At 64.8% G+C, this 111,613-nt stretch carries 110 protein-coding genes and 1 pseudogene (1 of these 111 only partly in view); 61 read left to right on the forward strand and 50 right to left on the reverse strand.

Features of this window, described 5'->3' with window-relative positions; genetic code table 11:
* The 8 genes from G7079_RS02245 to G7079_RS02280 form a co-directional block, all read right to left on the reverse strand.
* Positions 1–302 carry the 5' portion of a hypothetical protein gene (locus G7079_RS02245; RefSeq protein ID WP_166055139.1) on the reverse strand. 169 nt of this gene lie to the left of the window's left edge, so the window shows 302 of its 471 coding nt (coding positions 1–302); it begins with the start codon at positions 300–302; its stop codon lies off the left edge, out of view.
* Positions 284–4,456, reverse strand: coding sequence for an RHS repeat-associated core domain-containing protein (locus tag G7079_RS02250; protein WP_166055141.1), 4,173 nt, complete (start codon positions 4,454–4,456; stop codon positions 284–286). Before G7079_RS02250 ends, G7079_RS02245 begins: the two co-directional genes overlap by 19 nt.
* A gap of 642 nt (positions 4,457–5,098) precedes the next feature.
* The gene (locus G7079_RS02255) at positions 5,099–5,704 is read right to left on the reverse strand and encodes a hypothetical protein (RefSeq protein ID WP_206203233.1); all 606 of its coding nucleotides are present in this window, start codon (positions 5,702–5,704) and stop codon (positions 5,099–5,101) included.
* 16 nt (positions 5,705–5,720) lie between these two features.
* The gene (locus tag G7079_RS02260) at positions 5,721–6,452 is read right to left on the reverse strand and encodes a hypothetical protein (protein WP_166055145.1); all 732 of its coding nucleotides are present in this window, start codon (positions 6,450–6,452) and stop codon (positions 5,721–5,723) included.
* A gap of 696 nt (positions 6,453–7,148) precedes the next feature.
* Complete coding sequence (locus tag G7079_RS02265) at positions 7,149–7,520, reverse strand: HU family DNA-binding protein (protein ID WP_166055147.1); 372 nt, start codon at positions 7,518–7,520, stop codon at positions 7,149–7,151.
* Between the two features lie 70 nt (positions 7,521–7,590).
* Complete coding sequence (locus G7079_RS02270) at positions 7,591–7,983, reverse strand: MAPEG family protein (RefSeq protein WP_166055149.1); 393 nt, start codon at positions 7,981–7,983, stop codon at positions 7,591–7,593.
* Positions 7,984–8,085: 102 nt separating this feature from the next.
* A complete protein-coding gene (locus G7079_RS02275; protein WP_166055151.1) occupies positions 8,086–9,816 on the reverse strand; it encodes a M28 family metallopeptidase in 1,731 nt (576 codons plus the stop codon).
* Between the two features lie 63 nt (positions 9,817–9,879).
* The gene (locus G7079_RS02280; RefSeq protein WP_166055153.1) at positions 9,880–10,557 is read right to left on the reverse strand and encodes a hypothetical protein; all 678 of its coding nucleotides are present in this window, start codon (positions 10,555–10,557) and stop codon (positions 9,880–9,882) included.
* Positions 10,558–10,669: 112 nt separating this feature from the next.
* Between G7079_RS02280 and gpmI the strand changes: the two genes are divergently transcribed.
* From gpmI to G7079_RS02295, 3 genes are all read left to right on the forward strand, one after another.
* A complete protein-coding gene (gene gpmI, locus G7079_RS02285; RefSeq protein ID WP_240906221.1) occupies positions 10,670–12,214 on the forward strand; it encodes a 2,3-bisphosphoglycerate-independent phosphoglycerate mutase in 1,545 nt (514 codons plus the stop codon).
* Complete coding sequence (locus G7079_RS02290) at positions 12,214–13,419, forward strand: peptidoglycan DD-metalloendopeptidase family protein (RefSeq protein ID WP_166055157.1); 1,206 nt, start codon at positions 12,214–12,216, stop codon at positions 13,417–13,419. Before gpmI ends, G7079_RS02290 begins: the two co-directional genes overlap by 1 nt.
* A gap of 98 nt (positions 13,420–13,517) precedes the next feature.
* Positions 13,518–14,858 carry a S41 family peptidase gene (locus tag G7079_RS02295; RefSeq protein ID WP_166055160.1) on the forward strand — a complete coding sequence of 447 codons (1,341 nt, stop codon included), beginning with the start codon at positions 13,518–13,520 and terminating at the stop codon, positions 14,856–14,858.
* Here G7079_RS02295 and G7079_RS02300 read toward each other — a convergent pair.
* On the reverse strand, positions 14,852–15,544 hold the full coding sequence (locus G7079_RS02300) for a rhomboid family intramembrane serine protease (protein WP_166055162.1): 693 nt from the start codon (positions 15,542–15,544) through the stop codon (positions 14,852–14,854). The genes G7079_RS02295 and G7079_RS02300 overlap by 7 nt on opposite strands.
* Before the next feature lie 204 nt (positions 15,545–15,748).
* Between G7079_RS02300 and G7079_RS02305 the strand changes: the two genes are divergently transcribed.
* Positions 15,749–17,140 (forward strand): porin, encoded by a 1,392-nt coding sequence (locus G7079_RS02305; RefSeq protein ID WP_166055164.1) that lies wholly within the window; start codon positions 15,749–15,751, stop codon positions 17,138–17,140.
* 99 nt (positions 17,141–17,239) lie between these two features.
* Here the strand turns inward: G7079_RS02305 and putA are convergent, their stop codons facing one another.
* Positions 17,240–20,440, reverse strand: coding sequence for a bifunctional proline dehydrogenase/L-glutamate gamma-semialdehyde dehydrogenase PutA (gene putA / locus G7079_RS02310; RefSeq protein ID WP_166055166.1), 3,201 nt, complete (start codon positions 20,438–20,440; stop codon positions 17,240–17,242).
* A 253-nt stretch (positions 20,441–20,693) separates the two neighbouring features.
* Here putA and coxB point away from each other — a divergent pair, with 253 nt between their 5' ends.
* The 5 genes from coxB to G7079_RS02335 are packed head-to-tail and all read left to right on the forward strand — an operon-like array spanning position 20,694 to position 24,972.
* A complete protein-coding gene (gene coxB, locus G7079_RS02315) occupies positions 20,694–21,665 on the forward strand; it encodes a cytochrome c oxidase subunit II (protein ID WP_166055168.1) in 972 nt (323 codons plus the stop codon).
* Positions 21,666–21,694: 29 nt separating this feature from the next.
* Positions 21,695–23,314 (forward strand): cytochrome c oxidase subunit I, encoded by a 1,620-nt coding sequence (gene ctaD / locus G7079_RS02320; protein WP_166055170.1) that lies wholly within the window; start codon positions 21,695–21,697, stop codon positions 23,312–23,314.
* Positions 23,315–23,321: 7 nt separating this feature from the next.
* Positions 23,322–23,462 (forward strand): hypothetical protein, encoded by a 141-nt coding sequence (locus tag G7079_RS02325; RefSeq protein WP_166054335.1) that lies wholly within the window; start codon positions 23,322–23,324, stop codon positions 23,460–23,462.
* A 29-nt stretch (positions 23,463–23,491) separates the two neighbouring features.
* A complete protein-coding gene (locus G7079_RS02330) occupies positions 23,492–24,052 on the forward strand; it encodes a cytochrome c oxidase assembly protein (RefSeq protein WP_166057808.1) in 561 nt (186 codons plus the stop codon).
* 32 nt (positions 24,053–24,084) lie between these two features.
* Positions 24,085–24,972 carry a cytochrome c oxidase subunit 3 gene (locus tag G7079_RS02335; protein WP_166055172.1) on the forward strand — a complete coding sequence of 296 codons (888 nt, stop codon included), beginning with the start codon at positions 24,085–24,087 and terminating at the stop codon, positions 24,970–24,972.
* Positions 24,973–25,054: 82 nt separating this feature from the next.
* Here the strand turns inward: G7079_RS02335 and G7079_RS02340 are convergent, their stop codons facing one another.
* Positions 25,055–25,282 carry a twin transmembrane helix small protein gene (locus G7079_RS02340; RefSeq protein ID WP_166055174.1) on the reverse strand — a complete coding sequence of 76 codons (228 nt, stop codon included), beginning with the start codon at positions 25,280–25,282 and terminating at the stop codon, positions 25,055–25,057.
* Between the two features lie 63 nt (positions 25,283–25,345).
* Here G7079_RS02340 and G7079_RS02345 point away from each other — a divergent pair, with 63 nt between their 5' ends.
* From G7079_RS02345 to ada, 6 genes are all read left to right on the forward strand, one after another.
* A complete protein-coding gene (locus tag G7079_RS02345) occupies positions 25,346–26,116 on the forward strand; it encodes an SURF1 family protein (RefSeq protein WP_166055176.1) in 771 nt (256 codons plus the stop codon).
* Positions 26,113–26,694, forward strand: coding sequence for a hypothetical protein (locus G7079_RS02350; RefSeq protein WP_166055178.1), 582 nt, complete (start codon positions 26,113–26,115; stop codon positions 26,692–26,694). Before G7079_RS02345 ends, G7079_RS02350 begins: the two co-directional genes overlap by 4 nt.
* Positions 26,695–26,699: 5 nt before the next feature.
* Positions 26,700–27,854 carry a COX15/CtaA family protein gene (locus tag G7079_RS02355; RefSeq protein WP_166055180.1) on the forward strand — a complete coding sequence of 385 codons (1,155 nt, stop codon included), beginning with the start codon at positions 26,700–26,702 and terminating at the stop codon, positions 27,852–27,854.
* Positions 27,851–28,786, forward strand: coding sequence for a heme o synthase (cyoE, locus tag G7079_RS02360; protein ID WP_166055182.1), 936 nt, complete (start codon positions 27,851–27,853; stop codon positions 28,784–28,786). Before G7079_RS02355 ends, cyoE begins: the two co-directional genes overlap by 4 nt.
* Positions 28,783–29,427, forward strand: a complete 645-nt coding sequence (gene alkB / locus G7079_RS02365; RefSeq protein WP_166055184.1) for a DNA oxidative demethylase AlkB — start codon at positions 28,783–28,785, stop codon at positions 29,425–29,427. Before cyoE ends, alkB begins: the two co-directional genes overlap by 4 nt.
* A 90-nt stretch (positions 29,428–29,517) precedes the next feature.
* A complete protein-coding gene (gene ada / locus G7079_RS02370; RefSeq protein WP_240906222.1) occupies positions 29,518–30,363 on the forward strand; it encodes a bifunctional DNA-binding transcriptional regulator/O6-methylguanine-DNA methyltransferase Ada in 846 nt (281 codons plus the stop codon).
* 82 nt (positions 30,364–30,445) lie between these two features.
* Here ada and G7079_RS02375 read toward each other — a convergent pair whose 3' ends face one another.
* From G7079_RS02375 to rpsU, 5 genes are all read right to left on the reverse strand, one after another.
* On the reverse strand, positions 30,446–32,425 hold the full coding sequence (locus tag G7079_RS02375) for a S9 family peptidase (protein WP_166055196.1): 1,980 nt from the start codon (positions 32,423–32,425) through the stop codon (positions 30,446–30,448).
* A 75-nt stretch (positions 32,426–32,500) separates the two neighbouring features.
* On the reverse strand, positions 32,501–34,234 hold the full coding sequence (gene dnaG, locus G7079_RS02380; protein ID WP_166055198.1) for a DNA primase: 1,734 nt from the start codon (positions 34,232–34,234) through the stop codon (positions 32,501–32,503).
* A gap of 24 nt (positions 34,235–34,258) precedes the next feature.
* The gene (locus G7079_RS02385) at positions 34,259–34,759 is read right to left on the reverse strand and encodes a GNAT family N-acetyltransferase (protein ID WP_166055200.1); all 501 of its coding nucleotides are present in this window, start codon (positions 34,757–34,759) and stop codon (positions 34,259–34,261) included.
* 3 nt (positions 34,760–34,762) lie between these two features.
* Entirely contained in the window at positions 34,763–35,206 is a 444-nt protein-coding gene (locus G7079_RS02390; RefSeq protein ID WP_166055202.1) for a GatB/YqeY domain-containing protein, read from the reverse strand.
* A gap of 104 nt (positions 35,207–35,310) precedes the next feature.
* Positions 35,311–35,526 carry a 30S ribosomal protein S21 gene (rpsU, locus tag G7079_RS02395; protein WP_139716606.1) on the reverse strand — a complete coding sequence of 72 codons (216 nt, stop codon included), beginning with the start codon at positions 35,524–35,526 and terminating at the stop codon, positions 35,311–35,313.
* Between the two features lie 90 nt (positions 35,527–35,616).
* Between rpsU and tsaD the strand changes: the two genes are divergently transcribed.
* From tsaD to folK, 3 genes are read left to right on the forward strand one after another with little or no spacing between them, the layout of a single operon-like run.
* Complete coding sequence (gene tsaD / locus G7079_RS02400; protein ID WP_166055204.1) at positions 35,617–36,642, forward strand: tRNA (adenosine(37)-N6)-threonylcarbamoyltransferase complex transferase subunit TsaD; 1,026 nt, start codon at positions 35,617–35,619, stop codon at positions 36,640–36,642.
* A 25-nt stretch (positions 36,643–36,667) separates the two neighbouring features.
* The gene (folB, locus tag G7079_RS02405) at positions 36,668–37,030 is read left to right on the forward strand and encodes a dihydroneopterin aldolase (protein WP_166055206.1); all 363 of its coding nucleotides are present in this window, start codon (positions 36,668–36,670) and stop codon (positions 37,028–37,030) included.
* 33 nt (positions 37,031–37,063) lie between these two features.
* Positions 37,064–37,576 (forward strand): 2-amino-4-hydroxy-6-hydroxymethyldihydropteridine diphosphokinase, encoded by a 513-nt coding sequence (gene folK / locus G7079_RS02410; RefSeq protein WP_166055208.1) that lies wholly within the window; start codon positions 37,064–37,066, stop codon positions 37,574–37,576.
* On the opposite strand, the gene G7079_RS02415 is transcribed toward folK, so the two are convergent.
* Positions 37,573–38,316: a pteridine reductase gene (locus tag G7079_RS02415; RefSeq protein WP_166055210.1), complete on the reverse strand. Its 744-nt coding sequence runs from the start codon at positions 38,314–38,316 to the stop codon at positions 37,573–37,575. The two genes, folK and G7079_RS02415, sit on opposite strands and share 4 nt — an antisense overlap.
* A 38-nt stretch (positions 38,317–38,354) precedes the next feature.
* Here G7079_RS02415 and G7079_RS02420 point away from each other — a divergent pair, with 38 nt between their 5' ends.
* The 3 genes from G7079_RS02420 to G7079_RS02430 all read left to right on the forward strand — a co-directional run bounded on the left by G7079_RS02420 (position 38,355) and on the right by G7079_RS02430 (position 40,301).
* Complete coding sequence (locus G7079_RS02420) at positions 38,355–39,539, forward strand: SAM-dependent methyltransferase (protein ID WP_166055212.1); 1,185 nt, start codon at positions 38,355–38,357, stop codon at positions 39,537–39,539.
* Positions 39,536–39,946, forward strand: a complete 411-nt coding sequence (locus tag G7079_RS02425; protein WP_240906223.1) for a VanZ family protein — start codon at positions 39,536–39,538, stop codon at positions 39,944–39,946. Before G7079_RS02420 ends, G7079_RS02425 begins: the two co-directional genes overlap by 4 nt.
* Positions 39,947–40,028: 82 nt before the next feature.
* The gene (locus tag G7079_RS02430) at positions 40,029–40,301 is read left to right on the forward strand and encodes a DUF4242 domain-containing protein (RefSeq protein ID WP_166055214.1); all 273 of its coding nucleotides are present in this window, start codon (positions 40,029–40,031) and stop codon (positions 40,299–40,301) included.
* A 6-nt stretch (positions 40,302–40,307) separates the two neighbouring features.
* Here G7079_RS02430 and G7079_RS02435 read toward each other — a convergent pair whose 3' ends face one another.
* Both G7079_RS02435 and G7079_RS02440 read right to left on the reverse strand, forming a co-directional pair.
* Complete coding sequence (locus G7079_RS02435) at positions 40,308–41,528, reverse strand: multifunctional CCA addition/repair protein (protein ID WP_166057810.1); 1,221 nt, start codon at positions 41,526–41,528, stop codon at positions 40,308–40,310.
* An 84-nt stretch (positions 41,529–41,612) separates the two neighbouring features.
* Entirely contained in the window at positions 41,613–43,685 is a 2,073-nt protein-coding gene (locus tag G7079_RS02440; RefSeq protein WP_166055216.1) for a lytic transglycosylase domain-containing protein, read from the reverse strand.
* A 48-nt stretch (positions 43,686–43,733) separates the two neighbouring features.
* On the opposite strand from G7079_RS02440, the gene G7079_RS02445 reads away from it, so the two are divergent.
* On the forward strand, positions 43,734–44,540 hold the full coding sequence (locus tag G7079_RS02445) for a sulfite exporter TauE/SafE family protein (RefSeq protein ID WP_240906224.1): 807 nt from the start codon (positions 43,734–43,736) through the stop codon (positions 44,538–44,540).
* A gap of 4 nt (positions 44,541–44,544) precedes the next feature.
* Here G7079_RS02445 and G7079_RS02450 read toward each other — a convergent pair whose 3' ends face one another.
* The 4 genes from G7079_RS02450 to G7079_RS02465 form a co-directional block, all read right to left on the reverse strand.
* Positions 44,545–45,303, reverse strand: a complete 759-nt coding sequence (locus G7079_RS02450) for an endonuclease/exonuclease/phosphatase family protein (protein WP_166055219.1) — start codon at positions 45,301–45,303, stop codon at positions 44,545–44,547.
* 22 nt (positions 45,304–45,325) lie between these two features.
* Positions 45,326–46,165 carry a thiol:disulfide interchange protein DsbA/DsbL gene (locus G7079_RS02455; RefSeq protein ID WP_166055221.1) on the reverse strand — a complete coding sequence of 280 codons (840 nt, stop codon included), beginning with the start codon at positions 46,163–46,165 and terminating at the stop codon, positions 45,326–45,328.
* A 21-nt stretch (positions 46,166–46,186) separates the two neighbouring features.
* Entirely contained in the window at positions 46,187–46,885 is a 699-nt protein-coding gene (locus tag G7079_RS02460; RefSeq protein ID WP_166055223.1) for a thiol:disulfide interchange protein DsbA/DsbL, read from the reverse strand.
* A gap of 80 nt (positions 46,886–46,965) precedes the next feature.
* The gene (locus tag G7079_RS02465; protein ID WP_166055225.1) at positions 46,966–47,742 is read right to left on the reverse strand and encodes a c-type cytochrome; all 777 of its coding nucleotides are present in this window, start codon (positions 47,740–47,742) and stop codon (positions 46,966–46,968) included.
* Between the two features lie 127 nt (positions 47,743–47,869).
* On the opposite strand from G7079_RS02465, the gene yihA reads away from it, so the two are divergent.
* Positions 47,870–48,481: a ribosome biogenesis GTP-binding protein YihA/YsxC gene (gene yihA, locus G7079_RS02470; RefSeq protein WP_166055227.1), complete on the forward strand. Its 612-nt coding sequence runs from the start codon at positions 47,870–47,872 to the stop codon at positions 48,479–48,481.
* A gap of 101 nt (positions 48,482–48,582) precedes the next feature.
* On the opposite strand, the gene G7079_RS02475 is transcribed toward yihA, so the two are convergent.
* On the reverse strand, positions 48,583–50,424 hold the full coding sequence (locus G7079_RS02475) for a glycoside hydrolase family 13 protein (protein ID WP_166055230.1): 1,842 nt from the start codon (positions 50,422–50,424) through the stop codon (positions 48,583–48,585).
* 166 nt (positions 50,425–50,590) lie between these two features.
* On the opposite strand from G7079_RS02475, the gene G7079_RS02480 reads away from it, so the two are divergent.
* From G7079_RS02480 to fghA, 4 genes are all read left to right on the forward strand, one after another.
* The gene (locus tag G7079_RS02480) at positions 50,591–51,955 is read left to right on the forward strand and encodes a glutamate--cysteine ligase (protein WP_166055232.1); all 1,365 of its coding nucleotides are present in this window, start codon (positions 50,591–50,593) and stop codon (positions 51,953–51,955) included.
* A gap of 74 nt (positions 51,956–52,029) precedes the next feature.
* Positions 52,030–54,759 (forward strand): phosphoenolpyruvate carboxylase, encoded by a 2,730-nt coding sequence (gene ppc, locus G7079_RS02485; RefSeq protein ID WP_166055234.1) that lies wholly within the window; start codon positions 52,030–52,032, stop codon positions 54,757–54,759.
* 48 nt (positions 54,760–54,807) lie between these two features.
* A complete protein-coding gene (locus G7079_RS02490; RefSeq protein WP_166055236.1) occupies positions 54,808–55,917 on the forward strand; it encodes an S-(hydroxymethyl)glutathione dehydrogenase/class III alcohol dehydrogenase in 1,110 nt (369 codons plus the stop codon).
* Entirely contained in the window at positions 55,917–56,750 is an 834-nt protein-coding gene (gene fghA, locus G7079_RS02495; protein WP_166055238.1) for an S-formylglutathione hydrolase, read from the forward strand. Before G7079_RS02490 ends, fghA begins: the two co-directional genes overlap by 1 nt.
* Positions 56,751–56,754: 4 nt before the next feature.
* Here the strand turns inward: fghA and G7079_RS02500 are convergent, their stop codons facing one another.
* The 6 genes from G7079_RS02500 to G7079_RS02525 all read right to left on the reverse strand — a co-directional run bounded on the left by G7079_RS02500 (position 56,755) and on the right by G7079_RS02525 (position 62,027).
* A complete protein-coding gene (locus tag G7079_RS02500; protein WP_343160884.1) occupies positions 56,755–57,429 on the reverse strand; it encodes an ATP-binding protein in 675 nt (224 codons plus the stop codon).
* 15 nt (positions 57,430–57,444) lie between these two features.
* The gene (locus G7079_RS02505) at positions 57,445–57,783 is read right to left on the reverse strand and encodes a hypothetical protein (protein ID WP_166055242.1); all 339 of its coding nucleotides are present in this window, start codon (positions 57,781–57,783) and stop codon (positions 57,445–57,447) included.
* Between the two features lie 71 nt (positions 57,784–57,854).
* Entirely contained in the window at positions 57,855–58,796 is a 942-nt protein-coding gene (locus G7079_RS02510) for a DegV family protein (protein ID WP_166055244.1), read from the reverse strand.
* 154 nt (positions 58,797–58,950) lie between these two features.
* Positions 58,951–59,358 (reverse strand): DUF1761 domain-containing protein, encoded by a 408-nt coding sequence (locus G7079_RS02515; RefSeq protein WP_166055246.1) that lies wholly within the window; start codon positions 59,356–59,358, stop codon positions 58,951–58,953.
* A gap of 12 nt (positions 59,359–59,370) precedes the next feature.
* The gene (locus tag G7079_RS02520; protein WP_166055248.1) at positions 59,371–60,648 is read right to left on the reverse strand and encodes an amidohydrolase family protein; all 1,278 of its coding nucleotides are present in this window, start codon (positions 60,646–60,648) and stop codon (positions 59,371–59,373) included.
* Entirely contained in the window at positions 60,645–62,027 is a 1,383-nt protein-coding gene (locus G7079_RS02525; protein WP_166055250.1) for an amidohydrolase, read from the reverse strand. The genes G7079_RS02520 and G7079_RS02525 overlap by 4 nt, the downstream gene beginning before the upstream one ends.
* Positions 62,028–62,151: 124 nt before the next feature.
* Here G7079_RS02525 and G7079_RS02530 point away from each other — a divergent pair, with 124 nt between their 5' ends.
* Positions 62,152–62,928, forward strand: a complete 777-nt coding sequence (locus G7079_RS02530) for an AMP nucleosidase (protein WP_166055251.1) — start codon at positions 62,152–62,154, stop codon at positions 62,926–62,928.
* Positions 62,925–63,452 (forward strand): annotated as a pseudogene (locus tag G7079_RS02535) (DUF924 family protein); the annotation flags it as partial. The gene G7079_RS02530 and the pseudogene G7079_RS02535, both read left to right, overlap by 4 nt.
* 60 nt (positions 63,453–63,512) lie before the next feature.
* Here G7079_RS02535 and grxD read toward each other — a convergent pair.
* The 4 genes from grxD to G7079_RS02555 all read right to left on the reverse strand — a co-directional run bounded on the left by grxD (position 63,513) and on the right by G7079_RS02555 (position 67,031).
* A complete protein-coding gene (gene grxD / locus G7079_RS02540) occupies positions 63,513–64,436 on the reverse strand; it encodes a Grx4 family monothiol glutaredoxin (RefSeq protein WP_166055253.1) in 924 nt (307 codons plus the stop codon).
* 67 nt (positions 64,437–64,503) lie between these two features.
* Positions 64,504–65,163 carry a hypothetical protein gene (locus tag G7079_RS02545; RefSeq protein WP_166055255.1) on the reverse strand — a complete coding sequence of 220 codons (660 nt, stop codon included), beginning with the start codon at positions 65,161–65,163 and terminating at the stop codon, positions 64,504–64,506.
* Positions 65,138–65,785 (reverse strand): SGNH/GDSL hydrolase family protein, encoded by a 648-nt coding sequence (locus G7079_RS02550; RefSeq protein ID WP_166055257.1) that lies wholly within the window; start codon positions 65,783–65,785, stop codon positions 65,138–65,140. Before G7079_RS02550 ends, G7079_RS02545 begins: the two co-directional genes overlap by 26 nt.
* A 1-nt stretch (position 65,786) precedes the next feature.
* Positions 65,787–67,031, reverse strand: a complete 1,245-nt coding sequence (locus G7079_RS02555; protein WP_166055259.1) for a pyridoxal phosphate-dependent aminotransferase — start codon at positions 67,029–67,031, stop codon at positions 65,787–65,789.
* 359 nt (positions 67,032–67,390) lie between these two features.
* On the opposite strand from G7079_RS02555, the gene rsgA reads away from it, so the two are divergent.
* The 5 genes from rsgA to G7079_RS02580 all read left to right on the forward strand — a co-directional run bounded on the left by rsgA (position 67,391) and on the right by G7079_RS02580 (position 75,779).
* Complete coding sequence (gene rsgA, locus G7079_RS02560) at positions 67,391–68,491, forward strand: ribosome small subunit-dependent GTPase A (protein WP_166055261.1); 1,101 nt, start codon at positions 67,391–67,393, stop codon at positions 68,489–68,491.
* Between the two features lies 1 nt (position 68,492).
* Positions 68,493–69,758, forward strand: a complete 1,266-nt coding sequence (locus tag G7079_RS02565) for a flavohemoglobin expression-modulating QEGLA motif protein (RefSeq protein ID WP_166055263.1) — start codon at positions 68,493–68,495, stop codon at positions 69,756–69,758.
* Positions 69,759–69,878: 120 nt separating this feature from the next.
* Positions 69,879–72,179, forward strand: coding sequence for an NADP-dependent malic enzyme (locus tag G7079_RS02570; protein ID WP_166055265.1), 2,301 nt, complete (start codon positions 69,879–69,881; stop codon positions 72,177–72,179).
* A gap of 112 nt (positions 72,180–72,291) precedes the next feature.
* A complete protein-coding gene (gene aceE / locus G7079_RS02575; RefSeq protein WP_166055267.1) occupies positions 72,292–74,982 on the forward strand; it encodes a pyruvate dehydrogenase (acetyl-transferring), homodimeric type in 2,691 nt (896 codons plus the stop codon).
* 44 nt (positions 74,983–75,026) lie between these two features.
* On the forward strand, positions 75,027–75,779 hold the full coding sequence (locus tag G7079_RS02580) for a TdeIII family type II restriction endonuclease (protein WP_166055269.1): 753 nt from the start codon (positions 75,027–75,029) through the stop codon (positions 75,777–75,779).
* 46 nt (positions 75,780–75,825) lie between these two features.
* Here the strand turns inward: G7079_RS02580 and G7079_RS02585 are convergent, their stop codons facing one another.
* The 4 genes from G7079_RS02585 to G7079_RS02600 form a co-directional block, all read right to left on the reverse strand.
* Complete coding sequence (locus tag G7079_RS02585) at positions 75,826–77,283, reverse strand: DNA cytosine methyltransferase (RefSeq protein WP_166055271.1); 1,458 nt, start codon at positions 77,281–77,283, stop codon at positions 75,826–75,828.
* A 52-nt stretch (positions 77,284–77,335) separates the two neighbouring features.
* Positions 77,336–78,535 (reverse strand): serine hydrolase domain-containing protein, encoded by a 1,200-nt coding sequence (locus tag G7079_RS02590; protein WP_166055274.1) that lies wholly within the window; start codon positions 78,533–78,535, stop codon positions 77,336–77,338.
* Positions 78,536–78,602: 67 nt separating this feature from the next.
* Positions 78,603–79,379: a hypothetical protein gene (locus G7079_RS02595; RefSeq protein WP_166055276.1), complete on the reverse strand. Its 777-nt coding sequence runs from the start codon at positions 79,377–79,379 to the stop codon at positions 78,603–78,605.
* A gap of 68 nt (positions 79,380–79,447) precedes the next feature.
* Positions 79,448–80,062 (reverse strand): DNA-3-methyladenine glycosylase I, encoded by a 615-nt coding sequence (locus G7079_RS02600; RefSeq protein WP_166055278.1) that lies wholly within the window; start codon positions 80,060–80,062, stop codon positions 79,448–79,450.
* A 134-nt stretch (positions 80,063–80,196) separates the two neighbouring features.
* Between G7079_RS02600 and G7079_RS02605 the strand changes: the two genes are divergently transcribed.
* Both G7079_RS02605 and G7079_RS02610 read left to right on the forward strand, forming a co-directional pair.
* A complete protein-coding gene (locus tag G7079_RS02605; protein WP_166055280.1) occupies positions 80,197–80,391 on the forward strand; it encodes a hypothetical protein in 195 nt (64 codons plus the stop codon).
* A gap of 188 nt (positions 80,392–80,579) precedes the next feature.
* Entirely contained in the window at positions 80,580–81,722 is a 1,143-nt protein-coding gene (locus tag G7079_RS02610) for an MFS transporter (RefSeq protein ID WP_240906259.1), read from the forward strand.
* Here the strand turns inward: G7079_RS02610 and G7079_RS02615 are convergent.
* Genes G7079_RS02615 through G7079_RS02630 form a run of 4 tightly spaced genes read right to left on the reverse strand, consistent with a single transcriptional unit; the run spans position 81,719 to position 84,768 of the window.
* Positions 81,719–82,321: an ACP phosphodiesterase gene (locus tag G7079_RS02615; protein ID WP_166055284.1), complete on the reverse strand. Its 603-nt coding sequence runs from the start codon at positions 82,319–82,321 to the stop codon at positions 81,719–81,721. The genes G7079_RS02610 and G7079_RS02615 overlap by 4 nt on opposite strands.
* A gap of 29 nt (positions 82,322–82,350) precedes the next feature.
* On the reverse strand, positions 82,351–82,725 hold the full coding sequence (locus tag G7079_RS02620) for a hypothetical protein (protein WP_166055286.1): 375 nt from the start codon (positions 82,723–82,725) through the stop codon (positions 82,351–82,353).
* 8 nt (positions 82,726–82,733) lie between these two features.
* Positions 82,734–83,507 carry a LytTR family DNA-binding domain-containing protein gene (locus tag G7079_RS02625; protein WP_166055288.1) on the reverse strand — a complete coding sequence of 258 codons (774 nt, stop codon included), beginning with the start codon at positions 83,505–83,507 and terminating at the stop codon, positions 82,734–82,736.
* Positions 83,500–84,768 carry a histidine kinase gene (locus G7079_RS02630; protein ID WP_166055290.1) on the reverse strand — a complete coding sequence of 423 codons (1,269 nt, stop codon included), beginning with the start codon at positions 84,766–84,768 and terminating at the stop codon, positions 83,500–83,502. Before G7079_RS02630 ends, G7079_RS02625 begins: the two co-directional genes overlap by 8 nt.
* 144 nt (positions 84,769–84,912) lie before the next feature.
* Between G7079_RS02630 and G7079_RS02635 the strand changes: the two genes are divergently transcribed.
* Together G7079_RS02635 and G7079_RS02640 are read left to right on the forward strand one after the other, a co-directional pair.
* The gene (locus tag G7079_RS02635; RefSeq protein ID WP_166055292.1) at positions 84,913–86,028 is read left to right on the forward strand and encodes a diguanylate cyclase; all 1,116 of its coding nucleotides are present in this window, start codon (positions 84,913–84,915) and stop codon (positions 86,026–86,028) included.
* A 71-nt stretch (positions 86,029–86,099) separates the two neighbouring features.
* Entirely contained in the window at positions 86,100–86,861 is a 762-nt protein-coding gene (locus G7079_RS02640; RefSeq protein ID WP_166055294.1) for a class I SAM-dependent methyltransferase, read from the forward strand.
* A gap of 10 nt (positions 86,862–86,871) precedes the next feature.
* Here the strand turns inward: G7079_RS02640 and G7079_RS02645 are convergent, their stop codons facing one another.
* Positions 86,872–87,249, reverse strand: coding sequence for a YciI family protein (locus tag G7079_RS02645; RefSeq protein WP_166055296.1), 378 nt, complete (start codon positions 87,247–87,249; stop codon positions 86,872–86,874).
* A 167-nt stretch (positions 87,250–87,416) separates the two neighbouring features.
* Here G7079_RS02645 and G7079_RS02650 point away from each other — a divergent pair, with 167 nt between their 5' ends.
* From G7079_RS02650 to G7079_RS02665, 4 genes are read left to right on the forward strand one after another with little or no spacing between them, the layout of a single operon-like run.
* Positions 87,417–87,836 carry a YciI family protein gene (locus G7079_RS02650; protein ID WP_166055298.1) on the forward strand — a complete coding sequence of 140 codons (420 nt, stop codon included), beginning with the start codon at positions 87,417–87,419 and terminating at the stop codon, positions 87,834–87,836.
* Between the two features lie 25 nt (positions 87,837–87,861).
* On the forward strand, positions 87,862–88,308 hold the full coding sequence (locus G7079_RS02655; RefSeq protein WP_166055300.1) for a VOC family protein: 447 nt from the start codon (positions 87,862–87,864) through the stop codon (positions 88,306–88,308).
* Between the two features lie 31 nt (positions 88,309–88,339).
* Positions 88,340–88,747, forward strand: coding sequence for a VOC family protein (locus G7079_RS02660; protein WP_166055302.1), 408 nt, complete (start codon positions 88,340–88,342; stop codon positions 88,745–88,747).
* Positions 88,748–88,793: 46 nt separating this feature from the next.
* A complete protein-coding gene (locus G7079_RS02665; RefSeq protein ID WP_166057812.1) occupies positions 88,794–90,062 on the forward strand; it encodes an RNA polymerase sigma factor in 1,269 nt (422 codons plus the stop codon).
* Between the two features lie 51 nt (positions 90,063–90,113).
* Here G7079_RS02665 and G7079_RS02670 read toward each other — a convergent pair whose 3' ends face one another.
* The 3 genes from G7079_RS02670 to G7079_RS02680 all read right to left on the reverse strand — a co-directional run bounded on the left by G7079_RS02670 (position 90,114) and on the right by G7079_RS02680 (position 91,395).
* The gene (locus G7079_RS02670; protein WP_166055304.1) at positions 90,114–90,668 is read right to left on the reverse strand and encodes a DUF3016 domain-containing protein; all 555 of its coding nucleotides are present in this window, start codon (positions 90,666–90,668) and stop codon (positions 90,114–90,116) included.
* A gap of 72 nt (positions 90,669–90,740) precedes the next feature.
* Positions 90,741–91,052: a DUF3297 family protein gene (locus G7079_RS02675; RefSeq protein WP_240906226.1), complete on the reverse strand. Its 312-nt coding sequence runs from the start codon at positions 91,050–91,052 to the stop codon at positions 90,741–90,743.
* A 16-nt stretch (positions 91,053–91,068) separates the two neighbouring features.
* Positions 91,069–91,395, reverse strand: coding sequence for a hypothetical protein (locus tag G7079_RS02680; protein ID WP_166055306.1), 327 nt, complete (start codon positions 91,393–91,395; stop codon positions 91,069–91,071).
* A 137-nt stretch (positions 91,396–91,532) separates the two neighbouring features.
* On the opposite strand from G7079_RS02680, the gene G7079_RS02685 reads away from it, so the two are divergent.
* Genes G7079_RS02685 through G7079_RS02700 form a run of 4 tightly spaced genes read left to right on the forward strand, consistent with a single transcriptional unit; the run spans position 91,533 to position 94,305 of the window.
* Positions 91,533–92,102, forward strand: coding sequence for a sigma-70 family RNA polymerase sigma factor (locus G7079_RS02685; RefSeq protein WP_166055308.1), 570 nt, complete (start codon positions 91,533–91,535; stop codon positions 92,100–92,102).
* Positions 92,099–92,521 (forward strand): hypothetical protein, encoded by a 423-nt coding sequence (locus tag G7079_RS02690; protein ID WP_166055310.1) that lies wholly within the window; start codon positions 92,099–92,101, stop codon positions 92,519–92,521. Before G7079_RS02685 ends, G7079_RS02690 begins: the two co-directional genes overlap by 4 nt.
* Before the next feature lie 21 nt (positions 92,522–92,542).
* Positions 92,543–93,604 (forward strand): class I SAM-dependent methyltransferase, encoded by a 1,062-nt coding sequence (locus G7079_RS02695; protein WP_166055312.1) that lies wholly within the window; start codon positions 92,543–92,545, stop codon positions 93,602–93,604.
* Entirely contained in the window at positions 93,601–94,305 is a 705-nt protein-coding gene (locus tag G7079_RS02700; RefSeq protein ID WP_166055314.1) for a 16S rRNA pseudouridine(516) synthase, read from the forward strand. Before G7079_RS02695 ends, G7079_RS02700 begins: the two co-directional genes overlap by 4 nt.
* Before the next feature lie 11 nt (positions 94,306–94,316).
* On the opposite strand, the gene G7079_RS02705 is transcribed toward G7079_RS02700, so the two are convergent.
* The 3 genes from G7079_RS02705 to G7079_RS02715 all read right to left on the reverse strand — a co-directional run bounded on the left by G7079_RS02705 (position 94,317) and on the right by G7079_RS02715 (position 96,465).
* Complete coding sequence (locus tag G7079_RS02705; protein WP_166055316.1) at positions 94,317–95,369, reverse strand: OmpA family protein; 1,053 nt, start codon at positions 95,367–95,369, stop codon at positions 94,317–94,319.
* A gap of 68 nt (positions 95,370–95,437) precedes the next feature.
* Positions 95,438–95,977, reverse strand: a complete 540-nt coding sequence (locus tag G7079_RS02710) for a DUF1415 domain-containing protein (protein ID WP_166055318.1) — start codon at positions 95,975–95,977, stop codon at positions 95,438–95,440.
* A 5-nt stretch (positions 95,978–95,982) separates the two neighbouring features.
* Positions 95,983–96,465 carry a YajQ family cyclic di-GMP-binding protein gene (locus tag G7079_RS02715; RefSeq protein ID WP_166055320.1) on the reverse strand — a complete coding sequence of 161 codons (483 nt, stop codon included), beginning with the start codon at positions 96,463–96,465 and terminating at the stop codon, positions 95,983–95,985.
* Positions 96,466–96,567: 102 nt separating this feature from the next.
* Here G7079_RS02715 and G7079_RS02720 point away from each other — a divergent pair, with 102 nt between their 5' ends.
* The 3 genes from G7079_RS02720 to G7079_RS02730 all read left to right on the forward strand — a co-directional run bounded on the left by G7079_RS02720 (position 96,568) and on the right by G7079_RS02730 (position 99,245).
* Positions 96,568–97,419, forward strand: coding sequence for a DMT family transporter (locus G7079_RS02720; protein WP_255453192.1), 852 nt, complete (start codon positions 96,568–96,570; stop codon positions 97,417–97,419).
* An 82-nt stretch (positions 97,420–97,501) separates the two neighbouring features.
* The gene (locus tag G7079_RS02725) at positions 97,502–98,362 is read left to right on the forward strand and encodes a hypothetical protein (RefSeq protein ID WP_166055322.1); all 861 of its coding nucleotides are present in this window, start codon (positions 97,502–97,504) and stop codon (positions 98,360–98,362) included.
* 94 nt (positions 98,363–98,456) lie between these two features.
* The gene (locus G7079_RS02730) at positions 98,457–99,245 is read left to right on the forward strand and encodes a VOC family protein (RefSeq protein ID WP_166055325.1); all 789 of its coding nucleotides are present in this window, start codon (positions 98,457–98,459) and stop codon (positions 99,243–99,245) included.
* An 18-nt stretch (positions 99,246–99,263) separates the two neighbouring features.
* Here the strand turns inward: G7079_RS02730 and G7079_RS02735 are convergent, their stop codons facing one another.
* The gene (locus G7079_RS02735) at positions 99,264–99,455 is read right to left on the reverse strand and encodes a hypothetical protein (RefSeq protein ID WP_166055327.1); all 192 of its coding nucleotides are present in this window, start codon (positions 99,453–99,455) and stop codon (positions 99,264–99,266) included.
* A gap of 248 nt (positions 99,456–99,703) precedes the next feature.
* Between G7079_RS02735 and G7079_RS02740 the strand changes: the two genes are divergently transcribed.
* From G7079_RS02740 to G7079_RS02795, 12 genes are all read left to right on the forward strand, one after another.
* Positions 99,704–101,122, forward strand: a complete 1,419-nt coding sequence (locus G7079_RS02740) for a dihydrolipoyllysine-residue acetyltransferase (protein ID WP_166055329.1) — start codon at positions 99,704–99,706, stop codon at positions 101,120–101,122.
* A gap of 4 nt (positions 101,123–101,126) precedes the next feature.
* Positions 101,127–102,281 (forward strand): mechanosensitive ion channel domain-containing protein, encoded by a 1,155-nt coding sequence (locus G7079_RS02745; protein ID WP_166055331.1) that lies wholly within the window; start codon positions 101,127–101,129, stop codon positions 102,279–102,281.
* A gap of 12 nt (positions 102,282–102,293) precedes the next feature.
* Positions 102,294–104,075 carry a dihydrolipoyl dehydrogenase gene (gene lpdA / locus G7079_RS02750; protein ID WP_166055333.1) on the forward strand — a complete coding sequence of 594 codons (1,782 nt, stop codon included), beginning with the start codon at positions 102,294–102,296 and terminating at the stop codon, positions 104,073–104,075.
* Between the two features lie 262 nt (positions 104,076–104,337).
* Positions 104,338–104,736 carry an ATP synthase subunit I gene (locus G7079_RS02755; RefSeq protein WP_166055335.1) on the forward strand — a complete coding sequence of 133 codons (399 nt, stop codon included), beginning with the start codon at positions 104,338–104,340 and terminating at the stop codon, positions 104,734–104,736.
* 56 nt (positions 104,737–104,792) lie between these two features.
* The gene (gene atpB / locus G7079_RS02760) at positions 104,793–105,593 is read left to right on the forward strand and encodes a F0F1 ATP synthase subunit A (protein WP_240906260.1); all 801 of its coding nucleotides are present in this window, start codon (positions 104,793–104,795) and stop codon (positions 105,591–105,593) included.
* A gap of 66 nt (positions 105,594–105,659) precedes the next feature.
* Positions 105,660–105,938: a F0F1 ATP synthase subunit C gene (atpE, locus tag G7079_RS02765; RefSeq protein ID WP_139716693.1), complete on the forward strand. Its 279-nt coding sequence runs from the start codon at positions 105,660–105,662 to the stop codon at positions 105,936–105,938.
* A gap of 127 nt (positions 105,939–106,065) precedes the next feature.
* Complete coding sequence (locus G7079_RS02770; RefSeq protein ID WP_166055336.1) at positions 106,066–106,539, forward strand: F0F1 ATP synthase subunit B; 474 nt, start codon at positions 106,066–106,068, stop codon at positions 106,537–106,539.
* 10 nt (positions 106,540–106,549) lie between these two features.
* Positions 106,550–107,077, forward strand: coding sequence for a F0F1 ATP synthase subunit delta (locus tag G7079_RS02775; protein WP_166055338.1), 528 nt, complete (start codon positions 106,550–106,552; stop codon positions 107,075–107,077).
* A 63-nt stretch (positions 107,078–107,140) separates the two neighbouring features.
* Entirely contained in the window at positions 107,141–108,691 is a 1,551-nt protein-coding gene (atpA, locus tag G7079_RS02780) for a F0F1 ATP synthase subunit alpha (RefSeq protein ID WP_166057816.1), read from the forward strand.
* 62 nt (positions 108,692–108,753) lie between these two features.
* Complete coding sequence (gene atpG / locus G7079_RS02785; RefSeq protein WP_166055340.1) at positions 108,754–109,617, forward strand: F0F1 ATP synthase subunit gamma; 864 nt, start codon at positions 108,754–108,756, stop codon at positions 109,615–109,617.
* A gap of 54 nt (positions 109,618–109,671) precedes the next feature.
* Positions 109,672–111,075 (forward strand): F0F1 ATP synthase subunit beta, encoded by a 1,404-nt coding sequence (gene atpD, locus G7079_RS02790; protein ID WP_166055342.1) that lies wholly within the window; start codon positions 109,672–109,674, stop codon positions 111,073–111,075.
* Positions 111,076–111,111: 36 nt separating this feature from the next.
* On the forward strand, positions 111,112–111,537 hold the full coding sequence (locus tag G7079_RS02795) for a F0F1 ATP synthase subunit epsilon (protein ID WP_166055344.1): 426 nt from the start codon (positions 111,112–111,114) through the stop codon (positions 111,535–111,537).
* Positions 111,538–111,613: the final 76 nt, after the last annotated feature.

Genomic DNA, 111,613 nt, shown 5'->3' on the forward strand with positions numbered 1-111,613 from the left:
ATGATGTAGTGCCTCGCACTTTCGACAGTCCCGCGCTTTACGATTTCGCTCTTGAGAGCGTCCATAAATGTGGTCGGTGATGAGGCGAAGCACTGGTCAAACCCAAAATACTCGTGATGCCTCTGCTGCGCTTCAAAGAATAATTCGATTTTCTTCTCGTTCGACAAGGCTAAGCATTCCGAATTTCGGCTCGTGTCATCTAGCGCCCTAAGCTTCACAAAACCATCGCTACCGCGATCTGCGGAAGTACAAGCTGATGGCGCACAGAGCAGCGCGACTAACGCTATTTCCCGCATCCACATGGGTCGCCTCCTGCCTTATCCATTTGCGCGCGAACCTCGCTAGCTTTCGCCCGCGCATCAACTTCAAATGGATTGTTCGTATAACCGAAAATCAGGTGCATGGCGCCGTAGGACAGCCCCATGCCGAGCAGGCTCATAGATCGGTATTGATCAGAATGCGTCACCTCATGCGCAAGAAGAGTGATGCCTTCTTTTGTGTTGGGGGCATCCGGAACACCAAGATAGACCGTGTTCTTGAATGTCCATGCCTCCGCGCCACCTGCCCCTAATGCTTGCGCAATTTTCGGTATCCCTTCCTGGACATCGATCTTGTTGAGATTAACGTTAGGAAGATGCGGGCCAATGATGCCTTTCTCGCAGTCAGTGAGTGCTCGCAGTCCAAGCGGATCAATGTTCGAGATCGGATTCCCACCGACATAGGCATACGTGTTAAGCCCGCCGGCTTGTCCGATCGGATCACTCTGCGTGTAGCCCCCGATGCGCGCATCGTAGTAACGGTTGATGTTGTACCAAAGGTTGGTCTCCTGATCGTAGTACTGACCGGGGAATCCAACGTTCAGTCCACCGATGCTGTCCAGCGCCACGCGTCGATCAAAGGCGTAGTTGTTCGCCCGCCACACCACGCTCTTGGCGCTGTTCGTCGCCAGTTCCGGGCGACCCAGGTGATCGTTGTGCACGAAATAAAGCTGGTTACTGCGCACCAGACCGACCAGTTCACCGTTGAACCAGAGGTAGTTCGTCCACTGATCGCCGTTGTCCTTGTGCTCCGATAGCAGAGTGCCACCCGGCCCGTAGGTGTAACGATATGAACCATGGCTCGGCGCGGCTTTCCAGACTCGCTCGTTGAAGGCGTTGTAGCCGTAATTGTTCGTTCCTACAAGCAGACTCACGGTCGCATAGTTCGGCTCACCGAAGCTCGTTGCCGCATTACGGCTGATGCTGGTCGTGCGATTGAAGCCGTCGTACCCATAGGTGGCCGTTGAGCCACTGAACGACTGGGTCGCCCGGTTGCCGCGCGCATCGTAGGTATATGAATGCGGCCCCATGCTGCCGATGCGATTGCTGGCCGCATCGACGCCCAGCGATTCATCGAAGGTCCATGTATGCCGGGTCTTGTTGCTGTTGGTATCCCAGTACAGCGCCTGGTTGCCCGACGTGGACGTGACGCCGGTCAAGCGACTCAAGGCATCGTAGCCATATGTCTGGCTCAGACTGGTGTTGATGGTGTTCGTGATCCCGGTGATGCGATCGTTCGTGTCGTAGGCATAGGACAGGTTCTGCACGTTGGTCGTGCCGTTCTTGGTGTTCGCATTGGTCAGCCGGCCATCCAAGTCATAGCTATACCCACGGGACAGGCCGTTCCCATAGATCCAGCTTTTCGCAGGTCCGAACGGCTGATACAGCGTGTTCGTAACCACGTTGCTGACAACCCCACCGATATTGACCGTCATTGCTACGAGTTTGCTGCTGGCATAGCCATAACCGACCGCAACGCCGCTCGGGTAGGTGATCGCATGCAGGCGACCGAATGCGTCGTAGTAATAAAATGTCCAGTAGTCGGATTCCACCGCGTTGCCACGAATCCATTCTCGTCGGATGTAAAGGCGACCGTCTGGCATGTACGCGTAGTTTTGTGTACTGGCCGTACTTACGGTGCTGCACAAGCGACCCTTGCCGTTTCCGCACCAATCGTAGCCGTAGTCTTGGGTCTGACCACCAGCGTTGACGGCGGCCAGGCGGCCCAAACCGTCGTAGCCATACGTCGTGACACTTCCGTCATTGCGAATCATCTGGCTCAACTGGCCGTACGCGTCGTAGCTGTAGGTGGTCGTACCGCTATCTGGGCTGACTTGGCGCCATAGCTGGCCGAAGCCGTCGTAAACATACGTCGTGATCTTCCCGCGCGGATCGGTCACCTTGGTCAGCCGGTCTGCGGCGTCGTATTCGAAGTACGTATTACCGCCCGCCGGATTCGTCGACTGCACCACGCGATCCAACTGATCGTAGTACAAGGTGGTAGTGCCTAATGGCCTGACGATTGTCTTGATGTTGTTGTTCAGGTCATAGGTATAGCTCTGAGTGACAGTCTGACCGGAATTGGATCGCTGGGCCCGCACCCGACTCAATTCGTCGTAGTCGGCAAAAGCCATGGCCGTGATATCGCTCTCATTGACAACGATGTCCCCATACTCAGGCGTGCCGCCTTGGTATTCGCAGTCCTCCTCGGGGATATCCGACTCCAGATGCATCGGGTTCATGCCGAACTTCCCATAGCAGCCCAGATACCCGTAACCGTAATTGCTCCAGTAGAGGCTCATGTTGTATTTCGACGTCATGTTGCCGGCAAGATCACGCCCAAAAGACTGCGCCTCGACCCGTTTGCTCTGATCATTAAGATCGGCAGCCAACCCGACGTGCTGCATCGTGAGCTGGCGGTCTGGGTTGTACTGATAACTCATGCTCTGCCCATCGGGGCCAGTCACATGTTCCAACGTCCCATTCGCGCTATAGAAATAGCTGGTGTCCGCCGCCGTCGCGCCATCCGGATAGGTCCGCACCTTGGTGACACGCCCACGGGCGTCATAGGTGTAATCGGTGATGTCGCCGTTGACCCCGGTCACCCGCCCCGGCTGGCCCAGCCCATTCAGATTGCTATAGGTCACCATGTGGCCAAGGCTGTTCTGGGTCGAGATCAAATCGCCCTGATTGTTGTAGCTGGTCGTGACGGCATCACCGGCTCCAGGCAATGGCCCATCGACGGTGACGGTCGCCAGCATGCCGTTGGCATGCAGCGTGTAGGTATACGTGGTGGTGCGTGTCTGATTGAGATTGTTCGCCGGCGATGGCGCCAACAGATTGGTCGTGGAGACACTCGCAATGCGGCCACCGCTCGTGTACGTGTATTGCGTGAGGTATTGCCCATCCAGTTGCTCGCTTAGCAAGCGGTTGCTGGCAGCATCCCACTGATATCGGGTCACACGTTGCAGCGCCGTGCCTGCCGCCTCGACCTTTTGTGTGAGTTGGCCCTTGGCGTTGTAGTACGTGTCGGTGTAGATGCCGTTGAAGTCCTGCCGCGTCACCGGGTAGCCGTTGGCGTCATATTCGCTCAAGGCGTAGTTCGTCTGCGGGCACCAGGTGCTGGCATGGCCGGTGACGGTGATGGCTTTGCCATCCTTGTAAACGGTGGTCGTTTGTTTACCTAGCGGGTTGGTTTCCACCGCAGTGAAGGTGCCGTCGGTGGCATTCGTGCTGTAGCTGAAGGTGTACTTGGCATACCCGTTGTGTTCGGTGCTGGTCGCATAGCCATTGGCGTCGTATGTGAACTTGGAATAGCGAACGCCGTTGAACGACTTACCCGTCAATGCGCTGGTGTCGGTCGATTTCTCGTAGTGGTAGGTGGTCGTCGTGGCCGGACTGCCGGGCTGCGAACTGGCCGTCAACCGATGCAAGCCAGTGCCAAAGTAATTGGCGTTATAGGAGAAGCCGTAATAATTGCCCGCTGGATCGCGCACGGCAGTCAACTGGCCGCTGGTCCAGGTAAATTCGACGTAGCGGCCCGAGGTATGGGTGATGCGGTAGGGATAGGTGCCGCTGGTGTAGGTAAACGTCCAGCCGATGCCATGCGCGTTCACCACCGACGACACGTAGCCCGCCAACGAATACGTCTCGACGCCAAGCTCCTCGCTATAGAGGATGAAGCTGCCGTTGCTCTGCGGCACGATCCTGGCCACGGCTTGCGGTTTGTCTTCGTAGAAGATGCCGTCCGCGGCCTTGATGAACTTGATCGTGCGTCCATCGGGACGCCACGCGTAAATGATCGTGTTGGCTCCGATCCCGCAGGCGCCGCCGCCGGGGCGCGGGTAACAGGCGTTGAGATCCGTGGTGCCGAAGGTCAGTTTGTAGTCGAAGTTGCTGACCCAGTACTTGCCGAACAGGCCCGCGCCCGGCCAGTAGTGGTTGTAGGTACGCGTCAGGCCGAGGGCCATTTCACCGGAACTGGTGAAGTCGGCCTCCGGCTCGATCTTGTTGCCGGTGGCTGGGAGAATCGGGTTGCCTACGCCGCAGCCGATTTTTGAATTGGCGTTTTGCCCTGAAGCATTGGCTGTACTTGGGGCCTGGATTTGCGATGCGTATCCATTGCCCGTATCGAACAAGTCGGGGGGGAATAAGAAGAGCTGCTGCCGTAGCTGGAGTTACCTCCCCAGCTATAGGGGTCGTTGTCGAAGTCGCCACGCGTGCCCGTTACGCTGACATATTCATCAGGTGCATAGCACCACCCATCAGCGTAGTGCCAGTTTGTCTGACAGCTGCCGGGCGACGTAGCTTGCACCCTTGCAAGCGCATGGCTTGGTGCAAACAAAAAACTGAGGACGAAAAGCAGCGCTCCCAAGCCGCGCGATGTCAGTCGAAACATCTTCATGATTCCCCCGTTCATGGGCACACCGCATTGCACGGCGGCACCTTCCCTAGCGAGTGCTCTTCATATCCGGCTGCTCGAAGCGCTGCACGCCGCAGCGCACAAATCACCAAGTCAATGTTAAATATTTACGACAAATGACAAAAGTGGCTCATGAGCCAGGACGACATGATCAAGACCATCCGACAGCAAAATCGTCATCGCCCAATGCATGGCATGTCAATGTGCTCTTGCGTTCAACAAGTCCGCCCACGCGCATCTGGCACTCTGATCAAGCGCTAAGTTCTGGCTTGTTGAGCAGATCGCCGTCGTCCGCATCGATAAATTTCGAACCCGAGTGGGGCATCGTTGACGAGTCAGGTCTATTACCGGACAGTCACTAACCGTCTTCACCATTCCGTTGCTGGAATTTGGCCTGTTCCTGCTTAATACAATCATCGACGGCATCATCTAGCGCAGCTTCATGAATTTCGTAAATCTGCAACGGGACAAGAATGCAGCGCAACAATGCCACGACTGTAAAGCCGAAGCAGACGGCGGCGACGATGCGCTGACCTGTCGCGTCCACTCCTAGAGCGAAGCAGCACAACCAAATGATTGCAAACACGGCACTCAGCACTGCTGCAAAGAGCGTTTGAGCTTGCGATGAAAGCAGAAATTTGATCCGTTGCGTGTACGCCTGTAGCTCCTCCAGTGTGAGTGAGGTCGCTTGCTCGATCCTGCCAGTGAACAACATGAGCGTCACCATGAAGCCTGCCAACAAGCTTCCCAAGGCGATCACGCCTGCGAGCAATGCAAAGAGCGTGTTCTCACGTTGAACGGACGCGAATGCTGGAGCGACTTGCCAGCCCACCAACGCTCCTATCGCCAGTGGTACTGCAAGAGCGAGGGCATGGCGGGCGCTAAAGCCAATGCCCGCCGTCAACCCTCCCATCGCTCTAAGGGCTGACCAGCTTGCCGTCCACTCTTCCGGCAGCAGTCGCATCTCTGTACTCACGCTTCTATTCGTCGGCGTCAATTACACGCGCCCCTGATGGGCGACCATCATTGTCGATTATGCGCCACCCCTCGTTGTCGGGGCGTCGCAATTCATCGAGGTAGTTCCACATCGTGTTTTCAATATCCGCCATGTTGTAGGCACCTGATGGATTTATCTGAATGTCCATGCGACGCTTCTCAACAAACTTCCCCAACCCTGTAATCTTTTGACCATCTCGAAGGTAAATAGCGACGGCGTCTAGCCCATTGTCAGACGCGTATTCATCTAATGCCGCAATTCCCTTCGCACTGTTCTCGCCATCAGGGAATTCGATATCCGCATGCACGACTGCGTGACCGCCCGCCCACTGCTTGAGTCTACTCAGACGGAAAGAAAGCGGCCGGCGTCTATTTGTCGTAGATGTTGCGAGACGCGCACTAATCCGCTCCACACCGCCCGCTGCTGCTATCGATCTCCGCAAGTCGGCACCAACCACATCCATCAACTCGATTCCAGGTAGCGCGGGATTGACGTGGCTGCGAAGCAAATGTGTAAGAACGTTTGCAAGGGTAGCCGTACCTCCACCTCCCTTCTCGACTTCGACAATCGCACACTGCCCGAGAAACAATGCGCGATAGCTGTGGACAACCTGCCGAGTCTGACCCGTTGTCGGATCGACAATTGGGTTTGCATTGATCGGCAGCGAGGTTGCCGTAAAATTGGGCGTCGTCTGCTCCGGCGCAACGCCGTTCAAGTAGCAAACGCATTCAATCAGATAGCCGTCTCGCCCGTTGCGACGCTTGCCACGATTGATATAGAAGCACGTCGTTCCTACTCCTGCTCCAGCCGGGTCTGGAAAATGACGATCCCCGACTGTAGGGGCATTCGCTATTAGCGTTCGGAGTAGGGCGTCCATAGCTGGGGGGACGAAATTCTTATTCCGCCCAGATTTGAACCGAACTATCTTGAGCGCGAAGCTCCTTTTCGCAGTTGGCATGTGGCCCCTTCCCCTGTGTACCTATGGCGAGTGATAAATACCGCACTGGGAGCCAACCGTACAAGCCAAAATTCGCCAGAAAACACTTACAGCGCCCTTCTCGATGTGAACTTTTTCACATCACCGTTTGAGGTACCGATTGAGATTTCGCAGGCAGACAGAAGGGGGCTACTGTGGACCCGGAAATTCTTTGTCATCTACCTACTTGAAGACTGCAGTCTGCATGGGAAGCACGATCCGATTGCGCGATGACCAATCGCTGGCCTTACAGCACCATCTAAGGTATTGATGCTGTGGGAATTAGTACTTTCCTCCATAAAGGCGGCGACGGGGGCTTGGGCCAAATGCGTGGATTAAGTCGGCGACTAAACCAAACGCGTCATGGATAACTTCGTTCCCAAACAAAAACCCCCGGCATGCCGGGGGTTTTTGGTAGCACTTTTGCGCCGATGATCAGGCTGCGGCGTCCTTGAGCTTCTTCAACGGACGAACCTTGATCTTGGTCGAAGCCGGCTTCGCGGCGAAGGTGGTCTCTTCCTTGGTGAACGGGTTGATGCCCTTGCGCTTCGGCTTGGCCGGCACGTTCACGGCGGTGATCTTCAGCACGCCCGGCAGCACGAACTGGCCGGCGCCCTTCTTGCTGATCGAACCATGGATCGCGCCTTCAAGGGCGGCGAGCACGGAGCGAACGTCCTTGGCCGCAACCTGCGCGGCTTCGGCGATGTGCGCGACCAGGCCGGACTTGTTCAGTGCTTCCTTGATCGGCTTCGGGGCGGCGGCCTTGGCGGGCGCCTTCTTGGCGGGAGCGGTCTTCTTCTTTGCCATCTGCTGTGTCTCCTGACGATGTGGTTGAAACGCGTTGGACCGGAATGGGATCACTGTCCGGGGCAGTGTGTCATGTCGGGATCTTCAATGCGGCGCACGCCATCAACGCGACGACGCAGGCGAAACCGCCCAACCACACGAGGCTGCGCATGCGGTGGATGGCGGTGAGGTAGAAGATCCCGTGCAGGATGCGGAATGCCACGAAGGCCATGGCAAGCATGGAAATGCGCGACGGATCGACGCCGGCGAATTGCGCCATCAGCACACTGGCGGCGAAGGGCGCGAACGCTTCGAACGCATTGAGGTGCGCGGCGTTGGCATTGCGGATCCGGTAACTGTCCTGCTTGGCGATCCAGCCGCGCGGATCCTTGTTGTTGTAGCCGGCAGCACCACTCTTGGCGAGCGACACCCAGACGTAGGGCAACGCCGCCGCGACCAGGATGCACCAGTAAGCGATGGACATCAGTGCCCTCCCCGGGGCGTTGCCATAACTGCGAGCGTAGCGGATTTGACGGAATTATTGCGTCGAAACCGCCAAAAAAAAGCGGTTTCGACACGTCGGCGTTTATTTGGTGGCTGCCGGACGCATCTTGTCGCGGGCGGCCTTGAACGGGTTGCCGGCATTCCAGTTCGGCCATTGACCGTCGTTGGCCAGGGTTTCGCCGACCGAATAAGCCGTTTCCACGTCCTGCACGATGCCGTCCAGCTTCCAGGTGGCCGCGTCGAATTGATCGCCGGGCTTGTGATAACGGTTGTCCGTGTAGTCCTTGCCCGCGGCGTCGCCCGCGGCCTGCCCACCATCGAGCAGGTCGGTGCCGCTGTCGATGTACAGCGCCGGCACGCCTGCCTTGGCGAAGTTGAAGTGGTCGGAGCGGAAGTAATAGCCAGCCGCGGTATTGGTCTCGCCCTTGGCCACGCGGTGTTGGGCATCGAGCACCGTTTTCAGCACGTCTTCCAGTTGCGAACTGCCCTTGCCGACCACGGTGATGTCATGCGCCTTGCCGACAGGGGAGAGTGCATCGAGATTGACCACCGCCACGGTCTTGTCTAGCGGCACCACCGGGTGCGCGACGTAGTACTTGGAGCCGAGCAGCCCGGATTCCTCCAGGGTGACCGCCAGGAACAGGATCGAGCGCTTCGGCGGCGTCTTGGTTTTGCGGAAGGCTTCCGCCAGTTCGAGGATGGCGGCGACGCCGGTCGCGTTGTCGACCGCGCCGTTGTAGATGTTGTCGCCCCCGCTTTCAGCGGACTGTTCGCCCTCGTGCGTGCCAAGGTGGTCCCAGTGCGCCATGTAGACGATCGCTTCGTCCGGCGCTTCGCTGCCGGGCAACAGGCCGATCACGTTGCGCGAGCTCTTCTCGACACTCGTGCTCTTCAGGTCGAGCGACGCGGTTGCGTCGAGCGGTACCGGCTTGAAACCGCGCTTGTTGGCCGCGGCACGCAGCTTGCCCAGGTCCTGGCCGGCCGCCTTGAACAAGGCAGTCGCGGCTTCGCCGGTGATCCAGCCCTGCGCGGGAACGCGCGGCGCGGGGTCGTCCTTGGCTGGCAGGTCATATTGCGGGCCGGACCAGGAATTCTTGACCACGTCCCAGCCGTAGGACGCGCCTTCGGTGTCGTGGATGATCAGTGCGGCGGCGGCGCCCTTGCGTGCGGCTTCCTCGAACTTGTAGGTCCAGCGTCCGTAGTAGGTCATGCGCTTGCCATCGAACAACTTGGCATCGCCCGCATGGAAGCCGGGGTCATTGACCAGCATCACCACGGTCTTGCCCTTGACGTCGATGCCGGCGTAGTCGTTCCACTGTTGTTCGGGCGCATCGACGCCGTAGCCGACGAACACCAGCGGGCTGTCCTTGATGCTGACCTGCGGCTGCCCGGTGCGGGTGCCGATCACCATGTCGGTGCCGAACTTCAACGCCTGGGTGGTGCCACCCACGGTCGCCACCAGCGAAGCAGACGCTTCATCGGCGGTGGTCTCCACCATCGGCACGGTCTGGAACCAGTCGCTGCCATTGCCCGGCTGCAGGCCAATCCGCGCGAACTGCGCCTTGATGTACTCGATCGACTTTTCTTCGCCCGGCGTGCCCGGACCGCGACCGCCGAAGGCATCCGACGACAGCTGCTGCACGTGCTCGGCGAAATCGCCGGTATCGATGGCGTCGTTGAAGGCGTGGCTGCTGGCTGCGGCTGCATCGGCAGCTGGCGTTGCTGCATCGGCGCTGGCTGCCGGTTTGTCGTTGCTGCGCGGCGTGCACGCGCACAGCGCGAGCAGGGCGAGAGGGAGCAAGACATGGCGCATCGCGGGACTCCATTCGGATATCCCGCGATTCTAGCCATTGCGCCGCATGTGCGGCAGCTGTCGTCAGTCCTTCGGCGGCGTGGCGGTGTTGTAGCGCTGCGCGGTGGCGCCGCTGACCGTGCCGATGTGTGCGCTCTGGTGGACGTACAACTTCACATCGCGCTCGAATACCAGGTTGCCGTCGACTACGGCATCCGGGCCGATCACGATGCGCGGCACCTTCTGCTTGCCCCAGCGCATGCCCCAGTTGCCGTTGGGCTTCTCGACGTGGATGCCTCCCTTCACGTGCGAACCCACGCCAACGGTGACGTCGCCGTTGACGGTCTCGATGCCGCCACCGAGGTCGGTATCGACCAGACCGATCGCGCCGTTCACGGTGGACACGTCGCGACGCACGTTGCCGCCGCGGTCGATGAAGATGCCGCCATTCACGGTTTCGACGTCGCCGTCGATGCGTGCGCGTTGGCCGAAGCGGATGCCGCCGTTGACGGTGGAGACGGAGCGCGCCGCAACGTCGTCGCCGGCTTCGATCCCGCCATTGACGGTTTCCACGTCCTCGGCCTTGGCGCCGCGCTCCAGGTCGATGCCGCCATTAACGGTGCTGAGGTCGCCGTAGGACTGGCCGGCCTGTGCGGTGATCCCGCCGTTGACCTTGTCGATGTTGCGGACACGGCCATCGTCTTGCGCGAAGGCGTGGGTGCTGGCCGCGAGCAGGACGGTGAAGAGCAGGGTGCGGTTCATGCGGGACTCCCATGGTGGTTACAGGCATTGATGCGACGGAGAGACGGAAGGTTTACAGCCGCTACAATCACCACGCATGCCGTGCTTCGGCAAACCCCTCCAGGAAGCCATCGTGTCCGCAATCCCATCCCCGCGCCCGAAACCCGTCGTGTTGCTGATCCTGGACGGCTGGGGCCATCGCGAGGAGGTCGAGGACAACGCCTTGGCGCAGGCAGACCTTCCGAACTGGCGGCGCTTGCTCGCCACCCGACCGCATACGCTGGTGCATACCGAAGGCCGCCATGTCGGCCTGCCGGACGGGCAGATGGGCAATTCCGAAGTCGGGCACATGAACCTGGGTGCCGGCCGCATCGTGTACCAGGACCTGACCCGGGTGGATGCGGCGATCGAGGACGGCAGCTTCTTCGCCAATGAGGAGTTGCGCGCGGCCTGTGACGCAGCGAAGGCGGCGCATGGCACCCTGCACGTGATGGGCTTGTTGTCGCCGGGTGGCGTTCACAGCCATGAGAACCACATCTTCGCGATGCTCGAACTCGCGCATCGCGAAGGCGTGCCGAAGGTCGCGGTGCATGCCTTCCTCGACGGTCGCGACACCCCGCCGCAATCGGCCGAGCCCAGCCTGCGCGCCTTGCAGGCGTTGTGCGACAAGCTTGGCAACGCGCATATCGCCACCGTCGGCGGCCGCTATTACGCGATGGACCGCGACAAGCGCTGGGAGCGCGTGCGCCGCGCGTGGGATGCGATCGTCGAAGCGCAAAGCGAGCATCACGCAGTCGATGCGCTATCCGCGTTGCAGGCCGCGTATGCGCGCGGCGAGAACGACGAGTTCGTCGCGCCCACCGTGCTCGATGGCGCACAGGCCATGCGCGATGGCGATGCCGTGGTGTTCATGAATTTCCGCGCGGATCGCGCACGCCAGTTGACCGCGGCGTTCGTGGATCCGGGTTTCGACGGGTTCGTCGCGCGCCGTCCGAAGCTGTCGCGTTTCGTTTGCCTGAGCGAATACGACGCGAAGTTGCCCGCAGCGCTGGCGTTCGCGCCGGACGACTTGCGCCACACCTTCGGCGAAGTGCTGGCGGACAACGGCATGACCCAGCTGCGCATCGCCGAAACCGAGAAATATGCGCACGTCACCTTCTTCTTCAGCGGTGGTCGCGAGGAACTGTTCCCCGGCGAATCGCGCACGTTGATCCCCAGCCCGCAGGTGGCCACCTACGACTTGCAGCCGGAAATGAGTTGCCCCGAACTCACCGACAAGCTGGTGGCCGCGATCGACTCGCAAGCCTTCGATGCCATCGTCTGCAATATCGCCAACCCGGACATGGTCGGCCACAGCGGCATCCTCGAAGCCGCGATCCAGGCGGCGCAGGCGGTGGACATCGCCATCGGCAGGATCAGCGAGGCGGTGCAACGGGTCGGCGGCGCGTTGCTGATCACCGCGGACCACGGCAACCTGGAAATGATGCGCGATCCCGACACCGGCCAGCCGCATACCGCGCATACCGTTGGCCCGGTGCCGTTGGTGTATGTGGGCGAACGCTTGGCGTCGCTGCGCACTGGCGGCGCATTGCGCGACATCGCGCCGACCTTGCTCGACCTGCTTGGCCTGCCCAAGCCTGCGGACATGAGCGGGCAAAGCCTGTTGTTGCCGGCTTGATGCGCAAACGTTCCGCCATCGCGTTGCTCGCCTTGGCCATGATCGGCACCACGCCGGCACAGGACCAGCGTGACGCCGAGCAACGCCTGCAGAAAGTCCGCAGCGAATTGAAAACGGTGGCGAGCGAGCGCCGCAAGCTGGAAGGCGCGCGTGGCGATGCCACGCAAAAATTGCGGCAGGCTGACGAACAGGTAGGCAGCGCACAGCGCGGCTTGCGCAACATCGAATCCACGCTGCAGCGCGACAGTTCCTCGCTTGCGCGGCTGCAGGCCGAACGCGCGAAGAGCGCCGGCGATCTCGATGCGAAGAAAGCGGAGTTGGCGCGGTTGTTGCGCGCCGCGCAGCTGGCGGGCGGCGATGCGCCGTTGAAGGCGATGCTGGCGCAGGATCGCATCGCCGAAGCGGAGCGTGCGCTCACCTACCAGGGCTACCTGCAACGCGGCAGCGTGCAGCGTATCCGCGAACTGAGCACGGAGTTGCAACGCATCGACGCGCTGGAGCGCGAGATCGGCCAGCGCCAGACGGCGTTGGCCAGCGACCGCAAGCAGCAGGCCGTGCAACTGGCGCAACTGGAAACTGCGCGCAAGCAGCGTGCGGGCGTGTTGGCCGGCATCGACCAGCAGTACCAGGACAAGGCAGGGCGCGAGAAAGCGCTGGGCCGCGATGCCAAGTCCCTGCAGAACCTGCTGGCGCAGTTACGCGCGGCGGCGGCGCGTGCGGCACGCGAGGCTGCACGTGCGAAGGCCGCGGCGGAACGCGAGGCCAAGGCATCGGGTAAGCCCGTACAAAAGCGTGTAGCGGTGGCGAGCGCGCCGGCGCTGAAGGTGGGCGGCCTGGGTTGGCCGGTGTCCGGCAGCCTGCTGGCTTCGTACGGTGGGCGCCTGCCGGACGGCCGCAACAGCGATGGCGTGCTGATCGCCGCGCCGGCCGGAACCGCGGTCAAGGCGGTGGCCGATGGCACCGTGGTGTTCGCCGACTGGATGACCGGCTACGGCAACATCCTGATCATCGACCACGGCAACGGCTACATGAGCCTGTACGCGCACAACGACGGCCTGCTGCGCGATGCCGGCGACGCGGTGAAGCGCGGCGATGCGGTAGCCAGTGTCGGCACATCAGGCGGACAGGAGCGCCCGGCGCTGTATTTCGAACTGCGTCGCAATGGCTCGCCGGTGAACCCAAGCGGCTGGCTGACCCGGCAATAGCCGGCGATGACGCCATCGCGACGCGGTTCGAGGGCATCATGCCGGAACCCGTGCCGCGCGTGCGGGTCGAAGCATCCATGAACCAAGCGGAGCACACCATGCGGGCAAAGCCCCTTTCCCTGTTGATTGCCGTCGCGCTTTCAATCGTGCCGATGTTCGCGTTGGCGCAAGACGCGCCGCAGGATCCGCAGAAGTCCGATGACGTTGCCGCCAGCGACGACCCGGATGCGGCAAAGACCGATGCGGCGAAAGTGCCGCTGGATGAAATCCGTCGTTACGTGATGGTCTACAACGCGGTGAAGCAGGCCTACGTCGATCCTGTCGATGACCATGCCTTGATGCAATCCGCGGTGCGCGGCCTGCTGCTGGATCTGGATCCACACAGCGCCTACCTGCAGAAGGCCGATGCGGAGGATTTCAACGAAATGACCCGCGGCGCCTACGACGGCGTCGGCCTGGAGCTTCAACAATTGCCGGAAGGCGGGTTGCGCATCATCGCGCCGCTGGATGATGGTCCGGCCGAACGAGCTGGACTGCGCAGCGGCGACCGCATCCTCGCCATCGACGGCAAGTTGCTGACGCCGGCCGATGCTGACGTCTCGACGCCGCTGCGCGGCGCGGCCGGCACCAAGGTGGTGTTGCGGGTTGTGCGCGAGGGCACGCCGAAGCCGTTCGATGTGACTTTGGTGCGCGAAACAATTCGGACCACCAGCGTGCGTTCGCGGATGCTGGAGCCGGGCTTCGGCTACGTCCGTGTGAGCAGCTTCCAGGCCGCGACCGCATCGGATTTCGTCAAGGCGGTGGACAGCCTGCAGAAGGACGCACCGTTGCGCGGCCTGTTGATCGACCTGCGCAGCAATCCTGGTGGTCTGCTGGTCGGCGCGGTGCAGATCGCCGACGAGTTGCTGGACCAGGGTGGCATCGTCAGCACCAAGGGCCGCGCGATGATCGGCGACAGCCGCTTCGATGCGACCCCGGGCGACAGGCTGAAAGGCGCACCGGTGGTGCTGCTGGTCGATGCCGGTTCCGCCAGTGCAGCCGAGGTGCTGGCCGGCGCGCTGCACGACAACAAGCGCGCGCGCGTGGTCGGCAGCCGCACCTTCGGCAAGGGCTCGGTGCAGACCTTGCTGCCGCTGGACAACGGCGATTCGGTCAAGTTGACGACCGCGCGCTATTTCACCCCGAGCGGGCATTCGATCCAGGCGCTGGGCATCGTGCCGGACGTGGTGCTCAAGCCGGAAGACGGCAAGGATCGCGCGGCGCCGATCAGCGAAGCGGCGTTGCCGAGGCACCTGGAAGCGGAAAGCGAGGCCTTCGAAGGCGACAACGCCGGTGATGTGTTGCCAGGCCAGAAACCGATCGATGCCGCACTGCTGGAGCTGAAAAAAATGGCCGGCGTGGAGGTGGCACCCGCGGCGCCGAAACCGAAGGCTCAGTAACCGCGACTATGGCGCAGGCGGCGGGCGATCGCCGCGCGCGCGAACAGGGCGAACACCACGCCGAACAGGAAGCCGGCGATATGCGCCGGCCAGGCGACGGTGCCGAAGGTCGGGCCGCTGTAGGCGAACACCACCTGCAGCAGGACCCATAGCCCGATCAACAATGAGGCCGGTACCCGCACGAATTCCAGGAACAGTCCCAGCGGCAGCACCACGCCCAGGCGTGCCCCGGGGAACAGGGCAAGGTAGGCGCCGATCACCGCGGACACCGCGCCGCTGGCGCCGATGATGATTCCGTCGGGTGCGTCGATCGCCAGCACCGCAGCTAGGTTGGCCACTGCGCCGCCGAACAGGAACAGAGCCAGGAAGCGCCAGCCGCCCATGACCCGCTCCGCCGGCAGCCCGAAAATCAGCAGGAACACCAGATTTCCGAGCAGGTGAATCCAGTCCGCGTGCAGGAACAGGGCCGAGAACAGGCGCAGCACGCTGCCCTCGACGAGCGCCTGGCGCCAAGCCAGGGCACTGTCCAGGCCGCCCGAAAGCACGCCCCAGTCCAGTTCCGCGCCGTGCCGCAGGGTGGGCGTGCCCATCGCACCTAGCACGTAGATCAGCCACAACGCCAGCAGCAGCAATGGGGTCGCCCAGCGCAGCACGGCTTTCTTGCGGGTGGAGATGCCGACGAACATGAATCGTTACTCTACCGACTGTTGCCGGGATTGTTAGCATCAGGTTAATTTACGCGTTATATTGCATACGGCGACGTACGTCGGGGGAGGGCTGCCGCAGGCAGAGTCCCGGCTCGCGCAGCGCGAACCAGCGCTTCGATGCATCCCACATCGCGCCCGAGAACAACCATCCCTGCACATATAAGAGTCACGGAGACGATTCGAATGAAAACCACCAACCGCAGCTTCCGCGCCACCGCGCTTGCGCTGGCCGTGCTGGGCACCCTGGCCGCCGGCCAGGCCGGTGCCTCGGGCTTCCAGTTGCGCGAACAGAGCGTCAAGAACCTGGGCAAGGCCAACGCCGGCAGCATCGTCGGCAAGGATGCGTCCAACGTGTCGCTGAACCCGGCGGCGATGACCAACCTGGACAAGAACACCTTCCAGGCCGACATCACCGTGATCGACCTGTCCGCCGATTTCACCGGTGGTGGCAGCATCCTCGGCTCGCCGGCACCTGGTGCGGCGCTGACCGGCGGCAACGGTGGCGACCCCGGTGATCCGACTGTGGTCCCGAACATGGCCGTGGTGTTCCCGCTGAAGGGTGCCTTCGAAGGCATGACCGTTGGTGCCAGCATCGGCGCGCCGTTCGGCCTGAAGACCGAATATGAGCCGGGTTGGGTGGGTCGTTACCGCTCGCTGACCTCCGACCTCAAGACGGTCGACCTGACCCTGTCTGCGGCGATCAAGCCGACCGAGAGCCTGTCGGTTGGCGTCGGCCTGATCTACGAGCGTGCCGAGGCGACCCTGAGCAAGGCGATCGACTTCGGTACTGCGATTTGCGCGGCGCAGGCTCCACTGATGAGTGGTGTGCGTCGTTACGACCTCACCTGTTTCAACCAGCAGTTCGCGTTCAAGCCGCAACAGATGGATGGCAGCTTCGAAGTCAGCGGCGACGATACCGGTATCGGTTACATCCTCGGCCTGCAGTACAAGCCGAATGAGCGATTCGCGTTCGGCTTCAGCTACCGTTCCGAGATCGACCACGAGTTGGAAGGGACGCTCGACTTCCAGAACGTGCCTGCGGTGCTGGGCGCGGATCCACGCTTCCAGGATAGCGATGGCGGCGCCAAGCTGACCACGCCGGCGGTGTGGACAGTGAGCATGAGCTACGCCTTTACCTCACAGTTCCGCGTGATGGCCGATGCTCAGGAGACCGATTGGAGTTCGCTGCGCGACGTGACCATCACCCGCACCAATGGTACCGTGGTTGGCGCCGAGCCTTTCCACTGGAAGGACTCGAATTTCGTCAGCGTGGGTGCCGAATACGACATCAGCGATGCCATCACCGTGCGCGCCGGCGTCGGTTTGGATGATTCGCCGACCAGCAAGGCGACCCGCACCCCGCGCCTGCCCGACAACGATCGCATGCTGTACTCGATCGGCGCGAGTTGGAACGTGAGCGAAAACTTGTCGGTCGATGCCGCGTTCCAGCGCATCAACATCGACGATCCGACCATCAACCTGGGCGTGCACCCGCCGAGCGACCTCTCGACCCTGCACGGTACCTTCACCGGCTCGGCCAACCTGTACGGCGTGTCGATGCAGTACCGCTTCTGATCCATCGGGTCATTGCAACAAGAAAAAGCCCCGCTTCGGCGGGGCTTTTTCGTTGGCTATTCGACAGCGGTTTGACGCCGGCGAATTCGCCGAAGTCGATCAGTCGCCCAGTGTCAGCAGGCTGGCATTGCCGCCGGCGGCGGTGGTGTTGATGGTCACCGTCTTTTCGGTGGCGAAGCGCGGCAGGTAGTGCGGGCCACCGGCCTTCGGACCGGTGCCGGACAGGTTCTGCCCACCGAACGGCTGCACGCCCACCACCGCGCCGATCTGGTTGCGGTTGACGTAGATGTTGCCGACCTTCGCCCGCGAGACGATGCGTTCGATGGTGGCGTCGATGCGCGAATGGACGCCCAGGGTCAGGCCGTAGCCGGTGGCGTTGATGGCATCGACCACCTGGTCCAGTTCGTCCGCCTTCCAGCGCACGACATGCAGGGCCGGGCCGAAATTCTCGCGATGCAATTGGTCGATGGACTTCAGCGCCCAGGCTTGCGGTGCGACGAAGGTGCCGTGCTCGGTGCCTGCGCCCAGTGCGGCTGTTGCAATGGGCGTGGCTTCGGCCTGCATGCGCGCGGCATGGGCGATGAGGGCGGCCTTGGCGTCTTCGTCGATGACCGGGCCGACATCGGTGGAGGGCAGGCCGGGATCGCCCACCGTGAGTTCGGCCATCGCACCGGCCAGCATGCCGATCACCTTGTCGGCGATATCGTCCTGCACCAGCAGGATGCGCGACGCCGAGCAGCGCTGGCCTGCCGAAGTGAAGGCGGATCCCAATACGTCCTTGACCACCTGCTCAGGCAGCGAGGAGCTGTCGGCGATCATCGCGTTCTGGCCGCCGGTTTCGGCGATCAGGGTGGCGATGGCGCCGCTGTCGCGGCTTGCGAGCGCGCGGTTGATCGCGCGCGCGGTGTCGGTGGAGCCGGTGAAGCAGACGCCGCAGACGCGCGGATCGCGGGTGAGCGCGGCACCGACCGTGGCGCCATCGCCCGGCAAGTACTGCAGCACGTCCTTCGGAATGCCGGCTTCATGCAGCAATTGCACGGCGGCGTAGCCGATCAGGTTGGTCTGTTCTGCCGGCTTGGCCAGCACCGTGTTGCCGGCGGCCAGGGCGGCTGCGATCTGGCCGGTGAAGATCGCCAGCGGGAAGTTCCATGGACTGATGCAGACGAACACGCCGCGGCCGGCCAGCTGCAGTTGATTCGATTCACCAGTGGGGCCGGGCAGTGCCATCGGCGCGAAATGCTCGCGCGCCTGCAAAGCGTAGTAGCGCAGGAAATCCACCGCCTCGCGCACTTCGGCCACGCCGTCGGCCAAGGTCTTGCCGGCTTCCTTGGTGCACATCGCCATGAACATCGGCATGCGCGCTTCCATCAGGTCGGCGGCGTGTTCCAGGATGGCCGCGCGCGAGGACGCCGGCGTGGCATCCCATGCCGGTTGTGCGGCAAGCGCGTTTTCGATGGCACGCTCGACGGTGGCGCTGTCGCTGGCCTGCCAATGGCCGACCACCTCGCGGCGATCGGCGGGATTGGTGACGGCGATTTTTTCGCCAGCAGTGTTCGCGCCCGGCACTAGCGGCGCGGCATTCCAGTTGCCGGCACCAGCGTTGTTGATGGCGGCGGCGAGTTCGCGCAGTTGGTCGTCGTTGGCGAGGTTGAGGCCCATGGAATTGTCCCGGTGTTCGTTCTGGCTGCGGTACAGGTCGACCGGCAGCGGGATGCGCGGATGCGGAATCGGATCGAAGTTCGACACGGCTTCGACCGGGTCGCGGATCAGTTCGTCGATGGAGATGCTTTCGTCGGTGATGCGGTTGACGAAGCTGGAATTGGCGCCGTTTTCCAGCAGGCGGCGCACCAGGTACGGCAGGAGGTCTTCATGGCTACCCACAGGGGCATACACGCGGCAGGCGACGTCCAGGCGATCCGTAGGGATGACTTCGGCGTACAGGTCGTCGCCCATGCCGTGCAGTTTCTGGAATTCGAAGTCGCGACGGCCGCGCATCGAGCGCGCCATGCGGTACACCGTCGCGATGGTCTGCGCGTTGTGGGTGGCGAACATCGGGTAGATCGCATCGCCGGCATCCAGCAGGCGTCGCGCGTTCGCAAGATAGGACACGTCGGTGTTCTGCTTGCGGGTGAACAGCGGGTAGCCGGCCTGGCCTTCCACTTGCGCGCGTTTGACCTCGGCATCCCAATAGGCGCCCTTCACCAGGCGCACCGGGATGCGTCGGCCGAGCTGCTTGGCCATGGTCGCGATGTAGTCGATCACGAACGGCGCACGCTTCTGGTAGGCCTGCACCACGATGCCGAAACCGTTCCAGTCGCGCAGCGACTCGTCGGCCAGCACCTGGAAGATCAGGTCCAGCGACAATTCGAGGCGGTCGGTTTCCTCGGCATCGATGGTCAGGCCGATGCCGTAGGACTTGGCCAGTTGCGACAGTTCCAGCAGGCCAGCACCGAGTTCGGCCAGTACGCGGGCGCGCTTGGCGTGTTCGTAACGCGGATGCAGGGCGGACAACTTGACCGAGATGCTGGGCGCGGCGAACACGTCGTCGAACGGGCCGGTGCGGCCGATGGCGTGGATCGCCTGCCGATAGGCTTCGAGATAGCGCTGCGCGTCCTTTGTGGTCAGCGCGCCTTCGCCCAGCATGTCGAAGGAATAGCGGTAATTCGCGTTGTCACCCTTGCGGCTGCGTGCCAGGGCTTCGTCGATGCTGCGCCCGAGTACGAACTGGTGGCCCATGATCTTCATCGCCTGGCGCACGGCCAGGCGGATCACCGGCTCGCCGGCGCGGCCGATCAGGCGCTGGAACGCGCCATGCACGTCGCGCTTGGTGTCGTCGGCCAGGTCGACCAGCTTGCCGGTCAGCATCAGGCCCCAGGTCGAGGCATTGACCAGCACCGAATCCGACTGGCCGAGGTGGCGCTTCCAGTTGGCATCGCCCAGCTTGTCGCGGATCAGCGCGTCGGCGGTGCCCTGGTCGGGGATGCGCAGCAGGGCTTCAGCCACGCACATCAGCAGTACGCCTTCCTCGCTGCCGAGGTCGTACTGACGCATGAAGGCCTCGACCGCGCCTTGGTCGCGCGCGCGGGCGCGCACCCGGCGTACCAGGTCGGCGGCGGTGGCCTGCGCGGCGGCGCGGTCAGCCGCAGGCAGGGTGGCCTGCGTCAGCAGTTCGCGCACATGGGCGGTTTCATCGCGGATCCAGCCGGCGGTGATCGCCGCGCGCGCTGGCTGCGGCAGGGGGTTCAGTTCCGGCGACAGGATCGGCGCGGGCATGGGGGAGGTGCTGGATTCGTTGCTCATCACGCCCGCAGGCTGCCTGCATTTCAGGGGTCGAGGGGGTGCCTAGTGTAGTGCTGCGGGGCGTCTGCGGCACCCGTGGTGCTCGCTGCGGGTTGCCGCATCTTGGCCCCGCCGGTACCATTTCACGGTTGTTCCCGGCCCTTTGCCGTTCGTGGCCGGGGCAGGGGGCGTGTGAAACCCAGACCAAGGCGCGGTCCGCGGCCATCAGGCCGATGGCCCGGCATCTCCAGGCATACCAGTGGGGCTCGATGTGATGACACCCGGTCGATTCAAAACAGGCGCGCTCAAGCTGTGTGCGTTGGCAGCAGCGCTCGCGTTGCCAGTGCTGGCACAGGCACAGGAGACCGCCAACCACGCGGATCCGCACCGCTGGCAGCTGAACATGGCGCCCGGCGTGACGCCGACGTCGCATGCCGCGTATGACGCGCACATGATCGTGCTGGTGATCTGCGTGGTCATCGGCCTCATCGTGTTCGGCGCGATGGCCTATGCGATGTTCAAGTTCCGCAAGTCCAAGGGTGCGGTGCCGGATACCAGTTTCACCCACAGCACCAAGCTGGAAGCGATCTGGACCGCGCTGCCGATCCTGATCCTGATCGGCTTGGCGTTTCCCGCGACACATGGCCTGATGCGCCAGTACGACACGCGTGATTCCGAAATGACCGTCAAGGTCACCGGTTACCAGTGGATGTGGAAGTACGAATACCTGGGCCAGGACGTGGCATTCACCAGTCGCCTGGATCGCAAGAGCGACGAAGTCCGCCAGAGTGGCGTGGACGCACGTACCGCCAACCTGCCGCACTACCTGCTGGACGTCGACAACCAGTTGGTGCTGCCGGTGGGCGTCAAGATCCGCTTCGTGCTGACCGCCGACGACGTCATCCACGCCTGGTGGGTGCCGGCGCTGGGCTGGAAGCAGGACGCGATCCCGGGGATCGTCAACGAAGCTTGGGCGCAGATCGAAAAGCCGGGCGTCTATCGCGGCCAGTGCGCCGAACTGTGTGGCAAGGACCATGGCTTCATGCCGATCGTGGTGAAGGCCGTGCCGAAGGCCGAGTTCGAGCAGTGGCTGGCGGCGAAGAAGCCGGCGGCTCCAGCAGAACCTGCCGCTGAGGCCGCGCCCGAAGCGCCGGCCAGCACCGAGCAAACCGATGCAGCCCCGGCCGCCGCCGCTGCTGCCCCGCAGACCGAGCAAGCCCCGGCTAACGCCGCGGCTGCCGGTTGATCCACGCACCGCATTCCGAGGTTCAGCGCATGTCCGCCACGCATCATTCTGCCGTCGACCATCACGACGACCACGGCCACAAGCAAAGCTTCGTCGACCGCTGGTTCTTTTCCACGAACCACAAGGACATCGGCACGCTGTACCTGGTCTTCAGCTTCATCATGTTCATCATCGGCGCAGCGTTCTCGGTGGTGATCCGCACCGAACTGGCCACGCCGGGCCTGCAGCACGTCACCCCCGAATTCTTCAACCAGATGACCACGCTGCATGCGCTGGTCATGATCTTCGGCGGGGTGATGCCGGCTTTCGTCGGCCTGGCCAACTGGATGGTGCCGCTGCAGATCGGCGCGCCGGACATGGCGCTGCCGCGCATGAACAACTGGTCGTTCTGGATCATGCCGTTCGCGTTCACCCTGCTGCTGGGCACGCTGTTCCTGCCGGGCGGCGCGCCTGCCGGTGGCTGGACGCTGTACCCGCCGCTGTCGCTGCAGGGCGGCAACAACCTGGCCTTCGTGATCTTCGCCGTGCACATGATGGGCATCAGCTCGATCATGGGCGCGATCAACATCATCGCCACCATCCTCAACATGCGCGCCCCGGGCGTCGACCTGCTGAAGATGCCGATCTTCTGCTGGACCTGGCTGATCACCGCCTTCCTGCTGATCGCGGTGATGCCGGTGCTGGCCGGTGCGGTGACCATGCTGCTCACCGACAAGTTCTTCGCCACCAGCTTCTTCAATGCGGCCGGCGGCGGCGACCCGGTGATGTTCCAGCACATCTTCTGGTTCTTCGGCCACCCCGAGGTCTACATCATGATCCTGCCGGCGTTCGGTATCGCCAGCGAGATCATCCCCACCTTCGCCCGCAAGCCGCTGTTCGGCTACCAGGCGATGGTGTACGCCACCGCGGCGATCGCGTTCCTGTCGTTCATCGTGTGGGCGCACCACATGTTCACCGTGGGCATGCCGCTGGGCGGCGAGCTCTACTTCATGTTCGCGACGATGCTGATCTCGATCCCGACCGGCGTGAAGGTGTTCAACTGGGTCACCACCATGTGGCGCGGTTCGATGACCTTCGAGGCGCCGATGAAGTGGGCGATCGCCTTCGTGATCCTGTTCACCATCGGCGGTTTCTCCGGCCTGATGCTGGCCATCGTGCCGGCCGACTTCCAGTACCACGACACCTATTTCGTGGTGGCGCACTTCCACTACGTGCTGGTGACCGGCGCATTGTTCGGCATCATCGCCGGCGTGTACTACTGGTGGCCGAAATGGACCGGGCGCATGTACAGCGAGAAGCTCGCCAGCGTCCACTTCTGGTGGTCGATGATCTTCGTCAACCTGCTGTTCTTCCCGCAGCACTTCCTGGGGCTGGCCGGCATGCCGCGCCGCATCCCGGACTACAACGTGGTGTTTGCGGACTGGAACTTCATCAGCTCGATCGGCGCGTTCGGCATGTTCGCTACGCCGTTCATCATGGCTTTCGTGTTGTGGCATTCGCTGAAGCACGGCAAGAAGGCCGAAGCCCGTGCCTGGGAAGGTGCGCGCGGCCTGGAATGGACGGTACCCAGCCCGGCCCCGCACCACACCTTCACCACGCCGCCGGTGATCAAGCCGGGCGACTTGGCCCACGGCGACATCGACCACTGAGTACGGCATGCGCGAGCACCCCGCCAGCATGGATGACACCCAGGCCGCGTCGCGACGCGCGGCCGCACGCCGCACCGCGTTGCTGTTCGCCGCCATCGCGGTGGCGGTCTACGCGGGTTTCATCCTGATTGGTGTGGTGGGCCGGTGAGCCGCAGCCGCAGCTTCGGGGTATGGAAGATGGCTGGCGTGGCGCTGGCGGCGTTCGGCTTCGCGTTCGCACTGGTGCCGCTGTACCGGATCGCCTGCGAGAAGGTATTCGGCGTGCGCCTGGAGAAAGGCCCGGCGCAGGTCGCAGTAGCAGTACATGATGCGAAGCAGGAACGCTGGGTCACCGTGCAGTTCGACGGCGGGGTGAATTCCAAACTGCCGTGGGCGTTCTCGCCGGAACAGGACAGCATGCGCGTGCAGGTCGGCCGCCAGTACGAGGCCAAGTATTTCGCGCGCAACACCGCCGATCGCGCCATCGTCGGCAGCGCGGTGCCATCGGTGGCGCCGGCGCGCGCGTCGGGCTTCTTCAACAAGACCGAATGCTTCTGCTTCACCGCGCAGACGCTGGCCGCCGGCGAATCGCGCGACATGCCGGTGCGCTTCATCATCGACCCAGCGCTGCCGGCCGGGGTGAAGACCGTCACCCTGTCGTATACGTTCTACAAGAATGATGTCCTGACCTCTGCCCTGGACGCCGACAAGGGCGCGACGGGCAAAGGCCAGTCCGACGTGGCGCGCGCTGCGCCGTAATCCTACTTTTGCATCGAACATCCGGAATCGCCATGGCCAACGCCCACGCTGATACGCATCACGACAAGAACGTCTACTACGTGCCGCACGGCAGCCGCTGGCCGGTGTTCGCGTCGGTCGCGTTGTTCGTCACCATGATCGGCTTCGCCACCTGGCTGAATGAAGTCAGCTGGGGCAAGACCGTGTTCTTCGTCGGCCTGGCCGGATTGCTGGCGATCCTGTTCAAGTGGTTTGGCGACGTGATCCGCGAATCGCTGTCCGGCTTCTACAACAAGCAGGTCGACACCAGCTTCCGCATGGGCATGGTGTGGTTCATCTTCTCGGAAGTGATGTTCTTCGCCGCGTTCTTCGGTGCGTTGTTCTATGCACGCCAGTTCGCGCTGCCGTGGCTCAACGGCGAAGGCGACGGCATGGCGACCCACGCCCTGTTGTGGCCGGACTTCGCCGGCGGCTGGCCGAGCAACGGTCCGTCCGACATCGGCGGCAACTACCAGACCGTTCCGGCCTGGGGCCTGCCGCTGCTGAACACCTTGATCCTGCTGACTTCGGGCGTGACGGTGACCATCGCACACCATGCGTTGAAGGAAGGAAAACGCGGCATCCTCCTGCTGTTCCTCGGCCTGACCGTGCTGCTGGGCTGCCTGTTCCTGTTCTTCCAGGCGGAGGAATACGTCCACGCCTACAAGGAACTGAACCTGACCCTGGGTTCCGGCATCTATGGCTCGACCTTCTTCATGCTGACCGGCTTCCACGGCGCGCACGTGACCCTGGGCACGCTGATGCTGGCGATCATCTGGCTGCGCTGCCTGAAGGGCCACTTCTCCAAGGACGACCATTTCGCGTTCGAAGCGGTTGCCTGGTACTGGCACTTCGTCGACGTGGTCTGGCTGGGCTTGTTCCTGTTCGTGTACGTGCTGTAACGCGACGACGCCCGATCAAGACAAAGGCCGGCATTGCCGGCCTTTGTGTCTGCAGCGGCCGCGCTGCGTGATGGTGGGTTGGTCAGGCCGGGTTGCTGCCTATGCCGTGTGGCGTGATCCAGCCCATGTAGATGGCGAGGACCACGAACAGGATCAGCGCCACGCTCAGGGCGATGCGCTTGGTCAGCGAATTCACCGTGCGCTTAGTGGTGCCCTTGTCCACCAACATGTAATACAGGCCGGCGCCGAGGTTCCACAGGATGAGGATCAGCACACCGACGATGAGCAGGGTTTTCAGCGAATCGTTCATGAGGGTCTCGTTGCCGCGGGATGGCGGCGGGGCAGCTGCATTATTGCAGCCGGAGCGAACGCCGTGAGTGCTCCGGCACCGCGTCGGGGTGGCTTGGCCGTGGGCTGGGTGCTGGCGCTTGCCGCGATCGTCCTCTTCTGCTTGTTGGGACGTTGGCAGCTGGGCCGAATGCACGAGAAGCAGGCCAAGCTGGCCGCGGCGGCACATGCGCTGGACAAGCGCGTACCACAACCGCTGCTGTTGGCGTCAGACCCGAAGCGCGGCGATGCTTATGACTGGGCCGCTGGCCGCGGCAGCATGGCCGGCGGCACATTGTGGCTGGACAACCAGATCCACGACGGCAAGCCCGGCGTGCGCATGTATTGCGTGCTGCTGCCGGACGATGGCGTGCAAGCGGTGTTGGTCGATGCCGGCTGGTGGCCCCTGGATGCGCGGCGCGACCTGCCCGTGTTCGGCTGCCCGGCCAGCCAGGACGTGGCGGTGCGCGGCCTGTTGGCGCCGCCGCCGTCCAGCGGCCTGGCCAGTGGCGATGCACTGGCCGCCTCCGGCCCGCAACGCTGGTTGGCGACGCGCTTGGACCTGTCCGCGATCGCGCATGCGATGACCCTGTCGACCGGCCTCGCCCCGCGCGTGTTGCGGTTGGATCCCACGCGCAGCAAGGGCGACGCGGGCGTCATGCTGGCTCCCGGCGAGCGCGACCTCGACATCTTGCCCAATACCATCACCCCCGAGCGTCATCTCGGCTATGCCGTGCAATGGTTCGGGCTGGCGCTGACCGTGTTCGTCATCGCCATTGTCCTCACCTTGCGCAGCCGGAAGCGACAAACGCAATGACATCGAACCACGAGACCAATGCCGTCCGCCGCCGCAACCGCGGCATGTTGATCGCCCTGTTCCTGATGTTCTTCGGCGGCATGTTGGTCGCCGGCATCTTGCGTTTCTCCGGCTGGCGCCCGGAAGGCAGCAAGAACAAAGGCGAGTTGCTGCAGCCTTACGGCGACCTGCGCGAATACGCGCCGACCCTGGCCGATGGCGGTGCCTATCGCTGGAAGGACAGCCCGCGCACCTGGCGGATCGTGGCGATGCCGCGCGATTGCGACGCCGCGCGCGCGGCCGACTGCATGCGCCTGTTGGCGGATCTCGACAAGGTCTGGCAGTTGATGGGCAAGGACGCTGACCGCGTGCATGTGCTGTGGGCGGGCGCCGCGCCAACGGGCGTCGTTTTGCCGCAGGAAGTGCACGCGCTGCGCGTGGACGATGGCTTGCGCGCTGGGCTCGCACGTTGGAACGATGCTGCTGGGGATGCCGTCTGGTTGCTGGATCCGAACGGCTTCGTGGTGTTGCGCTACGCTCCGGGTTTCGATCCCGGCGACCTGCGCACCGACCTGGCCCGCCTGCTGAAGATCAATTGACCGCGATGACGAATTCACATCTCTATCGGCCGGCTGTGTACAGGCATTTCCATCGCATCGCCTGGTTGGCGGTGGCGCTGGCCGCCTGCGTGATCGTGTTCGGCGCCTTCGTGCGCCTGTCCAACGCTGGCCTGAGTTGCCCGGACTGGCCGACCTGCTACGGCAAGGCGGCATGGCCGACCCATGCCGACCAGATCGTCGACCATGCCGCCACCGCGATCCGCCCGGTCGATCCCAGCAAGGCTTGGCGCGAGCAGTTCCACCGCATGATCGCCGGCAGCCTTGGCGTTCTGGTGTTGGCGCTCGCGCTGCTGGCCACGCGCAAGCGGCCAAAGGGGTGGTTGCATGTGATCGGCGCATCGCTGGCGGTCGCCATCGCCATCCCGCTGTACATGCGCGGCATGCATGTGGCCGCATCGTCGCTGGCGGTGTTCGGCGAATTGCTGTTGCTGGCCGGGGTGGTTCGCTGGTCGAATGTTGACTTGGCGCGCGTGAGCACGCTGACGCTGGCGGTGATCATCTTCCAGGCCTTGCTGGGCATGTGGACGGTGACCTGGCTGTTGAAGCCGGTGGTGGTGATGAGCCATCTGCTCGGCGGCTTGCTGACCTTCTCACTGCTCACCTGGATGGCGTGGCGCGCCACCGACATCCCGATTCGCATTGCAGGTGCCGCCAAACTGCGGCGCTTGCTGATGGTCGGCATCGTCCTGCTTGGCATCCAGATTGCGCTGGGCGGTTGGACCAGCGCGAACTACGCGGCGCTGGCCTGTGGCACTGATTTCCCGAAGTGCGCTGGACAGTGGTGGCCGCCGCATGATTTCCGTGAAGGCTTCGTGCTGTGGCGCGGGATCGGCGTGGATTATGAAGGCGGCATCCTCGACAACCAGGCGCGCATCGCGATTCAGTTGGCGCATCGGTTGATGGCGGTGCTGGTGTTCGGCCATCTGCTGGCGTTGGCGATCCGCCTGCTGCGCAGCCCCGGCCTGCGCGGTTGGGGCACGCTGCTTGGCTTGTTGCTGTTCGCGCAAGTCGGGCTGGGCATCGCCAACGTGGTGCTGTCGCTGCCGCTGCACATCGCGGTGCTGCACAACGCCGGCGCTACCGCGCTGTTGTTCGTGCTGGTCACCTTGCTGGCGCGCCTGCGCGCACCGGACGCATGAGCGCCGCCGTGTCGCCGCTGTCGCAATACTGGACGCTGACCAAGCCGCGCGTGGTCGCGCTGATCGTGTTCACCGCGATCATCGGCATGTTGCTGGCGATCAATCCTGGCGACGAATGGCCGTGGCTGCGCCTGCTGGCCGGCAGCATCGGCATCTGGCTGGCGGCGGCCAGCGCGGCGGCGATCAACCACCTGCTGGACCAGCGCATCGACAAGGTGATGGTGCGCACCGCCGATCGCCCGCTGGCGACCGGCACGCTGCGGCCCATGCAAGTGCTGGCCTTCGCCACCGTGCTGGGCGTGGCCTCGATGGCGATCCTGCTGTTGTGGGTGAACCCGATCACCGCGCTGCTCACCTTCGCCTCGCTGATCGGCTACGCCTTCGTCTACACCGGCTTCCTCAAGCGCGCCACGCCGCAGAACATCGTGATCGGCGGCATCGCCGGCGCCGCGCCGCCACTGCTGGGCTGGGCCACGGTGACCGGCATGCAGGGCGCACGCGACTGGGAATACGCGCTGCTGCTGGTGCTGATCATCTTCGTGTGGACGCCGCCGCATTTCTGGGCGTTGGCGATCTTCCGTCGCGAGGACTACGCGCGCGCGCTGGTGCCGATGTTGCCGGTGACGCATGGCGTGGAATACACGCGCTGGCAGATCCTGCTGTACACCGTGCTGTTGGTGATCGCCACGGTGCTGCCTTGGGCGACGCACATGAGCGGCCTGTTCTACCTGGGCGGCGCGCTGGTGCTGGGCGCGGTATTCCTCTGGTACGCGTGGAAGCTGCTCGATCCGCCGGACGAATTCTTCGCGATGCGTGCGTTCAAGTACTCTATCGTCTACCTGATGGCGCTGTTCGCCTTCCTGCTGGTGGACCACTGGCTGCTGCCGTTCCTGCAGCCGATGGCGGGCGTGGAGTTCGTGCCGCAGGCGTGAACGATCTGTTCGCCGCGCAGCAACGCGAGACGTGCACGCAACTGGCGGCGCAGGCCTGCGTCCTGCACGGCTTCGCATTGCCTGTCGTCGGTGCCTTGCTGGCCGATATCCGCACCATTCAAGCCTCCGCGCCGTTTCGCCATCTGGTCACGCCAGGTGGCCACGTGATGCAGGTGGCGATGACCAACTGCGGCACCTACGGCTGGTGCAGCGACCGTCGCGGTTATCGCTACGATCGCGTCGACCCACAGACCGGAAATCCGTGGCTGCCGCTGCCGCCGACGTTCCTGCAGCTTGCCGCCGATGCCGCGCGCGAAGCCGGTTTCGAGGATTACGTGCCGGATGCCTGCTTGATCAACCGCTATGCGCCAGGCACGCGGTTGTCGTTGCATCAGGATCGCGACGAACATGATCGAAGCTCGCCGATTGTTTCGGTCTCGCTGGGGCTGCCGGCCACCTTCCTGTTCGGTGGTTTCGAGCGCGGCGACAAGACCGTGCGGGTGCCGCTGCAGCATGGCGATGTGGTGGTCTGGGGCGGTGGCGACCGCATGCGTTTTCACGGCGTGCTGCCGGTGAAACCGGGTCGACACGATGTTGTCGGCGAGCAGCGGCTGAACCTGACGTTTCGCAAGGTGAGATGAGCGCGGCGGAGACCGCAAGAACCGGAGTGTCCGGGGAAATGACCCGAACTAGAGTGGCGGCACGCCATCGGGCAATATCGCATGCACGCCATGACCAAACCTGCCTCGCCCTCAAGCAAGCATGCCGCCCTGGTGGCGCAGGCCTGTCGCCGGATCGAAGCCGCGGAACAAACGCCATCGCTGGACGAGCTCGCCCAGCAAGCCGGGCTGAGCCCGTTCCACTTCCATCGCGTATTCAAGGCCGCCACCGGACTGACCCCGAAAGCCTATGCCGACGCGCATCGCGCGCAGGCGGTGCGGGCGCGTCTTGCGCGTGGTGAATCCAGCGTCACCGAAGCGATCTTCGATGCCGGCTTCAACGCCAATAGCCGCTTCTACGAACGCGCGAACGACATGCTGGGCATGAAGCCGACGCAATACCGCGCCGGAGGCGTGGATGCGCGGATCGAGTTCGCCATCGGCCAGTCGTCGCTGGGTGCAATTCTGGTAGCGCGAAGCCAGCGTGGCGTCTGCGCGATTTCGCTGGGCGATGACGCCGACGCGTTGTTGCGCGAGTTGCAGGATCGTTTCCCGCGCGCGGAGTTGATCGGTGGCGATCCCGGCTTTGAACGACTGGTCGCGCAGGTCGTCGGGCTCATCGAGCAACCCAACATCGGCCACGACCTGCCGCTGGACGTGCGCGGTACCGCGTTCCAGCAGCGCGTATGGCAGGCGTTGCGGCAGATTCCGTCCGGCGAAACCGCCAGCTACGCGCAGATCGCGCAGCGCATCGGCTCACCGAAATCGGTGCGCGCGGTGGCGCAGGCCTGCGCCAGCAACACGCTGGCGGTGGCGATTCCCTGTCATCGGGTGGTGCGCAGCGACGGCGCGTTGTCGGGCTATCGCTGGGGCGTGGAACGCAAACGGGAATTGCTGTCACGTGAGGGTGCGAAGTAGCGTGGCGAAGGGTGCGGCCGGTGTTCGCGCAACGACATTTCGAGTCGCGTAGCGAATACCGGCCGCACCCTTCGTGCGATGGTCACTCGTTGAGCAGATGCTGCTGCCAGAACAGCATCGTCGCCGCGTTGTAGTAGTCGTTGTTGGCCTTCTTGCGGAAGCCGTGGCCTTCGTCGGCATACAGCAGGTACCAGACCGGCTGGCCGTTGCCGCGCACCGCCTTGACGATCTGTTCCGCCTCGGTCCACGGCACGCGCGGATCGTTCTTGCCCTGCGCCACGAACAGCGGCGATTGGATCTTCGCGGCGTTGTTGAGCGGCGAGATCTGTTCGAACACCGCGGCCATCGCCGGATCGCGTTCGTCGCCGTATTCGACGCGGCGCAGGTCGCGGCGATAGTTCTCGGTGTTCTTGAGGAAGGTGCCGAAATGCGAGATGCCGACGATATCCACGCCGGCGCGGATGCGGTCGCTGTAATGGGTGAGTGAAGCCAGCACCATGTAGCCGCCGTAGCTGCCGCCGATCACGCCAATGCGGCTGGCATCCAGTTCCGGCTGCTGCGCGATCCAGTCCAGCAACGCACCGATATCCTTGACCGAATCCTCGCGCTTGGCCGCGTTGTCCAGCGACAGGTAAGTCTTGCCGTAGCCGCTGGAGCCGCGCACGTTCGGTACCAGCATCGCCACGCCCAGTTCATTCGCCATGAACTGCGCGGTGGGATTGAAGCTGGGCTGTGACTGGCCTTCGGGCCCGCCGTGGATATTGATCACCACCGGATACTTGCCCGTCTTCGACGGCTTGGCCGGCTTGTAGAAGAACGCGGGGATCGTGCGGGTCTTGCCATCGACCGTATCGAAAGTGGGATAGCGGATCAGCGTGGGCGCGACGAACTTCGATGCATCGAGGCCACCGACTTCACTTTGTGTCCAGCGCGTCAGGCTGGCATTGGCAAGATCGATCACATAAGCATCGCTGGGCGAGGTGGCGCTGTTGAGGCTCAACGCGAGCCGCTTGCCATCGGGCGAAAACGCCAGTCCGCCAATCACGCCGATCGGCAACTCCGGCAGGCGGATTTCCTTGTGCGAAGGCAACGACAGCACGCGCAGCCTGCTGATGCCGTCTTCGTTGGTGGTGAAGGCCAGGTGCTTGCCGTCGTCGGCGATGGCGAAATCATCCACGTCCCACGGAATATTCGCAGTCAGCACCTCGAACGTGCCGCTGGCCGGGTCGTGGTAACGCAGGGTCTTGAACTCCTGCGGCTTGCCTTGCAGCGGTTCGTCGGAAATGAAATACACCGCCTTGCCATCCGGAGCGAAGGCGAAACCACCGAACGCGGCCTTGCCGCCATCGACCGGAAACAATTCCAGCTTGCCGGTATCGACAGCCACCACGCCCGGATACGACTCCGCAGCGGAGACGTATTTCATCACCAGCAGTTGCTTGCCGTCCGGCGAGAAATCCAGCGGTGCCCAGCTACCGCCGGCGTCGACCAGCACGCGCGATTCGCCGGTGCGCGTATTGCGCAGCCAGATATCGCGGTCGGTGCCGTTGCGCGCGGTGCTGCCGTAAGCCATCAGCCCGCCGTCGCGGCTGAGCGTAGTGCCGCCGTTCTGGCTGCGACCGCCGTCGGTGAGCAGGGTGGTGCTGCGCGTGGCCTCATCGAACCAGTACAGCTGGCTGAATTCATCGCCACCCTTGTCCTTGGCGAACACGAAACCCTCGCGCCAACCCTGTGCCGGTGCAGGCGTGATGCCGCCGACCGGTTCCGGATAGAAGGTCAGTTGTTCGCGCATGCCCAGCGGCTGGCAGACGCGGTGCGCCTGCGCAGTTTCGGCGAAGCGGGTGCTGATCAGCAGGCAGCCGTTCTTCGTCCAGCCGGCCACGCCCGCGCCACGGGTGTTCTGGTAGCGGTTGAGTTGGTCGATCAGTGCCGCCGGAATTTCCGGGATGTTTTCGCTGGTGCGGTTGCCGACGATGTCGCGTTTGACTTCGTCGGGTTGCGCGAATGCGAATGCGGGCAGCGCCGTGAGCAGCGCGGCGAACAAGGCGGTGCGAAGCAGCATGGCGATGTTCCCGGGGCGTTTGAACCCGCAGCTTAGCGCGGCCGGCAGGGGCCGCCTGCGCCAAAAGTCACGCCGTCAGCCGCGCAAGCGTGCCTGCAGCAATTCGCGCATTTCCTGCTTGTCGGCATCGCTCAGGACGCCGTCGCGTTGCAGTTGCTGCAGTTCCTCGACGCGCTGTTGCAGCACCTGCTTGTCGAGTTGGGCGATGGCGTCCAGGAACTCGGTACGCAGCGCGGCGTCCTCGCCCGGCAGCTCCAGTGCGGCCAGTTTCTGCAACGGGCCGGCTTCGTCGCGTTCGGCGAAGTGTTCCAGCAGCGCGCCGGTGCTGATTTCCGGGCGTTCGCGGATCAGCAAGACAAGTTCCGATAACAGCTCGATGCCGGGTTGGCGCAGCGCCGCGAAGCGATACGGCGGCTGCAGGTCGAGTGCCAGCGCAGGACGTTGCAGCAGATGGGTAATCGCGCCGCGTACCAGGCTGGGCTTTTGCGCGGGATTGCCACGCGTGTGTTGCGACGCGCGCTGCGCAGGGACATGCGTCTGCGGCGTGCTGGCGCGCGCGCCGACGCCGGTGAGTTCGGTCAGGCGCTGCTGCATCAGGTCGCCGAACGCGCCATCGGGAATTTGCGCGAGCAACGGCTTGCAGCGTTCGGCCAATCGCGCCTTGCCGTCCAGGCTCGACAGGTTCACGTCGCTGGACAGTGAGGTGTAGAAAAATTCCGACAGCGGCGTGGCATCGCGCAGGCGCGCATCGAAACCGTCCACGCCTTCCTGACGCACGATCGAATCCGGATCCTCGCCATCGGGCAGGAACAGGAAGAACGCCTGGCGGCCGTCCTTCATGCGTGGCAGCACGGATTCCAGCGCTTTCCACGCGGCGCTGCGGCCGGCGCGGTCGCCATCGAAGCAGAAATACACGTCCGGCGCGTTGCGGAACAGCAGTTCGGCGTGATCCGGCGTGGTCGCCGTGCCCAGCGTGGCGACGGCTTGCGAGACGCCGTACTGCGCCAGCGCGACCACGTCCATGTAGCCCTCGACCACGATCAGGCGGTCGAGCTTCGCGTTCGCCTGCTTCGCCTGCCACAGGCCGTACAACTCGCGGCCCTTGTGGAACAGCGCGGTTTCAGGCGAGTTGAGGTATTTCGGCGAATCCTCGGGATCGATCACGCGTCCACCGAACGCGATGGTGCGGCCGCGGCGGTCGTGGATCGGGAACATCAGCCGATCGCGGAACTTGTCGTAGACGTTGCCTTTGTCGTTCTTCGAAAACAGGCCGCCGCGTTCCAGCAGCTGCATGCGGCGCGGATCGGTGCCCAGCGTGTCGCGCAATGCGGAGAAACCATCCGGCGCATAACCGATCGCGTAGCGCTCGACGATCTCCGCCGCGATGCCGCGTTTTTCGACATAGGCGCGCGCCTTCTCGCTGTTCGCCAGCTGCGTACGGAAGAAGGTCGATGCCGCTTCCATCGCACCATACAGATCGCGGGTTTCCGGGTTGGCGTTGCGCTGCTGGGTATCGCGCGGGATTTCCATGCCCACGCGCTTGGCCAGCTCGTCCACGGCATCGAGGAATTCGAGGCGGTCGTAATTGATCAGGAAGCTGATCGCGGTGCCGTGCGCGCCGCAGCCGAAGCAGTGGTAGAACTGCTTGGTCGGCGAGACGGTGAACGATGCGGAGCGCTCGTCATGGAACGGACAGCGCGAGGCGTATTCCTTGCCCTGCCGTTTCAGCGGCACGCGCGCCTGGATGACCTCGACGATATCGGTCCGCGCCAGCAGATCGTCGATGAAAGCGTCGGGGATGCGGGCCATCGCGTTAGCTTGCCACGCGCGGCGTCAGAGGGCGTCGTGCGATGCCAGCGAATGCAGGGCGTCGCCTTCCAGCCGCTGCACCGTCCACTCATCCTGGCCGACCGCACCGAGCGTGCGGTAAAAACCGATGGCGGGTTCGTTCCAGTCCAGCACGCTCCATTCGAAGCGGCCGCAATCGCGCTGCACGGCGATGCGCGCCAGCGTGGCCATCAGGTGCTTGCCGAGGCCGGAGCCGCGAACCGCCGGGCGCACGAACAGGTCTTCCAGATACAAGCCACGCTTGCCGAGGAAGGTGCTGAAGTTGTGGAAGAACAGGGCGAAGCCGGCAGCTTCGCCATCGACCTCGCCGATCAGCACTTCGGCGGCCGGCTGCGCGCCGAACAATTGCGCGCGTAGGGCGTTATCGGTGGCGATGGCGGCATCGGCCAGTCGTTCGTATTCGGCCAATTCGGCGATCAACTGCCGGATCAGCGGCACGTCATCGACAGTGGCAGGGCGGATCGACAGCAGCGGATGCGCGGCCATGGCTCAGGCCAGCTTCTGCTTCACCAGCTTGCTGACCAGGCCCATGTCGGCCTGGCCGGCCAACGCGGGCTTGAGCACGCCCATCAGCTTGCCCATGTCGGCCGCAGAAGCTGCGCCGGTCGCGGCGATGGCCTTGTCGATTTCGGCCAGGATCGCGGCTTCGTCCATCTTCGCCGGCAGGTAGGCTTCGATCACGCCGAGTTCGTAGCGCTCGATCACGGCGAGGTCCTCGCGCGCGGCGGCCTCGAACTGGGTGATCGAGTCCTTGCGCTGCTTGACCATCTTTTCCAGCACGGCGAGCACCAGCGGATCGGTCATTTCGATGCGCTCGTCGACTTCTTTCTGCTTGATCGCGGCATTGATCAGGCGGATGACTGCAAGGCGATCCTTCTCGCCCGCCTTCATCGCGGTCTTCATGTCGTCGGTGAGTTGGGCCTTCAGGCTCATGTGACGCTCCATCGGAATTTGCTGGTGTTAGGACGCGCTTGTCCAGAAACGCGAAAAGCCGGCCACGCTCGCGCGTGCCGGCTCTCGCTGCAACAAGACCGCGCTCAGTACAGGCGCTGGCGCTTGGTGACGTCGCGACCGGCGCGACGCGCCTGGCGCTTCACGGCAGCCGCAGCCTTGCGCTTGCGCTCCTGGGTCGGCTTCTCGTAGAACTCGCGCTTGCGGGTCTCGGCCAGCACGCCGGCTTTCTCGCAGGTGCGCTTGAAGCGACGCAGGGCAAACTCAAAGGGTTCGTTTTCGCGGACTTTGACGCTGGGCATCTTGGAATCTCTGGTTCAGGAATCTGCCCGATGGGTTCGGGCGAGCCGCGCATGATAGCAGCGAGGCTCGCCCCGGTGCAAGATAGCGTCATGAAAGTCCTCGGCATCGAATCTTCCTGCGACGAAACCGGCGTGGCCGTGTACGACACCGCCCTGAGCGGCGCGGCCGGCCTGCGCGCCCATGCGGTGTACAGCCAGATCGCCCTGCACGCCGAATACGGCGGGGTGGTGCCGGAACTGGCCAGCCGCGACCACGTGCGCAAGCTGTTGCCGCTGATCCGACAGACCCTGGACGAGGCCGGGCTGTCGGTCGCGGACCTTGATGGCGTGGCCTATACCTCAGGCCCCGGCTTGGTCGGTGCGCTGCTGGTCGGTGCCGGGGTGGCGCGTTCGCTGGCCTGGGGGCTGGATCTGCCAGCGATCGGCGTCCATCACATGGAAGGCCATCTGCTGGCTCCGCTGATGGAAGACGATCCGCCGGACGCCCCGTTCGTGGCCCTGCTGGTGTCCGGCGGGCATACCCAGCTGGTCGCGGTGGACGCCATCGGCACCTATCGCCTGCTCGGCGAAACCCTGGACGATGCTGCCGGCGAAGCCTTCGACAAGACCGCCAAGATGATGGGCCTGCCGTATCCGGGTGGCCCGCAGCTGGCGGCGCTGGCCGAAACCGGCACCCCGGGTGTCTACAAATTCTCGCGGCCGATGACCGACCGGCCGGGCCTCGATTTCAGTTTCAGCGGCCTGAAGACCCAGGTGCTGCTGGCCTGGCGGGATTCCGACCAGACCGATACGACCAAGGCCAACATCGCGCGCGGCTTCGAGGACGCGGTGGTCGATACGCTGGCGATCAAATGCGAACGCGCGCTGGAGGCGGCCGGTTGCGACACCTTGGTCGTCGCCGGCGGCGTCGGCGCCAACAAGCGGCTGCGCGCCAAATTGCAGGCGATGGCGGAAAAGCGCGGCGGTCGGGTCTGCTTCCCGCGCCCGGCGCTGTGTACCGACAACGGCGCGATGATCGCCTTCGCCGGCGCGCTGCGGCTGCAGGCCGGGCAGCACGATGACGCGTCGGTACGGGTGACGCCGCGTTGGGACATGGCGACGCTGCCGGCGGTGTGATCGGGCGGCGCGTTATCCTGATGCCATGAGCGACAAAGTCTTCATCGAAGGGCTCGAGATCGAGACCCTGATCGGCATCTACGATTGGGAACGGCGCATCCGCCAGACGCTGGTGTTCGATATCGAGATGGCCTTCGACAACCGCATTCCGGCGGCGAGCGACGACATCGCGCTGACCCTGAACTACAAGGACGTCAGCAAGCGCTTGATCGACTACGTCGGCCAGTCCGGCTTCGGCCTGGTCGAAACGCTGGCGGAGCGCTGCGCCGAGATCATCCTGGCCGAATTCAAGGTCTCCCACGTGCGCCTGAAGCTGAGCAAGCCTGGCGCGGTACGTGGCGCGCGTGCGGTGGGCGTGATCATCGAGCGTGAAAAGGGGTCAGAGTGAAGTTTCCCGATGTGGTGATTGGATCGGTCTGAGATGGTCGACGGGAAATTCACTCTGACCCCTTTTCACCGCGCGTACCTCAGCCTCGGCAGCAATGTCGATGCCGGAACGCATTTGCGCGCGGCGGTCGCTGCCTTGCGCGAACGTTTCGGCGAAGTCGTGCTGTCGGATGCCTATGTGTTCCCGGCGGTGGGCTTCGACGGCGGCGATTTTCTCAATGCCGCCGCAGTCATCGACAGCGACCTCGACCCATTCGCCCTGAACGACTGGCTGCATGCGCTCGAAGATACGCATGGCCGCGACCGCAGCGGGCCGCGCTACGGCGATCGCACGCTGGATATCGACATCGTGTTCTACGACGATCTGGTGCTCGACGGCCCCGGCCACCTGCAGATCCCGCGCAACGAGATCCGCCACGCCTTCGTGCTGAAGCCGCTGGCGGAAATCGCTCCCGGGTTCATCGAGCCCCGCAGCGGCAAGACGCTGCAGGCCTTGTGGCGCGAACACCGCGACCACGGCGTGACGTGGCAACGCGTCGCGCTCTAGCCGATCCCGCGTCCGCCATCCACGTGCAGGGTCTGCCCGGTGACGTAGCCGGAGGCGTCGCCCAGCAACCACGCCACCGCCGCCGCGATGTCCTCCGGCGTGCCCATGCGCGCGAGGGGCACTCGTGCCAGCAGCGCGGCCTGTGCGGCCTCGTCCTTGCCATGTTCCGGCCACAGGATCGCGCCCGGCGCGATGGCATTGATCCGCACCGTGGGCGCCAGGTCGACGGCCAATGATTTGGTCAGCATCAGCAACGCAGCCTTGGCCATGCAGTACACGCTATGCCCGGCCAGCGGGGTTTCGCCGTGGATATCGGCGATGTTGACGATGCCGCCGTGCGCGGCCTGCAGATGCGGCGTCGCGGCCTGCGCCAGGAAGAACGGCGCGCGCGCATTGCTGGCGAACAATTCGTCCCATTGCGCGGGCGTGACGCTGCCGAATGCGGTGGGATAGAACGCCGAGGCGTTGTTGACCAGTGCATCCAGCCGACCGAAGCGGCCGACGGTCTGTGCGATCAGTTCCGGCAGACGGTCGAATGCGGCCAGGTCGGCCTGCAGGGCGATGACGCTGCCGGCGCGCGTGGCGTTGAGCTCCGCCAGCAACGCATCCATCTCCGCCTGCGAGCTGCGGTAGTGCAGGGCCAGGTCGACACCGTCCGCGTGCAGGCGGCGCGCGATCGCTGCGCCGATGCGGCGGGCGGCGCCAGTGACCAGGGCGACCTTGTGCGATGAGCTGTCCATGCACGCAGGATAACGCCCGGCTTGCGTATCCTGTGCACATGCAGACCTTGCCTCCCCCCGATGCCGACGCGCTGGAACACAGCGCGCACCTGCGCGAAATCATCCAGGAACAGATCATCGCCGCCGGCGGCAGCATCCCGTTCTGGAAATTCATGGAGCTGGCGCTGTATGCGCCGGGCCTTGGTTACTACAGCGCGGGGGCGACCAAGTTCGGCGATGCCGGGGACTTCGTGACCTCACCAGAAATCTCGCCGCTGTATTCCGCCTGCGTGGCCGATGCGTTGACGCCGGTGCTGCAGCAACTCGGGCCGGACGCGCAGTTCATGGAGATTGGCGGCGGCAGCGGCGCATTCGCCGAAACCGCCCTGGCCAAATTGCTGGCGAACGATGCCTTGCCCGCCCGCTACGCCATCCTCGAACCCAGCGCCGACCTGCGCGAGCGCCAGCGCGAACGCCTGCAGGAACGGTTGCCGCCGTTGCTGTTCGAATTGGTCGAATGGCTGGATGGGCCGATCCAGGAGCCGTGGAACGGCGTGCTGTTCGCCAACGAAGTGATCGACGCGCTGCCCACGCCGCGCTTCACCATCCGCGACGGAGAAGTGTTCGAGGAACACGTGGCGCTGGATGGCGAGGGCCGTTTCCTGCGCAACGACCGGCCCGCCGATCCGATGCTGGCCTCTGCAATTCGCAACGTCGAGCGACAGTTGCCGGAGCCCTTCGCGGAGGGCTACCGCAGCGAACTGCTGGCGCAGCTGCCGTATTGGTTGCAGGCGGTGATCGGCGGCATGCAGGACGGTGCGATGCTGTTCGTCGACTACGGCTACGCACGCGGCGAGTACTACCAGCCGCAGCGCGTCGACGGCACCTTGCGCGCGTTCCGCCAGCACCATCTGGTGACCGATGTGTTCGCCTTCCCGGGCTTGCAGGACATCACCGCCTCGGTGGACTTCACCGCCCTGGCCGAAGCGGGCGCGGGCGCCGGTTTCGACTTCACCGGCTACTGCTCGCAGGCGAGTTTCCTGCTCGGCAACCGCCTGCAGGAGAACCTTGAGCTGGCCGAATCGCGGGCCAAGGACGACGTCGCCCGCCATAACCTGCGCCAACAGGCCAAGTTGCTGACCCTGCCCAGCGAGATGGGCGAACGCTTCCAGGCGATCGGCTTCCAACGCGGCGTGGAATTCGGTGCGGCCTTCCTGGTCGGCGACTTGAGCCACCGCCTGTGAATGCCGCGAAACCGCGCTTCGGGACGTCGCTGAAACCGTTCAAGCGCCCGAGGTTATGGGCCGGGTTGTGGATGCTGGCGATTGCGGTAGTCGTGATCGGTTCGCTGCTGCCGGCGCGCGACCTGCCGTCGGTGCCAGTCAGCGACAAGTTCGAGCACTTCGCCGCCTATGCCGTGTTGTCGGCTGGGGCGGTACAGCTGTTCGTGCGCCGGCTGTCGTGGGGTTTCGTCTGTATTTTGCTGGTGCTGATGGGGATCGGCCTGGAATACCTGCAGGCGCAAATGGGGCTTGGCCGACAGCTGGATCGCGCCGATGCCTTGGCCAACACCATCGGCGCCCTGATCGGGCTGGCCAGTGCATTCACGCCTTGGCGCGATGCCCTGCTGCGCTTCGATCGGCGTCCCTGATCCGGCCGACAGGCGGCTATTGATTCTCTGCCAGCACGCGTAATCTATTGCTGCGGAGACTCCCGCTTGCGGAGGAACGGCCATGCCTCGTTACATCATCGAACGCCTGATTCCAGGTGCCGGCGAGATGTCGATGCCGGAATTGCAGGTGCTCTCGCAAACGTCCTGCAGTGTGTTGCGTGACTACTGGCCGAAGGTGCAGTGGGTACGCAGCCATGTCACCGCCGACAAGATGTACTGCGAATACATCGCGCCGGATGAGGAGGTCATCCGTGAGTTGGCGCGCCTTGGCGGCATCCCGGCCAACGTGGTGAGCCGGGTGGTGGCGACCATCGATCCGATGACCGCCGAGTAACCCGGTTCAGGCGCGCGCTGCCGCGATTGCGTCGATCCGCGCCTTGCGCAAGGCCTCGCCGAATGCCGGGCCGGCAAGGCCTTGCGCGGCGATCGCGTCGCTGCGCACCGCCAACGCCGCCGCATGCAATCGCCGCAGCGCGTCTGCCTGCGGATAAGGTGCGCCGGACAACCCCGCGCGGCCGCGCTTGTCCGCTTCGCAGACCGTTGCCAGCTGGTCGATGCGCCGTGGCTTGCGGAAGCCGTCGCAGCGCGCGATCAGTTCGTGCACGGTGGCCGGCTTGAGTTCGTCGATGCGATGCACGTTGAGGTGCTCGCGGCTGCACAGCACGGCCAGCTCACGGTGCTCGGCGGGGATTTTCAGGCGTTCGCTGAGCGCGATGATCGGGGCGATCCCACGCTGTTCGTGCATCACGTGGCGCGGCAGTTCGTCGGCGGGCGTCAATGCTTTGCCGAGGTCGTGGGTCAGCGCGGCGTAGCCGATCAGATCGTCGCCGGGCGCCAGCCGCGCCGCCATGTCGCAGACCAGTTCGGTATGGATGCCGGTGTCGATCTCGGGATGGAATTCCACGCGTTGCGGCACGCCGTACAAGGCATCGACTTCCGGCAGCACTGCGGCCAGCGCATCGGCTTCGCGCAGGGTGTGCAGGAAGGCGGATGGCGTGGCGCTGCGCAGGGACTTGGCCAGTTCCTGCCAGACGCGCTCGGGGGTGAGTTCGGCCAGTTCGCCCTCGGCGGCCATCGTGCGCATCAAGGCCAGCGTTTCCGGTGCGATGGTGAAGCCCAGTGATGCGAACCGCGCCATGAAGCGCGCCGCGCGCAATACGCGCAACGGGTCCTCGATGAAGGCATCGCCGACGTGGCGCAGGACGCGCTGTTCGAGATCGGCCGCGCCACCGAACGGATCGACCAGACGGCCGTCTTCGGCCTGCGCGATGGCATTGATGGTGAAGTCGCGGCGGCGCAGGTCGTCTTCCAGCGTCACCGAGGGATCGGCATGCACCACGAAGCCGGTATGCCCGCGCGCGGACTTGCGCTCGGTCCGCGCCAGCGCGTATTCCTCGCTGGTCTGCGGATGCAGGAACACCGGGAAATCGCGGCCGACCTGCTTGTAGCCGGCATCCAGCATGTCCTGCACGGTTGCGCCCACCACGACATGGTCGCGATCGCCCGCGGGCAGGCCGAGCAATGCATCGCGCACCGCACCGCCGACCAGATAGATGCGCACGTTGTCGGGGAGCCGCGAAGTCATGTGCGGATCATGCCTTTTTTCGGCTCGTCATCAATGACGGGTAGAGGCCCGGCGCGCGGTTTACTTGCGCCTGCGTTCCTTCATCGTGGGCTTGGCGGGAGAGGCGGTCACGACCGGTTTCGCCGGCTCTGGCGTGGGGCAGACGAATGCCTTGCGCGGGCCGGCGCTGCGGCCGAGCATGCGCTCGCTCAGGCGCAGCGCGTCGCCGTTGAGCCGCCAGTCGTACACGGTGCTGAAGCTGAGCACGCGCGCCACGTATTCGCGGGTTTCCTTGTAGCTGATGGTCTCGATCCAGAAGTCGGGATCCATCGTCGGGCGCTGGCCGATCCAGCGACCCAGTGGCGCCGGGCCGGCGTTGTAACCCGCGATTACCTGGTAGGGCTTGCCGCCGTACTTGTCCATGAGCTGGCGCAGGTAGGCGCTGCCCAGCACGATGTTGGTGTCCGCGTTGTACAGGCTCTGCCCGCCGGCCCACGGGATGTCGAGTTTCGCCGCCACACCGGCACCAGTGCCGGGCAAGACCTGCATCAACCCGCGAGCATCGGCGGAGGAACGCGCGTTCGGATCGAACACCGATTCGGCACGGATCTCGGCGGCGATCCATGCGGGATCCAGGTTGTTGCGCGAGGCTTCGCGGCGGATGGTGGCGTCGTGATGCAGCGGGAAGCGCAATTGGTACAGCCGCGTTTCTTCCGGATAGCGCTTGCCGTCGACGTTGACCAGGCCGAACACGCCGCGGTCGAACCAGCCGTTGTCCTGCGCCACTTCCACCGCGATGCGGCGTTGTTCGTCGCTGTAGCGCGAAAGCGCGTCCTTCCATTCGCGCTCCGCCCAGCCCTTGCGATCCAGCGCGAACAATTGCAAGGCGCGGACGATGGCGGGATCGCGGGCGATGGCCTGCTTCGCGGCCGGAGTGACGGCCGGCTGCCACGGGCACAACGCATACGGCTGTTCCAGCTTGTCGGCGGCGAGGAAGCCGTGGAAATCCGGCTTCAGCGCGGCCTGTCGGTACAGTGCCTTGGCGCCTGCGGCATCGCCGGTGAGTTCGCTGGTGCGTGCGGCGAAATACGTCCAACGCGAATCGTTGCGTTGTGCATCGGGCATGCGCCGGATCGCCGCCAATGCGGCGGCCCAATCGCTGCGCGACAGCGCTTCGCGTACCTGCCATTCGTGCAACGAAGCGTCGTACGCCGACAGCGGCACCGCCGTCAGCCGGCGTGCGGAATCCGGCAGGTAGGACGCCACCGTCCATAGCGCGATCGGATACAGCACGCGGCCGCGTTCTTCCTCGTTGAAGCCAAGCGTGCTGGCGATGCCGGGCAACATCGCTTCGGCGCGATCGGGTGAATTCTTCGCCAGCTTCGCCAGTGCGTAAGAGGCGACCAACCGGCTGCGCGGCGTCTTCGGCCAGGCATCGACACCGCTACTCGGCGCGTCGATATAGGCCGCATACGCGTTCGCCAGCACGGCATCGTCTGCCTCCATGCCGCGCGCGATGGCGCGGATCACCCCGGATTGGGTTTCCGCGGCGGCCTTGTCGAACCGCTCCCAGCGCAGCGTTCCATCCAGCCCGCCTTGCGTTGCGAGTTGCGCGAACGGCGCATCGCAGGCATCCGGCAGCGACGTGCCGCTGCTGCGCCACAGCGCTTGTACTTCGTGCGCCCAATGCCCATCGGTGCGGCCGAGTTGCAATTGCGCGTTGGCGCGGGCGCAGCGCAGGGATGGATCGTCGATGCCATCGTCCCAGGCGGAGAGGAAGGCGGCCGCATCGTTGCGTTTGGCCAACGCGGCCAGCCATTCGTTGCGGAATGCTTGCGCCACCGGTGTTCCACGGTATTTGGCGAGGAACGTGCCGCCGCGTTCGGTGGGCAGGATGGCGAAATCGCGGCGCAACGTGGCGTATTCCAGCCAGCCGGCCAGCGGTTGGCCGGCATAGGCAGGCAGGGCGGATGCATCCAGCGTGCCGCGCGCAGCGGCGTCGAATGCGGCGCGAAGCGCGTCGTTGGGCGTCGCGATCCGTACTGGCGGATTGGCGGATTGAACGGCCGGCGCCGGGGTTTGCGCACAGGCGCTGCTGCTTGCGCACAGGTTGGCGAGCAGCACGGTAAGCATGGACAGTGTGGACTTGTGCATGGCCGGACTATAGCCGAGCATTTCTGAACGTCTTTTCGTGGATCGTCGATGACCGCAGGGCTGCTGTTGTATCTGTTGCTGGGCGCGTGCGCGGGCGTGTTGGCCGGTCTGCTGGGCATCGGCGGCGGGTTGGTGCTGGTGGCGGCGCTGGCCTGGTTATTGCCGAAACAGGGCGTGCCGCCCGATGCGGCGATGCACGTGGCCTTGGCCAGTTCGATGGCGAGCATCGTGCTCACCGCTGCATCGTCCGCGCGGGCGCACAATCGGCGGGGCAGCGTGCTGTGGCCGACGGTAGCGTGGCTGGTGCCGGGCGTGTTGCTGGGTGGCTGGCTGGGCAGCCGCGTGGCGATTGGCCTGTCGGGCGATGTCCTGCGCTGGTGCGTGGCGATCTATTGCTTCATCGTCGCGGCGCAGATGCTGTTGTCGCGTACGCAGTTGCGCGGCGATGCAAACGTCGTGCCGCGCGGGCCGGCGTATACCGCGATGGGTGGCGTGATCGGGGCCTTGTCCGCGCTGGTCGGCATCGGTGGTGGCAGCATGACCGTGCCCTTGCTGGTCTGGCGTGGCGTCACGCCGGTACGCGCGGTGGGTACTTCATCCGCCTGCGGCGTCTTCATCGGCATCGGCAGTGCGCTTGGCTATGCCTTGCAGGCGCCGGCCGGCGTGGTGCCGCTGGCGTACAGCGTGGGTTATGTCTATCTGCCTGCAGCCGTCGGCGTGGCGGCGGCTTCTGTGCTGATGGCGCCATACGGCACCCGGCTGGCACATGCGGTCAGCGGCGAAACGCTCAAGCGCGTGTTCGCGCTCTTCATGATCCTGGTCGGCAGCAGCTTCGTGTGGGGCGCGCTGCGCTAGCGACTTACTCGAACGCGCGTTCCGGCACGTCGAGTTCGACCGACAACGCCAAATGATCCGAGCGTGCGGCAGGCAGTGCCTGCATCGCGGCCACCTGCAGCGCCGAGGTGACCAGCACGTGGTCGATCGCGCGTTGCGGTTTCCACGAAGGGAACGTGGGTACGTTTGCCGAAGGCGGTTGCAGTTGCGTATTGCGATACAGGGCCTGCATTTCCGGCCGATCCGGGTCGCAGTTGAAGTCGCCCATCAGTACCGCATGTGGGTGGTCGCCCAGCAGTTCGGCGATGAAGTCGACCTGCGCGCGCCGCGATTGCGCGCCCAGCGACAGATGCGCCACCGCCACGGTCAGCGCGGCGTCGCCATTGCCGAAGCTGGCCAGCAACACGCCGCGCCCGCGCACGCGTCCGGGTAGCGCGTGGTTGACCACTTCGCGCGGTTCGAACTTGCTGAGCAGGCCGTTGGCACTCGACGCCACGCCACCCATGCGTCGGTTCGGCTGGTGGCTCCAGTAGGCGAAGCCGCCGCGTTCGGCCAGGTAATGGGTCTGGTTGGTGAAGCCGGAGCGCAGGCTGCCGGGATCGGCTTCCTGCAGGCCAACGATGTCATGGCGGCCGGCGAGCTCGGCGATGGCATCGAGCGCACCGCGCTTGTTGCCGGCGGGCAGCACGTGCGACCAACTGCGTGCCACGTAGTCGTGGTAGCCGCGCGTGCTGGAACCGGCCTGGATATTGGCGCTGAGCAGGCGCAGCCGGCGCATGCTCATGCCGGCTGCCCGGGAAGCGGCATTACTTGGCTGGTGCCGCCGGGGTTTCGGTGGACGCAGCCGGGGTGACGGTGCCGTGCTGGGCGCGTGCTGCCACCACCAGTTGATTCATGATGCGGAACATGTCGTCCACGCTCTTGCCCTTCACCCGGTACTTGCCGTTGACGATGAAGGTCGGGGTGCTGGGCTGGTCGCCGTTGGCGTAGGCATTGAGGATGTACTGCTTGGCGCGGTTGACCTTGGCGGCCACGGCGAAGCTCTGCATGCTGCTGACGAACTGCTTCGGATCGGCGCCATAGGCGGCGTAGAACGCGGCGATTTCTTCCGGCGTATCCATGCCGCTCTCGCCCTTCAAGGTCTTGTCGATGTGGATGGCGCGGAACATCGCGTCATGGGTCTTGTCGACCAGCCCCATCGCGTCTGCGGTGTAGAACGCCTTCGCATAGTTGTCCCACATCGAACCGAACGCAGCCGGGACGTACACCATGTGCACGTCCGGCGGCAGTTTTTCCTTCATCGCGGAGACGGTGGGCTGGACTGCCGCGCAGAACGGGCAAACGTAGCCGAACACTTCGGCGATCTCGATGCGGCCGTCGGCGGTGTCGAACGGCTGGCCGTTGGCGATGAGGATGTAATCGGTGCCGGCGACCGGCGGCGGTGCCTTGGCGGCGGCGGCTTCGGCAGCCTTGATCGCGGCTTCACCGGCGGCCTTGCGTGCCGGATCCTCGGCGCTGGCCTGTTGCGCGGCCGGCGCGCTGCTGGCTGCGGCCTGGGCCGGGTCGGTGACGGCAGCCGGCGTTTCCTTCTTGCAGGCGGCCAGCGGCAGCAGGACGAGGAGCAGCAGGGCGAGGCGATGGGTCATGGCGGTTTCCGTCGTGGTGTGTCAGGTGCGTGGCTTGGTGGCGGTCGGCTTGGCCGGCTTCGGTGCGGGTTTCTTCGGCACCGGGCCGATGGCCTTGAGGATGCGGCTGGCATTGGCCAGCAGGCCCTCGTAGCTGTTGCCGAGCACCAGGTATTTGCCGGCGATCACCAGCGAGGGCGTGCCAGGGATATTGCTGCGCATCTGGAATTCGCGTGCGTTCGCGGCCTTGGCCTGCAGGGTGGCTTCGTCCTTCTGCGCAGTGGCAAAGGCCTTGGCGTTCACACCTGGCAGGCGCGTATAGAAAGCGGTCAACTGCGGGATGGTGGCGTTGCGCGGCAGTTCGCCGGTTTCGTGGATGGCGCGAAACACACGGTCGTGGGTCGCACCGACGGCATTGGCGCCCTCGGCGATGAAGAACAGGCGGGCGAAGGCATCATTCGGGTCGAACATGGCCGGCACCAGCACCAGCTGCGCGTTTGCCGGCATGGTTGCCTTCCACTTTTCCAGCATCGGCGCGAAATGCGCGCAGTGCGGGCACCAGTAGCCGAACACCTCGGCGACCTCGATCTTGCCGGGGGCGCCGCGATACGGCTTGCCGCCTTCGATCAGCTTGTATTCGACGCCCTCGGTCAGACCGGGTAGTGGCGCGGTTTGCTGCGCATGCGCGGGGGCAAAGGCGGCGGCGACCAGCAGGGACAGGGATAGCAGGATCGCGCGCATTGGATCAGGCCTCTTGACTGGGGTGTTGGCGGACGAGGATGCCCGCGTCCGCCGCAATGCCCGGTGAAGCGGGTACTGGCTCAGTGACCGGATGCAGTCTGGGAAGTTCCGGCGCTGCGGGCGTGCAGGCCCTGCACGTAGCTGCCCAGCGACTGGATTTCCTCGTCGGTGAGGGTCTTGGCCACGCTGGCCATCAGGTTGAAGTGCGCGGCATCCGCATCCTTGGCGGTGGTGGTGCCGGTGCGGTATTCCTCCAGGCGGCGCACGGCGTAAGTCGAATCCTGGCCGTGCAGGGCCGGATACGCCGGGCCCGGATTGCCGGCGCCGGACGGGCCATGGCAAGCCATGCAGGCCGGGATGCCGCGGGCGGTGTCGCCGGCACGGAACAACTTCTCGCCGACTTGGTAGAACTTCAGGCCCTTGTTCGGGCCGTCGGCGATCACGGTGTCGTCGGCGATGCCGGCACCGGCTTTCTGCGATGCGAACCATGCACCCACGTCGCGCATGTCCTGGGCACTGAGCATGCTGGCGAACGGCACCATCACCGGGGCCAGGCCGCTGGTGCGCTCGCCATTCTTGAACAGGGCCAGCTGCTGGGCGATGTAGCGCTCCGGCATGCCGGCGATGCGCGGGGCATTCGATTGCATGGCGTTGCCGTCGAGGCCATGGCAGGCGGCGCAGGCACCGGCCTTGCTCTGGCCCGCGGTGGCGTCGCCCCAGGTGGCGGGCTTGTCGTCCAGCGGCGCGGCTTGCACCGGTGCATTGTCGGGCACGGCAACGGCGGTGCTCTGGGCATAGGCAACCGTGGCCAGCGCGAGGCAGGCAACACCGACAAGACCATGACGGACAAGACGCATGCGGAACTCCACAACTTAATTAAGAAGATGGCCGGACGGCCTCTGAACTGACGAATTATCGTCGGGCCGCACAGGGTGGTCAAACCCGGCAGGGCCGGCGGCGTGATCGACGTGTCATCCTATGCGCATGGCCGTCCCCAATCCCTTCAATCGCGCCGATTACCTGCTGGCCGCCCATACCCACCGCCAGCTGCCGCCGGACGGTGGCCGCGAGGTCGCTTTCGCCGGCCGTTCCAATGCCGGCAAATCCTCGGCGCTGAACGCGTTGTGCGGGCGCAATGCGCTGGCGCGGGTGTCCAAGACCCCGGGCCGCACCCAGCAGCTGGTCTATTTCGGCCTGCCGCCGCACGAGGGCAAGTACCTGGTCGACCTTCCCGGCTACGGATATGCCAAGGTCCCGCAGGATCTGCAGGCGCACTGGCAGGCCTTCCTGGACGGCTATTTCGGCAGCCGTGGGGCGCTGGCCGGGTTGGTGGTGGTGATGGATATCCGCCACCCGCTGAAGGACTACGACCGTTCGATGATCGGTTATGCGATGCGTCGTGGCCTGCCGGCGCACGCGCTGCTGACCAAGGCCGACAAACTCTCGCGCGGGGCGGCGATGAACACGGTGCAGGCGGTGCGCAAGGATCTGTCGGCGACTTACGGCGACAGCGTCAGCGTGCAGGGCTTCTCCGGCGAGACCAAGCAGGGCGTGGATGAATTGCGCGCGATCGTGGCGGGCTGGCTGGAAATCTAGGGCGGGTCATCTCGATGCGCATCCGGCGCCGGCGGGGATCCGCTACGCGCCTCGAAATGCCGCTGCGCGAATGCCCGCCAACGCCGGACGCGCGTCGTGTCTTATTCGATCTCCAGCAACACCGCCGACTTCGCCGGCAAGGTGAGCGTCTCGCCTAGCGCCACCGGCTTGCCGCTCAACGCCTCGCGCGCGCTACGGCCGTGCAGGAAGGCATCGAAGCGATCCAATGACAGCGATGCCGATTCCGCATTCTTGTTGAGCGCCACCATCACGCCGCGCGGGCCGTCGTGGCGGAAATACACGTACACGCCATCGGCCGGGGCGAAATGGGTCAGCTTTCCGGTATGTAGTAGCGCGTTTCGCTTGCGCCAGTTGAACAATGCGCGGGTGTAGTCCTGTGCATCGCGTTGTGCAGCGCTTATGTCGTTGCCGGTGAACGCATCCGCCGCATCGCCCGCCCAGCCGCCCGGCATGTCCGCGCGCAGCAGGCCGTCGTTGCGTTCCTTCGGGCCGCGCAGCAGGACTTCGGAGCCGTAATAGAACTGCGGCGTGCCGCGCACGGTGGCCAGGTAGGCCATGCCGAGCTTCCACAGCGCCAGGTCGCCATCCACATGCGCCAGCAGGCGCGCGGTGTCGTGGTTCTCGGCGAACACCACCAGCGCGCCCGGATCCGGATACAGGAAATCGTTGGCCAGCATCTCGTACAGGCCCATCCAGCCGGTTTCCCAGCCTTCCGGCTGCACCAGCGCATTGCGCAGGGCCAGGTGGATGGGGAAATCCATCATGCTGGGCATGTACGGGACGTGGCCGTCGGGATTCACTTTGCCGCGCTGCCAATGGGCGACGACGGCGGGGTTGATGCTCCATTCCTCGCCGACCATCGCGAAGTTCGGATATTCGTCCAGCACCGCCTTCGCCCAGACGCTGAGGAACTGCGTGTCGGCATAGCCGAAGGTGTCTTCGCGGATGCCGGACAGCCCCGCGTACTCGATCCACCACAAGGTGTTCTGGATCAGGTAGCGCGCCAGCTGCGGGTTGCGCTGGTTGAGGTCGGGCATCGCGCTGACGAACCAGCCGTCGGTGAACGCGGCGCGATCCGCCGGCGCCGCATGCGGATCCTGCAGGGTGGTGCGGCGATGATTGGTTGGCGCGAATTTCGCCCCGTTGTTGATCCAGTCCTTCGCCGGCAGGTCGCGTATCCACCAGTGTTGCGAGCCGATGTGGTTGAGCACGATGTCCATGATCAGGCCGATACCCTTTGTCCTGGCCTCGCGTGATAGCGCGCGCACGTCTTCGTTGGTTCCCATCCGCGGATCGGTGCGATACAGGTCGGTGATCGCATAGCCGTGGTAGGAATACGCGGGCTGCTTGTTCTCCAGGAAAGGCGTGGGCCACAACTGGGTGAAGCCCATGCCGGCGATGTAGTCCAGGTGCTGGCGGATGCCGGCGATGTCGCCGCCGTGGCGGCCATTCGGGTTGTTGCGGTTGGCGGCTTCGCGCATGCCAGCCACGCTGTCGTTGGATGGATCGCCGTTGGCGAATCGATCCGGAGTGATCAGGTAGATCGCGTCGGCGTTGCTGAAACCTTGGCGTTGCGCGGAACCGGGTTCGCGCGCATCGATCCGCCACGGATGCGTGGCGACCACCTTGCCGGCGTCGACGAATTCAATGGCGAGCTCGCCCGGCTTGGCATCGGCCGCGACCTCGACGGTGACGAACAGGTAATTCGGGTTGTCGGTCTTCTGCACATCGACGATGGCCACGCCCGCGCGCGACAGTCGCGGCGACGCGGTGGCTATGCCCTTGCCATGCACCAGCAGCTCAACCCGGTTGTGCTGCATGCCGATCCACCAGTTGGCCGGCTCGATGCGTTCGATGTCCGCGGCCTGCGCAGTCGGCACCAGCAGGGACAGGCACACGAGGCAGGCGTACACGAGGCGCATGGGCGGGTTCCGTTGAAGGTGCCAGCCCGAGGCTACAAGCGCGATCCCGCGCGAACAACGCACGCGTGCAGGAATACGTATGCAACCGGAACACTGAAAGCCGGCAGGCGGGCTGCCGCGTGTGATCGGCGCGGGATATGCTGCGCATTCACCAAGGATGTAATGCATGTCCGGACCCAGCAGCGCCAACGACACCCCGATCACCGACTACCGGCAACTGGTCGACGTCATGGCCTCCGGCGAAAAGCCGCGCGAGGCGTGGCGGATCGGCACCGAGCACGAGAAATTCGGTTTCCGCCTGGATGACCTGCGTCCGCCGCAGTTCGACGGCGACCGCGGGATCGAAGCCTTGTTGAAAGGCTTGACCCGGTTCGACTGGGCGCCATATGAAGAGCACGGCAAGGTCATCGCGCTGACCAAGGACATGGCCTCGGTGACGCTGGAGCCGGCCGGTCAGTTGGAACTGTCCGGCGCGCCGGTCGAAACCATCCACGACACCTGCAAGGAAGTCGGCGGCCATCTGCGCGAAGTGCGCGAGATCGCGGATGAGTTGCAACTTGGTTTCCTCGGCATGGGCTTCCAGCCGAAGTGGCGCCGCGATGAGATGCCGTGGATGCCGAAGGGCCGCTACAAGATCATGCGCGAGTACATGCCCAAGGTCGGCACGCTGGGCCTGGACATGATGACCCGCACCTGCACGGTGCAGGTGAACCTGGACTACGCCTCCGAAGCGGACATGGTGAAGAAGTTCCGGGTGTCGCTGGCATTGCAGCCCATTGCCACCGCGCTGTTCGCCGATTCGCCGTTCACCGACGGCCAGCCGAACGGCTACCTCAGCTACCGCTCGCATATCTGGACGGATACCGATGCCGGCCGCACCGGCATGCTCGATTTCGTGTTCGAGGACGGCTTCGGCTACGAACGCTACGTCGATTACCTGCTCGACGTGCCGATGTATTTCAGTTATCGCGATGGCGAATACATCGACGCCAGCGGCAAGTCGTTCCGCAAGTTCCTGCGTGGCGAACTGGACGTGTTGCCCGGCGCGCTGCCGACCCTGCGCGACTGGAACGACCACATGACCACCGCGTTCCCGGAAGTGCGGCTGAAGAAGTTCCTGGAAATGCGCGGCGCCGATGCCGGCCCGTGGAGTCGCCTGTGTGCATTGCCGGCATTCTGGGTGGGCCTGCTGTACGACGATGCGGCGCTGGATGCGGCCTGGGACCTGGTCAAGGATTTCTCGATGGCCGAGCGCAATGCGTTGCGCGATGGCGTGCCGAAGTTTGCGCTGAAGACGCCGTTCCGCGACGGCACGCTGCGCGATATCGCGATCGAAGCGTTGAAGATTTCCCATGCGGGCCTGCGCCGCCGCGCGCGTGCCGATGCCTGCGGCGTGGATGAATCCGGCTTCATCGAACCGTTGCTGGAAATCGCCGACGCCAACCAGACGCCCGCCGAGCAAAAGCTTGCGCTGTTCCATGGCGAATGGAAGGGCAACGTGGATCCGGTGTTCCGCGAGTTCGCGTACTGAACGGATTCGCCGGCGAATTGGTCGCAACGGAAACCGATGCTGCACTGCCGCATGAAACCCGTTAGCCTGCGGGGATGACACCCGCCAAGAGCCCACTTCGCGAACAACTCGATTTCGCCGACACCGACATCCTGCTGCGCGATGACGTGCGCAGGCTGGGCGCGATGGTCGGCGACATGCTGGCCGAGCAGGTCTCGGATGCCTTCCTAGAACACGTGGAGCAGGTACGGCGCATCGCCATCGCGCGACGCGAACAGGGCGAGCCGATCGATGCATTGGCCGCGCGGCTTGCGGACGTGCCACTGGACGATGCCGAAGCCTTGGTGCGCGCGTTCGCTGCCTACTTCGGTGCCACCAACCTGGCCGAGCGCGTGCATCGCATCCGTCGTCGCCGCGATTACCAGCGGCTGGCCGATGCCCCGCAACCTGGCGGGCTGCAGGCCGTGCTGCGCGCCTTGCGCGAAGCCGGCGTCGGCCTGGCCGAACTGCAGGCGTTGCTGGAACGCATGTGCATCGAGCCGGTGTTCACCGCGCATCCAACCGAGGCGATCCGTCGCGCGCTGTTGTTGAAGGAACGCACCGTGGTCGAGCGGCTCATCGCCGACATCGACCGCGGTCGCACACCCATCGAGCGCGTGGCCGACGATGCGCGCATCCGCCAATCGTTGACCACGGCCTGGCAGACCACCGAGGCACCACCGCACAAGCCCAGCGTGGCCGACGAGGTGGAGCACATCGGTTTCTATCTTTCCAGCGTGCTGTATCGCGTGTTGCCGGTGTTCTACGAAAGTTTCATCGACGCGATTGAAGCCGTGTATGGCGAACGGATCGTGTTGCCGTCGTTGCTGCGCTTCGGTACCTGGGTCGGCGGCGACATGGACGGTAATCCGAACGTCGGCGCCGGCACCATGCACGATGCGCTGGCCGCGCAACGCAAGCTTGCGCTGGCTTGCTACCTGAGTGACCTGCGCGCGCTGGGCGACAGCCTGACCCAGAGCCGTGAGCGAACCGGCTTCGACGCGGCGATCGAAACCCGCGCCGCCGAACACCGCGCGTTGTTCCCCGAGGGCGCGGTGCGTTCGCGTCCTCGGCTGGCGGATATGCCCTACCGGCAATTGCTGTGGGCGATGCGCGCGCGCCTGCACGCGACCGAGAGCGGCGATGCCGGCGCGTATCCGGATGCCGCTGCGTTCATCGACGATCTCGAATTGATCGATGCCAGCCTGGCCGCCCATCGTGGCGAACATGCCGGCCGCTTCGCCCTGCAGCGCGTGCTGTGGCGTGCGAAGACCTTCGGTTTCCACATGGCGGCGCTGGACTTGCGCCAGGATTCGGCAGCGCACGACGAGGCACTGGGCGCGCTGGAAGGCGGCATCGACTGGAGCGAGTCGCCATTGCAGGCGCGCATCGATCACCTGCATGCGCTGATCCAAGGCGCGTCGGTGGCATCGCCCGATGCGCAGGCTGCGCAGTCGACGCTGGATGTGTTCCGCAGCGTGCGCGAATTGCGTGCAACGCTGGGCGAGCATGCGTTCGGCCCGTACATCATCAGCATGAGCCGCACTGCCGCCGATGCGCTGGCGGTGCTGGCGCTGGCGCGCATTGCCGGCTGCGTGGAGCATTCCGTTGAGAAGCGGGATGCGGTGCCGCTCGATGTCGCGCCACTGTTCGAAACGGTGGACGACCTCGATGCCGCGCCAGCGGTGATGCGCGCATTGTTCGCCGATCCGATTTACCGCGCGCATCTCGCCGTACGCGGAAACCGGCAGACGGTCATGCTGGGCTACAGCGACAGCGCCAAGGATGGCGGCCTGCTGGCCTCGCGCTGGGCCTTGCAGCGCGCGCAGGTGGAACTGCTGGAGCTGGCGCGCGAGGCCGGCGTGTCCATCGTGTTCTTCCATGGCCGTGGCGGTTCGGTGAGCCGCGGCGGCGGCAAGACCGAACGCGCGATCATCGCCGCGCCGCGTGGCTCGGTGGACGGGCGCATGCGCGTGACCGAACAGGGCGAGGTGATCCATCGCAAGTACGGCATCCGCGCACTCGCGCTGCGCAACCTGGAACAGATGACCGGCGCGGTGTTGCGCGCATCCTTGCGCCCGCGCCCACCGGAGCCGCGCGAAAGTGCGTGGCGCGCATTGGCGGCGGAATTGGCGACGGTCTCGCGCACGCACTACCGGGCACTTGTGCACGAACATGCGGATTTCCCGGCGTATTTCCGCGCCGCCACGCCGATCGACGTGATCGAACGCCTGCATATCGGTTCGCGACCCTCGCGCCGCCGTGATGGTGGCATCGCCAACCTGCGCGCGATTCCGTGGGTGTTCGCCTGGTCGCAGAACCGCTCCGGCCTGACTGGCTGGTACGGCCTGGGTACCGCGCTGCGTCACGGCATCGACACCAATGGCCTCGATGCCATGACGGCGATGGCGCGCGATTGGCCGTTCTTCGCGGCACTGGTCGACGATGTGGAGATGCTGATGGCGAAGTCGGACATCGCCATCTTCGAGCGTTATTCACGGCTGGCCGGCGACTTGCACGCGGCGTTCTTCCCCGGCATCGCCGCCGAGTTTGAACGCACCCGCGAGGCGATCCTTGCGATCAAGCAAAGCGACGAACTACTGGAGAACGATTATCGGTTGCGGCTGTCGATTCGCCTGCGCAATCCCTATGTCGATCCGATCAGCCTGCTGCAAGTCGACCTGTTGCAACGCTGGCGCGCCAGCGATCGCGCGGATGAAGATTTGCTGCGCGCGCTGGTCGCCACCGTCAACGGCATCTCGGCGGGCATCCAGAACACCGGTTGAGCCATCTCGGCGGATTATCATGTGGGCTCGCATCGTTTGGAGCCGCCCATGAAGTCCCGTGCCGCTGTAGCCTTCGCCGCTGGCGAACCGCTGAAGATCGTCGAGATCGACGTCGCCCCGCCGAAAGCCGGCGAAGTGCTGGTGAAGATCACCCATACCGGTGTTTGCCATACCGATGCGTTCACGCTTTCGGGCGACGATCCGGAAGGCCTGTTCCCGGTGGTTCTGGGCCACGAGGGCGCGGGCATCGTGGTCGAAGTCGGCGAGGGCGTGACCAGCGTGAAGCCGGGCGATCACGTGATTCCTCTGTATACCGCCGAATGCGGCGAATGCCTGTTCTGCAAATCCGGCAAGACCAACCTGTGCACCTCGGTGCGCGCGACCCAGGGCAAGGGCGTGATGCCGGATGGCACCTCGCGTTTCTCCTACGAAGGCCAGCCGCTGTACCACTACATGGGCTGCTCGACCTTCAGCGAATACACGGTGGTTGCCGAAGTCTCGCTGGCCAAGATCAATCCCGATGCGAACCCGGAACATGTCTGCCTGCTGGGCTGCGGCGTGACCACGGGCATCGGCGCCGTGCACAACACTGCGAAGGTGCAGGAAGGCGACAGCGTCGCGGTGTTCGGCTTGGGCGGTATCGGATTGGCTGTGATCCAGGGCGCGCGGCAAGCGAAGGCCGGCCGCATCATCGCCATCGACACCAATCCGTCGAAGTTCGAAATGGCGCGCGAATTCGGCGCCACCGACTGCGTGAACCCGAAGGATCACGAGCAGCCGATCCAGCAGGTCATCGTGGAGATGACTGGCTGGGGCGTGGATCACTCCTTCGAGTGCATCGGCAACGTCAATGTGATGCGCGCGGCACTGGAATGCGCGCATCGCGGCTGGGGCCAGAGCGTGATCATCGGCGTGGCCGGCGCCGGGCAGGAAATTTCCACGAGGCCGTTCCAGCTGGTGACCGGCCGCAAGTGGATGGGCACCGCGTTCGGCGGCGTGAAGGGACGGAGCCAATTGCCGGGCATGGTGGAAGACGCGATGAAAGGCGAGATCCAGCTGGCGCCGTTCGTGACCCACACCATGCCGCTGGATGACATCAACACGGCGTTCGATTTGATGCACGAAGGCAAGTCGATTCGTTCGGTGGTGCATTTCTGATGCAACGGATCGAACACCGCGCCTGCTTCGGCGGCTGGCAAGACGTATACGAACACGCATCGAGCACGTTGGATTGCACGATGCGCTTCGCCATTTACTTGCCGCCGCAGGCCGCGCACGGCCCGGTGCCGGTGCTGTACTGGCTGTCGGGCCTGACCTGCACCGAGCAGAACTTCATCACCAAGGCCGGTGCGCAGCGCTATGCGGCGGAACACGGCATCGCCATCGTCGCGCCGGATACCAGCCCGCGCGGCGACAACGTGGCCGATGCCGACGGCTACGACCTCGGTAAGGGTGCGGGCTTCTACGTCAACGCCACGCAGGCGCCGTGGGCCGCGCATTACCGCATGTACGACTACGTGGTCGATGAACTGCCGGCCTTGATCGAGGCGAATTTCCCGGTCACCGATGCGCGCGCGATCAGCGGGCATTCGATGGGCGGGCATGGCGCGCTGGTCATCGCGTTGCGCAATCCGAGGCGCTATCGCAGCGTGTCGGCGTTTTCGCCGATCGTCGCGCCCTCAACGGTGCCCTGGGGCGAAAAGGCGTTCACGGCGTATCTGGGCGATGACCGCGAGGCGTGGCGGCAGTACGACGCCACTGCGCTGGTCTCCGGCGGTTTGGCGGAGCGCCTGCCGCTGCTGATCGAGCAGGGCGATGCCGACGAATTCCTCGACGGCCAGTTGCGCCCGTGGTTGCTGCAAGGTGCGGCTGAAGCTTCGGGTCACCCGTTGACGTTGCGCATGCAACCCGGCTACGACCACAGCTATTACTTCATCGCCAGTTTCATCGGCGAGCACATTGCGCATCACGCAGCAGCGCTGCGGCGCTGAAGTTTCAGGTCAGGACGAAGTCTGTATAGGCGAAGCGCCCATCACGCAGCACGGTCTGAGCACGTTCGATGGCGATGGGTGCGGTGAACATCGGGCCGGCGTGCACGCAGGTATGGAATTCGCCGCGCTCGCCGCAGGGATCGATGCCAACCGGCAGGTCGTCGAGCAGTCGCGCATCGAAGGCGCGGCCGGCGAATGCGGCATCGAGCTGGGTGGTGTCCACGCAGCACAGGTTGGCACGCAGGCCGCCATCGAACATCTCGCGGGCCAGTCGCGTGGTATCGCTGCCGAACAGCGGGTAATGCGGGGTCCAGCCCAGCCGCGCGCAAAGCGCATCGCGGTAGGCCTTGATGTCTTCGAGGAACAGGTCGCCGAAGGCGATGTCGCGAAGCCCCGGCCAGCGGGTTTGCGCGCGAAACAGGGCATCGGCGAAGGCCGCTTCGTAATGTGCGTTGTCCGCACGCTTCGGTATCCGCGCTTCGATCACCGGCAGGCCGGTCGCGCGTGCCTGTGCGTGCAGCACATCGACGCGGATGCCCTGCATCGAGATGCGTTCGTACTCATCGGTGATCGTGGTGACGAGCGCGACGACTTCGACATCATCGCGCTGGCGCAGGACATGCAATGTCCACGCGGCGTCTTTGCCACCGCTCCATGAAAGCAGGACGGGCGTGCGCACCACTAGGCGCAGCGATCAGGCGGCGGTCACGTCGCGCAGTTGCCAGCCATTACCCGCGAGCAGGCCCAGGCGCTGGCGCATCACCGCCGACGGTAGCGTGGTGGTCACCACCAGTGCGGCGTGCAGATCGTCTTGGCTACCGGTGACCAGCGCATTCGGGTCGGTGGCGCCGAGCGCGGGATCGACATCATCCGGGTCGTCCTGCTGCGCTCGCCAGCGCTCGAATAGCGCATCGCCACGAAGGGCATCCTGCAATTCACCCGCCATGCCCTCCGGGCTTTCCGAGCGGAACGCCAGTGCGGCATCGGAACCGCGAGCATGGCCGGGCAGGCTGATGTAGTAACGGGTGGGCATGTGCATTCCTGGTGTCGACAAGGCGCACAGGTTAACGCCGGCGCGTTAGCCCGGCGTGGTTGCGGCGGGCATCATTCGAATTTGGCGGGTTCCGCGGCGAAGCCAACCACCAATCCCCCTTGGCCAACATTGACCATGCCGGACAGGCTCATCAGGCTTTCGAACATTTCGACGTTGTGCTCGGCACAGGTGTCGCGCAGGCGCTGGTAGCCGGGCAGGGTGCGCATCTTGTCGAGGTCGCCGCCGTAGCTCAGGGACATGGTGGGGGTCATTAACCCGGCGCGCACGCGGCTTGCGGCGAAATCGAACAATTTTTCGGCTGCGGCCTCGAAGCCTTTCACCTTTGCGACCGGGCCAGTCTCGCCGCGGTTGCAGTAGAGGATCGGCTTGATGTCGAGCGCCGTGCCCAGGGTCGCGCTGAAGAAGCTGATGCTCTTGTCGCCGCGACGCTTGATGCGGTTGCGCATGTAGTGCAGGTCCGGCGGCACCATGTAGCCTTGGGTGTACAGCGCCAGGTGCTCAAGCCGGGAACGGATCTTCGGTGCGCCTTCACCGGCGGCGCGCAGGCGCGCAGCCTCAATGGCCATCACGCCAACCGCGGCAAACACGTTCTGGCTGTCGATCACCCGCAGCGAGAACGGCGTGCTGTTGCCGGCTGCCGCCCGCACCGGCTTGTAGTCGTTGAGGATGGTGTAGCTGGCCTGCATCGCGTTGTCGAAGATGCCGCTGCGCGAGCGTGTGGTGCAGATGCAGAACACGTAGTCGTAGTCCAGCACCAGCTTGGACAGGAACAGGTCGTGCACCTGTTGCACGGTGTAGGGCGTGGTGTCGGCTTCGACCGCGCGTGCGGCGGTTTCGCCGGTGAGGAAGTTGCGCGTCGCGTCCTCGTTGCGCATGTCGGCCAGCACTGCCTGCCCGATCTGCACGGTGACCGGCAGGATGGTGACGTGTTCCTGTTCGATGAAGTCCATCGGCACGTCGCATGCCGAATCCACCACGATGCCAATGCGCATGACGTCCCCCAACCCCCGGTTCAGTAACGGAGACCGTACCGCAACTCGAGCCCGGTTGCATGTGGCAAAGCGGCATGGCCGCCTGCCGTGGTGCTGGCAATGATTGACCTGCGTCGCAGTTTTCCCGAGTGGAACGCGCGCATGTCCGATATTGTCAGTGCCACAACCCCAGGATCAGGCCGTACAGGGTGAATTGCAGGGTGTGGTAGCCGCCGTCGATCAGCCACAGCTTGAAGCTTCGGCCGGCAAAGGCGTAGTTGATGCCGAAACTCATCGCGACATAGGCCAGGCCGGTGAGGAAACCGGCATGCACGGCGATGAACAGCGGCGGATCCGGGCGCAGGATGATCGCGAACGCGGCGGCGGCGATCAGTGCGGCGATGAAGGCGGTACCGAAGACCTTTGCTGGATGTCCCTTCGGCGGCGCATCCGGATCCATGCCGTTTTCCCGGCACCAGGCCTTCTTGAACAGCGGCCCGTACCACAGGCCGCCGAGCAGGAAGGCGGAGACCGCCGCCGCGATGACCGCCAGCCAGTTGACGTCGACGAAATTCGGACCCATGGCGTTGCTCCTTCAGCGTGCGTCGTTGGGATAGGCGCGCGGCAAACCGGTGTCGCCGTGCAGGTAACGATCGCGCAGTTCGGTCTGGCGCGAGCGCATCGGGATCGCGCGGCCGTCCAGCCAGACCTGTTGCGCCACGTTGGCGACATCCAGCGGATCGCCGCTCCACAGCACCAGGTCGGCGCGCTGGCCGACGGCAATCGTGCCGAGTTCATCGCTCACGCCGAAGCTGTTGGCCGGCACCGAGGTCAGCCCGGCCAGTGCAGCTTCCCACGGCAGGCCGTTGGCCACTGCATTGCCCGCCAACTGGCGGATCTTGCGCGCGTTGTGCGAGGCGTCGCCGGCTTGCGAGAACGAGACGCGCACGCCCGCCGCGTGCATGCGCGCGGCGTTTTCCAGCGTGGCACCGATCTCGTCGAAATCCGCCGGAAGGTCGGCCAGCGCATCGACGAACACCGGCACGTTGGCGGCGGCGAGTTGCGGCGCGACTTTCCAGCCTTCGGTCGCGCCAAGCAGGGCGATGTTGACTCCGCGCTGCTTCGACCAACGCAGCAGACGGGCGATGTCGGCCGCGCGCTGGATGCGCACCAGCACCCGTCCGCCACCACCGAAGTATTTCGCCAGCGTGGTGCGGCCGGCAGGCGTCAGCAAGGCGAATTGCGAATCCTGCGGAATGCGCCCGCGCACTTCATCGATCAGTTGGTCGAGCAGCATCCATTGCGCCGCGCGCGAACTGCCGCTGAGGTTGGCGCCATCGCCGCCCAGGGTGACGAACAGGATGCGCGGACCGATCGCGTCCAGGCTGCCATCCAGGCGAACGCTACCGCCCTGTCCACCGATGAAGGAGCCGCCGGCGCGGGTGCCGGCCGACAACAACGTCCAGCCGATGCCCTCCACCCGTGCCACCGGGATCAAGATCGATTCCGGGTTGTAGGCCAGGGTGACGTCGAACTCCGGGCGCACCTGCATGTCGGCGGCATTCGCACCCAGCGCCAGCGTGTTGTCCACCGTCGCGGATTCGCCGGAGACTTCCTCCACGCCGATATCGGTGACGCCGCCGAACAGGGCCGGCGTCAGCGGCTTGCCCTGTGCATCGATCACCGTCGCGCTGCCCGCAGGCAGGCCATTGCCCACCGCGGCGATGCGACCGTTGCGCACCAGCACGTCGGCCGCTTGCAGGGTGCCGCGCGCGCTGGCGGTATGCACGGTGGCATTGCGGATCAGCATGTCTTGCGCGGATGCAACACCGCAGGCAGCCAACAAGGCCGCGACCAGAACCAGGCGCCTCATCGCACACCTCCACGCATCACGTCCTGTCCAAGCAGGAAGTCCGACTTCGGTTGCCGCGATTTGTCGTGGCGGTCGTACAACCGCGCGCCATCGACATAGACCTGTTCGGCCTGCGCATAACTGCTGAACGGATTGCCGTTCCACAGCACGACGTCGGCCATCTTGCCGGCCTCCAGCGTGCCGGTCTGGTCGAGGATGCCCATCGCCTTCGCCGGGTTCTGGGTGAGCCAGCGGATCGCATGCTCGGGGGTGATGTCGATGCCGACACGCTTCGCATTCGCCATCACCTTCGCTGCTTCCTGGTTGAGGCGCTGGATGCCTTCCTCCGAATCCGAATGCACGATGGCGCAGCCGCCCGGCACGCGGTCGACCAGCGCGATGTTTTCCTGGATGCCGTCGAAGCTTTCCATCTTGAAGCCCCACCAGTCCGCCCACAGCGCGGCGCAGACGCCTTCGGCGGCCAGCCGGTCGGCGATCTTGTAGGCCTCCACGCCGTGGTGGAACGCGGAAATCTTGAAGCCGAATTCCTTGGCCAGGTCGAGCATGATCGCCATCTCGTCGGCGCGGTAGCAGTGGATGTTGACGCGGATGTCGCCATTGATCGCGCCGGCCAGCGTATCCAGCTTGAGGTCGCGCTTGCCTTCCGCATCCTTGCCGCCGGCCTTGCGTTTCTTCATGTAGTCGGCGGCATCGGCGAAGGCCGCGCGATAGCCGGCGATATTGCCCATCCGCGTCGACGGCCCGCCCTTCTGCCCGTACACGCGCTTGGGGTTCTCGCCGCAGGCCATCTTCAGGCCCCAGGGCGCGCCCGGAAATTTCATGCCCTGGTAGGTGATCGAGGAGATGTTCTTCACCGTCACTCCGCGCCCACCGATCAGGTTGGCGCTGCCCGGCAGGATCTGCAGGCTGGTCACGCCGCCGGCCAGCGCGGTGTGGAAGCCGGGATCCTGTGGCCAGATCGAATGTTCGGCCCAGACATTGGCGGTGACCGGCGAAGTCGCCTCGTTGCCGTCGCTGTGCGCGCTCACCCCGGGGCTGGCATACACGCCAAGGTGCGAATGGATGTCGATGATGCCGGGGGTCACCCATTTGCCGGTTGCGTCGACGCGCACGGCATCGGTGGGGATATCGAGGTCGATGCCGACCGCGACGATCTTGCCGTCGCGCATCAGCACATCGGCATTGTCGAGGCGGCTACCGGTGCCGGTCAGCACCGTCGCGTGCTGGATGAGCACCGGCGGCGACATCACCCGCTGGTAGGTGCTGGGATAGGGATCAGCCGCGAAGTCGTAGGGCTTGGCGGTCGCGGCAGGCTTCTGCGGCGTACCGGCGCAACCAGCCAGCAAGGCCACCGCAAGGGCGGCAGTCAGTCGTTTCATCAATGTCCCCAACACACGGCGTGCGATGCCGAACCGTAACCCGGGTCGCGCCCATCCGCCACATGACCGAGGTCATGGGTGTGGGAAACTAGGGGTCGCATAACAACAAGAATCCGGAGACGACATGAAGGACAAGAACGAGATCGTCGACAACTGGCTGCCGCGTTACACGGGCGTGCCGCTGGACGGCTTCGGCGAGCACATCCTGCTGACCAATTTCGGTGGCTACCTCGGGCATTTCGCCGAGATGACAGGCGCGCCCATCGTCGGCCTGGACCGGCCGATGCCAAGCGCGACTGCAGACGGCATCACCATGATCAACTTCGGCATGGGCAGCCCGAACGCGGCGACGATGATGGACCTGCTGTCCGCGATCATGCCGAAGGCGGTGCTGTTCCTCGGCAAATGCGGTGGCCTGAAGAAGAAGAACCAGTTGGGCGACCTGGTGCTGCCGATCGCCGCGATCCGCGGCGAAGGCACCAGCAACGACTACCTGCCGCCGGAAGTGCCGGCGCTGCCCGCATTCGCCATGCAGCGCGTGATCTCCACCACCATCCGCGACATGGAGCTGGATTACTGGACCGGCACCGTCTACACCACCAACCGCCGGGTCTGGGAGCACGACGAGGAGTTCAAGGAGAAGCTGCGCGCGATGCGTTGCATGGCGATCGACATGGAAACCGCCACCGTGTTCGCCGCCGGTTTCGCCAACCGTATTCCCACCGGTGCGCTGCTGCTGGTCAGCGACCAGCCAATGATCCCGGAAGGCGTCAAGACCGAAGCCTCAGACGCCAAGGTCTCCGCCGACTACGTGCAGAACCACATCAAGGTCGGCATCGAGTCGCTCAAGCTGATCCGCCGCCACGGCAAGTCGGTGCGCCACTTGAGGTTCGACGAATGAGCATCGCGCCGCGCGATGTGGTGGATTTCTGGCGCGATGCCGGCATGGCCAAGTGGTTCCGTGGCGGCGATGCGTTCGATGCCGAATGCCGTGCGCAATTCCTCGATGCGCACCATGCCGCTGCGCGTCGCGAGTACGAACACTGGATGGACGATGCCGAAGGCGCGTTGGCGTTGCTGATCCTGCTCGACCAGATCCCGCGCAACGTATTCCGCGACAGCGGCCATGCCTTCGCCACCGATTCGCTGGCGCGGCACTATGCCGTGCGGGCTATCGAGGCCGGCTTCGATGCACGCAGCGATTGGTCGTTACGCTTGTTCTTCTACCTGCCATTCGAGCATGCCGAAGACATGGCCGACCAGGATCGTTCGGTCGCACGGATTGCCGCCCTGGGCGATGCCGATTTGCTGGGCTACGCACATGCGCATCGCGAGGTGATCGCGCGTTTCGGCCGCTTCCCGCATCGCAATCGCGCGCTGGGACGTATCAATACACCGGACGAGCAAGCCTGGCTGGATGCGGGGGCGGCTTCTGAAACAGGGCGAACGTTTGTCCCGCCCTGCTTGATGCCTCGATTCAGGAATTCAGTAACGCGGAATCGCCGGATCGATTTCGGCCCAGGCGTCGATGCCGCCCACGATGTTGTAGACCTCGCCGAAGCCCAATGCGCGGAAATGCTCCGCTGCCTGCGCGCTGCGTCCGCCGTGGTGGCAGAGGAAGGCCAGTGGCATGCTCTTCGGCAGCGATTCGATTTCTTCGACGCCGTCGTCGAAGCAGAGATAGTCGGTGGCGAGCGAGGCCAAGGCGCGTTCGTCTCCCGGGCGCACGTCGACGATGGTCAGGGTACCGGCGGCGGTGCGTTCGGCGGCTTGCGCCGGCGTCATCGCGCGCACTTTCGGCGGCGCGTTGGGGTTGTCGATCACCAGGCCCTTGCCGCGTTCGTCGTCGGCCCAGTCGATCGACATGCCGCGTGCGCGTTGCGCGCTGGCCAGGTCGAACTGGGCGAGGATACCGGCGGACTCGCTGGCGATGGCGTCATCGTCGCGCTGCGCCAGTTGCAGGCGCGCGTTGTAGCCGCCGTCGATATCGATCTGCAGCGCGAAACCGTCGCCGGCATCGGCCAGCGCTTGCTTCAGCATCGCGGCGGCGGCGGGGGTGATGGTGATCTGCGGCGGCGTGCGATCCGGCGCCGGCAGGCCCAGCGCGGTGTGCAATTCACCGCTGCCGGCCATCTGGAGGATGATGTCGGAACCGCCCACCAGCTCGCCGCCGATGTACAGCTGCGGGATGGTCGGCCAGTCGCCATAGGCCTTGATGCCTTCGCGGATTTCCGGATCGGCCAGCACGTCGACATGCGCATACGTCGCGCCCGCCGCATCCAGCTCGCCGACGGCTTTGGACGAGAAGCCGCATTGCGGTGCGCGCGGGTTGCCCTTCATGAACAGGACGACGGGATTGGCGGCCAGCAACGAGTCGATGCGGGCGCGGGTGGCGGGGTCGAGGGACATGGGGGTGTTCCGGATGCGGGACGACAATTTTACGCCCGGGAGCTGCGGTGAGTGCGCTGACGCTTCGCTATCGGCAATACCGGCTCTCCAGCAGCACTGCATCTTCGAGCAGGCCTTGTTCGCGCTCGTTCGAGGGGGCACTGAACATGTCCACCGCCTTTTTCAGGCCGGGGCAGGGGTCGTCGGTGTAGCCCGCTGGCCAGAACAACGCCTGCGACACCGCGCGCACGATGTCCGCAAGCGAGGGGTTTCCGCGCATGCGAAAGCGCTCCGGCGGCCCCATCCGAATGGGATTGATGCTTCGCGTCACATCTGTGCGGTCAAAGCGGATGCCGTCATCCTTGGCGCTGCGGCCGGCGGTGTGATCCCATTGATCATCGGACGCCACCTGTGGAATTTCGGCGGGAGCCTGGGCGGTTGGCGAGGTCGAGGGCACGATGCGCATTGCTTGCGGCCTGCTCGCCGTTGCGGTGGGAACCGCGCCGCGATCCGTTGCCGGCTTCATCGTCTTCACCGCCGGCGGCGGCAGTTGGATGAAGACCAGCTGCATCGGTTGGCCGGCGTCATCGTTCACAGACTCAGGTCGCGTCACCGCCCACAACACCAGAAGATGAACCAGGGCGACGCCACTCCAGGCCGCCCATTGTTCCGGCGCTGTCGTGCGTAACGAATCCTGCAGCGCGGTCAACGCATCCTGTCGTTCACGCGGAAACTTCCCATTCGCCATCCAGCAATTCCTTTGCTACAGGCAACGCCAGCCGCGTCCATTCGGCGTACAACCGCGCAGACGGATGCAGCCCGTCTTCCGCCAGCATCGCCGGCTCCGCACCGCGCGCGCGCGACACATCGGCGATATCCACGAAGGCTACGCCATGTGCCATGCAGACCTCGCGGGCGGCGGCATTGTAGGCATCCAGTGCGTTAGAAATTTGTTCCACGTCGCGCTCGCTGGCGACGCCGAACGGGGTTACGCCCCAGTCTGGGATGGACAGCACCAGCACGCGCTCCGCACGCGCATTCGCCAATGCGATCGCGTGTTGCAGCAGGCGCGCAAATTCGCCGAGGTAATCGTCGACGTCGCGGCCGCGGTACTGGTTGTTGACGCCGATCAGCAGGCTGACGAAATCCCATTCGCCAAGCGGTTCGGCATCGTCCATCGCGGCGGACAGCTCATCGGTTGTCCAGCCTGTGGTGGCGATGATGCGCGGATCAGAAATCGCGATACCGGCGTCGCGCAGGCCGCGCGCCAGCTGCATCGGCCATCGGCCATCGGCTTCGACGCCTTCGCCGATGCTGTAGGAATCGCCGAGGGCGAGATACGACAGCTGCGCTTGCGGCAGCGTCGCCATGTCAGGCCACGGCGCTGCGGCGTGCGTCTTCGGCGCGGCGGGTCAGCACGCGATCGATGCGGGCGAACACTTCGCGCAGCATCGACGCTTCCGGCAGCAAGGTGACGCGGAAGTGGTTGCGGTAGGGCACGTTGAAGCTGGAACCGGGCACGATCAGCACGTCCTCTTCTTCGAGCATCTGCAGCGCGAAGGCGTGGTCGTCGAAGCCGCGCGCGGCATCGCCCACCACGCCGGGGAAGCCGTACAGCGCGCCGGCCGGTGCGACCAGGCGCAGGTGTTCGCTGGCCTCGCAACTTTCGATCAGCGCCTTGCGGGTCTCATACAGGCGTCCGCCGGGCTGGACCAGTTCGGAGATGGTGTCGGCACCATGCAGGGCCTGCTGGATGGCGAACTGGCCCGGCACGTTGGCGCACAGGCGCAGTGCGCCGAGCAGGTCCATCGCGTGGTGATAGTCGCCGCTGGCCAACGGGTCGCCGCTCAACACCGCCCAGCCCACGCGCCAGCCGCAGGCGCGATGCACCTTCGACAAACCGCCGAAACTCATGCAGGGCAGGTCGCCGGCGAGTGGGGCAATCGGTTGGAAGGTGTTGTCGTCGTAGAGGATGCCGTCATAGATCTCGTCGGCCATCAGCAGCAGCTTGTGCTTCTGCGCGACGGCGACGATGCGCTCCAGCAACTCGCGCGGGTAGTTCGCGCCGGTCGGATTGTTCGGGTTGATCAGCACGATGGCGCGAGTGCGCGAGGACACCAGCGATTCGATCTGCTCGGGATCGGGCAGGAAGCCGGTGGCTTCGTCGCAGCGGTAATAGACCGGGCGGCCGTCGTTGAGGATGGTGGCCGCCGACCACAACGGGTAGTCGGGCGATGGCAGTAGGACTTCGTCACCCGGATTGAGCAGGGCGCGCAGCGAGATGTCGATCAGTTCGGACACGCCGTTGCCGACGAACACCCGCTCCGGCGAGGCATTCGGCGTACCGCGCTGCTTGTGGAAGGCGGCGATGGCCTCGCGCGCTTCCGGCAGGCCCTGCTGGTGGGTGTAGGGATCGGTGTTGGCGATGTGGTCGGCGATCGCACGCTGCAGGTGCTCCGGTGCGCGGAAGCCGAACGCGCCGGGGTTGCCGATGTTGAGCTTGATCAGGCTGCGGCCCTGGCCTTCCAGCTCGCGGGCTCGCCGGGCCAGTTCTCCGCGGATTTCGTAGCGGACTTCGGACAGGCGGGTGCGGGTCTTGAGGCTGGGCGGGGACATTGGCGCGGAAAGTGGGGGTAAATGGAGCTGCAAGCCTAGCGGAAATGGGGCGTCGATGCCGCGCAGGAGGGCTTCTCGCAGCAACGGCGCCTACCGCCGGGTGGTTCGCTCCGCGGCTCAAAATGCCGCTACGCGAGCCACCCGACGGTCTCGCCGTTGCGTGAGGATCTTCGCCATTCGATCCGGTCGGGGTGGCGTTGCCCGGTGGGGGTGGCAAGACTTCGAGCGGGCCATGGATGGCCCGCGGCCGCGGCTTCAGTCCTGGACGACTGGAAAGAGCGGCGAAGCCTTGCCACCCCCACCGGGCAACGCCACGGCGACGATGCGTAGAATCAGGCCATGACGGCAACCCCAAACGCATGACTCCCCTGCAGGCCATCGGCTGGCGCTGGACGCCGTCGACCCTCGATCCGGCCTGGGCCGGGTTGATCGCCGCGCATCCGCAGGCACGCCCTGCGCGGATCAGCGAACAGCATCGCAGCGGCTATCTGGTCGCGGAAACGGTCGATGCTGCATATCGCGCCGAATCGCTGCCGGAATGGCAGCGCGCAGGCAGCTACCGCAAGGGCGAGATCACCCCGGAATCGCGGCCGGCGGTCGGCGATTGGGTGCTGATCGAAGGCGAGGCGCCGAACGCGCTGCGCATCGTCGCGCTGTTGCCACGGTTTTCCGCGATCAAGCGCGGCGCGGCCGGCGAGCACTACAAGCAGCAGGTGATCGCGGCCAATATCGATACGGTGTTCGTGGTCTGTGGCCTTGATGCGGATTTCAATCCGCGCCGGATCGAACGCTATCTGATGCTGGTCGGCGGCAGCGGCGTGCAGCCGGTGATCGTGCTGACGAAGTCGGACAAGGATGGTGCCGATGTCGAAGCGGCCGCGCACGAGTTGCGCGCGCTGGACGTGCCGGTGCACGCGGTGAACGCCAAGGATCGCGACAGCGTGGCCGTGCTTGCGCCATGGCTGGGCGAAGGCCAGAGCATCGTGCTGGTGGGTAGCTCCGGCGCGGGCAAGTCCACGCTGACCAATACCCTGCTCGGCATCGAGAAAATGAAGACCGGCGCGGTGCGCGACAGCGACGATCGCGGCCGCCACACCACCACCCATCGCGCGCTGATCGCGCTGCCGTCCGGCGCCTGCCTGATCGATACGCCCGGCATGCGCGAACTGAAGCCGACCGGCGAGGAAGACGTGGCCGAGAGCTTCGCCGATATCGAAGCGCTGGCCGCGCAATGCAAGTTCAACGACTGCAAGCATCAGAAGGAACCGGGTTGTGCGGTGCGCGCGGCAGTGGAACGCGGCGAAGTGGATGCGCAGCGCGTCGCCAACTTCCTCAAGCTGAGCGAGGAAGTGGCCGGTGCCGCCAACAAGCTGGCCACGCGGCTGGCGCAAAAGTCGGATACGAAGGTGCAGAACAAGTCCATGTGCAAGCGCATCGACGAGAAATACGGACGCCATTGAGATGAGCGATATCAGCCGCGCGCCCGACATCGCCCATCACGCCGCACTCGATGCGCGGATGGCGAAGGCGGCGAAATCGATCCGCCTGTTGAGCCTGGTCAGCTGGCCGGCCAGCGAGCAACAGACCTTCCTTGCCGACTACGCGCAGGGCAAGGCGAAGCTGCCGGCGTACCGGTATCCGAAACATGATTTCTCCGACGCGCGCCGCGAATTCGAAGCGATCATCGCCGCCGCCGATCCCGCGCATCCGCTCGGCATCTACCTGATCGAATCCGCGCGCAGCTGGTCGGTGGCGGCGGAATTGCTGGAAAACCTCGGCACACCGCGCGTGACTGAGTTGTCCGTGGCGTTGTTCGGCAAGCCGGAGCACACCTTGCCGGGCGGGGCGACCACGCGCGAGGCGGCTAATCACTTCATCGCCATCGCCAATGAACTCGACCACGAGTTGCTGGATCCCTCCGAACAGGTGGCGATCTCAGCGACCTCGCTGCAGTTGCAGTTGCAGGCGGCGCTGGACGATTATTTCGATAGCCGAGTGATCACCGTTGAGCTTGATCCCGACCTGATCGCCAAGGCCGCTGCCGGTGCCACCCGCATCCGCCTGCGCGCCGGCGCCGAATTTTCCGATTACGACCGTCACCAGTTACTGCAGCACGAAGCCTTCGTGCATTCGTTGACCGCACTCAACGGCCAGCAGCAGATCGTGTTGCCGAGCATGGCGCTGTCTTCGCCGCGCACCACCGCAACGCAGGAAGGGCTGGCCACCTTTGCCGAACAGATCACCGGCAGCATCGACATCGAACGCATGAAGCGGGTCAGCTTGCGCATCGAGGCGGTGGCGATGGCGTTGGATGGCGCCGATTTCCTCGAAGTCTTTCGTTATTTCCTCGATGCCGGGCAGAACGAAACGGAAAGTTTCACTTCCGCGCAGCGCGTGTTCCGTGGCGTTCCGACCACGGGTGGCGCGGCATTCACCAAGGACACCGTCTACCTGCGGGGGTTGATCGGCGTGCACACGTTCTTCCGTTGGGCGCTCAAGCACGGCAAGTTGCGCCTGTGCCGGATGCTGTTCGCCGGCAAGATGACCCTGGCCGACGTGCAGCGCTTCGAGCCCTTGTTCGACAGCGGCGACCTGTTGCCACCGCGCTGGCTGCCGGAATGGGTGGCGCGCGCGAACGGCCTGGCCGGGATGCTGGCGTTTTCGTTGTTCGCCAACCGTATCCGGTTGGAACAGATCGTGGACGCGGACAGCGTGGCGGATCTGTGAGCGTGGGCGTGTGGGGCGCAGGACGCGTGTAAATCGCAGCACGTCATCGGTTGGGGGGCGTGTCGAGGCGCGTACGGGCGAAGCGGTATCATCACTTATCCGCATCACGGGCATGTTCCGATGTCAGACACCCCCAGCAACGACGATCTGAAGCAAGCCGCACTCGATTACCACTCGCTGGAGCCCAAGGGCAAGATCAAGGTCACGGCGACCAAGCCGATGATCACCCAGCGCGACCTGGCGCTGGCGTATTCGCCGGGCGTGGCCTTCGCCTGCGAGGAGATCGCCGCCGACCCGAAGCTGGCCAGCGAATACACCGCGCGCGGCAACCTGGTCGCGGTGGTCACCAACGGCACCGCCGTGCTCGGGCTGGGCGACATCGGCCCGCTGGCCGGCAAGCCGGTGATGGAAGGCAAGGGCGTGCTGTTCCAGAAGTTCGCCGGGATCGACGTGTTCGACATTGAGATCAACGAGCGCGATCCGGACAAGCTGGTCGACATCATCGCCAGTCTGGAGCCGACCTTCGGCGGCATCAACCTGGAGGACATCAAGGCGCCGGAATGCTTCATCGTGGAGCGCAAGCTGCGCGAGCGGATGAACATCCCGGTGTTCCATGACGACCAGCACGGGACCGCGATCATCGTCGGCGCCGCCGTGCTCAACGCATTGGAAGTCGCGGGCAAGGACATCGGCAAGGTCAAGCTGGCGACCGCCGGTGCCGGCGCGGCCGGCATCGCTTGCCTGGACATGCTGGTGGCGCTTGGCGTGAAGCCGGAGAACATCTTGGCCTACGACCGCGAAGGCGTGCTCTACACCGGCCGTGGCCACATGGATCCGGACAAGCAGCGCTATGCGCGTGATACCGACAAGCGCAGCCTGGCCGACATCGTCGCCGGTGCCGATATTTTCCTGGGCCTGTCTGCCGGCGGCGTGCTGAAGCCGGAGATGGTGGCCAGCATGGCCGAACGGCCGATCATCCTGGCGTTGGCCAATCCCTACCCGGAAATCCTGCCGGAAGACGCCAAGGCAGTGCGTCCGGACTGCATCATCGCCACCGGCCGCTCGGACTATCCGAACCAGGTCAACAACGCGCTGTGCTTCCCCTACATCTTCCGCGGTGCGCTGGATGCGGGCGCGACGGAAATCAACGAGGCGATGAAGCTGGCCTGCGTGCGCGCCATCGCCGAACTCGCGCGCAAGGAAGCCTCCGACCTCGGCAGCGCCTACGGCGGTGAAGTGCCGAAATTCGGCCCGGAATACCTGATCCCGCGCCCGTTCGACCCACGCCTGCTGATGACGCTGGCACCGGCGGTGGCGCAGGCGGCGATGGAGTCCGGTATTGCCGAACGCCCGATCGCCGACATCGTCGCCTATCGCGAGAAGCTGGCGCAGTTCGTCTACCGCACCAGCCTGATGATGAAGCCGGTGTACGACCGCGCGCGCAGCGACACCAAGCGCGTGGTGTATGCCGAGGGCGAGGAATACGTGGTGCTGCAGGCGGTGCAGACGGTGATCGATGAAGGCCTGGCCTTCCCGATCCTGATTGGCCGCCCGGACGTGATCGGCAACCGCATCGCCAAGCTCGGCCTGCGCATGAAGGCAGGCGTGGATTTCGAGCTGACCGACATCGGCGACGATCCGCGCTTCGAAGAATACTGGCGCCAGTACCACGCGCTGACCGAGCGCCGCGGTGTCACCCCGAGCGCCGCACGCAACCTGCTGCGTTCGCGGCCGACGATCATCGCCGCGTTGATGGTCGAGCGCGGCGAGGCGGACGGCATGATCACCGGCATTGTCGGCCGCTTCCACAAGAAGCTGGGCTACCTGCGCAGCGTGTTCGATTTCGAGCCGGGCATCACCGGCACCGCGGCGATGACCGGCGTGATCAACGACGATGGCGCCTGGTTCTTCGTCGATACCCATGTGCAGCTGGATCCGTCGGCCGAGCAGATCGCGGAGGCCACCTTGCAGGCCAGTTACCGGCTCAAGCTGTTCGGCATCGAACCGAAGGTGGCGCTGCTGTCGCATTCCAACTTCGGCAGCCACCAGGACGCCAGCGCGCTGAAGATGCGCCGCGCCTACGAGATCATCCGCCAGCGCCAGCCGAAGCTGGAGATCGATGGCGAAATGATGGCGGACACCGCCTGGGACGAAGCGCTGCGCCAGCGTATCTTCCCCAACACCCGCCTCAAGGGCCGCGCCAACCTGCTGGTGATGCCGAACCTGGATGCCGCCAACATCGGCTACAACCTGATCCGCGTCGCCACCGGCGGCGTCGCCATCGGCCCGATCCTGATGGGCCTGGACCAGCCGGCGCACATCCTGACCCCGGCTTCGTCCTCGCGGCGGGTGGTGAACATGACCGCGATCGTGGCGGTGGAAGCGCAGATCCGCGCGGAAATGCGCAACGAAAAGAAATAACCCGGGTAAAATTTAAACAAGACCCGGTTTAGGCTGCGGCGCAGCATCACGCGCCGCTTGCCGCTTGCTAGACTCGGCCTCCAGACGACCTTGTGGTGATGGAGCGCTATCGATGAACTGGCTCAATGAGATGCTGCAGAACGATCCGGATCCGCAGGAATCGCGGGAGTGGATCGAATCGCTGAAGGCGGTCATCGACCACGACGGCGCCGGCCGTGCGCACCAGTTGCTGGAAGGCATGGTGGAGCTCACCCGCCGCGCCGGCGCGCACCTGCCATTCGCGCCCACCACCGAATACATCAACACCATCCCCGTGCATCTGGAACCGACGATGCCGGGCGACGCCACCATGGAGTGGCGGATCCGTTCGATGATCCGCTGGAACGCGATGGCGATGGTGGTGCGCGCCAACCGCAAGCCGGGCGACCTGGGCGGGCATATCGCCAGCTTCGCGTCCTCCGCCACCCTGTACGACGTCGGCTTTAACCACTTCTGGCGCGCCCCCAGCGCGGATCACCCGGGTGATTTGCTGTACATCCAGGGCCACAGCTCGCCGGGCATCTACGCACGCGCCTTCCTCGAGGGCCGCATCAGCGAATCGCAGCTGGACAACTTCCGCATGGAAGTGGATGGCCGTGGCATCAGCAGTTATCCGCATCCGTGGCTGATGCCGGACTTCTGGCAGACGCCCACCGTGTCGATGGGCCTGGGCCCGTTGGCGGCGATCTACCAGGCACGCAGCTGGAAATACCTGGAAGCGCGCGGGCTGATGCCGAAGTCCGACCGCAAGGTGTGGTGCTTCCTGGGCGATGGCGAAACCGACGAGCCGGAATCGCTCGGCGCGATCAGCGTGGCCGGCCGCGAAGGCCTGGACAACCTGGTCTTCGTCATCAACTGCAACCTGCAGCGCTTGGATGGCCCGGTGCGTGGCAACGGCAAGATCATCCAGGAACTGGAAGGCCAGTTCCGTGGCGCCGGCTGGAACGTGGTCAAGACCATCTGGGGCAGCTATTGGGATCCGCTGCTGGCCAAGGACAGCCAGGGCCTGCTGCGCAAGGTGATGATGGAAACCGTCGACGGCGAATACCAGAACTGCAAGGCCTTCGGCGGCGCGTACACCCGCGAGCATTTCTTCGGCAAGACGCCGGAGACGCTGGCGATGGTCGCCAACATGAGCGACGACGACATCTGGCGCCTCAACCGCGGCGGCCACGATCCGCACAAGGTCTACGCGGCCTACGACAACGCGATGAAGACCACCGGCCAGCCGACGGTGATCCTGGCGAAGACGGTGAAGGGCTACGGCATGGGCACCGCCGGCGAGGCGCTGAACCCCACCCACCAGACCAAGAAGCTGGACAACGACGCCGTGCTCGCGTTCCGCGACCGCTTCAAGCTGCCGATCGACGATGCGCAGTTCAAGGACGGCAACGTGCCGTTCTATCGCCCGGACGAAAAATCGCCGGAAATGGAATACATGCGCGAACGCCGCGCGAAGATGGGCGGCTACCTGCCGCAGCGCCGGCAGAAGGCCAGCCAGCAGTTGGAAGTGCCCAAGTTGGAGGCGTTCGAGCGCCTGCTGAAGGCCAGTGGCGAGCGCGAAATCAGCACCACCATGGCCTTCGTGCAGATGTTCAACATCATCCTGCGCGACAAGGTGATCGGCCCGCGCTGCGTGCCGATCGTCGCCGATGAGGCGCGCACCTTCGGCATGGAAGGTCTGTTCCGCCAGCTCGGCATCTATGCGCCGCAAGGGCAGAAGTACAAGCCGGTGGATGCCGACCAGCTGATGTTCTACCGCGAGGACGCGGCCGGGCAGGTGCTGGAGGAAGGCATCACCGAGGCCGGCGCGTTCTCGTCATGGCTGGCGATGGCGACCAGCTACAGCACCAACGACCTGGCGATGCTGCCGTTCTACATCTACTACTCGATGTTCGGTTTCCAGCGCGTGGGCGATTCCGCGTGGCAGGCCGGCGACATGCGCGCGCGCGGCTTCATGCTGGGCGCCACCGCCGGCCGCACCACCTTGAACGGCGAAGGCCTGCAGCACGAAGACGGCCAGTCGCAGATCCAGGCCAGCTTCATCCCCAACGTGCGCAGCTACGACCCGACCTTCGCCTATGAAGTCGTGACCATCGTCCAGCGCGGCATGCAGCGGATGATGGAAGAGCAGCAGGACGAGTACTGGTACCTCACCCTGATGAACGAGAACTACACCCACCCGGAAATGCCGGAAGGCAGCGCCGAGGGGATCATCAAGGGCATGTACCTGCTGAAGGACGCCGGCAAGGCCAAGAAGGGCGAGCTGCGCGTGCAGCTGCTGGGCAGCGGCACCATCCTGCGCGAAGTGATCGCGGCGGCGGATTTGCTGGATGCCGACTTCGGCATCAAGGCGGACCTCTGGTCCTGCCCCAGCTTCAACGAGCTCGCCCGCGACGGCGTCGACGCCGAACGCTGGAACCGCCTGCACCCCGAAGCCAAGACCGCGCGCAAGCCGTGGGTCACCGCGCAACTGGAAGGCCGCAGCGGCCCGGCGATCGCCGCCACCGACTACGTCCGCCACTTCGCCAACCAGATCCGCGAATACGTGCCTATGCGCTACAGCGTCCTCGGCACCGACGGCTACGGCCGCAGTGACACCCGCGCGAATCTGCGCCGTCACTTCGAGGTGGATCGCTTCCATGTCGCGCACGCCGCGGTGGCTGCGCTGGCTGCTGATGGCAAGCTCACCGCAAAGGATGTGGCAAGGGCGATCAAGCTTTACAAGCTGGATGCGGAGAAGCCGAATCCGTTGGGGGTGTGAGCCTATAGTTTGGCTTCGCTATTTGAGCTACTCAGGGAAATCGCATGCTGGAGCTGTATCGGAAACAGATTGCACATGAGTTTGAGAATTGCATCACCAGAACGATTGCCAGGCTCGAAAATTCAGACACCCATCGGCCTTTTCATAGCGCGCTTTTGTCGGAACAGGCGCTTTTCTGGAGCAGGTTTGAGCGGTCTTTTTCAACTTCCTTCGGTCAAGGAGCGATCGAGCGGATCTCTAAATTGATGGCTTTGGCTGGCGGAGCTACTGAGGCCGGCAATCAAAAAGAAACGTATGTCTCTTTGTCGCGGGGGCAATTGGCAGCAATCGATGCTCACGTTGCTTCGCTGAGAGAGGGCGGTTTGGGGAGAGCGCCCAACTGGGATCTTGATTTGGCAGCAGCGCAATATCGCGTTGCCGAAACAGCCGAGGAGCGTCGTGTTATCTCTGATCTGTGGTGGGTCAAAGATGGCAAAAACCATTACATGAGCATCAAAACAGTCAAGCCAAACATTGACCAGACTGCCGAAGCCAAGCGCGACCTGCTAAAGCTGAAAATTCATGATCCTGCGGCTGAGGTTTATTTCGGGCTTTATTACAACCCTTACGGCGAAAACAAGACCGACTATGCATGGACTCCCCCAATGGGAGTCTTCGATTTCCGGAATGATCAAGTGGTGTTGATAGGTCGCGGATATTGGGACACGTTAGGCGGCAATGGAGCTTACGAAGAAGTGCTTGAAATTGCGGAAGAGGTCGGCGCGCGTACCCGAGCTCGGCTTGATGAACTGAGGTAATTTACGCGCTATTCGGTCAATTCCTTGCGATACGAGTGGCCTCGAGTCAGGCGGATTCCCACAGCTCAGATTGCAGGTCTATTGCCAACGATTTCTTCTTCGTCTTGGCGGTCTGATTTCTAGGCGGCGACATACGTGCTTCCCATTCGATTTCGTCGGTGTATTTGTACCGACTGAATGGGAAGCCATTAGGCGGCAGCTGGTCGATACCCTCAATATGTTGAAGAATCGCTTTGCCTACGGCTTCACCTAGGCCGACAGGAACGGCATTGCCAATCTGCTTGTATCGATCGGTGGTTGACCCGCAGACGATCCAATCGTCCGGAAACTGCTGGATTCGTGCGTATTCCTGAACAGATAGCGGGCGATTCTCGGTTGGATGACAAATGTCAGTTGCCGGCATCGTGGGAGAAGTAACTAGCGTGCATGCCGGCTTATCCCACGCGAGGCGGCGGAAAAAGCCAGTTTTACCTCCACCGGCATCCAGCGATCCGCCTAGTGCTTCCCGGTGCAATTCCTTGGGAAGGTGTTTCCAGTACTGACCAGGGCCAAGCATGCGGTAGAAGCGAAGGCGTTCTTCAGGGAACTCGCCATGATCCCCAGTCTTAGGATCAATCCCTTTCAATGCATCTTTCAAGTTGCGCCAGCGGGGTAGGTCAAACGAACCATCTTGGGAATGCGTTGGTGTCAGGTGCGGGAGCTTCTTGCCATCACGTGAGCAGATGAGAATTACGCGTTCGCGAGCTTGAGGAACTCCAAAATTGGCTGCGTTATAGAGATTAAACGAAACGCCGTAACCGCCAGCGCGAAGTAGTTTTAGGACGTGCAGCAATGCACCGCCGGCATGCTCTTCCGGTGCAGGTTGCCACTTGGGCCCACGATCGGAATGTGGAGTGTGGGCCATCGGTGCCGATAGAAGGCCCCGGACATTTTCAATAACGGCGAATCGAGGACGTAGTTCAAGAATCAATTGGATGTAGCGCAGAAATGCATTACCTCGTTCGTCATGGAACCCACGACGAGCACCTGCCGTCGAGAAGGCTTGGCATGGCGGCCCTCCGACCATCACATCGATCTCATCGCGCGCTCCTAAACCGGCTGCATCACGAATCTGTTCAGCGTCGTATTTCCAGATGTCACCTAGCAATGCAATGTCTGGTCGATTTGCCGTGATGGTTCGACGGCAGGCTTTATCAAACTCACAGGCAAGAAGTAGTTCGATCCCTGCTTTCTCAAGACCCTGATCTAGACCCATTGCGCCAGAAAAGAAGGAAAGTGCTTTCAATTTCGGCAGGGGGCCTTGCTTGCGCTTTCGATCCGGTGGTTCAGGCTTAGCACCCTGATTCAGGTACTGATTTACCGCTGCGCGGGAGGTGATCCATTGCTTCCCGAGTTGGTTGCCTTCAATGGCTCCAGAACGAAGGAGTGTCCGGACTCTCTGCTCGGAAATTCCAATGATTTCAGATGCTTGTTTGGCAGAGAGAATGTCTGGTATGGATTTCATTTCGAACTCGAAACAGATTCAATACCAAAAATATAACGCTTAAATTTCAATATCACCAGCCCACCGCGCTCATCTCCTCAACCCGACTAAACGCCGAACGCTCCCCCGCCTCCGGCTTGTCGTTGCCGGTGCTGAAATACACCACCCCCGTCCCCGCCTTGCGATCCACCCACAAGCCCGCCAGCACGCCATACGCATTGCCGCTGTGGCCGATGCGTTGCACGCCGTCGCCGAAGGCATCGTCGCCGCAGTCGGGCAGGCCGGTGGCGAGGGTGTGCACGGCCAGGCCGTAGCGGCAGGTGAAGCCGCCTTGGGTGCGGATGGGGTCGTCTTCCTCAAGGGTCAGGCCGTTGCCGTTCTTGTAGCTCCACTCGGGGCCGATCATCGTGCGCACGGACTCGGGCTTGAGCAGGCGCACGCCATCGACCTCGCCATCGCCCAGCAACAGGCGGCCGATCTTCGACAGATTCGCGGCAGAGATGCGCAGGCCGCCTTGCGGGCCGAACACATTGGTCGCGGCACCGGCGCGCCATGTCGACAGATCACAGCTGCCGTCGCTGGCCTTGGTGATGCCGCAGTCGGGTTTCTTGCCCTGGTTGTCGTCCACGATGGGCTTGCCTTCGCGGTACAGCACCACGGCGCGCGCGGCGGTGGCGGCATCGCAGCTGGGCCAGTTGTAGCAGGCGTGCAGGCCGAGCGGTTTCAGCACCAGTCGCTGCATCAGCAGATCGAAGCGCTCGCCGGTGCTGCGTTCCATCACCGCGCCGATCAGCGGGAAGCCGACGTTCGCGTAGCGCCAATAGGTGCCGGGTGCGTGCGCGGGATCCCATGCCTTGGGATCGTCGAGCAGCTTCTTGAATTCGCCATCCAGCGGCACCTGCCAGTAGCCGGCGCCATCGGTCAGGCTGGACGTGTGCGAGAGCAGCAGGCGCAGGGTGATGCGTTGTTTCGGGAAGGCGGGATTGCGCAGCTTCCAGCCCAAGGCCTCGGAGACATCGGCATCGAGATCGAGCTTGCCTTGCTCGACCAGCCGCATCACCCCGATCGACAGTACCAGCTTGCTGATCGAGGCGATGCGTACCGGATCGTCGATGCTGATCGCGCGCTTGGTCGCCGGATCCGCATAGCCTTCGGTGCGCGTGCTGGTGATGCCGTCGCGATCGAAGGCGACGCGCACGCGGGCGATGGGTTCATTCGCGCTGGCGATCCCGGCGAAGCACAGCAAGGCGAGCGACAGGATGAATCGATGCATCACGCTTCCCACGGGTGGCGGCAATGACGTTGTGCCATCGCCGCTGCCGTTGCGCAATGTGCCGGTGTCACGGTGCGCGCGAAGGATTCGGCAGCAAGCCACCGGGATAACGGCGGCGCAGCATCGCCGTTTGCAGCACGAGGACCACGGCGATGGCGATGGCTACCCATGCCGCGGTTTGCGCGCCCGGCAGGCTGCTGTCGGACTGCTGCACGTACACCGCGATCAGCGCCCACACCGCGGCGATCGCGTAATCGATGTTGCCGCGCATGCGCAGGTTGACCATCAGCAGCATCAGCGCGGCCAACGCGAACAGGATCAGGCTCCACGGCAGCATCTGGGTGGTGGACGCCAGCTTGTAGGCCACGATCACCTGCGCCAGGTTGAGGAAAGCCGCCAGCGACAGCCAGCCGGCATGCAGCGACAGCGGCAACCACGCCCACATCCACTGGCCTTCCTGCGGGGTGCGGTCGTGGGAGAGGAGCATCGCGCAGCGGATCAGGCAGAAGGTGGCAGCGAAGATCACCAGCAGGCACAGCCAGAACTGGCCCATCGAGAACAGCGGCATCCAGATCGTGGTCAGCGCGAAACCTGCCGCTGCCCACGGCGCGATGCGCGTGACGGTGTCATCGGTCTTGCGCGTACCGGTGGTTTGCCACAGGGCGTAGACCAGGTCGAGCAGGAAGATCAGGCCCCAGATCGCGAAGGCATAACCGGCGGCAACCAGCAGGGTGGGGTAGCGATCCGACATCGTCCCGTTGTCCGGCCCGAAGGTCCCGGTGTTGGACAACCAGCCGACGACGGGCATGGCGATGGCAAACAGCAGCACGAGCAGGCGCGTCATCGGTGTCTCCGGTGTAGGGCGTTGGCCCGCACTTTGGCGCAGGCCATGCAATGCCGGGGTGAATGCAGTCAGGGATCAGGCCGATCCCGGCGCAGGGCGTCGATCTGACCGCGCATGAAGCAATCGTGCTGGTGGTCGTTGACCAGGCCCATCGCCTGCATGAAGGCGTACATCGTGGTGGGGCCGACGAACTTCCAGCCGCGCTTCTTCAGGTCCTTCGACAGCGCGATGGCTTCCGGCGCGGTGGTGAAGGTGCGCAACACCTCGCGCGTGAGTTTTTTTGGCCGCTTGCTGGTGTCCACTTCGAACTGCCAGAAGTAGCGCGCCAGCGTGCCGAACTCGTGCTGCAGTTCGATCGCACGGCCGGCGTTGTTGATCGCCGCTTCGATCTTGCCGCGATGGCGGATGATGCCGGCATCGGCCAGCAGGCGTTCGACGTCGCGTTCGGTGTACTTCGCCACCTTGTGGAAATCGAAACCGTCGAAGCCGGCGCGGAAGTTCTCGCGCTTCTTGAGGATGGTGATCCAGCTCAGCCCGGCCTGGAAGCCTTCCAGGCTGATCTTTTCGAACAGGCGGATGTCGTCGGTGACCGGGCGGCCCCATTCGTGGTCGTGGTAGGCGTCGTAGATCTCGGAACCATCGACCCAGAAGCAGCGTTGCAACCCCGAGGCAGCGTTCGGCATCTCTTTCTCCAGTGGATGGACGCAGGTTAGCTGAACGATTCCCATCGGCTGCGACATCCATGACTTCCTGCCCATGCAGTTTCTGATTTGGTGTATTACATTACCAACACACTAAATCACAGTAGGAGAGCGACATGTTCCGCATCCAGTCCCCCGGCCCGGCCGCCTTCGTCGAGCGTCGCCTGACCCCGCGCCGCGGGGACGGCGGAGCAACGCCGGACCGCATCCACCGCGAGCGCGACTTCGGCGTGGGCTATGGCCGCAGCAGCGGCTACGCCAGCAACCGCAGCTACGCCGTGTCCCCGGCGGCCTACTTCCGCTGCCGATGAGTTGAGGCGATCCGGCCGGGCCGCGACCTCCCCGCGCGGTTCGGCCGGATGTGCCGATGTGATCGTTTTCACCGGCAACGCATCATGTTGCGTTGCAGAATGGCTGGATGAACGACGCACTTCCTTCGCCCCCATCGCACGCCCCGCTGACGTCGCGCCAGGTCGCGTGGGTGTTGTTCGCGCTGTCGATGGGCGGTTTCGCCATCGGCACCAGCGAATTCGTGATCATGGGCCTGATCACCGAGATGGCCCGCGACCTCGGCGTGACCGAGCCGCAAGTCGGCCATGTGATCAGCGCCTATGCGCTGGGCGTGGTGGTCGGCGCGCCGCTGCTGGCGATCTGGGGCGCGAAGCGTCGTCGCCGCAGCCTGCTGCTGGGCTTCATGGGCTTCTATGCAGTCGGCAACCTGGCCTGCGCACTCGCACCGGATTACCACTCGCTGATGCTGGCGCGTTTCATCGACGGCCTGCCGCATGGCGCGTATTTCGGCGTGGCGGCGCTGGTGGCTGCGCATATCAGCCCGCCCGAGCAACGCGGCACCGCCGTCGGCCGGGTAATGCTGGGCCTGTCGGTGGCCTTGCTGGTCGGCAATCCACTGGCGACCTGGCTGGGACAGGTGTTCGGTTGGCGGATCGCGTTCGTGCTGGTCAGCCTGATCGCGCTGGCGACGGTGGCGATGACTGCCTGGCGCTTGCCCGCAGGCATGGGCGCGCCGCGTACGGATGCGTTGCGCGAACTGCGCGACTTCAACCGTGCGCCGATCTGGCTGACGCTGGGCATCGGCGCGATTGGTTTCTCCGGCATGTTCGCGGTGTTCAGTTACCTCACGCCCGCCTTGTTGCAGGTCACCGGTGTTGGCGAGGGCTTCATTCCGTTCGCGCTGATGGCCTTCGGCGTGGGCAGCATCTTCGGCACCCTGGCGGGTGGCTGGTTGTTCGATCGTTTCGGCTTCCGCGGTGCCGGCATCGTGCTGGTGTGGTCGATGCTGTTGCTGCTGCTGTTCCCGCTGGCCGCGCAGTCCGCCTGGACGGTGCTGCCGCTGGTGGTGGCGGTGGGCTCGATGGGCGCACTCGGGCCAGTGCTGCAATCGCACCTGATGGACGTGGCGCGCGATGCGCAGACGCTGGCCGCCGCTTCCCACCACGCCGCGTTCAATGCGGCGAATGCGCTGGGCCCGTGGTTGGGCGGGATGGCGATCACCGCCGGTTACGGCTGGACGTCGACGGGCTATGTCGGTGCGGCGACCGCACTTGGCGGCTTGCTGATCTACGCATTGGCGCAGCGCAACCTGCGTGGTCGCGATTCACTACCGGACGCGGCGTCCGGTTAAGCGCTCGAAGACGCGAGTTCGATGCGAAGCCGTTCGGTGGCATCGATCAACTCCGGGAAGAACACCTCGAACGCAGCGTCAATGTCCGCTTCGTTCGCACGCAACACGGCGAGGCATTCGACCAAGCGTTCGCCATTGCGCGACAAACGGGTGGCGATGCCGCGCACCGCGCCATCCACGTTCTCGCGCCGTGCATACGAGCCCAACCAGTCGTGCGTGGCCATGCGCGGGGCGATGGCATGCAGGCGCGGCGGCAGTTCGTCGCGGTGTTCGCGCAGCACGCGATAGACGCGTGAGGTGAACGCATCGAGCGATGTGTCGTTCCAACGCTGCCAATCGCGCGCCAGCAGGTGGTCGAAATACACATCCAGCACGATGCCCGAATAGCGGCGCAGCGGGCCGAACAGTGCGCGCGCGGCGACGACGGCCGGATGGTCGTCGGTGTAACGGTCGATGCGGCGATGGCGGACGATTTCCACCCGCACCGATGGCCGCCAGTCCTCCAGTATCGATTTTCCGAACACGAAATCGCCGAGCAGGCCGCCGAGGATGGCATCGTCCGAATAGCGGGCAAGCCAGGTGTGTGCGAGGTAGTTCACGGCCCGATGTTAACGGTGTGGCGTTGCGATCAGCGTTGAACGACGGGTTGGCAATCCGCGCGCATCGGTTTGCCGTCGATGCCGACGCAGACACGGAAGTCGCGCAGGCCGGCGATCTGCCGGGTCTGCCCGCGTGCCACGGTGAAGTGTTGCAACGGGGCCAGTGCGCAATCGGGCTTGCCGGCGCAGGCATCCGGGTACAGCGTGTAATGGCAGAGGCCGCTGTCGCTGGCCTTGCATTCGAAACGGGCGACGCCGTCCTTGACCTGTGCCTTGCTGTAGAGCACGTCGTGGCCGTTGTTGCCGATGCGATTGCTGAAGGTCGTGCCGTCGGTGCCGCAGGCGGAGAGGATCAGCAGCAAGGGCGACAACAACAATCGGGCGATGGCGATGAGCTTGGGCATGTCTTCCCTCACATGTGCTTGAACAGGGCCATGAACGGCTGGCTGACGGTCAGTGTTTCCGGGCGATGGCGCAGGCGCACGGTGCCGCGGCCGCTGTCGTCGCGGACGATGCCGGCGATGGCTTTCAGGTTGACGATGGTGGAGCGATGGATCTGCTTGAAGGTGTTCGCATCCAGCCGCGGCAGCAGTTCGCGCAGCGGCGTGCGCAGCAGGGCTTCGCCTTCGGCGGTGACCACCGTGGTGTACTTGTGGTCGGCTTGGAAATAGGCCACGTCATCGACCAGGATCAGCCGGGTTTCGCGGCCAGCGCTTGCGGTCAGCCAGGTCAGCGGCTCCACCGCACTGGCGGCATTCGGCAATGCGCCGAGTTTGTCGAGCAGGGCGGCGAGCGTGGCCGCATCGGGCAGTGCGTCGCGCGCTTGCAAACGTTCCACGGTTGCCAGCAGCCGTTCCGGCTTCACCGGCTTCAGCAGGTAATCGATCGCGCCGCGTTCGAAGGCGTCGATGGCGTACTGGTCGTAGGCGGTGACGAACACGATCTGCGTCTTCGGGCTGGCCTCGGCGGCGAGTGCCGCGACTTCAAGGCCGGTCAGGCCGGGCATGCGGATGTCGAGGAAGGCGACATCCGGCTGGTGTTCGGCCAGAGCTTCGACCGCACTGGCGCCGTCTTCGCATTCGGCGACCACGCGCAGCGATGGCCACGCGCGTTGCAGTTCGGCGACTAGCGCATGCCGCAGGATCGTTTCGTCTTCGGCGACGATGCAGGTGCGGGTCTCAGTCATGGACGGCGCTCCGTGCCGATGCTGTCGCCGGCACCGTGATGGTGGCGGCCACGCCGGCCGGGAAGTTGGCGATCACGCTGAGGTTGGCGTCGCCGTTGTAGCGCAGGCGTAGGCGCTCACGCACGTTCTTCAGGCCGATCCCGGTGCCGCTGGTCTTGGTATTGAAACCTTCGCCGTTGTCGGCCACGGTCACCGCCACCCCGCCATCATCGCGGCGCGCGCGGATCCACACGGTGCCGCCGCCGGTGCGCGGCTCCAGGCCGTGCTTGATCGCGTTCTCGACCAGGGTCTGCAGCATCATCGCCGGCAACGGGATGGCGCGCAGCGATTCGGGCACGTCCACCTGCACATCGAGCCGGTCGCCCATGCGGATCTTGAGGATTTCCAGGTACGCCAGTGCGCGTTCCAGTTCCGCACCGACGCTGGACATTTCGTCCTCCGCATTCGGCAGCGAACGACGCAGGTACTGGATCAGATGGCCCAGCATCGCTTCGGCGCGCGCCGGATCGCTGCGGGTCAGCAGCTGCGCGCTGGCCAGCGTGTTGTAGAGGAAGTGCGGTTCGACCTGCGCATGCAGCAGGTGCAGCTTGGCTTCAGTGAGCTCCTTCTGCGTGGCCGTCTGCGCAGCGCTGGCCTGCTCGCCGCGGCGCAGTGCGCCGATGCGGCGGGTGATCGCGCGCACGATGGCTTCCGCGTTCTCGTAATTGGTGCCGTCATCGACCAGGAACCAGTCGCTCCACGCCGGGTTTTCCGGTTCGCAAATCAAGGTCACGCGGCCGCTGTCCTCGCCCGGCGTCACCGTCGCCTGCAACTGGTTGCGCGGCAGGCCGAACCACAGCAGCGGGTTCCAGCGCCGCAGGGGGTGTTCGCCGTAGGTGCGCGGGCGCGCCACCTTGGCCTTCACCTGCAGGCTGTCGCGGGTGCTCTGCACCTGTTCGATCCCGGGCAGTTCGCGGATGGCCGCATCCAGCAGGTCGAAGGCTTCGCCGGGTTCCAACGGAATTTCGACCAGCCGCTTCTGGCGGTTGCTGAGCGCATCGGCATCGGTGCGGCCGGCGATCAAGCGCACCCGGTGCAGGTGCGAGAACGCACCGGTCACCACCAGCGCCATCGTCGCCATCCCGGCCAGCACCATCGGGAATTCGAAGCGACCGATCAGCGGGATGCTGGAGTACAGCGCTGCCACAAGCATCACCGCCAGTCCCCAGGCGATGGCGATGCGCAGGACGAAGAACAGTTGCTTGAACAGGGACTTGATCATGCGGACGGGCCTGGCGGGCGTTCGGTTGGCGTGCGGCGAGGATAACCATGCCCGCGGCGGACGATAGCCGCGGCACGACAAAGCCGTGCCGGCGCCGACGAACCCGGCCCGGGCAGGCGTAGACTGCCCACAACGGGGGAGGGCATGACCAGCGATGCCGCATACAACCCGGCGGTGGATTCCCCAGTCAGTGACTGGGACGGGCAGGACGCACCCGCGCGTCGCGCCACCCTTGGTCGTATCCTGGTGCGCATCGCACGCGAAGCACTGCAAGGCTCGGATCTCGATGCGTTGTTGGAGGGCATCTGCGAATGCCTGGTGGCGGAACTGCCAGTGGCCATCGCCAGCGTGATCCTGCTGGATGAGGCCAACACGCAATTCGTCCACGAGGTTTATTCGGGCGAATGGACCCAGTCGCCGTTGGCGATGATCGGCGATTGGCCGGTGACCCAGGGCGGTGCCGGGCGTTGTGCGCGGCTCGGTATGCCGCAGCTGATTGCCGACGTGCACAGCGACCCGGACTACGTAGCCGGCAATGACGACGTGCGCAGCGAATACCTGGTGCCGATCCGCCACGGCAGGCGCCTGCACGGCGTGCTCAACATCGAAAGCACGCGCACCGATTTCTTCGATGCCGAAGCCTGCGCGGTGTTCGATGCGGTCGCCGATTTGGTGGCCGGTGCGATCCATTTCGCACGCATCGCCGATGAACTGCGGCAGGCGAACGACAAGCTGGAACAGCTGTCGATGATCGACGGACTGACCGGCATCGCCAACCGCCGCCGCTTCGACCAGCGGCTTGCCGCGGACTGGTTGCGCATGGCCGTCGAGGGCCGGCCGCTGGCCCTGCTGATGGTCGATGCCGATGCATTCAAGCCGCTCAACGATGCCTGCGGGCATCTGTACGGCGATGAGTGCCTGCGCGAACTTGCGCGCACCTGCGAGGATTTCGTGGAATCCGAAGACGATCTGGTCGGGCGCTTCGGTGGCGAGGAACTGGTGCTGCTGCTGCCGGGGCGCGACCTGGCGGCTGCCACGGCCATCGCCGAGGCTTTGCGCGTGGCGGTGGAAACCAAGGCGATGCTGCATCCCGCCTCGCCGGTATCGGCGCATGTCACGGTCAGTGTGGGCGTGGCTGCGCTGGTGCCGGCGGTCGCGCACCCTCCTCCGGAACGGCTGGTCGCCATTGCCGACCGCGCCATGTATACGGCCAAGCAACAAGGGCGTAACCGGGTCTGCGCGGAACCTGCGGAGCCATGACCAACGGCCCGCGCCAGCCGCAATGCAATGGGCATGATGGGCGCAGCATTCGTCCCGTCCCGGAGTCCGCCATGCGCCGCTTGTTGCTTGTCTCCTGCCTTGCCGCGATCACCATGACCAGTTGCGCCAGCGTTGGTGGCGTCGGTTCCGTCGGCATCGAGCGCGTGCTGGCCAATCCGGCGCGCAGCGCGGCCGACCGCGAGCGCGATGCGCGCGACAACCCCGCGCAAGTACTGGCGCTGGCGAAGTTCAAGCGTGGCGACACCGTGGCCGACATCCTTGCTGGCGGCGGCTATTACAGCGAGATCCTGTCCGGCATCGTCGGTTCCAGCGGCAAAGTGCTGCTGGTCAACAATCCCGGTTACGACGGCTTCGGCAAGAAGGGCTACACCGAACGCCTGGGCAACGGCCGCCTGCCCAACGTGACCCACGTGGTCGGCCCCAGCGACGCGCTGGGCATGGGCGAGAACGTGCTGGACGGCGCGGTGATCGTGATGTCCTACCACGACCTCTACTGGGTGGATGAAAAGGAAGGCTGGCCGAAGGTAGATGCCGGGAAATTCCTCGACCAGGCCGTGCGCGCGTTGAAGCCCGGCGGCGTGCTGCTGGTGGTCGACCACAGCGCGAAGCAGGGCACCGGCAGCAGCGCGGCGCAGGGCTTGCACCGCATCGACGAGCAATTCGCCATCGCCGATTTCCGCAAGCACGGCCTGCAATGGGAAGCCGCGATCCCGGTGCTGCGCAACCCGGACGACGACCGCACGAAGAACGTATTCGACCCGGCGATCCGCGGCAAGACCGACCGCTTCGTGCATCTCTATCGCAAGCCGTGATCCAAGTCGCTCAGGTCGCACCCACCCGCGTACGTACCGCCTGCATGTCGCGCACCGGGCGCACCTCGATGCTGCCGAAGCGCGCCCACGGGAATTCGTGGGCGATGCGCATCGCTTCGTCGATGTCGACCGCTTCGATCAGGTTGAAGCCGGCGAGGAATTCGCGGGTTTCGGCGAACGGGCCGTCGGTGATTCGCGCCACGCCCTCGCGCACGCGCAGGGTGCGCGCGGTCGCATGGCTTTCCAGTTGCTGCGAGCCGAGCAGGCAGCCGGCATCGCGCAGGGCGTCGGCTTTCTCGAAACAACCGCGCATCAGGTGGTCGTATTCTTCCGCCGGCAGGTCGGCCAGGCGTTCCGGGTCGGTATAGATCAGGGTCAGGAATTGCATCGCCGGCTCCGGTGCGGGACAGGCGTGGATCATGCCCGCCGATAGACGGCCTTACAAACCTGAACGCGAAACAAAAATTTCATCATGCGTGTCGAAATGGCCTGCCATGGTGCGTCGTCATCCACGAAGGCGGGTCGGGCCGGTCCGGACAGTCGAAGGAGCAGGACATGAAAGTGATGGTGATGGTGAAGGCCACGGTCGATTCCGAAGCCGGCACGATGCCGAGTACGGAGTTGCTGGAGGCGATGGGCAAGTTCAACGAGGAACTGGTCAACGCCGGGGTGATGTTGGCCGGCGAGGGCCTGCACCCGAGTTCGCGCGGCGCGCGCATCGCCTTCGATGGCCCGCAGCGGCGGGTGATCGACGGGCCGTTCGCGGAAACCCGCGAACTGGTGGCCGGTTTCTGGCTATGGCAGGTGCGCTCGATGGACGAGGCGATCGAATGGGCCAAGCGCTGCCCGAACCCGATGCCGGGCCCGTCCGAACTCGAGATCCGCCCGCTGTTCGAGGCCGAGGACTTCGGCGCCGAATTCACGCCCGAGTTGCGCGAGCAGGAAGACCGCCTGCGCGAACGCCTCGGCAATTGACGTAACAACCACCAGGAGCGACCCGATGAAACTGATTCCGTACCTGATGTTCTTCAACGGCGACTGCCGCGCCGCGTTCGACTTCTACGCCAGTGCGCTGGGCGGCGAGCTCGTCGCGGTGATCACTTATGGCGACATGCCGTCGGCACCCGATCAGCCGCCGCTGCCGGACGCGGCAAAGGCGCAGATCGCGCACGTGAACCTGATGGCCGGCGGCGCCTCGATCATGGGTGGCGATTCGATCATGGGCGCGGGCTGCGATGGTTCTGTGCAGGTCGACGGCCGCAACGACACCACGGTCAATATCGAGGTCGACACTGTCGAGGAAGCCGAGCGCGTATTCGTCGCATTGTCTGCGGGCGGAAAGGTGCAGATGCCGCTGACTGAAACGTCGTGGTCGCAGCGCTTCGGCATGTTCCATGACCGCTACGGCAAGCCGTGGATGGTCAATTGCAACAAGCCGATGCCGTAATCGATCCCCGCATCCAATCGAAGGACACACCATGCCCCGCAAACTCTTCGTCAACCTGCCGGTGAAAGACCTGAAGCGCTCCGTCGATTTCTTCACTGCGCTTGGCTTCACGTTCAACCAGAAATTCACCAGCGAAAACGCCACCAGCATGATCGTCAACGACGTGACCGCGGTGATGTTGCTGCAGGAATCGTTCTTCTCGTCGTTCACGCCGAAGTCGATCTGCAATACGCGGGAGGCCACCGAGGTCCTGCTTGCCATGTCCTTCGACAGCCGGGCGGAAGTCGACGACTTCGTGGACAAGGCGATCGCCGCCGGCGCAAGGGAAGAAGGCGAGGCCACCGACCACGGTTTCATGTACGAGCGGGGATTCGTCGACCTGGATGGTCACAACTGGGGTCCGTTCTGGATGGACGAATCGCAATTCCCGGCGCACTGATGGCGCGGGGAGCGTGGAACGCACGCAGAATGGCGGCATGGGCAGGATGAACGATGCCGCGGTCCATCGCCGCCTCGATGCCCTGTGGCGGATGGAATCGCCGAAGTTGCTGGCCCGCCTGACGCGCATCACCGGCAACATCGACACCGCCGAGGAGTTGGCGCAGGACGTGTTACTCGGTGCGTTGGAGCGCTGGCCGCGCGATGGCGTGCCGGACAACCCGGCGGCGTGGCTGATGACCGCGGCCAAGCACCGCGCCATCGACCACGTCCGCCAGCGCCAGCTGCATGCCCGCAAGCAGGGCGAATACGGCATCGAGCTGGAATTGCAGGGAGCCGACATGCAAGGCGACGACGCGCAACGGCGGGCGGACGACGACATCGGCGACGACTTGTTGCGCCTGTTGTTCGTCAGTTGCCATCCCGTGCTGCCGATGGAATCGCGCGTGGCGCTGACCCTGCGCATGCTGGGTGGGCTCAGCACTGCCGAAATAGCCCGCGCCTTCCTGCAGCAGGAGCCGACGGTGGCGCAGCGCATCGTGCGTGCGAAGCGGACGCTGGCCGAGAAGCAGGTGGCGTTCGAAGTGCCGCGCAAGGCCGAACTGCGGGAGCGGCTGGATGCGGTGCTCGAGGTCCTCTATCTCGTCTTCAACGAAGGCTATGCCGCGACCAGCGGCGAGGACTGGATGCGGCCGGCCTTGTGCGAGGAAGCCTTGCGGCTGGCGCGCGTGCTGGTCGGCCTGTTGCCGGACGAATCCGAGGCTCTTGGCCTGCTCGCGCTGATGGAGTTGCAGGCCTCGCGCATGCCGGCGCGCGCGCAGGCGGACGGCAGGCCGATCCTGTTGCCGGAACAGAACCGTGCGCGCTGGGATCGGTTGCAGATCCAGCGCGGGTTCAACGCATTGGATCGCGCGCAGCGACTGGGTGGCTCGAAGGGGCCGTATGCGCTGCAGGCCGCGATTGCTGCCTGCCATGCGCGCGCTTTGCGTGCGGAAGACACCGACTGGGCGCGGATCGCTGCACTGTATGCGTTGCTGGTCCAGGCGATGCCGTCGCCGGTGGTGGAGCTCAATCGCGCCGTGGCGGTGGGCAAGGCGTTTGGTGCAGACGTCGCGCTGCCCATCGTCGAAGACCTGGTCGTGATGCCGCAGCTGCGTGGCTACGCACCGCTGCATGCTGTGCATGGCGATCTGTTGCAACAGCTGGGACGGGCCGACGAAGCACGAAGGGAATTTGAACGCGCTGCCGAACTCACCGGCAATGCGCGTGAGCGCGAGGTGCTGTCCGCGCGCGCCGCCGCCTGTGTTGGCGCCTGAAATGACGAAGCCGCCTGCAGGCGGCTTCGAGGGGGTGCCGATGGTCGGCGCTCAGCGTGCGGCGGTATCCAGTTCGCGACGCAGCCAGCTGTCGATCATGCGCTTCTCGTAGCGCAGCGAATCGGATTCGTTGATGGGGCTGCTTCCAAGCATGAATGCAGGATCGCTGAGCTTGCGTTCTCCTTCGGAGACCAATGCGCCGCTGGCATCGAAATGGCGAACTTGCAGGGTCATGCGCGGCGGATAGATGTCGCGGACGATACGCGTGTCCTGGTACCGCAGTCCGTGCCATGGTTCGAAATCGCCGGCGCGGTCGACATCGGTAATCGTCAGCTCGAGGCGCTCACCGGCAGGCAGTTGTGCTTCTGCGCTTTTACGCAGGTACTTGGCAAGGTCGGTCAGCCAGCGGCCATGTTCGGCATCGTAGTGATTGCGGCTATAGCGCAGCTCGGCGAAGGTCGCCGGATCGTTCCATTGCACGTTGACCGGGCCGGACTCAGGCAGCGCGCGCGGTGCATCTGCAGCCAGCATGTTCGGACTGGTCGACGCACAACCGGCCGCAGCGAGTGCAAGCGCCAGTGGAAGCGCGAAGGACTTGATGTTCATGGCAGGGCTCCACGATTGGTCGTGGTGCCAGTGTGCGTCCGCGGGATCGCCAGCGGGGCGATCCCGGGGACCTCAGTCAGCGGGGGTTTCGACTTCGCTGGCGTCATCCAGGAACCAGGCCTCGACCTTGCCCTTGACCTTCATCGTCATCGGCTGCCCGCGGCGATCGAGCGACTTGCCGACCGGCAAGCGCACCCAACCTTCGCTGATGCAGTACTCGTCCACGTTGTGGCGTTCCACCCCGTTGAAACGGATACCGATGCCGCGTTCCAGCACAGACGGATCATGGAACTTGCTGCGCGGGTCGTTGGACAGGTGGTCGGGTGGTGTATCGAGCTTGTTGTCGGTCATGGGCGTGCTGCCGGCCTCGGGGGTCGACAGCATACCCGTAGCGCGCCGCTCAGCCGAGCTTACGCGCGGCCGCGAACGAAGCCAGGTTGCCAAAACCAATCGCGCCGACCAGCACCGCGACCACGCCGGGGGTGATCTCCTGCCAACCGGCAGCCTCGACGATGCCGAAGCCGATCGCCAGCGCGACCAGGGTGATGCCCCAACGCAGCGAGGACAGGCGGCGGTTGCTCTCGTCGGCCTCCAGGATGCTGCGCACCAGGTCGGGTGCGCCGTTGCTGGCGACCAGTTGCTTGCGCACGCGCGCATCGACCACCGCCTTGATCGAATAGGCGATGCAGGCGAACAGGCTGATCGGGATAAGCAGTTCGAAATTCATGTGGGTCGTCCTGTGCTGGGTTGCGTCGGCCGCATGGGCCGTTCGGGCAAAGGGATACGGGCATTCGGCACGCGGTTGCACCCGGTTGGTCGAAAATCGATTGCAACCGATGCCGCCCCTGGCGTATCCCATGGCGGATGGATGCCTCCGACCGCGCCCTTGTCGAAGCCGTGCTCGCGAACCGCGCGGGCGCGTTCGAGCAATTGGTGCGCGACTACCAGGGCCTGTGCTGGCACGTGATCCAGCGCATGGTGCGGCACCCGGAGGACACCCGCGAGCTGTGCCAGGAAGCCTTCCTGCGCGTGCATCGCTACCTGCATCAGTACCGCTACGACAGTCCGCTGAAGTCGTGGATCGGGCAGGTGGCGTATTCGGTGGCCAAGCGTCATCTGGAGCGCAAGCGCATCGCACTGATCGATCCGGTGGACGACGAGGACGGCCTGTCCCTGCTCGACAATATCGGCGACGGCGTCGACCTGCAGGGCCAGCACGCGCAGGCCGATGACGAGCGCGAACTGCATGCCGCCATCGAACGCCTGCCGCCGTTGCAACGCACGATCCTCACCCTGTATCACCTGGAAGAACTGCCGATCGGCGAGATCGCCACCATCACCGGCCTGGCCGAAGGCACGATCAAGAGTCATCTGTTCCGCAGCCGTAGCAAACTGCGCGAGTTGCTCGCGCCGCGCATGGGAGTTGCCGCATGAACACCAAGGATCACGGATTCGACGAACTGCGGTGGCAGGCGCAGGAAAAAGCCCGAATGGGCGACGTGGACGCGGATGTCGACGAGCTGCGCATCGCGCATGCCTTGCGCCGCGTGCCGCCAATGGCGCTGCCGTCGGATTTCGCGACTACCGTCGCGAGAAGCGCCGCCGCGCAGGCCGCTTCAAATTCGCTGCTGGAGCAGCGCCTGTTGCGTGGCCTGGTGCTCGTGTTCGCGCTGTCCGCCGCCGTCGTGGTCGCTTGGTACGGCCGCGGCTGGGCCGTGGAACTCGCGCAGGTGCTGCCGGGTGGCAGCGATGCGCTGGGCTGGAGCGCCGTCGCCGCGCTGTGCGTGCTGGGCAATTGGGGCTTCGGCGCGCTGCGCCAGCACTTCACGGACGGCACGCACGCGATTCCCTGAGCGCATCGTTAAACTGGGCGCATGTCATCCAGTCATCGCGATCAGGCGCTCGACGCCCTCCTGCATCCTTTCTCAGACGGCCTGCTGCGCTGGCCGGCGCAGGGCGATGTGCTGTTCCTGCGCGCGCGCGAAGGCGCGGCCCTGCATGCATGGCGACAACAGGCATTCGCCTGCACCCAGCCGTTCAAACCGGAAGCCGAACGCCTGCAGCGCATCGGCGCCGAGTTGATCGACGAAGACGCGCTGCCCACGGCGAAATTTTCGCTGGTGTTGGTATTGCCGCCACGCCAGCGCGAGGAAGCGCGCGCGCTGTTGGCAAAAGCCTGCATGGCGGTAGCGCCGGGCGGCATCGTCATCGCCTCGGTCACCAACGACGAAGGCGCGAAATCGCGCGAGACCGACCTCAAGCAACTGGCCGGCGCGCTGACCACAATCAGCAAGCATCATTGCCGGGTGTTCTGGACGCGCGCCGATGCGGCGTTCGATGCGGATTTGTTTGCGCAGTGGTCGCAGGCCGACAAACCGCGCATCCAGCGCAGCGCCGAGGTACCCGGTGGTGAATTCCGGACGCGACCCGGCGTGTTCGCCTGGGATCGCGTGGATGCGGCCTCGAAGATGCTGGCGGAGGCCTTGCCGAACGATCTGCACGGCCGCGTGGGCGACTTGGGTGCGGGCTGGGGTTACCTGTCGATGCAGGTGCTGGCGCGCTGCAAGCAGGTGACCTCGCTTGATCTGTACGAAGCCGATGCGCGTTCGCTCGCGCTGGCCGACGAAAACCTTGCTGATGCCCATTTGCCCGTGCACTGCCACTGGCAGGACGTGACCCAGGGCGTGGCCGAGCGTTTCGACGCCATCGTCTGCAATCCGCCGTTCCATGCGTTGGGTCGCGGCGACCGCCCGGATATCGGCCGTGCCTTCATCGCTGCCGCTGCGAATGCGTTGAAACCGGCGGGCCGCTTGTGGTTGGTCGCCAACCGGCACCTGCCCTACGAACAGGCGCTGGGCGATGGTTTTGCGCAGGTGCGCACGGTCGCGCAGAACGGCGGCTTCAAGATCGTGGAAGCGATCAAGGCCGCGCGATGAAGCTGGTCAAGCACATCGCCAACCTGGGCTACGGCAGCCGCAAGGACGTGCAGTGGATGTTCCGCGAGGGCCGCATCACCGATGCTGCGGGCGAAGTGCTGTATGCCGATGATCCACTCGACCACGACAACGTACGCGTCGATGGCGAGCCGCTGGACCTGCCGCCCGGCTTGTTGCTGATGCTCAACAAACCGGTGGGCTACACCTGTTCGATGAAGGATCCGGGCCGCATTGTGTACGACCTGCTGCCGCCGCGTTTCCGCCTGCGCAGCCCGACGTTGTCGACGGTCGGGCGACTGGATCGTGAGACCTCGGGACTGCTGCTGTTCACCGACGACGGCCAATTGCTGCACCGGATCATTTCGCCGAAGTCGAAATTGCCGAAGGTGTATCTGGCCACGCTGGCGGACGATCTGCGTGGCGATGATGCCGCGATCTTCGCCAGCGGCACGCTGATGCTGGACAACGAGACCACGCCGCTGCTGCCGGCGGAACTCGAAGTGATCGACGCGTGCCATGCGCGCCTGACCCTGCACGAAGGCCGTTACCACCAGGTGCGGCGGATGTTCGCAGCGGTCGGCAACCATGTCGAAGCGCTGCATCGCGAACGCATCGGCGGATTGGGGCTGGACGATCTGCCGGAAGGGCAGTGGCGGGCGCTGGATGCGCCGCACCAGCAGGCGCTATTCGCGCCGGCCTGAGCCTGCGTGGCTCAGTTCGCCTTCACCAACTCGACCCGGCGATTCTCGGCGCGACCGGATTCGCCGGCATTGTCCGCCACCGGCTTGTCCTGACCAAAACCCTTTGACGACAGCCGTGCGGGATCGATGCCCAGCCCGACCAGCGCGCCCAGCACGCTGCGTGCACGCGCGGCGGACAGTTCCTGGTTATGCGTGGGCGTGCCGGTGTTGTCGGTGTGGCCTTCGATCGACAGCTTCAGCGCGGGATCGCCGCTGAGCAGTTTGTGGATTTCGTCGATGGTCGGTTGTGCGTCGGGCCGCAGGGTCGCTTTGTCGGTATCGAAATTGATGTGCAGGGCAACCCGGCCCTCCTTGTCGATCGCCTGTTTCATCGCTGCGGCATCCAGCAAGGCCAGCGACTGCTTCATGCCTTCCTTCTCCAGCACGACCACAAAACCGTGCAGCGGGAATGCCCCGGTACTCACGTCGATCCACCATTCCTTGCCGCCCTGGCGCAGCAGATAGATGTCGTGCGGATAGTCCGGGTTCATGCCTGCTGCGTAATTGGTCTTTTCCAGCGCATCGCGACCGCCGGCTGCATCCATCACCTCGTAGGTGTATTGCGAGGTGTTGATCTTCTTGCCGCCAAGCGCATTGATCGCGTTCTCGTAATTGCGCCGGAATTCGATATCGCTGTAGGGCCGCGCCTCGTTGGTCAGGTTGAACTTGTCGTGGAAGAGCCTGCCTTCCAGCGGGATCGCCTTGTCGCCGGCGATGAAGTAGTGGCGATCAAACGCGACGTTCTTATCTTTTTCGGCGTAAACGCTTTCCAGTCCGTCGGGAATCTTGAAGAACGGGAATGGCGGCAATGTTGCGGTGCTCTCGGGCACGCTGGCGGGATCGAAGTCGGCCCCAGCGGTGGGTGCTGGCGTGGCCGCCGCATCGGGCGCGGTTGGTGCGGTGGTTGCCGCAACGGCTTCAACCGGCGCTTGTGCGGGCGCAGGCGGTGCCTGTTCGCGCTTGCAACCGGCGGTCACGAGCGCCGCCATCACCGCCAATGAAAGCCATGCCTTTGCGTGCGCCATCGCCGTTATCCCGCGGTTACCCATACGGGTGAACGACCAAATGTCGCGGTGCCGGCCAGTCGGCGCGGTCAGGGCTGCAGCAGTTTCGAGAACCCTTCGCTGCCCAGTTCCCGCATCGTCGCCACGTTGCGCTCGATGATCGCGTCCGGTTCCGCATACGCCGCCACCGCGCGATCCACGCTGTCTTCGCGCAGCAGGTGCAGGATCGGGTAGGGCGCGCGGTTGGTCAGGTTCTCTGCGTCGTCCGGTTCGGTGTCGGCGAATTGGTAATCGGGATGGAAGCTCGCCACTTGCAGCACGCCGTCCAGTTCGAGCGCTTCGACCAGGCCGTCGGCATCGTCCAGGAAATCGTTGTAGTCCAGGAAATCCTGCAAGACCTGCGGATGCACCAGCAAGGTGGTGTCGATCTGCTCGGCCGGTGTATCGCGCAACAACGCCATTTCCTCGCCGAGTTCTTCCAGCAAGGCGCGCTCGGTGCTGGCATCGCTGACCACGATCCGCACCTGATCCTTGACGTACACAGCCTTCGCGAACGGGCACAGGTTCAGGCCGATCACCGCGCGTTCCAGCCAGCGGCGAACGTCCGCTTCAACCGCAACGGCGTCCATTGCGCTCAATCCCGGAAGTTGTCGAACTGCAGCGGGCGCTCGAATTCCTGGCCGCGCAGCAGCGCCATCGCCGCCTGCAGGTCGTCGCGCTTCTTGCCGGTGACGCGCAGCTTGTCGCCATTGATCTGCGAATCCACCTTGAGCTTGGCGTCCTTTATCGCGCCCTGCAGCTTCTTCGCCAGTTCGCGTTCGATCCCCTGCTTGACGGTGATCTTCTGCCGCGCGCCGGCCAGGTTGGTCTCGATATCGCCGAATTCCAGGCAGCGCGCGTCGATCTTCCGCGCGAACAGGCGCGCGCGCAGGATGTCGGTCATCTGCTGCAGCTGGAAATCGCTGGGCGCGGACTGGGTGATCAGCTTGTCGTCCAGCTCGAACGACGCCTCCACGCCCTTGAAATCGAAGCGGGTGGACAGTTCGCGGTTGGCCTGGTCCACGGCGTTGGTGAGTTCGTGGGTATCCACTTCGGAAACGATGTCGAAGGAAGGCATGGCGGTGCGGTGGCAGATGACGGGGCGGGCAGGTTACCGCATGCTGGCGCGATGGAGACAGCGACGGAAAGCGCCACGCACGCACAACGGCAACGCCGCGGGATGGTACTGATGCTGGTATCGGTGGCGTTGTTCTCGCTGATGGACGCGGGCCTGAAGACCCTGTCCGCGCATTACCCGCCGTTCCAGGTCGCCGCCTTGCGCGGGCTGTCCTCGTTGCCGCTGGTTCTGGCCTGGGCGTTGTGGACGGCCGGCGCGGCCTCGCTGCTGCGCGTGCGCTGGCCGCTGCACCTGCTGCGCGGGGTGCTGGGCATCGTGATGATGGCGAGCTTCGTGTTCGCGCTGAAGACGCTGCCGCTGTCCACCGCATATTCGATCTTTTTCGTCGCGCCGCTGCTGATCACCGCGTTGTCGGTGCCGATCCTGGGCGAACGCGTCGGCCCGCGTCGCTGGACGGCGATCGGCATTGGCCTGATCGGCGTGCTGGTGGTGCTGCGGCCGACCGGCGAAGGTGTGTTGTCGATGGCGGGCCTCGCGGTGCTGGTGGCCGCGGTGGGCTATGCAGTGTCGGCGATCACCGTGCGCGTCATCGCCCGCACCGATAGCACGCAGGCGATCACCTTCTGGTTGCTGGCCTTGATGGCGCTCGGCGCCGGTGCGTTGGCATTGCCGAACTGGGTGCCGTTGCGCGCGCAGGATTTGTGGATCATCGGCGGAATCGGCATCGCCGGCGCGCTGGGGCAGTACACCATCACCGAGGCTTTCCGCCTTGGTGAGGCCTCGCTGATCGCGCCGCTGGAATACACCGCGCTGGTCTGGGGCGTGCTGCTCGACCTCACCCTGTGGGGCGTGCTGCCGGACTCCGTGACCTGGTTGGGCGCGGCCATCATCATCGCCAGCGGCCTGTACCTGATCCGCCGCGAGAAGGTGCATGCGGAGGCGGAGCACCCCTGAACGGAATTCCCCGCCGGCGGTGAACGGATTCTCCCCGTTTTTGCGCAAACAGGGTGGTACGTCCACCAACGGGGAGTTCCACATGCAACGCAAGCACTTGATCGTCGCCATTGCCGCCGGCCTGGGCCTGGCCGGCGCCATCGCCTTTGCCGCCAATCGCGGTGCCATCGCACCGATCTTCGCGACGGCTGGCACCACAGCATCCCAAACCAGCCCGGCCTCGGTCGGCAGCTTCGCCGCGCCGCGGGACAGTTTCGTGCGCATGGCCAAGCCCGCGCGGCCGCCGGCACCGCCGACCGTCGATGACGTGGGGGATGTGGATTCGTTCGGGCGAAACGTGCGCTGGCTAGGCCAGAAGAGCGAAGTCTACGGGGTCGATATCGATTGCGCGGCCTGGACCGCAGAGGATCCTGCGGCGCGCTGCCAACAGGTGGCCAACCCGGCCACGACCACGTTCTACCGCTTCGAAGACATCCTCCGCTTCAACCTGCCGGCGAATGCCAGCAATTCGATGTTCTGCTACCTGCTGACGCCAATGTTCCAGGCCTATTTCACCGGCAATAACGGCACCAACGCGGTGGTGGGCAGCGTGGCCTATTCGGTCACGGCGACCGTCGAGAATCCTGTGCTCAACACGACCGGGCTGGTCAATCCCGTCACCGGCGCGCCCTTCAACGGCACGTTCACCACGGGGACGCTGGCCTTCGAGGTGTTCCAGACCGCGCTGGTCCCGCAGTTCCCGCTGACCACGACCCAGCGGAAATCGGTGGCCTGCAATGCTGGCATCAGCAAACGCCTGCTGATGGAAACCTATGGGCTGACCCAGGCGCAAGCCAACAGCTTCTTCGCCAATCCGACGACGCTTCGCCTGAACGTGGGCGGCAGTGCCCGTTACGTCGACCGAGCGGTCTTCTCGGTCGCCATTCGCATCCTCGGGGATTGAGTGGCTGCGGCCATGGCGCGGCCGTGCCGCGCCGCGCCATGACCTTGTCATCGCAAGCGCGTAGCCTCGGCGATCCACCTGCCGGAGCCTTGCGATGAGCATCGACCACCCCCTTGGCGCGCCCACCTGGTTCGAACTCGGCACCAGCGACCAGGCGGCGGCCGAAACCTTCTACTCCGCGCTGTTCGGCTGGACGCAGCGCAAGACGTCGATGCCGGACGGCAGCCATTACACGATCTTCCAGCTCGATGGCCGCGACGTGGCCGCCTGCTACACGCTGATGGCGGACATGGTCGCCGCTGGCGTGCCGCCGCATTGGAGCGTGTACTTCAAGGTCGCCGATTGCGATGCCACGGTGGAGGCGGCGCGTGCAAACGGCGGCAAGGTGTTCTGCGAGCCGTTCGAGGTGATGGAGCACCTTCGCATGGCGACCATCGGCGATCCGGAAGGCGCGGTGTTCAACCTGCATCAGCCGCGTGCGCATCCCGGGGTGGGCGTGCTGGGCGAACCGAACTCGGTGCTGTGGGTGGAGCTGGCCACGCGCGACATCGCCGCCGCCGAAGCGTTCTACGGTGCCGTGCTCGGCTGGCAGGCAACGCCGCTCGATGCGGGTCCGACCCAATACCGCGTGCTGTCCGTGCCCGGCGATGAAAGCGGCTTTGGCGGGATGTTGCAGATGGACGAGCAGTGGGCGGGCATTCCCTCGCACTGGTCGATCTACCTGCACGTGACGGATGTCGATGCCACGCTGGAGCGTGCGCAGACATTGGGCGGCAAGACCGTGGTGCCTGCCTTCGACGTGCCGACGGTGGGCCGCATCGCCCGCATCGAAGACCCGTCCGGGGCCGGCTTCTACGTGATGACGCCTAGCCCGCAGGGGTGAGCGGGCGGCTCGTCACGATCACCCGGATGCCGGGCGCACGTATAAATCGCTGTCGGCGGCGTCGGCGACCACGATGCGCAGTTGCGGCGGGCAATCGGCGCGGGATGCGGTCTGTTCGATGGGCGGCATGCCAAGACCGCTGCCGACCCCGACCGCCAACAGGCCCAGCGCCAGGGCGCCGCGCCACAGCACATGCTGGATGGATCTCATCGTCTTTCCTCCGTCGCGGCATCGGGGGATGCCGCCACAACACGAAAGATGCGCGCGCCGCGCCGAGGGTTGCAGTGCTGGAGGTGGCAGTGACGAGCGGCATCCCGACCTTCGGCATGGTGCTGCCGCGGCGGCAAAAACTTATTCACCCGGGTAAATTCTGAAAAACGACCTCCGGTTTGTTCCGGAGCGCCGGATATGGCAACAATACGGGCTTCATACCGGTCTTTTGGGCCCCGGAGTGCGGCATGGCAGAGCTGAAGGAAGCGCGCGTCCCCGATATCGGCGGTCACAGCGATGTGCCGGTGATCGAATTGCTGGTCAAGCCCGGCGATGCCGTGACCGTGGATCAAGGACTCGTCACCCTGGAGTCCGACAAGGCGACGATGGAAGTGCCGTCGCCCTTCGCCGGCGTGGTCAAGGAACTCAAGGTCAAGCTCGGCGACAACCTGTCCGAAGGCGGGCTGGTCGCGATCATCGAGATCACCGACGCCGGGCGCGCGGAACCGGAATCGCCGAAGGCTGAAGTGGCGTCGTCCGAGACTGGCGCGCGGGTCGAGCCGGTGGACGTCTCCGCCACGCCCGATGCGCTCACCCAGATGTCGATCGCCGAAAACGTGCCGGTGCAGGCGCCACGCGCCGAAGTCGCCCGCGCTGCCGCCGATCCCGCCGCCGCGCCGATGGGCGCCGGCCTGCCGCCGGTGCGCTTCGATGCGGACGCGGTGCTGCCGGACAAGGTGCCCTACGCCAGCCCGGCGGTGCGCCTGTTCGCGCGCGAACTCGGGGTCGATCTGATGCAGGTCACCGGCAGCGAACGCGGCGGCCGCATCGGCAAGGAAGACGTACAGAACTTCGTCAAGGCGGCGTTGGCTGGCGGCATCGCTGCGCCTGCCGCAGCGGGCGGCGGTGGCGGCGGCGGACTGAACCTGATCCCGTGGCCGAAGGTCGATTTCGCCAAGTTCGGCGCGATCGAAAGCAAGCCGCTGTCGCGCATCCAGAAGATTTCCGGTGCGAACCTCGCGCGCAACTGGGCGATGATCCCGCACGTCACCCAGCATGACGATGCCGACATCACCGATCTTGAAGCCTTGCGCGTCGCCTTGAACAGCGAGAACGCCAAGGCGATTGCCGCAGGCAAGGCTGGCAAGCTGACCATGCTCGCCTTCCTGATCAAGGCCAGCGTTGCCGCGCTGAAGAAATATCCGAACTTCAACGCCTCGCTGGACGGCGACAACCTGATCCTCAAGCAGTACTACAACATTGGTTTCGCGGCGGATACGCCGAACGGCCTGGTGGTGCCGGTGCTGCGCGATGCCGACAAGAAGGGCGTGATGGAGATCGCCCGCGAGATGGGCGAGCTGGCGGCCGCCGCGCGCGACGGCAAGCTGAAGCCGGAGCAGATGCAGGGCGGCTGTTTCACCATCAGCTCGCTGGGCGGGATCGGTGGCACCGCGTTCACCCCGATCATCAATGCGCCGGAAGTGGCGATCCTGGGCGTGTCGAAGTCGGATACCAAGCCGGTGTGGGACGGCAAGGCGTTCCAGCCGCGCCTGATCCTGCCGTTGTCGCTGAGCTACGACCACCGGGTGATCGATGGTGCGGCTGCGGCGCGTTTCACCGCCTATCTGGCGCAGCTGCTGGGCGATCTGCGGCGGGCGATGTTGTAGGCCGATGCAGCCGGGCACGGGCGAGCAACTGCGCGAAGCCGGGGATCGCGTCCGCAAGGCGGCCGATGCCGCGGCGGACACCGGGCTGCGCGACCTGCAGCCCTTGCTCGACACCAAGCTGATCTCCGTCTCCGGGATGACGATCACCGTCGGCGGCTTGCTGCTGGCGGCGATCGTGGCCTTCGCGGTCTGGCTGGTGGCCTGGCTGCTGCGGCGTGCGTTGCAGCGCTACGCGAAGCGCAATCCGGACGTGAACCAGGCGGCGGTCTATACCGTGTCGCGCGTGGCCAACTACTTGTTGGTGCTGGTGGGCGTGTTGCTGGCGTTCGATGTCGCCGGCATACCGATCGGCAAGTTCACCGTGTTCGCCGGCGCGCTGGGCGTGGGCCTGGGTTTCGGCCTGCAGGCGATCTTCAACAACTTCGTGTCCGGCCTGATCCTGCTGTTCGACCGATCGCTCAAGATCGGCGACTTCATCGAGCTCGATGGCGACATCCGCGGCACCGTGCGTGCGATCAACATTCGCTCTACCCGCATCACCACCAACGACAATATCGACGTACTGGTGCCCAATTCCGAGTTCATGACCAAGCGGGTGGTGAACTGGACGTACAGCTCGACGGAGCGACGCATCCGCGTGCCGTTCGGCGTGGCCTACGGCACCGACAAGGAACTGGTGAAGAAGGCCGCGCTGGAGGCGGCGGCCAAGGTGCCGTTCACCCTGGCCATCGAAGGGGACCGGCAGCCGCAGGTCTGGCTGGTCGGCTTCGGCGACAGCGCGGTGGATTACCAGCTGGTCGTGTGGTTGAACGAATCGGCCTCGCGCCGCAATGCAGCGGTCATCGCCGCCTACCTGTGGGAACTGGACACTGCGCTGAAGACGCACGACATCGAGATCCCGTTCCCGCAGCAGGACTTGCGCGTGCGCAGCCTGTTCGGGCTGGAAGGCGCGGCCGCGCTCGCTGCGTTGCGCATGGATGCGGAACTGGCGGGCGGCGCATCAGCGCCCAAGACCGCGATGCTGGATTCCGACGAGCGCGCACGGCTCGCGCGCAACGACGCGCGGATCGATACCGAACGCGAAATGCAGCAGGACGCGGCGCGCGCCGCCGCCGACCGCAAGAACGCCCCCAATACGCCCGATGGGCAGACAGGCTGACAGGAGACAACAATGGCGACGATCGAATCCAAGGTGCCCGACATCGGCGGCCATAGCGATGTGCCGGTGATCGAAATCCTGGTCGCCGTGGGCGACACGGTGAAGAAGGATCAGGGCCTGGTCACGCTGGAATCCGACAAGGCCACGATGGAAGTGCCGGCGATCGCCGACGGCGTGATCACCGCGCTAAAGGTGAAGTTGGGCGATGCAGTGTCCGAAGGCGCGCTGATCGCGGTAATCGACAGCGCGGATGTTGCCGCTACTCCTGCACCCGCCGCCGCCGCTGCGCCCGCACCCGCGAAGGTCGAGCCCGCAGCCCCTGTCGCTGCACCGACGCAAGCGCCCGCACCGCAGGCGGCATCCGCGTCCGGCCGCAAGGCCGACATCGAATGCGCGATGGTGGTGATCGGCGCCGGCCCGGGCGGCTACACCGCCGCGTTCCGCGCCGCGGATCTTGGCCTCGATACCGTGATCATCGAACGCTACGCCAGTCTCGGTGGCGTATGCCTCAATGTCGGCTGCATTCCGTCGAAGGCGCTGCTGCATGCCGCCGACGTGATCGAGCAGGCCGCGCATGCCAGCGACTACGGCGTCGATTTCGGCAAGCCGAAAATCAATATCGATACCTTGCGCGGCTACAAGGACAAGGTCGTTGGCCAGCTCACCAAGGGCCTGGGTGGCATGGCCAAGCAGCGCAAGGTGCGGGTGGTGCAGGGCACGGCGCAATTCGTGTCGACGAATGAGCTCGAGATCGCCGATGCCGATGGCAAGACGCAATTGCTGCGTTTCGCGCACTGCATCATCGCCGCCGGTTCGCAGCCGGTGAAGCTGCCGTCGTTCCCGTGGGATGACGCACGCGTCATGGATTCCACCGACGCGCTGAACCTCGCTGACGTGCCGAAGAAAATGCTGGTCGTCGGCGGCGGCATCATTGGCCTGGAAATGGCCACGGTGTATCGCGCGCTGGGCAGCGAGGTCACCGTGGTCGAGTTCATGGATCAGCTGATGCCGGGCGCGGACAAGGACCTGGTCAAGCCGCTGGCGGATCGCCTGAAGAAACAGGGCGTGGCGATCCATCTGAAAACCAAGGTGGTCGAGGCCAAGGCGCAGAAAAACGGCATCGCCTGCAGTTTCGAGGGCGACAGCATTCCCGATGGCAAGCTGTACGACCGGGTGCTGGTGTCGGTCGGCCGCAGCGCCAATGGCGGCAAGCTGGCTGCGGAGAAGGCCGGTGTGCGCGTGGGCGAACGCGGGCTGATCCCGGTCGATGCGCAGATGCGCACGAACGTGCCTCATATCTTCGCCATCGGCGACCTGGTCGGCCAACCGATGCTGGCGCACAAGGCCACGCACGAGGGCAAGCTGGCGGCGGAAGTGGCGGCCGGCGAGAAGAAGGAATGGGTGGCGCGGGTGATTCCGTCGGTGGCCTATACCGATCCGGAGATCGCCTGGGTTGGTGTCACCGAAACCGAGGCGAAGGCCAAGGGCCTGAAGGTCGGCATCGGCAAGTTCCCGTGGGTGGCGTCGGGTCGCGCGGTCGGCCTGGGCCGTACCGAGGGCTTCACCAAGCTGGTGTTCGATGAAGACAGCCATCGGATCATCGGCGGCGGCATCGTCGGCGTGCATGCGGGCGAGCTGATCGCCGAAATCGCGCTGGCCATTGAAATGGGCTGCGAGGTCGAGGACATCGGCCACACCATCCATCCGCACCCGACCTTGAGCGAGTCGGTGGGCATGGCCGCCGAGGTGTACGACGGCACCATCACCGAGCTCTATCTCCCGAAAAGGAAGTAGGGCAGTCCGGGCCTGTCGACGCAGGCGAATCGCCTAAAAAGAAGCCCCGACGGGGATGGCCGGGGCTTCGGGCGCCCTTCCTGAGCTGACGAGGAGGGGAGCGGGCGCAGGGGGTGTGACCCCCATCTTCCCGGAAAGTTTCGGCCCTGCCAGAAGTCTTTCGGCGGTTGCCCCGGCATTTTCACGCCTGCTATACTTTTGCGGCTTCGCAGGAGGGTTTTCACGTCCTGCGGCACCGTCATCGACGCCTTGGGTTTTCCGCGTGCTGAATTCCGCTGCCGCGGGCCGGCGGCTGGCGCTGCGGGTGGTGGCCTTCCAGGCCGCTGCCACGCTGCTGACAGCCTTGGTCTGCCTGATGATCGGGCCGCGCGCCTCTTTGGCGGCGCTGGCCGGGGGCGGGGCGATGACCCTGGGCAGCCTTGCGGCGGCTTGGGGGGCGTTCGGCGGTGGCGTGGTCGGTGCCGGTACGGCACTGGGCCGGCTGCTGCTGGGCACGGCGGTGAAATGGTTGGTCGTCGCCTTGGGCCTGTATCTGGCGATGGCGGTATGGCAGTTGCCGGCGGTGCCGGTGCTGGCCGGGGCGGCGATGGCCGCAGCGGCATTCGTGGTTTCGATGAAATCTGCAGCGGCAAAGCGTAGTACGACGAGGACGACGGCGTGATCTTGGAAGGCTTGCTGAAAGTGCTGGAACCGGAAGGCGGCGAGAGCGGTGGCGGCCTGACCGGCTACATCGTCCACCACCTGACCCACAACGTGGTCTACGTTGCGGGCCAGAAGCTGCATTTCGACTCGTGGGTCGTTGCGCTGCTGCTGGGCCTGCTGGGCTGCTTCCTGCTGTGGACGCAGGCGCGCAAGGCGACCGCCGGCGTGCCGTCCAAGCCGCAGGCCTTCGTGGAACTGGTGGTCGAGTTCGTCGACTCCCAGGTCAAGGACACCTTCCATGGCGACCGTCGCTTCATCGCGCCGCTGGCGCTGACCATCTTCGTCTGGGTGTTCTTCATGAACGCCATGGACTTGCTGCCGCTCGACCTGCCGGCAGGCGTGGTCACCGCGGTCGCAGGCCCGGAAGCCGCGCACCACACCTACCTGCGCTGGGTGCCGACCGCCGACGTGAACACCACGTTCGCGATGTCGATCACCGTGTTCTTCCTCATCATCTTCTATTCGATCAAGGCCAAGGGCGGCTGGGGCTTCACCAAGGAGCTGTTCACCGCGCCGTTCCACGCCGAGGGCGCTTTCGCCAAGACCGTGCTGGCGATCCCGAACCTGTTCCTGAACCTGGTCGAGTACCTGTCCAAGCCGGTCAGCCTGGGCATGCGACTGTTCGGCAACATGTACGCCGGCGAGCTGGTGTTCATGCTGATCGCAGGCCTGTTCATGTCGTGGATCACCTTCCCGTTCGGCGTGATCGCCAACTCGGTGTGGGCGATCTTCCACATCCTGATCATCCTGCTGCAGGCCTTCATCTTCATGGTGCTGACCGTCGTGTACCTCGCGATGGCGCACGAGCACCACTGATCCACGTTCCACCCTTTCCTTCGTTCCATCACTTTTCACAGCTAGTCAGAAAACCGGAGATCCACCATGGAAGCACTTGCCAACGTCCAGGCCTTCACCGCCGTCGCCATCGGCATCATCGTCGGCCTGGGTGCGCTCGGCGCCGCCCTCGGCATCGGCGTCATGGGCTCGAAGTTCCTTGAATCCGCTGCCCGCCAGCCGGAACTGGTCCCGATGCTGCAGGGCCGCATGTTCCTGCTCGCCGGCCTGATCGACGCGGCGTTCCTGATCGGCGTCGGCGTGGCGATGATGTTCGCGTTCGCGAACCCGCTGCTGGCCGCCGTCCAGGCCGCCACCGGCGCCTAAGCGGTACCGCGTTGCGATGCGCGCGACGGGTGTCGCGCGCATCGGTTCCATCGTGCCGCGGCATGCCGCCGTGGCGCAGTCTTGAACGCCTCGTCCTGACGGGCGCGTTCGAATCGCAAGGTACGACATGAATCCGACCTTCATGACATTGCTGGGCCAGATGATCACGTTCGCGATCCTGATCTGGTTCACCGTCAAGTTCATCTGGCCGCCGCTGATGTCGGCGATCGAAGAACGCCAGCAGAAGATCGCCGAAGGCCTGGCCGCGGCGGACAACGCGCAGAAGAACCTGGCGCAGGCGCAGGACAAGGTCAACGAAGAGCTCAAGGCCGCGCGCAGCAAGGCCAACGAGATCATCGACCAGGCCCACCAGCGCGCCAACCAGCTGATCGACGCGGCCAAGGCCGATGCGATCGCCGAGGGCAACCGCCAGCGTGCGCTGGCCGAGGCCGAGATCATCGCTGCCGCCAACCGCGCCAAGGAAGACCTGCGCAAGCAGGTGTCCCTGCTCGCCGTGTCCGGTGCCGAGAAGCTGCTGAAGCGCGAGATCAATGCCAACGACCAGAAGGCACTGATCGACGAGCTGGCCGCGCAGCTGTAAGGACCGGACGATGAGCCAGGCCCTGACCCTCGCACGCCCCTACGCCCGCGCCGCGTTTTCGTTGGCGCGCGATGCCGGTGCGCTGCCCGCATGGTCGGACGCGCTCGCGTTCGCCGCGCGGGTGGCCGCCGACCCGCAGGTCGCGGACTTGCTCGGCAACCCGAAGCTGACCCAGGCGGATGCCGCCACCTTGCTCGCCCCGGAAGGCGCGAACGAGTTGTTCGGCAACTTCCTCGGCCTGCTGTTCGAGAATCGCCGCCTGTCGCTGCTGCCGGAAATCGCCGGCCTGTACGACGAGCTGCGTTTCGAAGCCGAACGCGTGGTCAAGGCGAAGATCACCTCCGCCGTGGCCCTGCCGGCCAGCGAACTCGAGACCATCAAGGCCGCGCTGAAGAAGCGTTTCGGCCGTGAGGTCGAGATCGAGACCTCGGTCGATGCCGGCCTGATCGGCGGCGCGGTGATCGATGCCGGCGACGTCGTGATCGACGGCTCGGTCAAGGGCAAGCTGGGCCGCCTCGAAACGGCGCTTTCGCACTAATTCGTTCGTAGAAACTTTTTATTGAATCCGGTCGGCGGCAACGCCGGCACCAAGGAAACCAAGATGGCCACCACCACGCTCAACCCGTCCGAAATCAGCGAACTGATCAAGACCCGCATCGAGAAGGTCAAGCTTTCCGCCGAAGCGCGCAACGAAGGTACCGTGACCTCGGTGTCCGACGGCATCGTGCGCATCCACGGCCTGGCCGACGTGATGCAGGGCGAAATGATCGAGCTGCCGGGCAACACCTTCGCCCTGGCGCTGAACCTGGAGCGCGACTCGGTCGGCGCCGTGGTGCTGGGCGACTACGAGACCCTGCGCGAAGGCGACGTGGCCAAGACCACCGGCCAGATCCTGTCGGTGCCGACCGGCCCCGAACTGCTGGGCCGCGTGGTCAACGCGCTGGGCGAAGCGATCGACGGCAAGGGCCCGATCGAAGCCAAGACCCATGCGCCGGTGGAATGCATCGCCCCGGGCGTGATCTGGCGCAAGTCGGTCAGCCAGCCGGTGCAGACCGGTTACAAGTCGGTCGACAGCATGATCCCGATCGGCCGTGGCCAGCGCGAGCTGATCATCGGCGACCGCCAGACCGGCAAGACCGCGCTCGCCATCGACGCGATCATCAACCAGAAGCACAGCGGCATTAAGTGCGTGTACGTGGCCATCGGCCAGAAGAACTCGACGATTGCCAATATCGTGCGCAAGCTCGAAGAGCACGGCGCGATGGCCTACACCACCGTGGTCGCCGCTTCGGCGTCCGAGTCGGCTGCGATGCAGTACATCAGCGCCTACTCCGGCTGCACCATGGGCGAGTACTTCCGCGACCGCGGCGAAGACGCGCTGATCATCTACGACGACCTGTCCAAGCAGGCCGTGGCCTACCGCCAGATCTCCCTGCTGCTGCGCCGCCCGCCGGGCCGCGAAGCCTACCCGGGCGACGTGTTCTACCTGCACTCCCGCCTGCTGGAACGCGCCGCTCGCGTGTCCGAGGACTACGTGGAGAAGTTCACCAATGGCGCGGTGAAGGGCAAGACCGGTTCGCTGACCGCGCTGCCGATCATCGAAACCCAGGCCGGCGACGTGTCCGCGTTCGTGCCGACCAACGTGATCTCGATCACCGACGGCCAGATCTTCCTGGAAACCGACCTGTTCAACGCCGGCATCCGTCCGGCCGTGAACGCCGGTATCTCGGTGTCGCGCGTGGGTGGTGCGGCCCAGACCAAGATCATGAAGAAGCTGTCCGGCGGCATCCGCATCGCGCTGGCGCAGTACCGTGAGCTGGCGGCATTCGCGCAGTTCGCCTCCGACCTGGACGACGCGACCCGCAAGCAGCTGGAACGCGGCCAGCGCGTGACCGAGCTGATGAAGCAGAAGCAGTACGCGCCGATGTCGGTGGCCGAGCAGGCGCTGTCGATCTACGCGGTGGACAAGGGCTACATGGACAGCGTGCCGGTCGCCAAGATCGGTGCGTTCGAAGACGCGCTGCACGCGCACTTCGCCAACACCGCCGGCGACCTGATGAAGTCGGTTGCCGCCAGCGGCGACTGGAACGACGACATCGAGGCCGCGTTCAAGAAGGGCATCGAAGACTTCGTCGCGACCGGTAGCTGGTAAGCACCGGACGCATCCGCGCGGATCGTTGATCCGCGCCGTCGACACACGAAGAAGAGACGAGCATGGCAGGCGGCAGAGAAATCAAAACCAAGATCAAGAGCGTACAGAACACCCGCAAGGTGACGCGCGCGCTCGAAATGGTCTCGGCCTCCAAGATCCGCAAGGCGCAGGACCGGATGAAGGCCTCGCGTCCGTACGCACGGGCGATGAAGCAGCTGATCGGCCACCTGGCGCAGGCGAATTCCGAGTATCGCCACCCGTACCTGGTCGAGCGTGCGGAGATCAAGCGCGTCGGCTACGTGATCGTGTCCTCGGACCGCGGCCTGGCCGGCGGTCTGAACAACAACATGTTCCGCAAGTTGCTGGGCGAGTTCCGCCAGTGGCAGGAAAAGGGCGTCGAAGTCGACGTGGTCACCATCGGCCAGAAGGCCTCGGTGTTCTTCCGCCGGATCAAGGTCGACATGCTGGCCTCGGTCACCCACCTGGGCGACGTGCCGCACGTCGAGCAGCTGGTCGGCGTGATCAAGGTGATGCTGGACGCGTACACCGCGGGCAAGGTCGACAAGGTGTTCCTGTCGTACAACGACTTCGTCAACACCATGACCCAGCGCGCGATGTTCGACCAGTTGCTGCCGCTGCCGGCGGCGGAGACCCAGGTCGCCAAGCACGACTGGGACTACCTGTACGAGCCGGACGCGGAGTCCGTGCTGGACCACGTGCTGACCCGTTACGTGGAATCGCTGGTGTACCAGGCGGTGCTGGAGAACGTGGCCTCCGAACATGCCGCGCGCATGGTCGCGATGAAGTCCGCGAGCGACAACGCCACCAAGATGATCGACACCCTGAACCTGATCTACAACAAGGCGCGTCAGGCGGCGATCACGCAAGAGATTTCGGAAATCGTGGGCGGTGCCGCCGCGGTGTAAACCGCAGCGCAACGCTTGACCATTACAGATACAGAGTTACTACGAGGCTAGGCAATGAACCAGGGCAAGATCGTTCAGATCATCGGCGCAGTCGTCGACGTCGAATTCCCGCGCGAGAGCGTGCCGAAGGTGTACGACGCGCTGAAGGTGCAGAACACCGACATCACGCTGGAAGTGCAGCAGCAGCTGGGCGACGGCGTGGTGCGTTGCATCGCGCTGGGTTCCACCGACGGCCTGAAGCGCAACCTGATCGCCGACAACACCGGCCGTGCGATCTCGGTGCCGGTTGGCCTGGGCACCCTCGGCCGCATCATGGACGTGCTGGGCAATCCGATCGACGAAGCCGGTGCAGTCAAGGCCGACACCACCTGGGAAATCCACCGTGCGGCGCCGTCGTACGAAGACCAGGCCTCGACCACCGAGCTGCTGGAAACCGGCATCAAGGTGATCGACCTGATGTGCCCGTTCGCCAAGGGCGGCAAGGTCGGCCTGTTCGGCGGCGCCGGCGTGGGCAAGACCGTCAACATGATGGAACTGATCAACAACATCGCCACCGAGCACAGCGGCCTGTCGGTGTTCGCCGGCGTGGGTGAGCGCACCCGCGAAGGCAACGACTTCTACCACGAGATGCAGGAATCCGGCGTCGTCAACGTGCAGGAGCCGGAGAAGTCCAAGGTGGCGATGGTCTACGGCCAGATGAACGAGCCGCCGGGAAATCGCCTGCGCGTGGCGCTGACTGGCCTGACCATGGCCGAGTACTTCCGCGACGAAGGTCGTGACGTGCTGCTCTTCGTGGACAACATCTACCGCTACACCCTGGCCGGTACCGAAGTGTCGGCGCTGCTGGGCCGCATGCCGTCGGCGGTGGGTTACCAGCCGACGCTGGCCGAGGAAATGGGCGTGCTGCAGGAGCGCATCACCTCGACCAAGACCGGTTCGATCACCTCGATCCAGGCCGTGTACGTACCCGCGGACGACCTGACCGACCCGTCGCCGGCGACCACCTTCGCCCACTTGGACGCGACCGTGGTGTTGAGCCGTAACATCGCCTCACTCGGCATCTACCCGGCGGTGGATCCGCTCGATTCGACCAGCCGCCAGCTGGACCCGAACGTGATCGGCAACGAGCACTACGAGACCGCCCGCCGCGTCCAGCAGACCTTGCAGAAGTACAAGGAACTGAAGGACATCATCGCGATCCTGGGCATGGACGAGTTGTCGGAAGAAGACAAGCTGGCCGTGGCCCGCGCGCGCAAGATCGAGCGCTTCTTCAGCCAGCCGTTCACCGTGGCCGAAGTGTTCACCGGCTCGCCCGGCAAGTACGTGTCGCTGAAGGACACCATCCGCGGCTTCAAGGGCATCGTGGACGGCGAATACGACCACCTGCCGGAACAGGCGTTCTACATGGTCGGCTCGATCGACGAAGCCGTCGAGAAGGCGAAGAAGCTGGCGGCCTGATCGGCAGCTTCGACCTCTAGCAACCAAGGAATCACGATGGCATCCACCATCCGTTGCGACATCGTCAGCGCCGAAGCCGAGATCTTCCATGGCGAGGCCGAACTGGTCGTCGCCACCGGCGAACTCGGCGAGCTGGGCATCGCGCCCAAGCACGCGCCGCTGATCACCCGCCTCAAGCCGGGCAAGGTCGTGGTGACCGTGCCGGGCGGCGAGAAGCTGGACTTCGCGATCTCCGGCGGCATCCTCGAGGTGCAGCCGACGGTCGTGACCGTGCTGGCCGACACCGCCGTGCGTGCGCAGGACATCGACGAAGCCGCCGTGCGCGCGGCCAAGGAAGAAGCCGAGCGCATCATCGCCCACCGTGGCGAGGCGATGGAAATCGCCGAGGCGCAGCAACGCCTGGCCGAAGTCACCGCGCAGCTGCAGGCGCTGGAGCGTTTGCGCAAGAACCTCAAGCACTGAGGTTTCACGCAAATCGTTGCATCGAAAACGCCGGCGAAAGCCGGCGTTTTTGTTTCAGGTCGCATGAAAATTCGGG

Origin of the sequence: Thermomonas sp. HDW16 (assembly GCF_011302915.1) — a bacterium.
Lineage (GTDB): Bacteria > Pseudomonadota > Gammaproteobacteria > Xanthomonadales > Xanthomonadaceae > Thermomonas.

Bases quoted from the DNA above. Each gene is read 5' to 3' on its own strand.
- G7079_RS02295 (WP_166055160.1), top strand. From the start codon at position 13,518: ATGCGGGCAAAGCCCCTTTCCCTGTTGATTGCCGTCGCGCTTTCAATC.
- G7079_RS02775 (WP_166055338.1), top strand. From the start codon at position 106,550: ATGAGCCAGGCCCTGACCCTCGCACGCCCCTACGCCCGCGCCGCGTTT.
- G7079_RS02355 (WP_166055180.1), top strand. From the start codon at position 26,700: ATGACGAATTCACATCTCTATCGGCCGGCTGTGTACAGGCATTTCCAT.
- G7079_RS02680 (WP_166055306.1), bottom strand. From the start codon at position 91,395: ATGAATTTCGAACTGCTTATCCCGATCAGCCTGTTCGCCTGCATCGCC.
- G7079_RS02590 (WP_166055274.1), bottom strand. From the start codon at position 78,535: ATGCATCGATTCATCCTGTCGCTCGCCTTGCTGTGCTTCGCCGGGATC.
- fghA (WP_166055238.1), top strand. From the start codon at position 55,917: ATGCAACGGATCGAACACCGCGCCTGCTTCGGCGGCTGGCAAGACGTA.
- G7079_RS02270 (WP_166055149.1), bottom strand. From the start codon at position 7,983: ATGTCCATCGCTTACTGGTGCATCCTGGTCGCGGCGGCGTTGCCCTAC.
- rpsU (WP_139716606.1), bottom strand. From the start codon at position 35,526: ATGCCCAGCGTCAAAGTCCGCGAAAACGAACCCTTTGAGTTTGCCCTG.
- G7079_RS02530 (WP_166055251.1), top strand. From the start codon at position 62,152: ATGAAGGACAAGAACGAGATCGTCGACAACTGGCTGCCGCGTTACACG.
- G7079_RS02275 (WP_166055151.1), bottom strand. From the start codon at position 9,816: ATGCGCCATGTCTTGCTCCCTCTCGCCCTGCTCGCGCTGTGCGCGTGC.
- G7079_RS02630 (WP_166055290.1), bottom strand. From the start codon at position 84,768: ATGATCAAGTCCCTGTTCAAGCAACTGTTCTTCGTCCTGCGCATCGCC.
- aceE (WP_166055267.1), top strand. From the start codon at position 72,292: ATGAACTGGCTCAATGAGATGCTGCAGAACGATCCGGATCCGCAGGAA.
- atpA (WP_166057816.1), top strand. From the start codon at position 107,141: ATGGCCACCACCACGCTCAACCCGTCCGAAATCAGCGAACTGATCAAG.
- G7079_RS02660 (WP_166055302.1), top strand. From the start codon at position 88,340: ATGCCCCGCAAACTCTTCGTCAACCTGCCGGTGAAAGACCTGAAGCGC.
- cyoE (WP_166055182.1), top strand. From the start codon at position 27,851: ATGAGCGCCGCCGTGTCGCCGCTGTCGCAATACTGGACGCTGACCAAG.
- G7079_RS02735 (WP_166055327.1), bottom strand. From the start codon at position 99,455: ATGAGATCCATCCAGCATGTGCTGTGGCGCGGCGCCCTGGCGCTGGGC.
- ada (WP_240906222.1), top strand. From the start codon at position 29,518: ATGACCAAACCTGCCTCGCCCTCAAGCAAGCATGCCGCCCTGGTGGCG.
- G7079_RS02710 (WP_166055318.1), bottom strand. From the start codon at position 95,977: ATGGACGCCGTTGCGGTTGAAGCGGACGTTCGCCGCTGGCTGGAACGC.
- G7079_RS02390 (WP_166055202.1), bottom strand. From the start codon at position 35,206: ATGAGCCTGAAGGCCCAACTCACCGACGACATGAAGACCGCGATGAAG.
- G7079_RS02505 (WP_166055242.1), bottom strand. From the start codon at position 57,783: ATGCCCACCCGTTACTACATCAGCCTGCCCGGCCATGCTCGCGGTTCC.
- atpD (WP_166055342.1), top strand. From the start codon at position 109,672: ATGAACCAGGGCAAGATCGTTCAGATCATCGGCGCAGTCGTCGACGTC.
- G7079_RS02445 (WP_240906224.1), top strand. From the start codon at position 43,734: ATGACCGCAGGGCTGCTGTTGTATCTGTTGCTGGGCGCGTGCGCGGGC.
- G7079_RS02605 (WP_166055280.1), top strand. From the start codon at position 80,197: ATGTTCCGCATCCAGTCCCCCGGCCCGGCCGCCTTCGTCGAGCGTCGC.
- G7079_RS02520 (WP_166055248.1), bottom strand. From the start codon at position 60,648: ATGAGGCGCCTGGTTCTGGTCGCGGCCTTGTTGGCTGCCTGCGGTGTT.
- grxD (WP_166055253.1), bottom strand. From the start codon at position 64,436: ATGTCCCTCGACCCCGCCACCCGCGCCCGCATCGACTCGTTGCTGGCC.
- G7079_RS02440 (WP_166055216.1), bottom strand. From the start codon at position 43,685: ATGCACAAGTCCACACTGTCCATGCTTACCGTGCTGCTCGCCAACCTG.
- G7079_RS02465 (WP_166055225.1), bottom strand. From the start codon at position 47,742: ATGCGTCTTGTCCGTCATGGTCTTGTCGGTGTTGCCTGCCTCGCGCTG.
- G7079_RS02510 (WP_166055244.1), bottom strand. From the start codon at position 58,796: ATGCGCATTGGCATCGTGGTGGATTCGGCATGCGACGTGCCGATGGAC.
- G7079_RS02690 (WP_166055310.1), top strand. From the start codon at position 92,099: ATGAACACCAAGGATCACGGATTCGACGAACTGCGGTGGCAGGCGCAG.
- G7079_RS02585 (WP_166055271.1), bottom strand. From the start codon at position 77,283: ATGAAATCCATACCAGACATTCTCTCTGCCAAACAAGCATCTGAAATC.
- ctaD (WP_166055170.1), top strand. From the start codon at position 21,695: ATGTCCGCCACGCATCATTCTGCCGTCGACCATCACGACGACCACGGC.
- G7079_RS02455 (WP_166055221.1), bottom strand. From the start codon at position 46,165: ATGACCCATCGCCTCGCCCTGCTGCTCCTCGTCCTGCTGCCGCTGGCC.
- G7079_RS02700 (WP_166055314.1), top strand. From the start codon at position 93,601: ATGAAGCTGGTCAAGCACATCGCCAACCTGGGCTACGGCAGCCGCAAG.
- G7079_RS02565 (WP_166055263.1), top strand. From the start codon at position 68,493: ATGAGCGATATCAGCCGCGCGCCCGACATCGCCCATCACGCCGCACTC.
- G7079_RS02545 (WP_166055255.1), bottom strand. From the start codon at position 65,163: ATGGCGAATGGGAAGTTTCCGCGTGAACGACAGGATGCGTTGACCGCG.
- G7079_RS02325 (WP_166054335.1), top strand. From the start codon at position 23,322: ATGCGCGAGCACCCCGCCAGCATGGATGACACCCAGGCCGCGTCGCGA.
- G7079_RS02670 (WP_166055304.1), bottom strand. From the start codon at position 90,668: ATGAACATCAAGTCCTTCGCGCTTCCACTGGCGCTTGCACTCGCTGCG.
- G7079_RS02595 (WP_166055276.1), bottom strand. From the start codon at position 79,379: ATGACGCGCCTGCTCGTGCTGCTGTTTGCCATCGCCATGCCCGTCGTC.
- G7079_RS02685 (WP_166055308.1), top strand. From the start codon at position 91,533: ATGGATGCCTCCGACCGCGCCCTTGTCGAAGCCGTGCTCGCGAACCGC.
- G7079_RS02600 (WP_166055278.1), bottom strand. From the start codon at position 80,062: ATGCCGAACGCTGCCTCGGGGTTGCAACGCTGCTTCTGGGTCGATGGT.
- dnaG (WP_166055198.1), bottom strand. From the start codon at position 34,234: ATGGCCCGCATCCCCGACGCTTTCATCGACGATCTGCTGGCGCGGACC.
- G7079_RS02620 (WP_166055286.1), bottom strand. From the start codon at position 82,725: ATGCCCAAGCTCATCGCCATCGCCCGATTGTTGTTGTCGCCCTTGCTG.
- G7079_RS02655 (WP_166055300.1), top strand. From the start codon at position 87,862: ATGAAACTGATTCCGTACCTGATGTTCTTCAACGGCGACTGCCGCGCC.
- G7079_RS02610 (WP_240906259.1), top strand. From the start codon at position 80,580: ATGGGCGGTTTCGCCATCGGCACCAGCGAATTCGTGATCATGGGCCTG.
- atpG (WP_166055340.1), top strand. From the start codon at position 108,754: ATGGCAGGCGGCAGAGAAATCAAAACCAAGATCAAGAGCGTACAGAAC.
- G7079_RS02375 (WP_166055196.1), bottom strand. From the start codon at position 32,425: ATGCTGCTTCGCACCGCCTTGTTCGCCGCGCTGCTCACGGCGCTGCCC.
- G7079_RS02725 (WP_166055322.1), top strand. From the start codon at position 97,502: ATGCAACGCAAGCACTTGATCGTCGCCATTGCCGCCGGCCTGGGCCTG.
- G7079_RS02550 (WP_166055257.1), bottom strand. From the start codon at position 65,785: ATGGCGACGCTGCCGCAAGCGCAGCTGTCGTATCTCGCCCTCGGCGAT.
- G7079_RS02640 (WP_166055294.1), top strand. From the start codon at position 86,100: ATGCGCCGCTTGTTGCTTGTCTCCTGCCTTGCCGCGATCACCATGACC.
- G7079_RS02555 (WP_166055259.1), bottom strand. From the start codon at position 67,031: ATGTCCCCGCCCAGCCTCAAGACCCGCACCCGCCTGTCCGAAGTCCGC.
- G7079_RS02335 (WP_166055172.1), top strand. From the start codon at position 24,085: ATGGCCAACGCCCACGCTGATACGCATCACGACAAGAACGTCTACTAC.
- G7079_RS02430 (WP_166055214.1), top strand. From the start codon at position 40,029: ATGCCTCGTTACATCATCGAACGCCTGATTCCAGGTGCCGGCGAGATG.
- G7079_RS02720 (WP_255453192.1), top strand. From the start codon at position 96,568: ATGGTACTGATGCTGGTATCGGTGGCGTTGTTCTCGCTGATGGACGCG.
- rsgA (WP_166055261.1), top strand. From the start codon at position 67,391: ATGACTCCCCTGCAGGCCATCGGCTGGCGCTGGACGCCGTCGACCCTC.
- G7079_RS02300 (WP_166055162.1), bottom strand. From the start codon at position 15,544: ATGTTCGTCGGCATCTCCACCCGCAAGAAAGCCGTGCTGCGCTGGGCG.
- G7079_RS02305 (WP_166055164.1), top strand. From the start codon at position 15,749: ATGAAAACCACCAACCGCAGCTTCCGCGCCACCGCGCTTGCGCTGGCC.
- G7079_RS02450 (WP_166055219.1), bottom strand. From the start codon at position 45,303: ATGAGCATGCGCCGGCTGCGCCTGCTCAGCGCCAATATCCAGGCCGGT.
- folK (WP_166055208.1), top strand. From the start codon at position 37,064: ATGGTCGACGGGAAATTCACTCTGACCCCTTTTCACCGCGCGTACCTC.
- G7079_RS02795 (WP_166055344.1), top strand. From the start codon at position 111,112: ATGGCATCCACCATCCGTTGCGACATCGTCAGCGCCGAAGCCGAGATC.
- G7079_RS02480 (WP_166055232.1), top strand. From the start codon at position 50,591: ATGTCCGGACCCAGCAGCGCCAACGACACCCCGATCACCGACTACCGG.
- G7079_RS02770 (WP_166055336.1), top strand. From the start codon at position 106,066: ATGAATCCGACCTTCATGACATTGCTGGGCCAGATGATCACGTTCGCG.
- G7079_RS02475 (WP_166055230.1), bottom strand. From the start codon at position 50,424: ATGCGCCTCGTGTACGCCTGCCTCGTGTGCCTGTCCCTGCTGGTGCCG.
- G7079_RS02715 (WP_166055320.1), bottom strand. From the start codon at position 96,465: ATGCCTTCCTTCGACATCGTTTCCGAAGTGGATACCCACGAACTCACC.
- G7079_RS02490 (WP_166055236.1), top strand. From the start codon at position 54,808: ATGAAGTCCCGTGCCGCTGTAGCCTTCGCCGCTGGCGAACCGCTGAAG.
- G7079_RS02580 (WP_166055269.1), top strand. From the start codon at position 75,027: ATGCTGGAGCTGTATCGGAAACAGATTGCACATGAGTTTGAGAATTGC.
- G7079_RS02280 (WP_166055153.1), bottom strand. From the start codon at position 10,557: ATGAACCGCACCCTGCTCTTCACCGTCCTGCTCGCGGCCAGCACCCAC.
- G7079_RS02340 (WP_166055174.1), bottom strand. From the start codon at position 25,282: ATGAACGATTCGCTGAAAACCCTGCTCATCGTCGGTGTGCTGATCCTC.
- putA (WP_166055166.1), bottom strand. From the start codon at position 20,440: ATGAGCAACGAATCCAGCACCTCCCCCATGCCCGCGCCGATCCTGTCG.
- G7079_RS02460 (WP_166055223.1), bottom strand. From the start codon at position 46,885: ATGCGCGCGATCCTGCTATCCCTGTCCCTGCTGGTCGCCGCCGCCTTT.
- G7079_RS02705 (WP_166055316.1), bottom strand. From the start codon at position 95,369: ATGGCGCACGCAAAGGCATGGCTTTCATTGGCGGTGATGGCGGCGCTC.
- G7079_RS02745 (WP_166055331.1), top strand. From the start codon at position 101,127: ATGCAGCCGGGCACGGGCGAGCAACTGCGCGAAGCCGGGGATCGCGTC.
- G7079_RS02420 (WP_166055212.1), top strand. From the start codon at position 38,355: ATGCAGACCTTGCCTCCCCCCGATGCCGACGCGCTGGAACACAGCGCG.
- atpE (WP_139716693.1), top strand. From the start codon at position 105,660: ATGGAAGCACTTGCCAACGTCCAGGCCTTCACCGCCGTCGCCATCGGC.
- G7079_RS02415 (WP_166055210.1), bottom strand. From the start codon at position 38,316: ATGGACAGCTCATCGCACAAGGTCGCCCTGGTCACTGGCGCCGCCCGC.
- G7079_RS02635 (WP_166055292.1), top strand. From the start codon at position 84,913: ATGACCAGCGATGCCGCATACAACCCGGCGGTGGATTCCCCAGTCAGT.
- yihA (WP_166055227.1), top strand. From the start codon at position 47,870: ATGGCCGTCCCCAATCCCTTCAATCGCGCCGATTACCTGCTGGCCGCC.
- G7079_RS02255 (WP_206203233.1), bottom strand. From the start codon at position 5,704: ATGCGACTGCTGCCGGAAGAGTGGACGGCAAGCTGGTCAGCCCTTAGA.
- G7079_RS02675 (WP_240906226.1), bottom strand. From the start codon at position 91,052: ATGCTGTCGACCCCCGAGGCCGGCAGCACGCCCATGACCGACAACAAG.
- G7079_RS02695 (WP_166055312.1), top strand. From the start codon at position 92,543: ATGTCATCCAGTCATCGCGATCAGGCGCTCGACGCCCTCCTGCATCCT.
- G7079_RS02385 (WP_166055200.1), bottom strand. From the start codon at position 34,759: ATGGCCGCGCATCCGCTGCTGTCGATCCGCCCTGCCACTGTCGATGAC.
- G7079_RS02515 (WP_166055246.1), bottom strand. From the start codon at position 59,358: ATGGGTCCGAATTTCGTCGACGTCAACTGGCTGGCGGTCATCGCGGCG.
- G7079_RS02650 (WP_166055298.1), top strand. From the start codon at position 87,417: ATGAAAGTGATGGTGATGGTGAAGGCCACGGTCGATTCCGAAGCCGGC.
- G7079_RS02730 (WP_166055325.1), top strand. From the start codon at position 98,457: ATGAGCATCGACCACCCCCTTGGCGCGCCCACCTGGTTCGAACTCGGC.
- ppc (WP_166055234.1), top strand. From the start codon at position 52,030: ATGACACCCGCCAAGAGCCCACTTCGCGAACAACTCGATTTCGCCGAC.
- G7079_RS02330 (WP_166057808.1), top strand. From the start codon at position 23,492: ATGGCTGGCGTGGCGCTGGCGGCGTTCGGCTTCGCGTTCGCACTGGTG.
- G7079_RS02525 (WP_166055250.1), bottom strand. From the start codon at position 62,027: ATGAAACGACTGACTGCCGCCCTTGCGGTGGCCTTGCTGGCTGGTTGC.
- tsaD (WP_166055204.1), top strand. From the start codon at position 35,617: ATGAAAGTCCTCGGCATCGAATCTTCCTGCGACGAAACCGGCGTGGCC.
- G7079_RS02290 (WP_166055157.1), top strand. From the start codon at position 12,214: ATGCGCAAACGTTCCGCCATCGCGTTGCTCGCCTTGGCCATGATCGGC.
- G7079_RS02570 (WP_166055265.1), top strand. From the start codon at position 69,879: ATGTCAGACACCCCCAGCAACGACGATCTGAAGCAAGCCGCACTCGAT.
- G7079_RS02740 (WP_166055329.1), top strand. From the start codon at position 99,704: ATGGCAGAGCTGAAGGAAGCGCGCGTCCCCGATATCGGCGGTCACAGC.
- G7079_RS02265 (WP_166055147.1), bottom strand. From the start codon at position 7,520: ATGGCAAAGAAGAAGACCGCTCCCGCCAAGAAGGCGCCCGCCAAGGCC.
- G7079_RS02350 (WP_166055178.1), top strand. From the start codon at position 26,113: ATGACATCGAACCACGAGACCAATGCCGTCCGCCGCCGCAACCGCGGC.
- folB (WP_166055206.1), top strand. From the start codon at position 36,668: ATGAGCGACAAAGTCTTCATCGAAGGGCTCGAGATCGAGACCCTGATC.
- G7079_RS02665 (WP_166057812.1), top strand. From the start codon at position 88,794: ATGAACGATGCCGCGGTCCATCGCCGCCTCGATGCCCTGTGGCGGATG.
- G7079_RS02625 (WP_166055288.1), bottom strand. From the start codon at position 83,507: ATGACTGAGACCCGCACCTGCATCGTCGCCGAAGACGAAACGATCCTG.
- G7079_RS02645 (WP_166055296.1), bottom strand. From the start codon at position 87,249: ATGCAATTCCTGACCCTGATCTATACCGACCCGGAACGCCTGGCCGAC.
- lpdA (WP_166055333.1), top strand. From the start codon at position 102,294: ATGGCGACGATCGAATCCAAGGTGCCCGACATCGGCGGCCATAGCGAT.
- coxB (WP_166055168.1), top strand. From the start codon at position 20,694: ATGACACCCGGTCGATTCAAAACAGGCGCGCTCAAGCTGTGTGCGTTG.